This is a genomic window from Aliarcobacter skirrowii CCUG 10374, from assembly GCF_003544835.1.
Classification (GTDB): domain Bacteria; phylum Campylobacterota; class Campylobacteria; order Campylobacterales; family Arcobacteraceae; genus Aliarcobacter; species Aliarcobacter skirrowii.
Genome location: NZ_CP032099.1, coordinates 576,716 through 691,408, shown reverse-complemented (window position 1 = coordinate 691,408; position 114,693 = coordinate 576,716). Strand labels below are relative to the sequence as shown.

Sequence of the window (114,693 nt, the reverse complement as noted above, 5' to 3'; positions counted from 1 at the left end):
ATGAAAATATATTGCGTTTTTATATTGTACAAAATTCAAAGCTACGACATAAGGTTTTCCCTCACTTATAAGACTTAAAGTTCCATATTCACAAGCTTGTAGTATTTCATCTATACTATTTTTATCATTTATATTAAATTCATCTCTTCTCATTTTTTACCTTATTTTTTATGATAGTTTATAAGAACTTCTTCAAATCTTTTAAAACCTTCTTTTATCTCTTTTTTTGAAATAACTATTGGTGGTAAAAATCTGATGATATTTTTTCCTGATTTTAAAACTAAAACACCATTTTTAAGTGCAAAATTTACTATATTACTTAAATCATTTTCATTTTTTAAAACAAGACCTTGCATAAATCCCCAACCATTTTTTTGCAAAAATATATCTGGATATTTATCTGTAAAATATTGTAAACAACTATTAAAATATTTTATATTTTCACCAAGTTTTCCACTATTTGAATATTTCTCTAAAATCTTTAGAACAGCCTTACAAACTGTTGTTGAAAGATGATTTCCACCAAAAGTTGAACCATGATCACCAAAAGTAAAAATATCTTTTAAGCTCGTCATCATAACACCTATTGGAATACCACTTGCCAAACCTTTTGCTAAAGTTACAATATCAGGTTTTATTCCAAAATATTGAGAAATCAGAAAATTCCCACTTCTATAAACTCCTGTTTGAACTTCATCTATTATCAAAAGTAACTTCTTCTCTTTTAAAATTTTTTCAAGTCTTTGCACTTGAAAAATATCTTGTATAAAAATACCACCCTCACCTTGAATCAACTCTAACATAACACCAACTGTTGTATCATCAATCATATTAATAGCTTCATTTATATCATTTGCATAAACAAATCCATCAGGATATGGAGCAAAATATTTATGTTTATCTTCTTGTGCTGTTGCTTTTAAAGTTGCTATTGTTCTTCCATGAAAAGAGTTTTTAATAGTAATAATCTTATATTTAGGTGTTTTAAATTTCACATTTCCATATTTTCTAGCAAGTTTTATAGCAGTTTCATTTGCTTCTGCTCCACTATTACAAAAAAAACATTGCATATCATAAGTACTTAATTCTACTATTTTTTTAGCACACTCTTCTTGCGGTTTTATTCGATATATATTTGAACTGTGTAAAATTTTTTTTGCTTGTTTTTCTATTGTTTTTACTACTTTCTTATTTGCATAACCTAAACTATTTACTCCAACTCCTGAAGCAAAATCTATATAATCTTTTTTATTTTCATCAAATAATAGAGATTTTTTACCTTTTATAAATGCAATATCTAATCGATTATATAAAGGTAATATATATTTATTCATAATTTTCCTTTTTTATGTATGATAAAAGCTAAATTGATTATCTTCATCTCCTAGCTCATATCTTTTTGTTAAAGAGTTTTTAAATTGATGCCCCAAATCTTTACAAGCCAGTGCTTCTTTTGTGAGATTTATATCAATTTTTGGCTCAACAATAATTTGATTTAATTTTTCAATAGTTAAGTTAGGGTTTGTCCTTTGCTCTAAAACAACATCATCATTTTGTGAAATTTGTCCCTCTTTTAAAACTTTTGCGTAAAATCCAGTCAAACCTGTTTCAAAAATAAATTTCGTCATATTGTCTTTTAAACTATTTGCACTAAGTTTCCAACAAGGTTGCCTTGGTTGTGTTATTTGTACTTTTGCTTGACCAATTTTTAAGATATCTCCAACACAAATATCTTTTTCACAAATCTTATCAAGTATTAAGTTTTCTCCAAAAAATGCCATATTTGTCATATCAAAACTATTATCAAAATAAGAGTTTATTTTTTCATAAGTTATACTTGAAAATAAAAATAAAGCTTTATTAACTCCACCATGATGGACTAAATCTGCTTGAAAATCATCAGCAAATCCAGTTTTTGTTAAATAAGCTTTTGAAACTGGATATTTTTTGATACCTGAAATCAACTCTTGCCTCTTTTGATTTTCAAGTTTTGTTACAGTTACATTTCCAACTTTTACATATAATACATTTGATATTTTTTTAAACATTTAAAACCCTTGAATTATTTGGTAAAAAGTATAGAAAAATATAGTTCTAATTACAATCCAATAATTGCTAAGTTAAATCAAAAAATAAAATACAAGCTCTTTTAGCTATACTTCCTAAATTTTTTAGAAAGAAAAAGAAAACAAATATATGAACTTTATATCAAAAGATGCTCCACTAGAAGTTAGCTTAACAAAAATGAAAAAAATCATAGATGATTTTGGATACAAAATCAAACTATCAAAAGAGAAAAATCCTGTAAAAAATAGCTTTTCAATAAATTTAAGTTTTGAAGGTGCTAATAATTTTATTTTTTCAAATGGTAAAGGAAGCCTTTTAAACTCTTGTTTAGCAAGTGCTTATGGAGAGTTTATAGAAAGACTTCAAACAAATCTATATTTTAATGATTTCTATTTAGAAGATAGAAAATTCTTTTTAGATCAAAAAGAGTTTAATAAAAATGAAGATTTTTTAGATGATGAGATTAAAAAATATTACACTATGGAAGGGCTTGAAGAAGATGATTTTTTGGATTTCAACTCAAACAATTTTGATAAAATTGTATCTCTTCCATTTATAAATCAAACAACACAAAAAAAAGTATATTTTCCTACAAGTATATTATCAAATCTATATGCAAGTAATGGTTTATCTACAGGAAACACACAAAATGAGGCAAAAGTTCAAGCTCTTTGTGAGATTTTTGAAAGATATGTAAAATTAAAAGTTATAGCTGAAGGATTAGCTCTTCCAGAGTTTCCAAAAGAGCTTATAAAAACTTTTACTAAAATTAGTCAAGATATAGAATCTTTAGAAAAGCATGGATTTATTTTAAAAGTTTATGATGCATCTTTAAATGGAAAATATCCAGTTACAGCAATTGCATTTATAAATCCAAAAAACAATACACTTTTTTTATCTTTTGGAAGCCATAGCATTTTAGAAGTTTCAATAGAAAGAACACTTACAGAGCTTTTACAAGGAAGAGATATAGATGAACTTGATAGTTTTGAAAAACCAAGTTTTGATTTAGAAGATATATCTTCAAACTCAAATTTGGAGTCTCACTTTGTTGATTCAAATGCAAAAGTAGCTATTCAATTTTTAAATAAAAATAAATCATTTAATTATACACCTTGGAAATTTGAAGAAAAAGATAGTTCTAAACAATTTGAGCTATTAAAAAATATTTTAGATAAAGAGAATAAAACTATATATTTAAGAGAGTATGACTACTTGGGGTTTTATTCATGTCAAATGATAGTTCCAAATTTTTCAGAGATTTATCCACTTGAAGACCTCATCTATAACAACAAAAATCAAGGAAAACTAATAAGAGATTTTATTTTAAATAAAGAGAGTTACGATTTAGATGAGCTTCTTGATGAATTAAGTGGCTTTGATGATTCTGTAAATATGGGAGCTTTTATTGGAGTTATTTTTAAAGAGGATTTCTCTTTAGGTGAATTCAAAGCTGATATTTTAATAAAACAAAAAGAGTATGAAGAGGCTATTTTTTATTTAGAACAATCAAACAAAGATTTTAACTACACACTTGCACAAGTTTTAAGAGTTTATCAAGAGAATCAAAACTTTGATGATTTTAAAGATGCATTTGTTGATATATTTACAAAAGATAGTATTAAAAAATCTTTAAATATTATAGATGGTAAAGAGTCACTGATTAGTTTAGAGTTTGCCGATGCTTATAAAAACATCTTAAAACTCTTTGATTCAAAAATTAATAGAAGATAAATTTACTCTAAAGAAGAGTACATCTGCTCTTCGCTTAGAGTTTTAACTCCAAGCTCAATTGCCTTATCATACTTACTTCCAGCATCGTCACCAAAAATTACAAAATCTGTCTTTTTTGATACACTAGAACTTACCTTTGCTCCAAGATTTTCTAAAAAGTTTTTTATCTCATCTCTACTTTTACTCATAGTTCCAGTAACAACAACAGTTTTGTTTTTGAAGATATTTTCTCTTGCTTCCTCTTTTATTGTTACTTTTGGATTTAATATATCAAATAACTTTAAAACAAAATCACGATTTACTCTAAAAAACTCTAAAAATGAGTTTGCCATTTGCTCCCCTATTCCATCAATAGAGATTAAATCATCATAAGTAACATCAACTAAAGCTAAACCAAATTTAGAGCAAATTGCTTTTGATGCAACCTCTCCAATATGCTCAATTCCCAAAGCTGTAAGTACTCTATATAGCTCACTATTTTTTGAGTTCTCTATTGCATTTAGAAGATTGTTTATTTTTTTCTCTTTGAACCCTTCAAGATTTTGTAAATCCTCATATCTCAAAGAGTATAAATCTAAAATATCATATATCTTTTTCTCATTTACTAAAAGTTCAACTATTTTTTCACCCAAACCATCAATATTTAAGCAATTTTTACTTGCAAAATAGATTATTGAGTTTACAACTCTTGATGGACAATCCAGATTTTGACACTTAATCATAATATCTTCTATTAAAAGTTCACTTTTACAATCTGGACACTCTTTTGGTTTTAAAATATCTATTTGAGTTCCATCTCTTCTATCTTTTAAAACCTTTGTAATTTTTGGTATTACATCTCCACTTCTAATAATTATTATCTCATCATTTATTTTTAAATCAAGTCTTTGTATCTCATCAAAGTTATGCAGTGTTGCTCTTTCAACCACTGCACCTTCAATCTCAACTGGATTTACAATAGCAACTGGAGTTACAACACCAGTTCTTCCAACTTGTAATATAATATCTTTTAATTTTGTAGTTTTCTCTATTGCTGGAAACTTATATGCACACGACCATCTTGGAAATTTTTGTGTATAGCCCAAACTATTTTGAGTATCTATGTTATTTATTTTTATAACCATACCATCAAGAAGCATAGAAAAACTATCTCTTTTTTCTATCATATTTTTATATATCTCTTCTATTTCAACTGCATCTTTACAAATAGTTTGCATAGGTGCTTCATCAAATCCCAAAGAGAATATATAGTCCATCAAATCACTTATTTTTGAAAAGTTTAAAGAGTTTTGCCCTACTCCCCAAGGAGTAAAATATAGTTTTCTCTTTGCAGTTATACTAGAATCAAGCTGTCTTAAACTTCCAGCAGCTGCATTTCTTGGATTTGCAAATGGGGCTTCACTGTTTTTTAATCTCTCTTCATTTATTTTTAAAAAATCATCTTTTTTTATTACAACTTCACCTCTAATCTCTATTAGAGATTTCTCTTCTATTTTTAGTGGAATTGAATGAATTGTTAAAACATTATGAGTTACATCTTCACCAACGCTTCCATCTCCTCTTGTAATTGCTTGTTTTAAAACACCATCTTCATATATTAAATTTAAACTAGCTCCATCAAACTTTGGCTGAATAAAAAACTCCAACTCATCACCAGCTTTTGAAGCTCTTTTTATCCAATCTTTAAGCTCTTTTGTATCAAAAATATCCTCTTGACTCCACATACGACTAAGATGAGTAGCTTTTGAAAAACTATCTAATATATACCCACCAACTCTTTTATTTGGTGAATTTGGATTACTTAAAAGTGGATTATTTTGTTCAAAATCCAAACACTCTCTTGCAAGTAAATCATACTCTTCATCGCTAGCAAGTGGTTCATCAAAAACATAATAAGCTTTTGCCCAAGTTATTAATTTCTCTATTTTTTTATCATACTCTTCTTTTGTCATATTCTAAACTCATTCTTTAATTTTTGAGTAGTATTGTATCATTTTTTAATATAGGAAGCTCTAAATTAAATATTTTCTAATACTTAGATTATTTTATTATGTTATATTAATCTTCTATTAATTTATTCAAGGAGAGAGTTATGCAAGGATTTAATTTTACTATTGCAAAAAAGATGATTTTATTTGCAATTGTAATTTTTGTTACTATATTTATTACAGGATTATTTAAATTTAATAATCTAATAGATGCAGAAAAAAGTTTTGATACTTTTAAAGATAAAGCGATTGCTGCTAAGTTTTATGTTTTGGAAGTAGAAAAAGAGCTTAATTTTGTTGCTAGAAATACAAGAGATATTATGCTAGGAAATGCATATGAGAGAAATATCAAAAATCTTGAAAATAGTAAAGCAAAAATTATTGATTTGTTTGAAAAAATAGTAAATATCACAGAGACAAAAGAGGAAAAAGAGAAAGTTTTACTTGTAAAACAAACTGTTATTGATTTTGTTGAAGATGGTTATCAAAAAATGAAATCTATGGAAAATATTGAAAGAACTCCTGAAGTTAGAGCAAATATGTATATCGCATATAGAAAAGATGCAACACCTTTGGCAAATAAAAGTAGAGAAAACTTTTCCAAACTTATAAAAGAGATAGAAGATGATTACAATCTTCAAACTCAACTCTATCATACTCAAATGAATGATTTGAAAAATATAATAATTATTGAATCTTTACTTATTATTACAATAGTTATTTTATCTTTAATGCTTCTATCAAGAGATATTTTACTATCTTTAAATAGATTTAAATCTGGTCTTATCTCATTTTTTGATTTTTTAAATAAAAATAGTTCAAAAATAGAGTATATAGATATAAAAAATAGTGATGAGTTTGGATTAATGGCTAAACTTATAAATTCAAATATAGAAAAAATCGAAAATTCAACTTTAGAAGATAAGAAACTTTTAGATGATGTGTTCAATGTAGTAAATAGAGTAAAACAAGGATACTATAGCCAGTTAATAAAAGAGAACTCAACAAATGATACTTTATCTACATTAAAAAATAGTATAAATGATATGATAAGTGCTACAAAACAGAACTTTATTAGTGTAAATAATATTTTAGAAGAGTATGTAAAATATAACTATACAAAAGAGTTAAAACTAGACAATATTGAAAAAGGTGGAGCTTTTGAAACTTTAATAAAAAACATAAATGAACTAAGAAATGCAATCAATGATATGCTTATAAAAGATAAAGAGAATGGAATTACTCTTGATAACTCTTCTAGCGAGTTATTAAAAAATGTTGATAAACTAAATCAAAGTTCAAATGAAGCAGCTGCATCTTTAGAAGAGACAGCAGCAGCTCTTGAAGAGGTAACTTCAAGTATTTCAAACTCAAATAATAAAATAGCTCAGATGTCACAAATAGCTTCAAATGTTACAAATTCAGCATCTCTTGGTGAAAAGCTTGCAAATCAAACAACAACTGCAATGGATGAGATAAATACACAAGTAAATTTAGTAAATGAAGCTATTGGGGTTATAGATAATATTGCATTTCAAACAAATATTCTTTCATTAAATGCTGCTGTTGAAGCAGCAACTGCTGGAGAGGCTGGAAAAGGTTTTGCAGTTGTAGCTCAAGAGGTGCGAAATCTAGCAACTAGAAGTGCAGAAGCTGCAAAAGAGATAAAAGAGATAGTAGAAAGAGCAACTGTAAAAGCAAATGAAGGTAAAAGTATTGCTACAAATATGATTGAAGGGTATAAAGGATTAAATGAGTCTATAAATCAGACAACTTCTTTAATTCAAGATATAGCAAGTTCATCAAAAGAGCAACAAAATGCAGTTATTCAAATAAATGATGCAATAAGTTTGCTTGATAAAAAGACTCAAGAGAATGCTCAAATTGCTGGAGACACTAATAGTATTGCAGAAAAAGCATCTTTAATGGCAAAGAAAATATTAGAAAATGTTAATGAAAAAGAGTTTTTAGAAAAAAATGTTTCAGAAGAGTCTAAAAAGAGTTCTAGTAAAGAAGATGATGAGATAAATGAGGAGATTGATAAAAATAAACTAGAAAATTAATTTTATTAATTTATCTTTTTATTATCTTTTGCTAAGATAATTGACTAAAATTTTGAAGGAATAATATGTTGGAAAAAAAGGGAACTATCCTTTCAGTTAGAGAAGATTTAAAAGTTTTTGATTGCACTATTAGAGATGGTGGACTTGTAAATAATTTTTACTTTAGTGATGAATTTGTAAAAGCTCACTATGAGATGTGTGTAAAAGCTGGTGTTGATTATATGGAGATTGGTAAAAATGTATCTCCAACTTTAATGAGTGAAAAAGAGTATGGAGCTTGGAATTTCTGTAAAGAAGAAGATATTAGAAGAGTTGTTGGGGAGAACAAAACGAATCTAAAAATTGCTGTAATGAGTGATATTGGAAGAAGTTTAAAAGAAGAGCTTAGACCAAAAAATGAGAGTGTTGTTGATATGATTAGAATTGCAACATATATTCACCAAATTCCAGCAGCAATTGAATTAATAGAAGATGCTCACGCAAAAGGATATGAAACAACTGTAAATATTATGGCTATTTCAAAAGTATCAGAAAAAGAGCTAGACGAAGTTTTAGAAGCTTTAAGTAAAACAAATGTTGATGTAATTTATATAGCTGATAGTTTTGGATCATTTTATCCAGAACAAATAAGAGATTTAACAGAAAAATATCTAAGTTTTGCAGAAAAATCAGGTAAAAAAGTTGGAATTCATGCACATAACAATCTTCAGCTTGCATATGCAAATACTTTAGAAGCTATGATTTATGGAGCAAGTTTTCTTGATGTTACAGTTTCAGGTCTAGGACGTGGTGCTGGAAACTGTCCACTTGAACTTCTATTAGGATTTTTGAAAAATCCAAAATATAAACAGATGCCTGTTTTAGAGTTTATTGAAAACTATATAGTTGATTTAGAGAAAAAACTTGACTGGGGATATAGTATTCCTTATATGATAACTGGTCAGCTAAATGAACACCCAAGAGCAGCTATGAAAGCTAGAGATGAAGGCGATACAAAATATAGAGAGTTTTTCAAAAATATATCTTTTATGGAGTAATTTACTCCATAAATAGAGTTTAAATTTTAACTACTCTTGTAGATATTGGTGAGCCATATATGAACTTCTTGCGTATGGACTTGCTTTTACAAACTCAAATCCCAAATCATAGGCTAGTTGTTCATATCGTTTAAACTGTTCAGGTTTAACATACTCTATAACTTTTTCAAAATCTCCACTAGGTGCTAAATATTGACCAATACTTAAAAACTTACAACCAACACTCAACAAATCTTTAAATACAGCAATCATCTCATCTTCTGTTTCACCAAGTCCAACCATTAAAGCACTTTTTGTTTTAATTTTATCTCCACCAAGCTCTTTTAACTTTCTTAAAACCTCTAAACTTCTCTCATAAGTTCCATTTCTTCTAATTCTATAAAGGCTAGGAACAGTTTCTACATTGTGTCCAATAATTGTAGCTCCTGAATCTATTACTCTTTTTAAGCTCTCTTCATTTGCTTTAAAATCAGGAATTAAAATCTCAACTTTTGTTTGAGGAGATTTTTCTAAAATATCTTTAGTTACTCTATAAAATTGCTCTGCTCCACCATCAGCTAAATCATCTCTTGCTGGACTTGTAATAACTACAAATTTAAGTCCTAGTCTTAATACTGAAGTTGTAACTTTTTGAATTTCGCTTAGATCAACACCATGAGGTTTTCCAGTTGTTACATTACAATATGTACATCTTCTTGTACAAATATTTCCCAAAATTAAAAATGTAGCATTTTTATTTGCAAAACATTCACTAATATTTGGACATTTTGCCTCTTGACAAATTGTATGAAGTCCACCTACATCTTTAAGTAAATTCTCCATCTCAATTTGTGCATGAGGAGTTAGTTTTTTTCTTAACCACTCAGGTTTTTTAAAATTTGCTCTCTCTTTAAAATCTATTTGTTGTGTCATTTTTAATTATCCTTATTTAAACTATCTAAAATTTCTAACTCTTCTTTATTTAACTTATCTTCAAAAAACTCTACATTAAATGTAGTTTTAAATGCTTTTATTAATCTATCTTTTGCCTCTTCAAAACTCAAACTTATACCAAAATCCTCTAATGAATTCCCAAAAAGCTCATCTTTTTGTTTTGTATAAAGAGGAATAGAACCGTGCTGAAGTATGCAGTTTTTAGCTCTTTTTTGAGCATTTCCACCAATTTTTCTATTGTTTATTATAATATCATAAGCTTCAAATCCAACTTGACAAAAAGGACTTTTACTTAAAACTATATCTTTATTATCTTTTGCAAAATCTGCTTTTAAACCCAAATCTTCATAAAACTTTAATAAAAATTGACATATTAAGAAGTATGTCTCTTTTACATCTTTATTCTCTATCATATTTGGATTTACTAATATTGTATATGAAATATCATGACCATGAAATAAAACTCCACCACCTGTTAATCTTTTAGAAATATTATTTTTGTAGCTATTTTGTAACTTTTCGTAATCATCTAATTTTTGTCCAGCTCCTAAAGTAACACAATCTTCCCAAGTATAGAGCCTTAATACTGGTATTGAATCATTTTTAAATGATTTAAATAGTGCTTTATCAATATTTGAATTGCTGTTTGAATTAAGATTTTGTGTTATAATCAATCTAAATTTGTTGTTAAATTTCATTCGTTTTTATCCTAAATAAATATGATATAAGTGAATTATAATTTAATTTATATTAAAATTCAAAATTAATTTAAAAAATTAAGATAACTTTTATAAAAGGGGTTTCATGCCAAAGTTAAATTTAGAAGATATTAATCCATTAGAGACACAAGAATGGATGGAGGCTTTAGAGGCAATAATAGAAGAAGAAGGAGTTGAGAGAGCTCATTTTTTACTTGAGAAGTTAATTGATAAATCAAGAAGAAGTGGTGCGCATCTTCCATATAGTGCTACAACTGCGTATATAAATACTATTGGTACAGATGAAGAGCCAAAAATGCCAGCAGATATGGATATTGAGAGAAAAATAAGATCTATTATTAGATGGAATGCTCAAATTATGGTTCAAAGAGCTTCTAAAAAAGGTTTAGAACTTGGTGGTCACATTGCATCATTTCAATCTTCTGCAACTATTTATGATGTTGCTTTTAATCACTTTTTTAAAGCACCAAATGATAAAGATGGTGGAGATTTAATATTTTTCCAAGGTCACATAAGTCCTGGTATTTATGCTAGAAGTTTTGTTGAAGGAAGAATTAGTGAAGAGCAAATGGATAACTTTAGACAAGAGGCTTTTGCTGATGGATTATCATCTTATCCACACCCAAAATTAATGCCTTCTTATTGGCAATTTCCAACAGTTTCTATGGGACTTGGACCTTTACAAGCTATTTATCAAGCAAGATTTTTAAAATATCTTACAAATAGAGGAATAAAAGATTGTAGTGGACAAAAAGTTTACTGCTTTTTAGGTGATGGGGAAACTGATGAGCCTGAATCATTGGGAGCTATTGGACTTGCTGGAAGAGAAGGATTAGATAATTTAATATTTGTAATTAACTGTAACTTACAAAGACTAGATGGTCCAGTTAGAGGAAATGGAAAAATCATTCAAGAACTTGAAGGACAATTTAGAGGTGCTGGATGGGAAGTTCTTAAAGTTATTTGGGGAGGATTATGGGACTCTTTATTAGAAAAAGATAAATCTGGAAAGCTTCTTGAACTAATGGAAAAAACAGTTGATGGAGAGTATCAAAACTTTAAACAAAAAGGTGGAGCATACACAAGAGAAAACTTCTTTAACAAATATCCAGAGACTGCAAAATTAGTTGAAAATATGAGTGATTATGATATTTGGAAACTAAATCGTGGTGGACATGACCCTGTAAAAGTTTATGCAGCATTTAAAAGAGCAACTGAAACTGTTGGAAGACCAACTGTAATTTTAGCAAAAACTGTAAAAGGTTATGGAATGGGAGCTGCTGCTGAGGGTATGAATATTGCTCACCAAGTTAAAAAAGTAGATACTGCGAACTTAATTCAATTTAGAGATAGATTTAATTTACCTCTTACAGATGAGCAAGTTGAATCATTTTCATACTACAGACCTGAACCTGATTCTGCTGAGTTTAAATATTTACAAGAAAGAAGAGCTGCTCTTGGTGGATATGTTCCTCAAAGAAGAGAGAAATTCTCAAATAAACTTGAACTTCCAGCTCTAAATGCATTTGATGCAATGCTTGAAGGTACTGCAGATAGAGAAATATCTACAACAATGGCATTTGTAAGAGTTTTAAATGTTTTATTAAAAGATAAAAATATTGGAAAAAATATTGTTCCAATAGTTCCAGATGAAGCTAGAACTTTTGGAATGGAAGGTATGTTTAGACAAGTTGGGATTTACTCAAGTGTTGGTCAAAAATATATTCCACAAGATAAAGATCAAGTTGCATTTTACAAAGAGGATATTAAAGGTCAAGTTCTACAAGAGGGGATTAATGAACTTGGAGCTATGAGTTCATGGATAGCAGCTGCAACATCATATTCAGTTAATGATTGTCCAATGATTCCATTTTATATCTTCTACTCAATGTTTGGATTTCAGCGAACTGGAGATTTATGTTACGCTGCTGGAGATCAAAAAGCAAGAGGATTCTTAGTTGGAGGAACAAGTGGAAGAACTACACTAAATGGAGAGGGACTACAACACGAAGATGGACACTCTCATATTTTAGCAAATACTGTTCCAAATTGTATAACTTATGATCCAACTTATGCGTATGAAGTTGCTGTTATTGTTCATAATGGAATGCAAAGAATGTATGGAGAGAAACAAGAGGATGTCTTCTACTATATAACAACTTTAAATGAAAACTATACACAACCTGCAATGCCAAAAGGTGTTGAAGAGGGAATTATAAAAGGAATTTATAAAGTTAAAACTTTTGAAGCTAAAAATAACTATAAAGTTAAACTTTTAGGTTCTGGTTCAATATTCCAAGAGGTTCTAAAAGCAGCAGAAATTTTAGAAAAAGAGTATGGAATTTCAAGTGAACTATTCTCTGTAACTTCTTACAACGAATTAGCAAGAGAAGCACAAGATGTTGAGAGAGAAAATCTTTTAAATATTGAAAAAGAGCCAAAATCATCTTATGCAAACACTGTTTTAGGTGATGATGAGGATAATATTATTATCTCTGCAACAGATTATGTAAAAACTTATTCAGAGCAAATAGCTCCTTTTGTAAAAGGAAGCTTTAAAGCTCTAGGAACAGATGGATTTGGTAGAAGTGATAGTAGAGCAAATTTAAGAAAATTCTTTGAAGTTGATACTAATTTTATTGTTTATACAACACTTGCACAACTTGCAAGAAATGGAAAAATTGATAAAAAAGTTGCTCTTGAAGCTAAAAACAGATATGAGATTGATGCAAATAAAATCAATCCACTAAAAGCTTAAGGAGTAAAAAATGGCAAAAATTTATGATATTTTTATTCCTGATTTAGGTGCTGATAAAGATGTTGATTTAATTGATATCATGGTTAAAGTTGGAGATAAAGTTGAAGTTGAAGATGGACTTATAACTTTAGAGACAGAAAAAGCTTCTATGGATGTACCTACAACTCATGCTGGAATTATCAAAGAGATTTTAGTAAAAGTTGGAGATAAAGCTAATAGTGGAGATTTAATTGCTAGAGTTGAAGCTTTAGAAGAGAACTCTAATGAAGAAGTTAAATCTGAAGCAAATATTTCTAAAAAAGAGGAGATTAAAGAGGAAGTTGTAACTCAAACTCCAACACAATTTGTAAAAGAGCAATCTATTCAATCTGTTGTTGAAGAGGTTAGAGTTCCTGATTTAGGTGCTGATAAAGATGTTGATTTAATTGATATCATGGTAAAAGTTGGAGATATAGTTGAAGCTGATCATGGTTTAATAACACTTGAAACAGAAAAAGCTTCTATGGATGTTCCAGCACCATTTGGTGGTGAGATTATTGAACTATTTGTTGAAGTTGGACAAAAAATAAATAGTGGTGATTTAATCGCAAAAATAATAAAAACTGTTGTTGTAGAAAACAAAGTTCCAACTCCAGCATTTCAAGCACCAACTACTCCTACAAAAATAGAAAAAGTTACACCTACTACTCCAACGCTGCAAGAAGTAGCTGCAAGAAGTGCAGATATTGAAGAAGAGAGTAAAGTATTATCTAAAAAAGCTACAAAGGTATATGCAAGTCCAAGTGTTAGAAAAATTGCAAGAGAGTTTGGAGTTGATTTAGGTTTTGTAAAAGGGAGTGCTGCAAAAGGAAGAATTGTAGTTGAAGATATTAAAGCTTATGTAAAAGAGCAATTAAATAAACCAGCAAGTACAACAGGTGTTGGATTTGGATTTAACCTTCCTGAATCAAAAGAGATTGATTTTTCACAATTTGGAAAAGTACAAAGAGTTGAGCTTAGTCGTGTTCAAAAAGTATCAGGTCCATTTTTACACAAAAACTATCTTTCAGCTCCTCATGTTACACAATTTGATGAAGCTGATATTACAGAACTTGAAGAGTTTAGAAAAGAGCAAAATGAGAAAGCAAAAGATTTCAAACTTTCACCTCTTGTATTTATAATAAAAGCAGTTGAAAAAGCTCTAAAACTTCATCCAAAATTTAACTCAAGCTTAAGTAGTGATGGACAAGAGCTAATTATGAAAGAGTATTATAATATTGGAGTTGCTGTTGATACACCAAATGGACTTTTAGTTCCTGTTATTAAAGATGTAGATAAAAAAGGTTTCAAAGAGATTGCAATTGAGTTAGCACAACTATCTCAAAAAGCAAGAGAAGGAAAACTAACTTCAAATGATATGAGTGGTGGATGCTTTACAATTTCAAGTCTTGGTGGAATTGGTGGAACATACTTTACACCAATTATCAACTCTCCAGAAGTTGCAATTTTAGGTGTATCAAAATCTTCTATAAAACCAATTTTTAATGGTAAAAAATTTAAACCTAGACTTATGCTTCCATTAAGTCTATCTTATGATCATAAAGTAATAGATGGTGCTGATGGTGCTAGATTTACAACAACTTTAAGTCAAATCCTAAGTGATTTAAGACTTTTAAGTCTATAAGGAGCTAAAATGACTGAAGTTAAAACTCAAGTTTTAGTAATAGGAGCAGGACCTGGTGGTTATTCTGCTGCTTTTAGATGTGCGGATTTAGGATTTGAAACAACTATAGTTGAGAGATACTCAACTTTAGGTGGAGTTTGTTTAAATGTAGGTTGTATTCCTTCTAAAGCTTTACTTCATGTTGCAAAGGTTATTGAAGAGGCAAAACATATAAAAAATGCTGGAATATTTTATGAAGAGCCAAAAATTGATATAAAAAAAGTTGCAGAGTATAAAAGTGGTGTTGTAAAAAAACTAACTGGTGGTTTAGATGCAATGGCTAAAATGAGAAAAGTAAACCATATTCAAGGTTATGCAACATTTTTAGATGAACATAGTGTTGAAGTTGCTCTTACAAACAGTGATGAAAAAACAAAAGTAAGTTTTGATTACTGTATTATTGCAGCTGGAAGTCAAAGCTCTAAAATGTCATTTATTCCTCATGAAGACCCTAGAATTTGGGATTCAACAGATGCTTTAGAGGTAAAAGAAGTACCTAAAAAACTTCTAATTCTTGGTGGTGGAATTATCGGTCTTGAGATGGGTACAGTTTATTCAACTTTGGGAAGTCAAGTTGATGTTGCAATTCGAGGAGAGCAACTTATGACTGGAACTGATGCTGATTTAATAAAACTTTATACAAAAGCAAACAAAGATAGATTTAATATCATGAGTAAAACTCAAACTCAAAGTATTATTCCAAAACAAGATGGAATTTATGTAGAGTTTAAAGGTGAAAATGCACCTAAAGAGGGTATTTTATATGATGCAGTTTTAGTTGCTCTTGGAAGAAGTGCAAATGGAAATAAACTTGGTCTTGAAAATACTTCTATAGAGGTAAATGAGCAAGGATTAATCAAAGTTGATAGTCAACTGCGAACAAAAGTGCCACATATATTTGCTATTGGAGATATTATAGGTCAACCTATGCTTGCACACAAAGCTGTACATGAAGGGCATGTAGCTGCTGAAGTTATTGCTGGTCATAAAGTATATTTTGAACCAAAACAGATACCTTCTATTGCTTATACTTTCCCAGAAATTGCATGGGCTGGTATGACTGAAATTGAGGCTAAAAAAGCTGGTATTAACTATGAAGTTAGCTCATTTCCTTGGAGTGCAAGTGGAAGAGCACTAGCAAGTGATGTTTCAAATACTGGGCTTACAAAACTAATTTTTAATAAAGATACAAACCAGCTTATTGGTGGAGCGATTGTTGGAGAGAATGCTGGAGAGCTTTTGGGTGAAATCTCTCTTGCTCTTGAGATGGATTGTGACGCAGAGGATATTGCACTTACAATTCATGCTCACCCAACACTACATGAATCTATTGGTATGGTTGCTGAGATTTATGAAGGAACTATCACAGATTTACCAAACGCAAAAGCTATAAAGAGAAAATAATTTCTCTTTATGGTTTAGTTTTATAATATTTTAAACTTATTAATTTTTTAAATAATCCCTTTTAACTTTAAAATCTCCAAAGTCATAGCTTTTCTTTTTGGCAAATCAGATTTTGATTTTGTATCAATATTCATAGCAAAAAACCAAACATCATCTTTGGTCTGTACATAACCAATATACCAACCATATTCACCTTGCCAACCAGTTTTAGCTCTTAATATGTAGCTTTCATTCTTATCTTCTATCATAATATTTTTTATAAAATCTATATCATTTTGATTAAAAGATAACTCATTTAAATGTAATTTTTTTAAAAATTTAATTTGCCCAAAAGTAGTTATTTTTAAAGTACCATCAAGCCAAAAAATAGAGTTGTTTTTTATATTTTTATCTCCATAATCCATTTTTTTCAAATACTCTTTATATCTTTTAGTATCTATATTTGAAGCAAATTTTTCATAAACCCAAAGACACGAGTTTCTAAAAGCAGATTTTATAGTTTGATTTTTATTACAAGATTTATATTTTGTAACTTTTTTATTCCAAATAATTTTTGAATCTTTTTTTACAATACCTTCATTTAAAGCTATCAAACTATGTGGTATTTTAAAAGTTGAAGCTGAAGAAAAGAGTTCACTAGCTCTTTTATCATTATAGATATTTATCTTTTTTTTATTTAAAGATTCTATTACAATAGTTCCTTCAACTTTATATTTTTTGAAAACCTCTTCAACTTCCTTATCCCAAGCAAATAGATTTATAGAAAGTAGTATTAGAAAAAATATTTTAAATTTAAACTTCACATTTCACCTTTATTTTTTAATCTCTTTTAAAATTCTCATAGAGTTAAATATAGCTATTAAAGCTACTCCAACATCTGCAAAAATTGCTTCTTGCATTCCTATAACTGCCCCTGCTCCTAAAAATAAAAAGCCAATTTTTACAGCCATTATGAAAATGATATTTTGATATACAATAACTTTTGTTTTTTTAGCTATTTTTATTGCATCGCTTATTGAATTTAAATTATCATTTAAAACTATAACATCAGCAGATTTTATAGCCAAATCACTTCCAATCCCACCCATAGCAAAACCAATATCAGCATTTGCTAAAGTTGGTGCATCGTTTATTCCATCTCCTACAAATGCAGTTGTTTGGTTTGTATCTTTTTTTATATTTTCATAAATTTTTAGTTTATCTTGTGGTAGTAGCTCATATCTTACCTCATCAATTCCTATATTTTTTGCAACTTCTAAGGCTTGCTCTTTTTTATCTCCTGTTAGCATATAAGTTTTTAATATATTTAGTTTTTTTAACTCTTTTAAAAACTCTTTTGCTTCACTTTTTATAACATCACTTACAACAATATATCCAACAAATTTTGAGTTTATTGATACATAAACAATATTTAAACTCTCATTTAGATTTTGTGAAATTTTTATATCAAATTTTTCAAGAAGTTTTCTGTTTCCTACTAAAATCTCTTTTTCATTTACAATAGCTTTTATACCCAAACCACTAAACTCTTCGCTAAAACTAAGCTCTTTTAGGTTTAACTCCTCTTTGCACTCTTTTACAACTGCTTTTGCTATTGGATGAGTTGAAAAGCTCTCAACTGTCGCAACAACTCTTAGAAGCTCATCTTTACTCATATCAAAAGCTTCTACTTTTGTAACTTCAAAAACCCCTTTTGTCAAAGTTCCCGTTTTATCAAAAACAAAATTTTTGATTTCAGTTAGTTTTTCTATATAGTTTGCACCCTTTACTAGTACACCTTTTTTTGAAACAGCTCCAATAGCACTAAAATATGATAGAGGAACAGATATAACCAAAGCACAAGGACAAGAGATTACTAAAAATACCAAGGCTCTCTCAATCCAATCAGAATATAAAGCATCTTGTATAAAAAGTGGTGGTAAAAATGCTAAAAAAAGAGCCAAAACAACAACTATTGGAGTATAAACAGAAGCAAATTTTGTAATAAATTTTTCAGCATTTGCTTTTTTTAAACTTGCATTTTCAATTAGCTCAATTACCTTTGCGATTGTTGAGTCTTTGTAAAGTGATTTTACTTTTAGATAAACAGCATTTGAAACATTTATATATCCACTTAAAACCTCTTCATTTTGTTTTAAAGTTTTTGGTTTAAACTCACCCGTTATTGCACTTGTATCAAAAGAGCAAGAGTTTTCAAGCAAAATAGCATCAACTGGAACTTTTTCTCCAACTTTTACTAAAATAACATCATCTAGCTTTAACTCTTGAGGAGTTTTTTGAACTATAGTTTCACCCTCTTTTACAAATGCAAATTCTGGTTTTATATCTATAAGTGCATTTATACTATCTCTTGAATTATTTACAGCAACTCTTTGAAACATCTCACCAACTTGATAAAAAACCATAACAGCAATAGCTTCAATAAAATCCAAAAGAGCAATTGCTCCAATTGTTGCAATTGACATTAAAAAATACTCATCAAAAACTTTTCCAACAATAATATTTTTAAATGCCTTATATAAAACATCCCAAGCAACAATTATATATGCTATTAAAAAAACTGTTATTTGGATTTGTCTATTTTCTATATAGTTATATGAGATATAAGTTAAAAAGAGTGATAAAAAAGTAATAAACAAAAGCTTTTTGTCTAAATTTTGCCAAAATCTTTTTTGATTTTTACTCTCTTCTTTTACAATGATTACCTCTTTTTCTATCTTTTGAATCTCTTTTTCTATTAAATCACTTAAATCTTTGTCTATATTTTGCTCAAATGTTAAAGTTGAAGTAGAGAAATTAAGCCTTACATTTGATAACTCTGGCATATTATTTAAAGTTTTCTCTATTTTCAATGCACAGTTTGCGCAATCAAGATTTTGTAGTTTTAGTTTTTTCATCTATAAATTCTTTCTATTTTTACTATATTTTTAAAAAAAAAGTATATCTATATGGCTATGAATTGAATATTAATTTTGTTAAAAGAGCAAGATATTTTGCAATATCTTGCTTAAAATTTGAGTCTATTTACTTTTTAAACTAGAGCTTACTCTTCTACTTCTACCAAAAGTTCTTTTTGAACTAGAAGTTTTATCTTCTGTTTTAGAAGCTCTACTTTGTGTTGCTCTATTTGCACCACTTTTTGCTCTATTTCTACCATTTGAAATAGGTTCTGCTTTTATATTTGGATTTACTTTAAATCCTTCTATTGCTATTTTATTTATCTTTTGTTTAATTAATTTCTCAATTGCTAACAAATAATCATGCTCATCAATACAAACTAAAGATATAGCATCTCCACTATTTCCAGCCCTTCCTGTTCTTCCAATTCTATGAACATAATCTTCAGGAACATTTGGTAACTCAAAATTTATTACATGAGGAAGTTGGTCTATATCAATTCCCCTTGCAGCAATATCAGTTGCAACTAAAACTCTTACAGTTCCAGCTTTAAAATCATCCAAAGCTTTTGTTCTTGCACCTTGAGATTTATTTCCATGAATTGCGGCTGAAGTTATTTTATCTTTTATTAAAGCTTCACTTAGTTTATTTGCACCATGTTTTGTTCTTGTAAAAACTAAAACTTGTTTCCAGCTATTTTTATTTAAAAGATGAATTAAAAGCTCTTTTTTTCTCTCTTTATCAACATGATGAACAGTTTGTTCAACTTTGTGTGAAGTGCTGTTTGCTTTTGAAACCTCTATTAAAACAGGAGTTTTTAGCAAACTATCTGCTAATTTTTTAATCTCTGGTGAAAAAGTAGCTGAAAAAAGTAGATTTTGTCTATGTTTTGGCAAAATTGATAATATCTTTTTAATATCATGAATAAACCCCATATCAAGCATTCTATCAGCTTCATCTAAAACCAAAAACTCTACTTTTGATAAATCTAAACAGTCTTGAAAAACCAAATCAAGTAATCTTCCAGGAGTTGCTGTTACAATATCAACACCCATTTTTAAGATTGCTTTTTGAGGATTTATTCCAACTCCTCCAAAAATAACAGCTGATTTAAATGGAAGATATTTTCCATAAACTTCAACACTTTGAGCTACTTGTGTTGCTAACTCTCTTGTTGGAGTTAAAATAAGTGCTTTTACAGAACTTTTTCTATCTTTTGAATAGTTTTTATTTAATAATTCCAAAAGTGGAAGTGTAAAACCAGCTGTTTTTCCAGTTCCTGTTTGAGCAGCTGCTAAAACATCTTTTTTTGACAATATAACTGGAATAGCCTTTGCTTGAATAGGAGTTGCTATTGTATAGCCCTCTTCTTCTACTGCACGAAGAATTTGTGGACATAATCCTAAATTTAAAAATGACATAATTACCTTTGTTTTATGAACCTACAAAAGTGATTAGCTTAAGTTACGATCTAGGTTGAATAATTTGAATTTAAATGAGTTGTAGAAAATCTACATAAACGAAGTCAGGCATAGACCGAAGTATGCCGAAATTGTGAGATTATATCACAATTTCTTCAATAAATCATCAATTTTTTTATTTGACTCAATAATATTTTCTAATTTTATATTTTTATTTAAAACTTCACCATAAGTTGTATCTACAATCTCTTTTAAACTTATTGGTTTTGCTAATTGATTTGCAAAAAGAAGCAGATTTACTCCACTATTAATAGCTAGTGTTAAAGTCTGTTTTAAATCATAATGTTTACTAATAGCACTCATTTGTAAATCATCAGTTATTAAAACCCCTTGATAATTTAGCTTATCTCTTAAAAGTTTTGTGTTTATATTATGTGAAAGTGTTGCTGGATAGTTTTTATCTAAATTTTCATTATAAACATGAGCTGTCATTATTAAATCAACCTTGTTGTTTTCTATAAAATATTTATAAGGTTCTAGCTCAACTTCACTCCAAGTATTTGATATATCAACAAATCCTAAATGCGAATCAGCCAAAGATGAACCATGCCCTGGAAAATGTTTTAAAGTTGCAAGAACACCCTCTTTTTTTAACTCATCAACAAAAATAGATGCATATTTTGTAACTTCATTTGCATCTTTTGAGTAACTTCTTCCAAGTTTATATATAACACTATTGTTTTTATTTATAGCCAAATCAACAACAGGCGCAAAGTTTAAATTAATACCAACATCACTTAAACCTTTTGCCATAGCTTTATAACTATCTTTTGCGAAACTTTCACCTTTTTTTGAAATTTCACTTGCATTTAAAGTTTCAATAAATCCAATATCAGCTTTTAATCTTTGAACTCTTCCACCCTCTTGATCAATTGAGATAAGTAATTTTCTATCACTAATTTTTTGCAAAGTCTGATTTAAAACTCTTAACTGCTCTAAATTTTCTATATTTTTTGCTTTTGTCTTATCGTTTGGATCTTTATCAAACAATATAACTCCACCCAAACCAAACTCTACATCTTTATAAATTTGACTATTTTTAGTTATTTTTGTATCTGTAAATCCAAGAATAACCATTTTTGCAATCATCTGTTTTATTTGCATTTCACTATATTTATCTTGTGCAAAACTTGAAATTACAAGTGCTAAAACCAATAATATTTTTTTCATAAAATCTCCTACTTAACCCAGTTTTTATAGTTTGTAAACGATGGAAACTGCCTTTTAAAATCATCAATTTCAAAAGAGTAACTATAGTTTTCCATATACTCTTGCAAAGTATCATAAGCTTTTTTTAGCTCCATAAACTTCTCATTGCTTCCACCCTCAACATCTGGATGATATTTTTTTGAAAGCTTTAAATATCTTTTTTTTATATCTTTTTTACTCATTGTTGAGATTATTCCAAATATCTCAACTGCTTTTATAAAATCTTCATAACTCATAAAAATCCTTTAAAAGTCTATATTGTACACAAATATTATGATTAATCTACTTATTGTATAATGTCAAAATTTTTTAAAAAAGGTAATATTTTATATGAATTTTTTAGCAACACTAATTAAATATGCAATAATTTTTGGGATTTTATATCTTATTTTCACAAATTTTGGAGTATTTTTAGCAGTTATTGGTGGAATTGTTCTATCTTTTGTTTTAATCATCTATTTTTTAAAAAGAGAGCTTAGAAAAAGAGCACAGCAATTTGAGTTTAAATTTGAGAGTTTTACAAATAAAGATTATGAAAATTTTGACTTTAGAAACTTTAAAAACTTCAACAATCAAAATTTTCAAGGAAACTTTTATACTCAAAGTTCAAAATTACAAGAGGCAAAAGAGTTTTTTGGTTTTTCATCTACTCCTTCTAAAGAGGATATAAAAAAAAGATACAAAGAGTTAGCAAAAATTTATCACCCTGATTTAAATGGGCAAGATGATGAGAAGATGAAAAAGTTAAATGAGTATAGAGATATTTTAATGCAAAACTATGGGAACTAAGGATTAATATGGTAGATATGACAAAAGTGGCAAATATAATTTTATATATGTTACATAAGCAAGTAAAAGGTTTAAACAACAAAAAAGTAGAGTTGATGCTATTTTTTATGGAAAAAAATCATCTTGATTTTTTTAATCAAAAAATTGTAAATGAAGAGTTTATAAAAGATAAAAGGGGTGTTAAAGCAAAAAATCTTAGTGAGATTTTTGAGTTAATTATAGATGAAGTTGATCTTGATGAAGATGATGAAAGAGTCTATTTTATTCAAGAACTTTTAGATTTTTTAGAGATTGATATTGTTGAAAAAAATGGTTACAAAGAGCTTAACTTCTCAAAATTTGAAGAGGATTTCAGTGAAGAGTTATTTTCAAAAGATGAGTTTAAAACTATTCATAAAGTTGTAAGCTTATATAAAGATACAACTGTAAGAAATCTTGCAAATGAATCTTTTTCTATTGATAAAGTAAGAAGTGTGGAACTTGGAGATTTAATTTTATGATAGAAAACATTGATATTTTGGCAATACTATTTTTTTCTCTTTTTTTAATATCTCTTATATTTTTATTTACTCTAAAATCAAAAATATCTCAAAAAGATATAGAACTTGCAAAACTGAGCCAAAACCTTGAGTTTTTATCAAAAAAAGTTGATGATTTTTTAAAAAATGAGCAAGAGTTATTAAAAAATATTGCAAATTTAGAAGAGCAAAATATTAAGCTTAAAATTGAAAACTCATCTTTAAATGCAAATATAGATTTTCAAAAAGAGAATAATCAAAAATTAAAAGATGATTTAGAAGAGCAAGGCAAAAAATTAGAGCTTAAACTAAATGAGATTATGCAAAATAATTTGGATAATAAGCTAAAAAAATTTGATGAAACTTCACTAAAAGGTCTTGATAATATTTTAAAACCATTTAAAGAGAATATTGACTCTTTTCAAAAAAGAGTTGAAGAGTCTCAAGAAAATAGTACAAAGAAATTTGCCGAGCTATCAAAAGAGATTGAGATGCTTACAAAAGCTGGACTTAATATTTCTCAAGAGGCAGAAAACTTAACAAAAGCATTAAAGGGTAAAAAACAGACTCAAGGAAGCTGGGGTGAGATGATTTTAGAGAGTGTTTTAGAGTATTCAGGACTTTTAAAAAATATTCACTATTTTACTCAACAAAGTTATAAAGATGAGCATGGTGATACAAAAAGACCTGATGTTATTATAAAACTTCCACAAAATAGATCTATGATAATTGACTCAAAAGTTTCATTAAATGATTATGAAGAGTATATAAGAGCACAAAGTGATGAGCAAAGAGCAATTAGCTTAAATAATATTGTAAGCTCTTTTAAAAACCATATAGATAATCTTGATTCAAAAGATTATGCACACTACAAAATTGGAACGCTTCAATATGTATTTATGTTTGTACCAATAGAAGGTGCATTTTCACTTGCTGTTCAAAAAGATCCAACTTTGTATGAATATGCTTTAAAAAAACATATAGCAATAGTAAATCCATCTACTTTAACAGTATCTTTACGAACTATATATTTATATTGGCAAAGCGAACAATCTTCAACTTTGGCTAGTAAACTATTTGATGAGGCTGGAAAGTTATATGATAAAATGGTTAATTATACAGATAGCTTCAACAAAATAGGAAACCAAATAAAAGCTTTAAATAATAGTTACGAAACTGCTTCAAAACAGTTAAGTGAAGGTAGTGGTAATATTTTAACTAGAGTTGAAAACTTAAAAAAACTTGGTGCAAAAACTACAAAAACTTTAAAAGATTCAAAAATAGAGTTTGAGGATTTTGATGAAAATAGGATTGAAGTTTTGATGCTTGAAGAGTAAATGTAATAGATTTCTCTATTACATTTAAAAATTATACATGATAGTTTGGTGCTTCATTTGTAATTGTTACATCATGAACATGAGACTCTTTTAATCCAGCACTTGTAATCTCTACAAATTCGGCTGTTTGTTGGAAAATAGATATATCTTTTGAACCTAAATATCCCATTGAACTTCTAAGTCCACCAACCATTTGGTGAATAATATCAGCAATACTTCCTCTATATGCAACTTTTCCTTCAATTCCTTCAGGCACAAGTTTATCAGCAGCAGTTCCCTCTTGGAAATATCTATCTGTACTTCCTTTTGTCATAGCTCCTATGCTTCCCATACCTCTATAAGATTTAAACTTTCTTCCTTGGTATAAAATAACTTCACCTGGACACTCATCAGTTCCAGCTAAAGCACTTCCCATCATAACACAACTAGCACCTACTGCTAAAGCTTTTGCAACATCTCCTGAATATCTAATTCCACCATCTGCAATAATTGGAGTTCCTGATTTTTTAGCTTCAATTGCACACTCATCAATAGCACTCATTTGAGGAACACCAACTCCTGCAACAATTCTAGTTGTACAAATACTTCCAGGTCCAATTCCAACTTTAACACCATCAGCACCAGCTGCAATTAAATCTCTTGTAGCTTCAGCTGTTGCTACATTTCCAGCAATTAACTCAACATCAAGTTCTGCTTTAATAGCTTTAACTGTATCTAAAATACCTTTTGAGTGACCGTGTGCTGAGTCTAAAACTAAAACATCAACTCCAACAGCAACTAAAGCTCTAGCACGATCAAGTTGATTAACACCAATAGCAGCACCAACTCTAAGTCTTCCAAACTCATCTTTACAAGCATTTGGATACTCAATTTTTTTATTAATATCTTTAATTGTAATAAGACCAATTAATTTATTATCTTTATTTACAATTGGAAGTTTCTCTATTTTATTTTGATGCATAACTTCAGCAGCTTGCTCAAGTGTTGTTCCTTCTACTGCTGTAACTAATGGCATTTTTGTCATTTTTTCATAAACTTTAAATCTATAATCTTTTGTAAATCTCATATCTCTGTTTGTTAAAATTCCAACTAAAATACCATTATCATCAACAACAGGAACTCCAGAGATTTTATAGTTTGCCATAATATCTTCAGCATCTTGCAGAGTTTGCTCTGGTTTTATTGTGATTGGATCAATTATCATTCCTGATTCTGATTTTTTAACCTTTTGACACTGTAAAACTTGTGACTCAATATCCATATTTTTATGAATAATTCCAATTCCACCAAGTCTTGCCATTGCAATAGCTGCTTGATACTCTGTAACTGTATCCATAGCTGCACTTACAAATGGAATATTCAACTCTATATTTCTTGTAAGTTTAGTTTTGATACAAACCTCTTTTGGTAATACTTCAGATTTAGCAGGTACTAACAACACATCTTCAAACGTTAAAGCTCTTTTTCTTATTTTCATCTTTAAATCCTATTCAATTATTTTTTAAAATTTACAGCTTTTTCCATAGATAAAGCACCATCAAACAAAGTTTGTTCTTGAAAACTATTTGCAATTAGTTGAAGTCCAATTGGTAAATTTTCACTATCTTTTCCTACAGGTAAACTAATAGCTGGAAGTCCTGCTAAATTCACACTAATAGTATATAAATCTGCTAAATACATATCTAAAGCTCTTTTATATGAACCAAATTTTGGAGCAGTTGTTGGAGCAACTGGACTTAATATTAAATCAGCACTTGCAAAAATATTATCAAACTCTTTTTTAATAACACTTCTAACTTTTTGTGCTTTTGTATAATATGCATCATAATATCCAGAGCTTAAAACAAAAGATCCAACCATAACTCTTTTTTTAACCTCATATCCAAAACCTTCAGTTTTTGTATTAACATACATATCTTTTAAGCTTGAACTATTTGCTCTAAATCCATATCTAACACCATCAAATCTTGCTAGGTTTGCACTAGCTTCTGCAGCAGAGATAATATAGTAAGTTGAAATTATTTTATCTGAGTCAAGCATATTTGTATGAACTATTTTATGACCTTGCTCTTCTAAAAGTTTTACAGTTTTATTAAATGCTTCTTTAATCTCACTACTAGCACTTTCAATATAGTTATCAATAACAGCAATTGTAAATTTTTTGTTTGAATTTAAATTTGGAGTAATTTTTTCATATTCAATATTCGCACTCGTAGAGTCTTTTTCATCATATCCAGCTATTGCATCATATAATATTGCAGCATCTTCAACATTTTGAGTGATAACTCCACATTGATCAAGCGAAGATGAGTATGCAGCTATTCCATATCTACTTACTCTTCCATAAGTTGGTTTCATTCCAACAACACCACAATAAGCAGCTGGTTGTCTAATACTTCCACCTGTATCAGTTCCAAGTGCTGCAATAGCACTTCCATCAGCAACAGCAGCAGCACTTCCTCCACTACTTCCACCTGGAATTCTACTATTATCTATTGGATTTAATGTTTTACCATGACAAGAAGATTCAGTTGAACTTCCCATAGCAAACTCATCCATATTTGTTAAACCAAATGGACTAAATCCTGCTTTTTCTAAATTTTCTATTACTGTTGCATTAAAAGGAGCTATATAATTTTTTAAAATTTTGCTAGAACAAGTTAATTCCCAATTTTTAACATTTATATTATTTTTAATTGCAATTGGAACTCCACAACCACTCTCGTTTAGTTCAATATTCTCTAATTGCTCAATATAAGCACCAATTTTGCTATTTTTTATCTTATGTTTTAAATCATCTTTAAGTTTTTTAATCTCTTCACTATTTAAACTTAGTGCTTCTTTTAGAGTCATATATCAATTCTCCTAATATTTGTAGGTTCTTTTATAAAAGGCTGATTATATCAAAAAAAAGTTTAAAAAAAGTGTAGGTAGGTTTTGTAGTAATTTTTGAGAAATAAAAAGAGAAAAATCTCTTTTTATTTAAAATTTAGATGAAAGAGATAAATGCCATTGGTGTAGCATCACCTTTTCTAATTCTTGTTTTAACAATAGATGTATATCCACCGTTTCTTCCCTCATATTTAGGAGCTATCTCATTAATTAATTTCTTAGTAGCTTCTTTGCTTTGTAATGCAGCAAATACAGTTCTATGTGTATTTAAATCAGCATTTCTTGCAGTTGTTACTAATTTCTCAATATATCTTTTTAGCTCTTTTGCTTTTGGAACAGTTGTTTCGATTTTTTCTCTCTCAATAATAGCAATTGCTAAATTTTTTAGCAATGCTTTTCTATGAGCAGAAGTTCTATTTAACTTTCTATATCCGTGCTTATGTCTCATATTAAACCTTTATTATGCTTTTAATTGCTCTAATTTTCTTCTTAAAGAAGAAGCAATATTTTCTGGAAGTGTATTTTCAACTGGATAACCTAAAGATTCAAGCTTCATAGCTATCTCTTCATAAGATTTTGTTCCAAGATTTTTTATACTTTTTACTTCCACTTCACTCATAAGAACTAACTCACCTAAGTATTTAATTCCTGATCTATCAAGAGAGTTAAAACTTCTTGCACTTAAATTTAAGTCTTCAATTTTAACTACTAAATCTTTAATTTCTGAGCTATCTTCAGATGTTTCAGCAATAGAAACTTCAGATAAATCAAAAACTTTATTAAATACTGACATTTGTGAGTACATAACGCTAACTGCTTCTTTAAATGCATTTACAGGACTAATTTGTCCATTTGTAATTACATTAAATACTGCTTTTTCAAAGTTAGGATTATCTTCAACTAACATTTTTTCAATATTATAAACTACTTTTTTTACTGGTGTAAAAAATGCATCAATTGGTATAAAATCTGGTCCAACGATATCTCTGATATCTTCAGATGGCATATATCCAATACCTTTTTGAATAATAACTGTAAAGTTTAAGTTACAATCACTATTTATAGTCGCTAAATGCTCGTTGTTTGATACTACATCAATTTCAGAATTGATTAAATCTTCACCTTTAATATCTCTTGGTCCACTAAAAGAGTATTCAACAGTTACTTGATCTTTATCGCTATTTATCTTAAATCTAATGTTTTTTAAATTTATAACAAACATAGCAACATCTTCAAGCATTCCTCTTAATGAGTCAAACTCATGAGTAACACCCTCAATTTTAACAGCAATTGGTGCATAACCAACAGATGAACTTAAAAGTAATCTTCTTAACGGATGAGCTAAAGTAATAGCAAATCCATCTTCAAATGGATATGCTGTTATCTTTGCTTCATTTGCACTAATAGCCTCAATCTCAACTTCAGTTGGTAAAAACGGAGTTTCTGCAAACTTTTTCATTGGCTACCTTTTTATTTTTTATTTAGAATATAACTCTACTATTAATCTCTCTTCAACAGGAATAACTACTTCTTCTCTCTCAGGTATTCTTGTGAAAATTCCAAAAACTTTATCTTTATCTACATTTACCCAATCAACCATTCCTGTTTGATTTGTAAGCTCGATAGCTCTTTGTACTTGTGGATTATTTTTAGTTTTCTCTTTAATCTCAATTTTTTGTCCAGGTTTTACTAAATATGATGGAATATCAACTTTTTTACCATCAACTAAAACATGTCCATGAGTTGTAATTTGTCTAGCAAATGCTCTAGTTGTAGCAAATCCCATTCTATAAACAACATTATCTAATCTTTGTTCAATTAGAGTAATTAAAATTGTTCCTGTATTTCCTTCTCTTCTAACTGCTTCTTTGAAGTAGTTGCTGAATTGTTTTTCAGAAATACCATAAATAAATTTAACTTTTTGTTTTTCTCTTAATTGTAATCCATACTCAGAAATTTTAGATCTTCTTTGTCCATGTTGTCCTGGAGCAAATGGTCTTTTTTCTAAAGCACTTTTACCTGAAAGTCTTCTCTCACCTTTAAGTCCAAGATCCGCTTCAAGTCTTCTTTCGATTTTTTCTACTGGTCCTCTATATCTTGCCATTATTTACTCCTTACACTCTTCTTCTTTTAGGAGGTCTACAACCATTGTGTGGTAATGGTGTAACATCTTTAAACCAAACAACTTTGATTCCATTCATTGAACCAACTGATTTAACAGCTGTATCTCTTCCTGAACCAGGTCCTTGAATTTTTATTCCTACATTTTTAATTCCATGTTCCATAGCTTTTGTTAAAGCATCCTCAACTGCAGCCTGAGCAGCAAATGGAGTTGATTTTTTAGAACCTTTAAACCCTAGATTTCCAGCACTTGACCATGCAATAGCGTTTCCAGCTTTGTCTGTAACTGTAACCATAGTGTTGTTAAAACTTGCAGCAATATGTATGATACCGTCAGCAATATTTTTTCTTACAACTTTTTTTCTAGTAACTTTTCTTTTTGCCATCATCTATCCTTATTTACTTGCCGCACTAATAGTTTTCTTTTTACCTTTTCTTGTTCTAGCATTAGTTTTAGTCTTTTGCCCTCTACAAGGTAAACCTTTTCTATGTCTTAATCCTCTGTATGAACCTAAATCCATTAAAGCTTTAATATCCATTGCAACTTTTTTTCTTAAATCCCCTTCTACCATGTAGTTTTCTTGGATCTCTTTTCTAATTAAAGCTGCTTCATCTTCTGTTAATTCATGAGCTCTTTTATTGTAGTCAATTCCAGTTGCATCTAAAATTAATCTTGAATTATGTAATCCAATTCCAAAGATGTATGTTAAAGCATACTCCATTCTTTTTTTGTTTGGTAAATCAACACCCGCGATTCTTGCCATGTGTCTTATCCTTGTCTTTGTTTATGTTTTTTGTTTTCGCAGATTACTCTTACGATACCATCTCTTTTGATAACTTTACATTTATCACACATTTTTTTTACTGAAGCTCTTACTTTCATAAGTCTTATCCTTCTTTAATTTGTGTTTTCTATTTTTCCAACAGGAGTGCTGCTAAAAGAAGCATCTCCAACTCTCTATAAAACAGCTATGTTTTAACAAATTTTATAAAAACTTCTTTTATGGTTGAAAAAACGAAATTGCATTTTATTTAAATCTTACTTAAAATTTGTTGAATATGATATACTTCGCTTCAATTATATAAAAAGGTTAATAATGGAAATTTTTAAAAATAGTCTAATTAATATTCAAATAGAAAAAAGCGAAATACCTTGGCTTAAAATATTTACAAATGATAATATAAAAGAGTTTTCACAATGTAGTATTGAAACAAAACAGGAGATTTGGAAATACTTAGATATTATTGAAAAAGCTATGATAAATTATTACAAACCTGATAAGATAAATATAGCCTCATTTGGAAACTATGTTCCGCATGTTCACTTTCATATCATGGCACGATTTAAAGATGATAGCTTTTTCCCCGAGCCTATGTGGGGAGTTAAACAAAGAGAGGCAAAACTACTTCTCCCCTCTTTTGAGAACTTTATAGATGAGCTAAAAAAGAGTTTTTAGCCATCTTGATTAATTTTTTCTATTAACTCTTTTAAAACTTGTTCAGACTCTTCAACTGGTATTTGACAAGCACCAGCATTTGCGTGTCCACCACCACCATATTTAAGCATTAGCTCACCTATATTTGTTTTTGAAGTTCTATTTGTGATAGATTTTCCTGTACTATAAACTAATTTTGATCTATCTTTTGCATAGAATGAGTGAATTGATATATTTTGTTCAGGAAATAGTGTATATATCATAAATCTATTTCCTGGATATATAATCTCTTCATCTTTTAAGTGAATAACAACTAAATTGCCATGTACAGTTGAACATCTTTTTAACTGCTCTTTAAACTGCTCTTCATATTTAAAGTATATATCAACTCTCTCTTTTACATCAGGTAACTCTAATATTTGGTCAATATTGTGTCTTGAACAGTAATCAATTAAATCCATCATTAACTGATAGTTTGAAATTCTAAAGTTTCTAAATCTTCCAAGTCCAGTTCTTGAATCCATTAAAAAGCTTAATAGTGTCCAAGCTCTTGGTCTTACAATATCTTCATACATAAAATCAGCACTATCAGCTTTATTTGCACCCATCATCATTCCTGTAAAATATCCAGGGAAAACATTATCTCCATCATAATAGTCATAAACAACTTGTGCAGCACTTGGTGCATCTGGATCTATTATATGGTTAGCTCTTTTTTCATTTCTTAAAGTTTCAGAGTAGTGGTGATCAAAAGCTAAATGTACTCCTTCAACATATGGTAGGTTTGTAGTAATATCTCTATTTGTAATTTTTATTAAACCATCTTGCATATCTTTTGGATGAACAAATGTAATCTCATCTATAATATCAAGATATTTTAAAAGTGTTCCACAAACAAGACCATCCATATCACTTCGTGTTACAAGTCTATACTTTTTTTCACTCATTAATAACCTTTATTTATTGATATACTCAACTATTTTATTACCCATAGCAACACAATTTAAAACCTCTTTTGCATCAAAAGAGGCTAAATCTTTTGTTCTATATCCATCTTTTAAAGCATCTTTAATTGCTTTTTCTATCATATCACTAGCTTTTTGCTCATTTAATGTATATTTTAACATCATAGCAGCACTTAATATTGTAGCTATTGGATTTGCAATTCCAAGACCTGCAATATCTGGAGCTGATCCATGAATTGGTTCATAAATAGCTGTTTTATCTCCAGTTGAAGCTGATGGTAAAAGTCCAATAGAACCAACTACCATAGAAGCTGTATCGCTTAAGATATCTCCAAAAATATTTCCAGTAACAATAACATCAAACTGTTTTGGATTTCGTACTAACTGCATTGCTGCATTATCAACATACATATGAGTTAATTCAACCTCTGGATACTCTTTACTTAATTCATTCATAGTATCTCTCCAAAGTTGAGAAACCTCTAAAACATTTGCTTTATCAACAGAACAAACTCTCTTATCTCTTTTCATCGCAAGTTCAAAAGCAGTTTTTCCAATTCTAATTATCTCTGGTTTTGTATATACCATTGTATTAAATGCTTTAAAACCATCATTAGCTCTTGGTTTTCCAAAATAGATACCACCAATAAGCTCTCGTACTACCATAATGTCACAACCTTTTATAACATCTGCTTTTAGTGTAGAAGCGTTTACAAGCTCATCATAAACAATAGCTGGTCTTAAATTTGCATAAACACCCATTTTTTCTCTAAAGTTTAAAAGTCCAGTTTCTGGTCTTAGCTCTCTTGGTAAAGTATCCCATTTCTCTCCACCAATTGCACCAAACAAACATGCATCAGAGTTTAATACACCTTGAACTGTCTCTTCTGGAAGAGGAACACCTGTTGTATCAATTGCAATTCCACCCATTAAATACTCTTTATATGAAAGTGTAAAATCACATTTTTTTGCAACAGCATTTAAAACTTTTATAGCCTCATCAACTATTTCAGGACCTATTCCATCACCTTTTATTATTGAAATATTGTAATTTTTCATTATTTAGCCTTCATTTCATCTATTGCATAATTAATTAATCCACCACTTGCAATTAACTCTTGCATAAATGGAGGGATTGGTATAAATTTATAAGTTTTTTTAGTTGTATTATTTGTAATCTCTCCATTATCTAAATCAATACTAATCTCTTCACCCTCTTTTATCTCTAAAGATTCTGGAAGTTCAAATATTGGTAATCCCATATTAAAAGCATTTCTATAAAAAATTCTAGCAAAAGAAGGAGCTACAACAGCAGCTACACCAGCTGCTTTTAGAGCAATTGGTGCATGCTCTCTACTTGAACCACAGCCAAAATTTTCACCAGCAACTATAATATCACCTTTTTTTAGTTTCTTTGGAAAATCAGGATCTGCATCCTCCATAACATATTTTGCTAAATGCTCAGGATCTGAACTATTTAAATATCGTGCTGCAATAATAACATCTGTATCAATGTTTGCACCAAAATTCCATACTTTACCTGTGATTTTACTCATTATTTATCCTTAAATATTAAACACTAATTTTAGTTAAACGGTTATTTTATCTAAGAAAATAAAAATATCTGTTTAAATAAAACCCTATTTAACCAAAAGCTCAAAAAGTTTGGGTATAATACAAATTCTATTTAAAAAGAAGGATTTCCCAAAAAATGAGCGTAAAAGACATAAACAAAGCTATTGAGCAGTTAATTAAAGAGTATAAAGACTCTACATTAACTTATGAAAAGTTAATAAAAATCTTTCCTAAAACACCAAATGCAGCCACAATTAAAAAAATTCTGGCACTACTTCAACTATATAATGTAAAAGTTTTAAGTTCTCAAGAACAAGCAAAACTTTTAAATGATGAAGAGGCAAAAAAAAGAAGAGAGCAAAGAGAAAAACTAATCGAAGCAGAAGATGATGAGTTTGACTTATTAAAAAACAAAGATTTACTTGAGTGGTCAAGATCAGATTCACCTGTAAGAATGTACTTGCGAGAGATGGGACAAATTCCACTTTTAACAAAAGATGAAGAGGTTGAAATATCTAAAAAAATTGAGATGGGAGAGGATATTATCCTTGATGCTATTTGTTATGTTCCATACTTAATAGATTTTATTTTAGAGTACAAAGAGCCTTTAGTAAATAGAGAGAGAAAAGTAAAAGAGCTATTTAAAAACTTCGACGATGATAATGAAGAAGAGGAAGAAGAGATTGAAGAGATCGAGGATGAAGAGTTTGAAGATGAAGAGTTTGAAGATGATGAAAAGAGACTCTCAGGTGCAAAACAGAAAAAACTTGATAAAAGAGCTCAAACAATTATAGAGGCTTTTAAAAATCTTGAAAAACAGAAAAAAGAGTGGTTGAAATTTCAAGCAAAAGAGACAGCAAAATCTGATGATGAAGTTGATATGATGACTTTTAATCTAAATGTTGCATTTAGAAAAAAATTGCTAAAAGAGGCTTTGCTTGATTTAGGACCAACTTCAAAATTAATTACTGAAATAGTAAAAGCTATGGAGACAACTCTAAAAAGTGAAGATGGTTTTGAAAATGAGTTAAAAAGATTGGAGTATAAACTTCCACTATTTAACGAAAATTTACAAAAAAATCACCAAAAGATTCTAGAAAATATTGTAAATTTATCAAAAGCACAAATAACTGCAATGGTTCCTGAAGCTACTATGGTTTCTACTTATATGGAGATTAAAAAACTTTTCCAAACAGTTGAAGCTAGTAAAGATGGATTTGATTTATCTCCTGAAGAGTTAAAAGCAGTTTTAGAGCAGATAAAAAGAGGTAAACAAATAACAGATACTTCAAAAGATAGAATGGCAAAATCCAATTTAAGACTTGTTGTTTCAATTGCAAAAAGATATACAAATAGAGGTTTGGCTTTCTTGGATTTAATTCAAGAAGGAAATATTGGTCTTATGAAAGCTGTTGATAAGTTTGAGTATAAAAAAGGTTATAAATTCTCTACTTATGCAACATGGTGGATTAGACAAGCAATCTCTAGAGCAATTGCAGATCAAGCAAGAACTATTAGAATTCCTATTCATATGATTGAAACTATAAATAGAATTAATAAAATTATAAGAAAAGCTATTCAAGAAAATGGTAAAGAGCCAGATGTTGAAGAGATTGCAAAAGAGGTTGGATTACCTGTTGATAAAGTAAAACAGGTAATTAAAATTACAAAAGAGCCAGTTTCACTTGAAGCTCCTATTGGAAGTGATGATGATGGTAAATTTGGAGATTTTGTGCCAGATGAAAAAGCTCCAACTCCAATTGATAATATCATGAAAGAGGATTTACAAGGGCAAATTGATCAAATACTTGGTCAATTAAACGAAAGAGAACAGGCAGTTATTAGAATGAGATTTGGTTTAATGGATGATGCTAGTGATAGAACTCTTGAAGAGATTGGAAAAGAGTTAAATGTAACTAGAGAGAGAGTTAGACAAATTGAATCAAGTGCTATTAAAAAACTAAAACACCCAAAAGTTGGTAAAAATCTTAAAAATTATGTAGAGAGTTAATCTCTACATAATTTTATCTACAAAAACAATTCAAAAATTGGTGAATTGCATTTACCATGCGAAACACAACTAATAGTACAAAAAGCTCCCTTCTATCCTTTTCTTTTTGAAATTCTATAATTAACTTTATTAAATGAATATGAAATCGATTTAACTGTAATTTTTCATTTCTCCCTTATTAAAGGCTCTATTGCTTTTATTATATCATCAGCAACTTTTGCTTTAATATAATTTTCTAGCCAACTTTCTACCCAATCAGGAACATTTTTTGAGCCATTCCAATTAGTTACACTTGTATAATTCATTTTAACTAAAATAGAAAACTCTTTTTTTGTTAAATTGGCTTTTTTTAATAATTGTTCAAATATATCTACTTCCAAATATTTATCCTTTGTATTGAATTTTATGAATTATAACATAAACAACTTAAAAATGTATTATATGTATATATTATAAATATATAATGTGTATTTGGTTTGACAATTATATAATATTATGATACAATAAACATTATTTTACAAAAAGGAAATATTATGCAAGGAATCATTAAAAGCTACTCTCAATCAAGTAAAGAAGGCAAAATTTTAGCAGATAGTGGAACTACTTATTATTTTAATGATACTTGCTTATTAAATAAGAATGAAGTTAATTTAATAAAAGAAAACACTACCGTATCTTTTGAATTAGAAAATATTAGCAATAATTATAGTCAGGTTAAAAATATTCAATTTAAACAAAGTAAGCAAACTGGAAATGTTAAATTCTACAATAAAGACAAGGGATATGGTTTTATTTTTACAAATGAACATACGAAAGATATATATTTCTTTATAAGTGACTGGAAAGACTCTAGTATGCCTTATAATCAGAATGTAGAATTTGATATATATGTTAATAAAAATGAACAAGTGAGTGCTAAAAATATTACAGTAATTAACAATTCAAATAGAAAAAAAGATAATTATCATAAAGATAATAGAATTGAGTGTATTTGTGGCAAATTTATTGTTCCAAGAATTATTGTATTAAATGGTGCACCTTCTCACTCTATTTGCCCTTTTTGTTGAAGCATAGTAAAAGAGTTTAGAAGTAGTGGTTGTTTCATTGCAACAGCAATTTATAACAACAATTATGAACACCCAAAAGTTAAAATATTAAGAGAGTTTAGAGATAAACACTTATTAACTAACAAAATAGGTACTAGCTTTGTTAAATATTATTATAGATATTCGCCAAGAGTAGCAGAGTATTTAAAAATGAGTCCAAAAATATCTTACCCTATAAAAAAGATACTTGATGTGATAGTGTATTTATTAAAATGATTAAATCTATATTAAGAAGAAAATAAGAAATTATCTATCTTCCTATATAGTATTGTAAACCATTTGGATCATTTGCTATATCATTACTAAACCATTCCTCAAAATCTTCTTCTTTTGTAGTATTTTTCTTCATTAAATTATTCCAATACTCTAAATCATCTTCTTTTTTTTGTATAATTTCTTTTTTTAGTTCTAAATTGCTTATTTGAAAATAATTTGAGCCAATTTCGTTTAAGTCAAATTGTACTTCAACACCTTCTTTTATAACTGATACATCTGTATCTTTTGTTAAATATTTTTCATCGAAATAGTGAGATTTTCCATTTTCATCAATTATAAAACCATTTTTATCTTTTTTATTGAAAGCAATAATTTTTCCAAACATTTTATCTCCTATTTTTTATTTATTATATCATAAATAGTGTCTAATATCAAGTAATAACACACTATTTATGTATATGTTTTATTTTTTAGGTATTTCTATTTGATTTTGCTGATTATTGCTTGTTTTTTGAGTTGGTATATCCCAAGCTTTTATCTTTGTAAATAAAACTCCAATTGGAACAATTCCTAATCCTATAATAAACGCCAAAGGAATAAACAAATTATTATTATTTAAAGCAAAAAATCCAAATATTAAAAATACATATCCCAAAACTCTATAAATAGATACAAAACCACCTGCACTAAAAACTGTATTTTTTATACTATTTTGTTTTACTTTTCTCTTCTCTTCTTCAATTATCTCTTTTATTTTATCAGATGTAAGTTCAGATTCAGGAAGCTCTTCATATTCACTATATAAATCATAAGGGTCATCAATCTCATCAATTTTATCTCTATCATCTGCTGAAAATCTATTTGTATCATCAATATTTGATAATCTATTTTTTATATTTTTTCTATAAGACAAAAATGAAGCAATCGTTACAAAAAGTGAAGAGAAAAATGCAACTTGAAGATTTAAAAGCCAAATTGTGTTTTGAAATAAAATTGCATAAACACTTAAACAAAGGTTTAAAAAAATAAAAACCTTTGCAAAGTTTAAGATATTACTATTTATCTTCATCATCAGGTGAGTTGTCACCATGTTTTGCTCTATGAGCATATCTAGGATCGTTTTCCATACCCTCATAAACTTTTTGAGCTCTTTTATACGCTTTGTATATATTTAATCCAGCTGCCGCAACTCCCCAAAAAACTCCAAGCCATAAAGTCCAAGTATAACCTGTAAGATGTTTTAATCCAATACCTATAAGAACTCCAAAAACAATAGCAACAACCATAGATATTCCTAAAGATAGATTATCTAAAGCCTCTATTTTATCTCTATGTTTTGGTTTCTCTTCTATATTATTATCTTTCATAAAACTCCTAATTTATATATGAACAACAGTAATCTGTTATTTTTTTTACTTTTATCTCAAAGCTTGAGTTTGCAACAACATCAAAAGAGCTACCAGATTTATATGTTTTAAAACCATCTTCGCCTTTTAATCTTACCTCAACTTCACCTTCAATAATCTCCATTTTTTCAGCCTCAACTGTTCCAAAAACATACTCTCCAACCATCATAATTCCAAGAGATTTTTTACTTCCATCAACATCTATAAAAGTTCTACTTGTAACATTTCCATCAAAGTAAATATTTGCTTTTTTTATTAACTCTACACCTTTAAAGCTATTTAAATTTTCCATTAAACAAACTCTTTCATGATCTCATCTGCTGCTTGAATGCACAAATCAATCTCTTTATTTGTAATTTTCGTACAAATAAATCCAGCTTCATATTGACTACAAGCAAAATAGAAACCTCTTTTTAACATCTCTTGATGAAATTTTGCAAATCTTTCAAAATTGCAAAGTCCTACCTCTTTGAAATTTGTTGGCTCTTTTTCACAAAAGAAGAATCCAAACATACTCCCTCTTGTATTTACTTGAAGTGGAATACTATATCTATCAGCTACTTTTTTAAATCCATTTACTAATCTTTTTGCTTTTCTCTCTAAATCTTCATAAATTTTTGGATTTGATTTTAATTTTCTAAGACTAGTAAGCCCTGCTGCCATAGCAACTGGATTTCCACTTAAAGTTCCAGCTTGATAAATTTTTCCTTCAGGTGAAAGATGACTCATAATCTCTTTTGATGCTGCAAAAGCACCAACAGGCATACCAGCACCAATAACTTTTCCAAATGTTAAAATATCTGCTTTTACATCTAAAATTCCACTAGCACCTTTTAAAGAAGCTCTAAAACCACTCATAACTTCATCAAAAATTAATAAAGCACCATGCTTATCGCAAAGCTCTCTACAAGTAGCTAAAAACTCATTTGTTGCAGGAACTAATCCCATATTTCCAGCAATTGGTTCAATAATAATACAAGCAATATCACTACTCTCTTCAAAACACTTCTCTAGCTGTTCTATATTGTTATATTCACATAAAAGTGTATGTTTTGTTAAGTCAGCTGGAACTCCTGGACTACTTGGACTTCCAAATGTTGCCATACCTGAACCTGCTTGTACTAGCAAAGAATCAGAGTGCCCATGATAACAACCCTCAAACTTAATAATATCATTCTTATTTGTAACACCTCTTGCTAATCTAATTGCACTCATTGTAGCTTCTGTTCCAGAGCTTACAAATCTCACTTTATCTATATTGTCGTACATATCAACAATCTCTTGAGCTAATTTTGTCTCAAGATTAGTTGGAGCACCAAAGCTTAAACCTAATTTTGCAGTCTTTATTACGACTTTTTCAATATCTTTATCACAATGACCAAATATTAGTGGTCCCCAGCTTTGTACAAAATCTACATATTTATTTCCATCAACATCATATAAATAAGCGCCCTTCCCTTTTTTAATAAATGGAGGTGTTCCACCAACACTTTTAAAAGCACGAACTGGTGAATCAACACCACCTGGGATTACTTGACAAGCTTTTTCATAAGCTTTTATTGATTTCTTAAACATTTTCTATCCTAAATTTGTAGTAAGCAAATATTCTACAATAATTTAAATAAGCAAAAGATAAGCTCATAAACTTAATTAACAAAAAATCTACTATAATTTGCACAATGAAAAAAATATTATTTATTACTCTTGCCATATCTTTTATTGTATCTTTGCTAGTTCATGCACTAATTATTTCTGATATAGGTATAAAAATAAAATCTAAAACTCATGAAAATATTCAAAAACCTCACAATACAAGTGAAGTGAAGTTTGTAAAATTAACTCCAAGTGAGCCTATAGCTTCACAAAAAGAGGCTAAACCTTTAAAAAAAGAGGAACCAAAACCTAAAAAAGAGATAACAAAAGAGAAAGCTGAAACAAAAGAGCTTAAAGAGGCAAAATCTTTTCAAGAAAAAATATTAAAAGAGAGTAGCAAACTTCAAGAGCAAACTTTAGAAAATTTTTTAAGCCAAAAGGACACTATTTATAATAGTGAGGTTTTTAATGAGTTAAAAGAGCTATATGGAAAAGAGTATGATGATTTTACAACTGTTCAAAAAGCCTATTTAGAAAAAAATATAAACAATTTTCAAATTATTACTCAAAGAGTTTTAAATAGACTTGGTTATCCACACGAAGCAGTTAGACTTAAAATTACTGGAATAAATATAGTTGAATTTATTTTTCATCCAAATGGAGATATTAGTGATTTAAGAATAATTCAAAGCTCTGGTTACTCAATTTTGGATAATAGAACTTTAGAGTTAATTCAAATTGCCTATAAAGAGTATCCAAAGCCACAGACTCCAACACTTTTAAGATTTAAGGTATTTTATCGACTATATTAGCTATAAGTTTCTTTCATAACTATAACTATCTAAATATCTGTATGAAACCAAGTTTTGCAAAATTGCTAACATAATTATAAAGTTAGTAAAAGAACTTCCACCATAAGAGAAAAATGGCAGTGGTATTCCAACAACTGGTGCAAAACCAATAACCATTAAAATATTTACACTCATATTAAAAAATATAAGCAAAGCAAGACCCGTTGCAAAAACTTTTGTGACATAATCTTTTTTGAAAGCTATACTTAAATTATATGTCAAAAGATGAACTATTAAAAAAAAGTAAAGAGCTACGACAGTTAGGGCGCCTAAAAATCCAAATCTCTCTACTAAATAAGCAAAAATAAAATCACTTGTTGCAATTGGTAAAAATCTAAGTTGAGTTTGAGTTGCCTCATCACTATCTTTTCCAGTTAATCCTCCTGAACCAATGGCAATAATAGATTGTTGGACATGATAACTTGGTTTTTCAGCCACAATAAAGTCATGAACTCTCTTTTTTTGATAATCTTTTAAACCATAAGTATAAAAGGGTGGAAAAAGAGCTGCTAGGAAAATAAAAATAGTTAGCCAAATTTTCCAATTAACTCCCACAACAAAAAGTATTCCATATCCAACTAAAAGCATAACCAAAGCTGAACCTAAATCAGGTTCAATAGCAATTAAAAAAAATGGTATTAAAATAAATATAGAAAAATAAGAAAAATCTTTTATATTATAACCACCAATTGGAGGAGGTCTATGTTGTATTAGATATCCAAGCATTAATATATATATAGGTTTTATAATCTCAGATGGCTGAATCGTTGAATCTGTAAATGGAATAGCAATCCATCTTTTAGCACCCAATTTTGTAACACCAATAAACTCAACTAAAATTAATAAAATAACTGCAAACCAGTATAAAGTTGGAACCAAAAAGAGTGTTTTTCGTATTGGTAAAATAAAGACTAAAAAGAATATAAACAATGAAACTGTATAATAAAAAAGCTGTTTATTTGCAAGAGCATCATTTGTCTCTTGAATTAAATAATATGATAATAGTATCAATGGTATAACTAATATCATCGAAACAGAGTCAAAGTGAGAAATAGTTCTTTTATCAAATAATCGCATGCGAAAGAGTATCATAAAATGTATAAAAAATTTATTGTAGATAGTGAAGATAGATTAGATAAGTTTTTAAGTAAAAACTTAGAAGATTCAAGAAATCAAATTTTACAGCTTATTAAAAAAAATCTAGTTAAAGTTGATAATAAAACTATAGATAAAAACGCTTACAAATTAAAAGAGAATCAAACTGTAGAAGTAGAGATTCCAAAGCCTGAAGAAATTAAGATAAAAAGCCCTGAGTATCTTTTGGATTTTTTCAAAGATTTTGAGATTAAAATAATATATGAAGATGAGGATATTTTAGTTTTAAATAAACCAGCAAATTTAACTGTTCATGAAGCATCTAGTGTAAAAGAGCCAACTTTAGTTGATTGGTTAAAATTAAAAAATTTCTCACTTTCAACTATTAGTGGAGAGTTAAGACATGGAATTGTTCACAGACTTGATAAAGGAACAAGTGGAATTTTAGTAGTTGCAAAAACAAATGAAGCTCATCAAAATTTAAGTAAAGAGTTTGAAAATAGAAATATTGGAAGATACTATTTAGCAATTATTGACTTAGCACTAAAAGATAATGTTGTTATAAATAGACCAATAGCAAGAAATCCAAACAATAGATTAAAAATGGGAATTGTTGAAAATGGAAAAGATGCAAGAACTGCTTTTTGTAAAATAGAGAGTTCAAATAATCAAAAATATGAACTAATTGCTTGTAAACTTTTTACAGGAAGAACTCATCAAATTAGAGTACATCTAAACTCAATCTCAAGACATATACTAGGAGATACTTTATATGGTTTTAAGAGCGAATTAAGTAAAATCAACAGAATTTTTTTGCATGCATATTATCTAGAGTTTATGCATCCGATAAAAAAAACAAATTTATGCTTTAAAGCAGATATTCCAAAAGATATAGAAAATTTTATAGATATTAACTTTTCCAAGGAGATAATAGATGAAAAAATTAATCCAGCTAAGCTTACTGACTCTTTTAGTTTTGTTTCTTAGTTCATGCGCAAATACCTTTCAAAATTTTGGTAATTCAAAAGTTGAAATTGATGAGAGTTTTGAAACTGTTGATTATGATTCAATAATAACTATTTCAGATATGACATCAATTGGTTTTGAGTGGAAAAGAGTTGATGATGAGAGAGTTGTTGGTTACAACTTTTATAGAGCAAATGCTGATAAAAATGAGACTAAATTAAAACTAATTTATTCAAGTAAAAATAGGTTTGAGACTCACTATGTAGATAAAAACCTTGAACCAAATACAAAATATCTTTATCAAATTTCTGTAAAATTGAAAGATAACAAAGAGTCAAAAACAACTAAAGCATATTTAGCTCAAACTCTTCCAAGACTTGAAGGTGTTCAAATGGGACAAGCTATTTCAAATCTTCCAAGAAAAGTAAAAGTTGTTTGGCAACCACATCCTGACAAAAGAGTTGGATACTACATTGTTGAGAGATTTGACTCTAAATCTAAAAAATGGAGTTCTGTAAGTGGTAAAATAAACAATAGACTATCAGCTGAGTTTATTGATATGAACCTACTTGATAATACAATTTATAAATATAGAATAAAAGCATATACATTTGAAAATATAGAGTCAAATCCAAGTTTAATTTTAGAGGCAAATACAAAACCTCTTCCTTTGCCTCCTTCAAATTTAAAAGCTTCTACTGATATTCCAAAAAAGATATATTTAATTTGGGAAGCTAGTTCAACTTTAGATGTAGTATCTTATGATATTTATAGAAGTAGTAGTGAGAAATATGGCTTTAGCAAAATTGCAACTGTTGATTCTAAAACTTTAGATTATACAGATGAGCTAAAAGGTGATAATGAAAAATATTTTTATAAAGTTGTAAGTGTTGATAAAGATAAATTAGAAAGCACTCAAGATATAACTGCTATTTTAGGTTCAACTTTAATAAGCCCTGCAAAACCAATATTAACTTTGGCTCAAATTCAAGATAAAAAAGCTATTTTGAATTGGAAAGAAGGTGATAGTAGAGCTGTTGCATATAATATTATCAAAAAAACAAAAAAAGGTTTTTTACAAACTGATACACTAATTATAAAAGGTGTAAAAGATTTAAGATATGAAGATTTTGATGTTGTAGCTGGTTTAGAGTATCAATATAGTGTTCAAGCTATAGATGAGTTTGGTTTAGTTTCAGAAGCTAGTAATGAAACTAAAGTAATACTTCCAACAGCGGAATAAAGAGTATAATGCCACATATTGTTTTTAAATCTAACCCAATAGTAAAGACTCCATTTAAATCAAATAATATGGAGTTTTTATTTGTTGCTCAAAGTTTTAGTAAAGAGAGCGACAGAAAAACTGAGTATAAAGTTGCTGTAAAATATCAAAATAGAGATTTTATGCTAGCTATTAAAGAGAAAGATGATAATTTTTTAATTAAATCAGATAAAACAACAAGAATATCTCCTGTTGCTATAATAAAAGATGCTATAAACTCTTATGCAAAAGAGAATGGAACTGATATATTATTTACAAATACATCAAATTTAAAAGAGAAAAAAGAGATTCCTCATAAATATTTAAAAGATATTGAGTATTTTGTAGATGATTTTAAAACAGATAAAAAGATTCAAATAGAGATTGGTTTTGGAAGTGGAAGACACCTTTTATATCAAGCAAAAAATAATCCCAATGTTCAGTTTATTGGTCTTGAAATTCACTATCCATCAATTGAGCAGTTATTAAAACAGTTAGAGCTTCAAAATATTACAAATGTTTTAGTTGTAAATTATGATGCAAGACTTTTTATGGAGTTTATAGAGTCAAACCAAGTTGAGAAAATTTTTGTACACTTTCCTGTTCCTTGGGATAAAAAACCACATAGAAGAATTTTTTCAAAAGAGTTTGTAAATGAGGCTTTAAGAGTCTTAAAAATAGATGGAACACTTGAACTTAGAACTGATAGCAGAAACTATTTTGATTTTTGTGTAGATTTACTTACAAATTTAAATCAAGCTTCAATTTTAATTGATGTAAACAAAGAGTTAAAAGTTGTTAGTAAATATGAAGATAGATGGAGAAGACAAGGTAAAAACATCTATGATGTAGTTTTAGTTTCAAAATCAGAAGATAAAAAAAGAGATTTAAATTTTGATTTCTCTTTTGATTTTGATTTAGATTTAAATAGATTTTTTGAACAAAGTTCTCTAAAAGCTTTGATTATGGGCAACTATTTTGTACATATTGAAGAGCTTTATAAAATTTTAGATAAAGAAAACTCTGGATTAATAAAAGTTACTATGGGTAATTTTGACCGCCCAATTACAAAGTATATTTTGGTTTTAAATGGAAAAGTATCTTACTATCAAGGTGAACCTCTTCCAACAAGCTCAAATATAATTTCACATAAAAAGTTAAAAGAAGTTTTACAAAAATGATTCAAGCTAGAAATTTATATCTTACTTATGATAATAATAAGTATATTATAAAACAGGGAAATTTTTCTATTAAAGAGGGAGAGTTTGTATTTATTGGTGGAAACTCTGGAAGTGGAAAATCAACTTTGCTAAAATCATTTTATGGAGAGCTACCAATAAGACATGGTGAGTTAAATATTGCAAAACAGAGTGTTGTTGGGATAAAAGGAAATAAATTAAGAGTTTTAAGAAAAGATATTGGAATTATTTTTCAAGATTATAAACTTATAAATGAGTTTACTATTGAAGAAAATATTATGGTTCCTCTTAGAGTAAATAACTATGTTGAAGAGACTTCAAGAAAACAAGCTGATGATTTGTTAAGACATGTAAAACTATTTCATAAAAAAGGTTATTACCCAAATCAATTAAGTGGTGGAGAGCAACAAAGAATAGCTGTTGCAAGAGCTTTAGCACATAATCCTAAAATTATAATTGCAGATGAACCAACTGGAAATTTAGATGATAGTTCGGCTGATGTTGTTTGGAATTTGTTAAAAAGTGCAAATGAGAGACTTGGTATTACAATTGTAGTTGTAACACATAGAGTTCCTAGGCATTTAGGAATAAAATTTAGACAACTTTCAATTGTTGAAGGGGTTATTTGTGAGGTCTCTTAACTCAATTTTTGGATTTTTCATACCTCTTTTATCTATGCTTATTGCATTTTGTATATTTTTACTAATTGATAATATTGTAAACAACTACAAAAGTAAAATATCAAAGGATTATTCAATCATAGTAGTTTCAAAAAAATCTTTACAAAAAGAGGATTTAGGAAATCTTGCTGGAATAAATGTAAGTGAGTTAAAACTAATCTCAAATGAAAAAATTATAGAAAATATAAAGTCAAATCTATCTTCAAGTTCTATTACACTTTTAAGAACTAAACTTCCATATTTTTATCAACTATATTTAGAGGATTTTCCAACAAGCACTGAACTTGAAAAGATAAGAAAAACTTTACAAAGTAAAGAGAGCATAAAAACTGTAGAAGTTTTTTATAAAAATCATAGTCAAGTATATATTTTATTGCTTATTTTAAATACTATCTCTTTTACTCTATTTGTAATTATTACAATTTTTGCAGTTATTATTTTAGCAAAACAGATAAAACTATGGTTTCATGAACATAGAGTTAAAATATCTATTTTAAGACTACATGGAGCATCAATTATTTATAGTGCTTCAAGTGTTATAAAGTATGCTTTTTTTAGTTCATTTTTAGCTTTTATAGTTTCTTCAATATTTTTAATCTATGTTTCAAATAATATAGAGTCAATTTTTCCATTTGAGTTGCAAGATATTGTAAATATTCAAATTCATCTTGAGGAGGAGATTTTAAAAATATTTGCTCTTGCTTTTGTAATATCTTTATTCACAATCTTTGGAACACTATTTAAATATAAGATTGACAATGATTAAAAATATTTTTCTTATTTTTGCTATTTTTTTATCAAATTTAGAAGCAAATATTGATCAAAAAATTGAACAAAATGAAAAGGTTTTATCTCAAGCTCAACAAAAACGAAAAGATGCAAATGATAAAACAAAAGAGATTGCAAAAAGTATTGAAGAACAAAATAGAAATATTTTAAATTTAGAAAAAAACATAGAGAGTATTAATCTAGATATCTTAAAACATCAAAATTTGCTTGAAAGTTCTGAAAAAAAACTAAATCAACTTCAAAGTGATACAAAAAATTTAATTATTGAAAAAAGAAAGAGTGAAGAGGAGATTGTAGATATTATAATTGAAGAGTTTTCAGTATCAATGGCTATAAAACTAGCTTCAAAAGAGTCAATTGAAGAGTTAATTGATAGTGAAGTTTTTTCACTTCTATCTGAACACTCAAAAGATAGAATAAATCAAATTAATCAAAATTATAATCAACTATCTAAAAATACAAAAGAGAATGAAGAGGCTATTATAAAACTTAGTAGCTATATAAATGCAAGAGAGAAGAAAAAAGAGGAGTTTTTAGAGTTAAAAAAGAGCCATACAAAATCTTTAGCAAATTTAGAAAAAGAGCATAAACTTTATCAAGCTGAGTTAAAAAAAGTTATATCACAACAAGAGAGCCTTAACTCAATATTAGCAGATTTAAAAATTTTAAAACAAGAGGAGATAAAAAGAAAAGAGGAGGCACAAAAAGCTGAACAATTAGCAAAAACAGAGAATCAAAGAAATCAAGAGTTTGCAAAAAGTTTGGACTTGGATGTTAGAAAAATAGGCTCATCTACAAATGGTGTTAAAATTGTAAAATATAAAGGGGCTAAAACCATAGCACCATTAAAATCTTTTAGTATTGAAAAACCTTTTGGAACATATTATGACCCTGTTTATAAAATAAAACTATTTAATGAATCTATTGTTTTAAACTCTAAAGAGAAAAATGCAAAAGTTGTCTCTGTTTTAAATGGAAAAGTTGTTTTTGCAAAAAAAAATGCTGGAATGCTTGATAATGTTGTAATTGTTCAACACTCAAATGGACTTCATACTGTATATTCTCATTTGGATGATATAGCTCCTAATATTGTTGTTGGTAAGTGGATACAAAAAGGTAGTGTTGTTGGAAGAGTTAGTAGTAATCTTACCTTTCAAGTTACAAAAGATAGTGCTTATATAGACCCAAAAGAGCTATTTAAAAGTTAGGATATTATGTCAATAAATAGTTTAGATAACCCAATTTTTTTAATAATTTTTATCTATATTTTAGTATTTATATCTGTTATAGCATCATCTTTTTTTATTACTATTCCTTTTGCTGGAATTATTTCAATAGCATTTTATAGAACTTTAAAACAAAAGCACTACTACTCTTTTTCTTTTGTGGTATTTGCTCTTCTTTTAATTGAGTTAAATATGGGATTAAAGCCTTTTTCACTATCACTAATTGCATATTTTATATATTTGTTTGTAATTCCAAAATATGAGCAAGAAAAAGCAAATAACTATATTTATATTATGTTTTTTTACCTTGGAATGCTAATTGTTTTTACAATTTTTTATGATATTTCAATATATATTTTTTTCGTGCTTCTTTTTGCACTAATTCTTGACATTATACTATTTGGAATATTTTTATGAAAATTAGGCTAAATATTGTATTTATTATTATCACAACACTTTCATTAATGATTCTAGCTAGAGTATATTTTTTATCTATTAAGTCAAATACTTATTATGAAGAGTTATCAAAAAACAACTATATTAAAAAGAGTTATCAATTACCAGTTCGTGGAATTATTGAAGATAGAAACAATACTTTAATAGCTCTAAATCTAATAGGATTTTCAATAAATATAAAACCTCATATGAGTGCTAATAGATACAAAGCTGAACTTGATGAAACATTAGAAAATATTATAAAACATCTACCAAACTACAACAAAGAAGAGCTTTATAAAACATACATAAGAAACGACTCACCATATAATCATGATTTCATAAAAATTATAGATTTTGTTGATTATGATGATATGTTGGCAAAATTTACATATCTTGAGAGTAATCAAAATATTAAAGTTGAACTCTCTTCAAAAAGACACTACCCTTTTAATGAATTAGCCACACATATTATTGGATATGTTGGAAAAGCTACAAAAGAAGAAGCACAAGATAATGAAGTAGCAAGACTTGGAACAATGATTGGTAAAAGTGGAATTGAAAAATATTATAATGAAAAACTTCAAGGTCAAATTGGATACAAAGAGGTTAAAGTAAATGCCTATAACAAAGAGCTTGAAATTATATCTCAAAGAGATCCATCTATAGATAATAATGTTCAATTAACAATTGATATTGAACTTCAAAAATTTCTACAAAAAGAGTTTGAAGGTAAAAGTGGTGCTGTTGTAATTATGAATTCAGAAAATGGAGAGATTTTAGCAGCTTCATCTTTTCCTGAATATAACAGCAACATCTTTGTAAAAGGTATATCTCAAGCAGAGTGGGATGTTTTAAGAAATGACTTTAATCACCCTTTTACAAATAAGATTACAAATGGTCTTTATCCACCTGGTTCTGTAATTAAAATGGGTGTTGCTTTATCATTTTTAGAGCATGGAATTCCTGAAAATTACAGTGTAAATTGTACAGGAAGCTTAGAGATTGGAAATAGAAATTTTAGATGTTGGAAACTAACAGGTCATGGAAATGTTGATTTTAAAGACTCTATTATTCAAAGTTGTGATGATTTTTACTACAAAGGAAGTCTAAAAATTGGAATTGACAAAATTTCTGAAACTTTAGATAAATTTGGATTTGGTCAAAAAACAGGAATTGATTTGGATAATGAATTTATTGGAATAAATCCAAATAAAGAGTGGAAAGCTAGAAGGTTTAATGAACCTTGGTACATTGGAGAGACTGTAATTACATCTATTGGTCAAGGAAATATGCTTACAACTCCACTTCAAATTGCAAGATTTACAGCATACTTTGCAAATGGTAAACTTCCAAAACCACATCTTACAAAAGATGCTTATGAAGAGCCAAAAGAGCTTGATTTTAAAAAAGAGCACTTAAATTTAATGAGAGAGTCTATGTTTGATGTTGTACACTCACCAAAAGGAACAGCCAATAGACATATATCTTCAAAAGTTAAAATAGCTGCAAAAACAGGAACTGCTCAAGTTTATACTATTCCTCAAGATGAAAAAGTAAGAATGAAAGAGAGTGAACTTGAATATTATCAAAGATCTCATGCATGGGTTACAGCATTTGGTCCATATAAAAATCCTAAATATGTTGTTACAATTATAGTTGAGCACGGAGAGAGTGGTGGTAGAGCAACTGGTGGGATTTTAAGTAATATTTACAATAAGCTTTATGATTTAGGTTACATAACTGAACTTGAGTAGTTTTAATTTAAACTTAGATACAATCATAACTATTTTATTTATTAGGAATTTTTATTGAGACTTTTTTTAGGAGTACTTTTTTTAACTACTTTTAGCTTCGCTGCTGATCCTGTTCCTATGATAAATCTATCTGTTGCAGCTCTTGAAGAGCCAGTACAATTTGTAAAAACAATAAATATAGCTATTATTTTAGCTCTTTTAGTTCTTGCTCCTACTTTGCTATTAATGGTAACTTCATTTACAAGAATTGTAATTGTTTTATCACTTTTAAGACAAGCTATGGGACTTCAACAAACACCTCCCACACAAATTGTAATATCTTTAGCTCTTATTATGACAATATTTATAATGGAACCTTATGGGAAAAAAGCTTGGGATGAGAGTATTGTTCCATATATGGATGAAAAAATATCTTATCAAGAAGCTTTTGAAAAAGGTGTAGCCCCTTTTAAAGATTTTATGATAAAAAACACAAGAGAATCAGATTTAGCTCTATTTTACAGAATAAAAAAAGAGCCAAATCCAAAAAATATCGATGATGTTCCATTAACACTATTAATGCCAGCATTTATAGTAAGTGAGCTTAGAACAGCTTTTGAAATAGGATTTCTTATCTTTTTACCGTTTTTAATTATTGATATAATAGTAGCTTCTATTTTAATGAGTTTAGGTATGATGATGTTACCTCCTGTAATGATATCTTTGCCTATAAAAATTATATTCTTTATTGTTGTTGATGGGTGGCCACTAATTATTGGTAACCTAGCACAATCCTTTAAATAACTATTTAAGGTTTTATATTTATGAAAAAAATTTTATATTTTGCTATTGGCTTTTTAAGCCTAATCTCCTTTTCACACTATTTTTACTACTCTCCAAATAAAACTGAAATATATAACAATATATATTTAGAAAAAAGTATTCAAATGCGAAAATTTTTTACAGATGAGATAAAAAAGAAACAAGACAACACTTTGAACATGGCATTTATCTTAAGTCAAGATGAAAAATTAATACAAGCTTTAAAAACAAAAGATAGAAGTTTATTAAATTATGAAAAAACTCTAAATTTTTTACACGAAAATAGTGATTATGAAAATCTTTGGTTGCATATTGTTGATAAAAATGGAAGAAGTTTTTATAGATCTTGGAAAGAGATGTCAGGAGATGACTTATCAACTGTTCGAACTGATTTAAATGAGCTTTTAAAAAATCCAAAACCAACTACAAATATAAGTTCTGGTCTATTTGATTTAACTTTAAAAGCTATAAATCCAGTTTATGATACAAATGGAGAAGTTTTAGGTTTTGTAGAGTTTATATCTAAATTTAACTCAATATCAAGAAACTTGAATTTTGAAAATGTAGAACCTATTTTTATATTAAGTAGAGAAAAGAGTAGAAAAATAATCGAACCTTTTAGCAACACTTTTATAGGTGATAATTATGTTGTAAATATTGATGCAAATAAATCACTTTTAAAATTAGTTGAAAAAAGAGGTGTTGATAGTTTTTTAAATATTGAAAACTATTTATTAATAGATAAATATATCCTTACAAATATAGAGATAAAAGATACAAATGGTCAAGATATGGGACTATTTTTACTCTTTTTTAAGAAAAAGAATTTGGATTATTCACCACTAATAAACTTTAAAAATCAATATTTATCAATTGTTATAATTTTTTCTGCTTTATATCTTATAGGATTTTTATATCTTCTAAAAACTATGTATGCAAAAGAGCTTGATAATGATGTAAAAATCAAAACAAAAATGATTCAAGAACAACAAAACAGACTTGAAAAACTACTTGATATTTATGATAAAAATGTAATCTTCTCAAGAACTGATTTAAAAGGAATAATCACTCATGCAAGTAGTGCTTTTTGTAAAATTAGTGGATATACAAAAGAGGAACTTTTGGGGCAACCACACAGTATTGTTAGACATCCAGATATGTCAAAATCTACATTTAAAAAGATTTGGGATAGTTTAAAAGCTGAAAAAAAGATAACTATTGAGATAAAAAACTTAAGAAAAGATGGCTCATATTATTGGGTTATTGCTGATTTGGAGCCTGAATATGATGATTTAGGAAATCATATAGGATATTTTGCTGTTAGAGAAGATATTACAGCAAATAAAGAGATAGAGGAGCTTCAAAAAGAGATTATTTTTACTATGGGATCTATTGCTGAGTTTAGATCTCAAGAGACAGGTGAACATATTAAAAGAGTTGCAAAATATTCAAAAGTTTTAGCAACTGCTTATGGTCTTTGTGAAGATGAAGTTGATATGCTAGAACTTGCAAGTCCTATGCATGATATTGGTAAAATTGCAATTCCTGATGCTATTTTAAATAAACCAGCAAAACTAACTAATGAAGAGTTTGAGATTATTAAAACTCATGCACAAAAAGGTTATGATATGCTACATATTTCAAATAGACCTCTATTTAAAGTAGCTTCACAAATTGCTTTAACTCATCACGAAAAGTATGATGGAACGGGATATCCAAATAGTTTAAAAGGTGAAGATATACCAATATTTGGTCGAATAACAGCTTTAGCAGATGTATTTGATGCTATAGGAAGTGATAGATGCTACAAAAAAGCTTGGGAGATGGAAAAGGTTTTAGAGTTTATTAAAGAGCAAAGAGGAAAACACTTTGACCCTAAACTTGTAGATATATTCTTTGAAAATTTAGATGATATACTTAAAATAAAAGAGGAGTATTCAGATATTTAATAAAAATATCTTATAAGTAAATGAATGTTTATTTATAATTATAAATTTAAATTATAATTCTTTTGAAAAAAATAGAATTTTCTGTTATAATTTCCACTTTAATTTTAAGGAATTTTTATGAAGAAAATTTTATTTTTGATAAGCTTCTTTTCAACTCTATTTTCTCAAACAATATCTTTTGATGAACTTTTAACTCAAACTTTAGAAAATAGTAAAGATCTACAAAAACAAAAAATTGATATTGATATTGCAAAAACAAATAGTGATTATTTAACTGGAGTTCAAACAGGTAAGCTATATCTATCAAGTGAAGTTAGCAGAACAAATCACTCTGGATATGTTTTTAACTCAAAACTATCTAGTAGAGAAGCAACATTTAGAGATTTTGGATTTGCTCAAAATACTGGAGATATGGATATAGCCCCAAAAGATTTAAACTATCCTGATGATAGAACAAATATAAATAACAAAATAGTATATGATATTCCTTTATTTATGGGGTTTTCTATTCAAAATTACAAAGATATTGCTAAACTTCAAGAAAAAGCAAATGAGATTTTATATAATCTTAATGAAAAAAATCTTGAGCTTGAAGTTTTAAAAGCCTACAATAGCTCTGTTTTGGCAAAAGATTTTGTAAAAACTTTACAAAAAGCAAAACAGAGTGTTGAGTTTATTGCCAATGGTGCAGTTAAGTTTCATGAAAACGGACTTGTTACAAAACTAGATGTAAATGAGGCAAAACTATACTTACTAAATATTGAATCACAACTTCTACAAGCACAAAACAATTTTAATTTATCAATTGCATATCTTAAGTTTTTAAGCTCAAATGAGAAGATAAAAGATGTAGAAGATTTAAAAAGCTTAGAGTTTACTCTAAACGAATTTGAAAAACTATATGAGATTGCTTTATTAAATAGAGATGAAAAAGCTTTGCAAAATATAGAAATTGAGGCAAATAGTAAAAATATAAAAGCAAAACAAGGCTCATACTATCCAACTATTTTTTCAAGATTAGAGTATGGATACAATGATAACAACTTTACAGCTTCAAGTGACAAAGATTACTATATGGCATTTTTAGGAGTAAATCTTACACTATTTGATCAAACTAGAAGTAGCCAATTAGAAAAGAGTAAATTAGAGCTTCTAAAAGCAAAATTAGATATGCAAAAGCTTGATGATGGTATCAAACTAGAGCTTCAAGAGGCGATTTTAAATCTTAATTCAAAGCAAAAAACAGTTGAAACAAATAGTAAAAGTTTAGAGTTAGCTCAAGAGGTTTTAGAACAAGCAAAACTTCAATACAAAAATAGACTTATCTCAATGACTACACTTCTAGCTCAAGAGACAAATTTTAGAAAAACTCAAACTTTGCTTTTAAATGCTAGATATGAAACATCTTTAGCAAAAGCCAAATTAAAACAGGTTTTAGGACTTAACTTAACAAAGGATACAAAATGAGATTTCTGTTTTTAATACTTCTATCTTTAACTCAACTACTATCTTCTTATTTAGAGCTTGATGGAGTTGTTGAGTCGCAAAATGAGAAGATTATTTCAAGTAGAGTAATGGGAAATATCACAAAAGTTTATGTAAATGAGGGTGATATTGTAAAAAAAGCTCAGCTTTTATATGAGATTGACTCAACAGATATTAAATATAATGAACAAATAGTTAAAAATCAGGTAAAAAATCTTGAATTAAATCTAAAAAGATATAAAGAGCTATTAGATCAAGATTTAATATCTAAATTTGATTATGAACAGTTGGAGTTAAATTTAATAACTGCTAAAGCAAAATTAGATGAGTTAAATGCAAACTATAACTACCTAAAAATAAGAGCTTTAAATGACTCTTTAGTTATAAAAAAATCTATCAAAGAGGGAGAAATGGCAATTCCTGGAATGCCTCATATGGTTTTGACAGATTTAAACTCTTTAATTATAAAAACAAATATATCTGAATCGAATTTAAAAAATATAAGTTTAAATCAAAAGTTAGATATACAGATTCCTTCACAAAACTTCTTTTCACAAGGAGAAGTTATTGCAATATTTCCAAACTATCAAAATAGTTCTCACTCATTTGTAGTAAAAATTGCTTTTGATAAAAAAGATTACAATATCTATCCAGCTATGTATGCAAAAGTAAAAATATATTTGGATAATCAAAATGAGTAGAGATTTAAATATTGCAGGTAAGATTGCACAAACATTTATAAATCATCCATTAACAGCAATTTTGGGTATTTTTATTTTAATCTTAGGCTACTTTTCACTTTTACTTATGCCAAAAGAGGAGAATCCTCAAATTAAAGTTAGTGGTGGAGTTGTAATTGTAGCTTTACCAGATGCAAAAGCTAGTGAGATTCAAAAAGTAATTATTGAACCTTTAGAAAAAAAAATAAAAGAGATAAAAGGGGTTGAGCATATCTACTCTTATGCAAAAGATAGTGTTGGAATTGTTCAAGTTCAATTTTTTATTGGAGAAGATAAAGAGTTCTCAAATCTAAAACTTTATGATCAAGTTATGAGAAATATGGATTTAATGCCAAAAAATGCTCTACAACCAATAATTAAAACAATGGATATTGATACAGGTATTCCAATAGCAACAATCGCATTCTACTCTTCAAAAAAAGATGGAAAAGATATTTTAACCAAAGAGCAACTTTTTAATGAAGTAAGTCGTATATCAAAAGATATAAACAAGATAGAAGATGTTGCTATGGTTGATTTAAAAGGTGAAAAAAGAGAGCAATTTAATATTCAAGTTGATATTAACAAATTAAGCTCTTATAACATAGCACTTGCAAATGTTATGAAAAGTATTGAAGCTTTAAACTACAACACACCAAATATAGCTACAAATACAGATGATGGCAAACTTGTTGTAATGAGTATTGATCAAGCTATAAAAAGCGTAAAAGATTTGGAAAATCTAATCATTTCATACAATTATCAAACTCCAATTTATCTAAGAGATATTGCAAAAATAGAGAAATCTTATGAGATACAAAATAAAAAAGATGCCTATATTTATCTAAAAAATGAGAGTGGAAATATAGAAGAATATCCACAAATTACACTTATGGCATCAAAATTAAAAGGTGCAAATAGTGTTGTTATAAATGAGAAGATATTTGAGTATATGAGTAGTATAAAAGAGTCACTTTTAGAAAAAAATATCAAATACACAATCACAAGAGATGATGGATATACTGCTAATAATGCTGTAAATGCTTTGATTAAAGATCTTTTTATCTCAATTGTAATTATATTTATTTTACTTATTTTTACACTTGGATTTAAAGAGGCTTTAATAGTATCTTTAACAGTTCCTATGATTCTATCTTTAACTCTGTTTATAGGTTTTTTACTGGGTGAAACTGTAAATAGAATAACTCTTTTTGCTCTAATTGTATCTCTTGGAATGTTGGTTGATGCTGCTATTATTGTAATTGAAAATATTCATAGACACAAAATTCAAAATCCAAATGATGATATTGAAAAAATTGCAATAGAGGCAACAAATGAGATAGGAAATCCAACAAATATTGCAACTATTGCTATTATTTTAGTATTTATTCCAATGTTTTTTGTTGGTGGAATGATGGGAGAGTTTATGCACCCTCTTCCTGTATTTGTACCTATTTCTTTGGCAGTTTCACTATTTGTTGCTTATGCGTTTACGCCATATTTAGTAAAAAAAGTTTTAAAGGCTAAAAAATGAGATTAGAGCATATTATTTTAGATATTTTAAACAATAAAAAAAAGAGTATGTTTGTATTACTTTTTACTTTAATACTTTTTATAGCTTCAGTTTTAACATTTCCAACAAAAATTGTAAAAGCAAAAATGCTTCCTGATAAGGACTCAGATAGTTTCTCTGTATATTTAGATTTAAAAGATGGTTCAAGTTTAAAACAGACTAAGTCTATGGTTGATTGCATTGCATACACTTTACAAAAAAATGATAATGTCTTAAATGTTTCAGCATTTTTATCACAAGGTCAACCAATAGATTTTGCAGGTCTTGTAAAACTAAGCTCTTTAAAAGATAAAGAGAGTCAAGCTGAACTTATGGTAAATATTAAAAGATTTAAAGATAGAAATATTACAAGTTACAACCTTGTTAATATTTTAAGAGATGAAGTTTTAAACTCTTGCTCTAAAGATGATGCAATAATAAAATTTATTCAACTTCCAGCTGGTCCTCCTGTTCTTGCATCTTTGGTTGCTGAAATTTATGGAGGAGATAGTTTTAATAATCAAAGAGATTTTGCCCTAAAAGTTGCAAAAATTTTTAAAAATCAAGATACTTTAGTGGATATTGATGTTTTAGCAAATCGTGATTTTAAAACTTACTCTTTGAAGATTAATAACAACAAAGCTTTGATGAGTCAAGTTGATTTACAACATCTAAAAGCAACTTTATATCTAGCTTTTGAAGGAATGCAAGTTGGTGTTATAAATGATAGAAACAAAGAGAGTCAAATTCCAATATTTTTAAGATTATCGAATAGTAAAAATATAACAAATCACTCAAAAGATGCCCTAAACTCAAAACTTAGTGCATTAAAAATTATGAATAGTCGTGGCGAAATGATAAGTATTTCTGAACTTGTAACTATAAAAGAGAGTTTAAAAGAGCCAGAAATTACATCAAAAAATCTAAATATTTTAATAAATGTAATAGCCGAAACTTCAAATGATAGTCAAATATATCCACTTTTAAAATCAAGAGAACAGATGATTGAAGAGTTTAGTAAAAATTATGATGTAATAAAAACAAATATGCTAAATCTTGCATTTATTGATAAAAAAACTAATGAGAGATTTGATTTGGTTTTTGATGGAGAGCTAAAAGTTACAATTGATACTTTTATTGATTTGGGAACTGCTTTTATTATTGCACTTGTTTTAATTTTCCTTTTAATGGTTGTTTATTATAAAAACTTTGTACTAAGTGCTGCAATAGTTCTATCTAGTTTTATCTCTATTATTGGTGTGATTTTTGCTCATATTATTATGGATATTTTTACAAAAGATATTTTTTATTTAACAGCAACTAGCCTTATTGGATTTATTGCTTTAATTGGAATAAACTCAAGAAACTCAACACTTATTATAGATTTTGCAAAACAGCTTGTTTTAGAAAACCATTTAGAAGTAAACGAAGCAATAGCAAAAGCAGCAGCCACAAGATCAAAACCTATTATTTTAACTGTTTTAGTTCTTGTTTTTGCTAGTAGTTTAATTGCAAATGATGCTGTATTTGGTGGACTTGGAGTTGCACTTATTGGTGGAACTTTAATCTCTTATGTAGTATCTATGTTTTTTGTTCCAATAGTTATAAAAAATAGTCTAAAAAGAATAACTCAAGATAGCATCTAAAGGCTCTAAAAAGAGTTTTTAGCTACTATTTCAAAATGAATTTAGAAGAGAAATTAAAGCAACTCCCAAATGAAGCTGGAGTTTATCAATATTTTGATAATCAAGGGCATCTATTATATATAGGAAAAGCAAAAAGCTTAAAAAATAGAGTAAAAAGCTACTTTAAATTTAGCCCTACTTTGCAAGCTTCAAGCGATTTAAGTCCACGAATTTATAAGATGATTAGTGAAACATCCTCTTTAGAGTGGATTGTTGTACCAAATGAGCACGATGCTTTAATTTTAGAAAACTCCTTAATAAAACAGCTAAAACCAAAATACAATGTACTTTTAAGAGATGATAAAACATATCCATATATTTTTGTAAATTTAAATGAGGATTTTCCACGACTTGAGATAACAAGAAAAATAGAAAAAGGTAAAAATATAAAATATTTTGGTCCATATTCAAGTGGTGCAAAAGATATGCTTGATAGTATCTATGAGATAGTTCCACTGGTGCAAAAAAAATCTTGTGTAAAGGGTAAAAAAGCTTGTCTATTTTTTCAAATAGGTAAATGTTTAGCTCCATGTGAAGATAAAATCTCTAAAGAGGATTATAAAAAGATTTTAGATGAGGCTTTAAGTTATATCTACAATAAATCAAAAATCTTGACAAAACTAAAAGAGAAAATGCTTTTTTATTCACAAAACTTTAGATTTGAAGAGGCACTTGTATTAAGAGATAGAATAAAAACTATTGAAAAATCGCAAATTAAAACAGGAATTGATTTAACATCAAATGATGATTTGGATATTTTTGCAATAAAATCTAGCAACAAAAAAGCTGTAATTGTAAGAATGTTTATAAGAGATGGAAAATTAGCATCTTCAAACTATGATTTTATGAAATCAAATGATGATGTTGAGTTTGATATACAAGAGGCTTATAAAAGAGCTATTATAAACTACTACTCAAATGATTTGCCAATAATTCCAAAAGAGATACTTGTAGCAAATGAGATTGAAGAGCTTGACTCTATAGAGGATTTTTTATATCAAAAATTTAGTAAAAAGATAAAAATAGTAAATCCAAAAATAGATAAAAAAGCTACTATTGTAAAAATTGCTTTAAATAACTGTGATGAGCTTTTAAGATTGGAGAGTATTAAACAGCAAAACTCTATTTATAGTGAAATAAAAGAGCTATTCTCTTTAAAAAATAGTCCAAACATAATAGAGAGTTTTGATAACTCTCATTTAATGGGACAAGCAAGAGTTGGAGCTATGGTTGTTTGGAATAGCCAAATAGAGAGTTTTGATAAAAAATCATATAGACACTACAATCTTGAATCACTTGATGAATACTCACAAATGAGAGAACTTCTTCTTAGAAGAGTTGAGAGTTTTGATAAAAACTCTCCTCCTGATTTATGGCTTATTGATGGTGGTTCAACTTTGCTAAATTTAGCTTTTGAGATAGTTTCTTCTATTGGGGTAAATTTAGATATTATTGCCATTTCAAAACAAAAAGTAGATGCAAAAGCTTATAGAGCAAAGGGAAATGCAAAAGATATACTACACTTTATTCAAAATAAAGAGATAAAAAGTATAAATCTTCTTCCAAGTGATAAAAGATTGCAATTTGTTCAAAGATTAAGAGATGAAGCTCATAGATTTGCTATTAGTTTTCATAAAAAACAGAAAAGAAAAGAGGACAAAGATATCTCTTTTCTTCAAATAAAGGGTATTGGTGAAGCAAAAATCAAAAAACTACTTCTTTATTTTGGAGAGTTTGAAAAGATAAAAAATGCAACATTTGATGAGTTAAAAACTGTTTTAAATCAAAGTGATGCACAAAATATAGTTGATTATTTTAAAAAGGATAAAAGTGGCGAAGATATTAATAAACAAGGATAATCTTTTTTACAATCTTGAAGTTATTAGTAAAAAAGCAACAAACAAAGATAAAGTTGCTGTTGTTTTAAAAGATAATGCATATGGTCATGGATTAGTTGAGATTGCAAAACTATCAAGTGAGTTTGGAATAAAAAAAGCTGTAGTTCAAACAATAGAAGATGCAATAAAAATAGAACAATTTTTCTCCTATATTTTAGTGCTTGCAGATAGCACTTTTCACAACTATTCACATACTTTTCACATAGCAATAAATAGCCTTGAAGATATAGCAAAAGTACCGCAAAATGCAAATGTTCATTTAAAAATCGATACAGGAATGCATAGAAATGGTGTAAGCATAGATGAGATAGAAGTGGCTTTTTTAGGGCTTTTGAAACAAAAAGCGACTATTACAGGGGTTTTTACACACCACAGAGATGCTGATACTTTAAGCACAGATTTTTTTTGGCAAAATTCAAATTTTTCTAAAGCAAAATCTAAGGTAAAAGAGGTATGTGAAAAACTTTTTTTACCAATCCCATCTTTTCACTCTTGCAATTCAAATGCACTTTTTAGAGTGAATAATTTTGACTCTTTGGGTGATGATTTTGCTAGAGTTGGAATTGCTACTTATGGATATTTTGATTGTGATGAAGTTTTTGATTTTGCTAAATTAAAACCTGTAATGAGTCTTTGGGCATCAAAAATGGCAACTAGAACTTTAAAAAAAGATCAAAGCCTTGGTTATGGTGGAACATTCCGTGCCAGTGAAGATATGGTTGTTTCTACTTATGATATTGGATATGGAGATGGTTTTTTAAGATTAAATGAAAATCACAGCTACACAACTCCAAAAGGCTATCAAGTTTTAGGTCGTGTTTCTATGGATAATTTAACAATAAATAGTGATGATGAAGAGGTTTGTCTTTTTGAAGATGTTACAAATTTAGCAAAAATTCACAACACAATAACTTATGAAATAACTTGTAGCTTAAAAGAGAGTATAAAAAGAGAGATTATTTAGAGTTTCATTAAGATTAAATTAAATTCTGCCTATAATTACGGTCAAAAAACTTTAACCAAAATAAGCGGAGAGATTAAAATGAATTTTATAAAAAATTCAGTTATTGCAAAAGTAGTATCTGTATCAATAATATCAATATCTATTTCAATGGCTATATTAACTTTTTTAGTTGTTAATAATAGTTTTGAGATGATGAAAACAAATACTGAAAAAACTGTTCAAAAAGAGTTGTCTTTATTAATAGAAAATATAAATACCTTCAATAAAGTTGCAAAAAGTGGTGCAAATCTATCTGGTGACATATTTTTAAGTATGTTAAATGATATTAAAATAGATAATTCAAAAAACATAGAGATTGAAAATTTAAAAACTCCTGCTTTATATATAAATGGAGATTTAGTAAATTTAAATTTTGATTTGGTTGATAAATTTACACAAATTACTAATGGCTCTGTTGCTACAATATTTGTTAGAAAAGATAATGATTTTATTAGAGTATCTACTAGCTTAAAAAAAGAGAATGGAAATAGAGCTATTGGAACTAAACTAGATAGCAATCATCCTGGATATAAAAGTGTTTTAGAGGGAAAATCTTATTTAGGAAAAGCCTTGTTATTTGGCAAAGAGTATATGACTAAATATATTCCTATAATAGAAGATAATGAAGTTATTGCAATAGCTTTTATAGGTTCTGATATTAGCTCTGATTTAAATGATTTAATGCAAACTATTAAAAATAGAGTTATAGGAGAAAGTGGTTACTACTACATTTTAAACTCAAATATAAATGATAAAAAATATGGAGAGTTTATCTCTCATCCAACATTAAGCAAAAAATCTGGTTTAGATATTTCAGATAAAAATGGAGTTTATATTGTAAAAGAGATTTTAAATAAGAAAAATGGCAATCTTACATATATTTGGAATGATGAAGAGAAATTTACAGTATTTGAAAACTTTGATGAATGGAATTGGCTTTTAGTTGGTGGAGTTAATTCAAATGAAATTTTTAAAGATGCAAATAAACTGATGTATTTAATCATCACACTATCTATTATAACTTTAGTTGTAATATCTATCTCTATTTTTATAACTTTAACAATATCTTTAAAATCTCTTAAAAGAATCAAAGATGGGTTATTGTCATTTTTTAGATATTTAAATAAAGAGAGTAATAGTATTGAAAAAATTGCTATTGATTCAGAAGATGAGTTTGGGATTATGGCTAAACAGATTAATGAAAATATTGAGAAAGCAAAAAAAGCAACAGATGAGGATAGAAAATTAATCGATGAAACAGTTGCTGTTTTATCAGAGTTTGAACATGGAGATTTATGTCAAAGAATTAATATTGAAGTTTCAAATCCTGCATTAATGGAATTGAAAAATGTATTAAACAGAATGGCAAATAATCTTGAATCAAATATTGAAAATGTATTAAATGTATTAGAGCAATACTCTAACTATAACTATCTAAATAAAATATCAACAAAAAATTTAAAAGAACATCTTTTAAAACTTGCAAATGGCGTGAATACTTTGGGTGATTCAATTACTCAAATGTTAATTGAAAACAAATCAATTGGATTAAAACTTGATGAGAGTTCAAATATATTACTTAAAAATGTAGATAAATTAAATATAAGTTCAAATGAAGCAGCCGCATCTCTTGAACAAACATCAGCATCTTTAGAACAAATTACATCAAATATTAGAAGCAATTCACAAAATGTATCAAAAATGACTCAACTATCACAAAAACTTCTTAACTCTTCTATTGAGGGTGAGAAACTTGCAAACCAAACAACTGCTTCTATGGAAGATATTAGTAGTCAAGTTTCTGAGATAAATGAAGCAATAAGTGTGATTGATAATATCGCATTTCAAACAAATATTTTAAGCCTAAACGCAGCTGTTGAAGCAGCAACAGCTGGTGAAGCTGGAAAAGGATTTGCAGTTGTTGCTGGTGAGGTTAGAAACTTAGCAAACAGAAGTGCAGAAGCTGCAAAAGAGATAAAAAATATTGTTGAAAATGCAACATTAAAGGCAAATCAAGGTAAAGAGATTGCAAACTCTATGATTGAAGGGTATAAAGAGTTAAATGAAAATATAAAAAACTCTTCAAAACTTATTTATGATATTGAAAACTCTTCAAAAGAGCAACTTTTGGGTATTGAACAGATTAATGATGCTGTAAATAGTTTGGATGAACAGACTCAACAAAATGCACAAATAGCATCTTTAACTCATGATGTTGCAGTTGAAACTGATGAGATTGCAAAAATGGTAGTAAAAAAAACAGATGAAAAAAAATTTGTAGGAAAAGATAGTATAGATTTTAAAAAGTTATTATAATTTTGAATGAATTTTAAATTCATTCAAAATATTTTTTATAGCATATTGTTTAAAATTTGCTCTAAATCCATTCATCTCGCTTCCAGTTGCAGCAAGAGTAATTATGTCAAAACAGGTAGAGCCTTTTTTATTTGCTCTTTATCTACTAACTTAACAAAACCCTATATAAATCATAATCTTGTATAATAAAAGCTATTTTGAATAATTTTTTAAAGGCAATAGATGAAATACAATTTTGATAAAGTGATAAATAGAAAAAATACAGACTGCTATAAATGGGATACTACAAAAGATGGAGTGATTCCTATGTGGGTTGCTGATATGGATTTTGAAGTTGCAAAGCCTATTGTGGATTCTATTATAAAAAGAGCAAAGCATCCAGTTTTTGGCTATACAATGGTTCCAAATGAGTATTTTGAAGCTGAGATTAGTTGGTGGAGAAAAAGATTTAACTATGAGATAAAAAAAGAGCATATTATTCCAACAGCTGGTGTAATTCCATCTTTAAGTGCAATAATTCAAACTTTTTGTCAAAAAGATGACAAAATCTTAATTCAATCGCCTGTTTATCACTACTTTAATATAGTTATACAAAACAATTATTGTAAAGTTATAACAAATAATTTGATATATAAAGATGAAAAATATGAGATAGATTTTGTTGATTTTGAAGAGAAACTAAAAAATGATAGACCAAAACTATTTATATTATCAAATCCTCATAATCCTGTTGGGAAGGTTTTTTCAAAAGATGAGTTGCAAAAAATTGGAGAGTTGTGTTTAAAATATGATGTTTTGGTAATAAGTGATGAGATTCATAGGGATTTGGTCTTCAAAGATTATATCTTCACACCTTTTGCATCTATAAATAAAGAGTTTGAACAAAACTCTATTACTTGCACAAGTGCTAGTAAGACATTTAATATTGCTTCTTTAAAAGCCTCAAATATAGTTGTGGCAAATAAAAAACTAAGAACAATTTTGGATAAAACTCTAAGCAAAAATGAGATGAAAGGAGTTAATGTTTTTGGGATTTACTCTTTGATTAGTGCTTATGAAGAGTGTGAAGATTGGCTTTTTGAACTACTTATTTATCTTGAAAAAAATAAAAACTTTTTGGAAGATTTTATAACAAAAAATATCCCAAACCTAAAAGTAGTGAAAGCCGAAGCTACATATCTACTATGGATTGATATAAGCTCTCTTGGCTTAAACTCAAAAGAGTTTACAAAAAAACTAGAAGAGCTAGGAAATGTAAGAGTAATCTCAGGAGTAACTTTTGGAGAAAATGGTGATAATTTTATAAGAGTAAATATAGCAACACCTCTTGAGATTTTAAAAGAGGCTTTAGAGGGTATAAAAAAAGCTGTTGAAAATTTATAATATTTTTTTATTTATTTGCAACTAAATTATGGTATCATTTTGCTATGAGTAAAAAAGATAAGCTTTTATTAAAATTTTTAGAAAATCCACCAAAAAAAGATTTAACTTTTAAAGAGTTAAATACATTATTGATATCTTTAGGGTTTATAAAAATTGAAGGTGCTGGTTCTGCTGTTAAATTTTACAATAAAGATAAAGATTTATTAATAAATCTACATAAACCGCATCCAAGTGATATTTTAAAAGTTTATCTTATAAAACAGATACAAAACAAACTTAAGGAGTTTTTATAATGGCAAATATTATTGAGTATAATGGTTATATAGGAACAATTGAGTATTCACAAGAAGATAAATGTTTTTTTGGAAAAATAGATATGATAAATGATTTAGTAACATTTGAAGCACAAAATGCAACTGAATTGGAAGAAAATTTTAAAAATGCAGTTGATGAATATATATTGACTTGTAAAGAGCTAAATAGAGAACCACAAAAAGCATTTAAAGGTGTTTTTAATGTACGAACAGGAAGTGAACTTCACAAACTTGCAGTTTTAAATGCTACAAAAATAGGTGTTTCTCTAAATACCTATATTAAGAATTTGATAGAAAAAGATAGTAAATTGTCTTTAAATTAGGGCATAGGCCATCTTCTCTTTTTGGCTATTTGCTCTATTAAAAATCAGTTCAGCTGCTGTTTGTCCATGAATAGCAAAATGAAGTTTATTTTGTACTTTTGCAAAAAAGTTTTTAGTTGTTTCATCATCTTTATTATAATCAACACTTGTAGAGTAAATATCTGTTAGTTTTTGATAAAACACTCTTTCACTAACTCTTATCTCTCTTATCTCTTCAAGTAATCTATCAAAATAGTTTTGACCTAAAAATGAGCCATTTTCTAGTCTTTTTTTATCAAGAACAAATCCTTTTATAGCAAACTCTTTTAATACACTTGTAGCCCACTGTCTAAACTGTGTAGTTTTTTTTGAATTTACTCTATATCCAACAGAAATTATTGCATCTAAGTTATAATATTTTGTATTGTAAGTTTTACCATCATTTGCAGTATGTCGGAATTCCCGACATACTGATTTTTCATCTAATTCTTCACTTTCAAATATATTTTTTAAATGTTCTGTAATAGTTGTTCTACCTTTATCAAAAAGCTGTGCTATCATATTTTGAGTAAGCCAAACCGTTTCATCAAATACTTTTACCTCAATACTATCTTCTTTATTTTGTGAAGTAAAAATTAAAAATTCAGCTGTACTATTTCGTATTTGTTTATCCATTTATATCTTCCAAAACATACTCTTTTTTATTTTCAAGGCAAAAATCCAAAAAGAGTTTAAAAGCAAAATTTACCTCATCTTGATTATATCCAGCAACAGATATTACAACTCTTCTTTCTTCACCAATAATCTTTGGCAAAGATGAAAACTCAAGGTGTGTTGGGATTTTTTTCATAACTTCAATTAAGTCATTTTCACTACTTACAATTGTCACTGTTTTTCTATATTTTTTGATATTTGATTTTGTATAGTGTCTATCCAAAGCCTCCAAAACCATACTTTGACTCATAGATGGAAATCCTGGTGTGAAAAAGAATCTATCTTCTAAATAAAATCCAGCTACATCATTTACAACATTTTTTAGAAGTTTTGCATTTATTGGAAGATACGCCATATTTACTCTGTGAGGATAGGCTTCATCTTTAAATCTATTTTCGATTCTCTTCTTTGCCTCTTCGTGAAACTCCATTTGTGAGTTCGTAAAAGCATCTGCAGCTATTTGTCTTGTAAAATCATCTGGAGTTGCTCCAATTCCACCAAAACAAAACATCACACTATTCTCATCAGATTTTATAAGATTAAATATTTTTAGCATCAGCTCTTTATCATCTTCAATCACAAAAGATGCTTTATGTTCCCAACCACGCTTTAAAAGCTCCTGATTTAAAAATGCAAAATGAGCATCTTTTCTTCTGCCATTTAAAAGTTCAGTTCCAATAATTACGCTATAAAAATTTACTCTCTTTTTCACTATTTAAAATCTTTTTTAAATTATTTTTGACAAAATGAAACTATCCATCTCATCTACAATCTCTTCTATAGTTCGCTCACCATCTATTTTTTTCAAAATATTTTTTGATTCATAAAAATCTTGAATAGCTTTTAAAGGCTCTATATATACACTCATTCTGTTGTTAAATACTTCAACCTTATCATCATCTCCCCTATTTCTTCCAAGCACTCTATCTTTTGCAACTTCTTCGCTTACAACTACCTCTATACAAGAAACTAGCTCTAACTCTTTCTCATTTTTCAAATACTCATCCAAAGCACTCATCTGCTCTAAACTTCTAGGATATCCATCTATTATTATTGTAGGTGTTGGAGCATTTTTTATAGCATTTATTATAGTTTGTATAGCTATTTTAATTGGTACTATATTTCCAGCATTTACATATTTTGCTATCTCTTTTCCTATTTCGCTATTTTTTGCCATCTCAGCTCTTAGCATATCGCCTGTACTATAGTGAGTTATATTTTCATGTTTTTTTGCTATAAGTTCGGCATCTGTTGTTTTTCCACTTCCAGGTGCTCCAATAATTAAAAATAGTTTTTTCATTCATTTCCTTTTATTTTTAAAGCAATTATTGTATCAAAAATCGATTAAATTCCTAATCTACTATCTATAACTTATCTACTATTAAATCCTTTTTTACTACAATAAGCGAAAAAATTTTAAGGATAAAATATGAATTTAATGCTATTTGGAGCACCAGGAGCTGGAAAAGGAACTCAAGCTAAATTTCTAATTGAGAAGTACAATATCCCACAAATCTCAACAGGAGATATCTTAAGAGCAGCAATTGCAGACAAAACAGATATGGGAATGGAAGCTAAAAAATTTATGGATGCTGGGCAATTAGTTCCAGATTCTACTATTATTGGAATTATCAAAGATAGACTAGCTGTTGCTGATTGTAAAAATGGATTTATTCTTGATGGTTTTCCAAGAACTTTGGCTCAAGCTGAGGCTTTAAGTGAACTTATGGAAAATATGAAAATTAAACTTGATAAAGTTATCTCTTTAAATGTTCCTGATAGCTTAATTGTAGGAAGAATTACAGGAAGAAGAGTTTGTTCTGGTTGTGGAGCATCTTTCCATGTTGAGTTTAATCCTTCAAAAAAAGATGGTGTTTGTGACTATTGTGGTGGAGAATTAACTATTAGAAAAGATGATAATGCAGAGACTGTAAAAAGCAGACTTGAAGCATACCACTCTCAAACGGCACCACTAATTGATTTTTATAAAAAAATGGGTCTGTTTATGGAACTTGATGGTACAAAAGATGTATCAGAAGTTACAAAAGATATGATAAACGCTTTAGCTTAAATATTTTAAAGTAACCATTTTTGGTTGCTTTATATTAAATTTTCAACCTTGCATCCCTAAATTATTGCTTTTTTTATTTTTAGCAAACTCTTTTTTTGCAACTACTATCTCTTTTTGTCTCTCTTTTCTTAATGTATCTTTTTCAACAAATATCTTCTTTTTTGTAAAAGGGTCCAACTCTGTATAGTACATAACAGCTGAATAAGTTCCAGGTGTTGGAGTAAAAACTTGTGCTTGTTCTGGATTAATCTTTAATTCATGAGTTGTAAACTGTTTAAGCTCATGCATATGGCTCTCTTTGCACCCTGGATGAGCAGCTATTAGATAATATGTTAAAAACTGTTTTTTACCACTTGTTTTATTTAAATCATCAAACATCTTTTTAAACTCAATAAGTGATTGTTTACCAGGTTTTCCCATATGATGAAGCACTTCATCACTTGTATGCTCAGGTGCAATTTTCATTTGACCTGATATATGATGGTCAATTATCTCTTTTAAATACTCTTTTCCATGATTTTTATCAGCAGCTATAAAATCGTATCTAATTCCTGAAGCTATAAATGCTTTTTTAACCTTTGGAATAGCTCTTATATCTTTTAGAAGTTTGATGTTTCTGCTATGATCTACTTTCATTGTACGACAGAGTCTATGAGCATCTACACATCTTTTATTATCTATACAAGTTCCAAGATTCATCTTCTTTTTGCACTCATAACCATACATATTGGCTGTTGGTCCTCCAACATCAGAGATTATTCCTTTAAAATCTTTAAGTGTTGTAAAATGTTTTGCTTCACTTAAAATATTTTGTTCACTTCTTGTTCTTATGGTTCTTCCTTGATGAGCTGCAATCGCACAATAGTTACACTCTCCCCAACATCCATGATGAGTCATAATTGAGAATTTTATAGTTTCCAATGCCTTTACTTTTCCATCTTTTGCATGATATGGATGCAAATCTCTTTGATATGGATAAGAGGCTATTTTATTCATCTCATTTTCTTCTAAATACCTACTTGGTGGATTTTGTATTAGAAATCTGCCATCTACTTCTTGGCAAAGACCTTTTGAATACATTGGGTCGTTGTTATCATAAAAAGCTCTAAATAGATCAATATATTTCTCTTTATTCTCTAAACACTCTTTGTGCGAAGGAATTTGTAAATACTCTTTTACAGGCTCTTTTGAGATATAACAAAGTCCTGCAATAGTTCTTACATCTTTACCCTCTTTTAAATAAAGTCCTAAATCTATTATTGCTTGTTCACCCATTCCATAAATCATATAATCAGCCTTAGAATCAAATAAAATTGGTTTTCTAAGAGTGTTTGACCAATAATCATAGTGAGTAAGTCGTCTTAAACTAGCTTCTATTCCACCTAAAACAATAGGAACTGTATTTTTAAAATATCTTCTTATTAAATTTGTATAAACTAAAGTAGCCCTATCTGGTCGTTTGTTGTTTTTCCCACCTGGAGTATAGTCATCATCATTTCTAAACTTTTTTGTAGCTGTATAGTTTGAAACCATAGAATCAATACTTCCACCACTAACTCCCCAAAACAGTTTTGGCTCCCCTAGTCGTTTTATATCAACATCACTATTAATATCTGGTTGTCCAATAATTCCAACTTTAAAACCAATATCCTCTAAAATTCTTCCAACAACAGCAATTCCCATAAAAGGAGAATCAATATACGCATCACCTGTTATTAAAACAACATCAAGTTCATCCCACCCTCGCTGTTTCATCTCTTCTTTTGTTGTTGGTAAAAATCTATTTTGTTTATTCATAATTCTTCTTTTATATTTTAAGTTTTAAAGTAGTTTTTAGGAAGATTGTTTTAAGAGATTTATTTTGTATGTAAAAAGCTAAAATTAGCTTTCTACACTTTTTCTCACACGAATATGTAACTCTTTTAATTGAGCTTCATCAACGCTTGATGGAGCTTGAGTTAATAGACATTGAGCTTTTTGAGTTTTAGGGAATGCTATAACATCTCTTATTGAATCAGTTCCAGCAAGTAACATTATCATTCTATCAAGACCTAATGCAAATCCTCCATGGCTTGGTGCTCCATATTGTAAAGCATCAAGCAAGAATCCAAACTTCTCTTTTGCTTCCTCTTGACTAATTCCCATTAGTTCAAATACTTTACTTTGAATCTCTTCTTTGTGAATTCTTATACTTCCACCACCAAGTTCTGTTCCATTTAAAACAATATCATAAGCAATTGATTCAATCTCTTCTAAATCCTCTTTGTTTAAATCTTTTGGCATTGTAAATGGATGGTGAAGTGCTTTTGTTCTTCCATCTTCAACTTCAAACATAGGGAAATCAACAACCCATAAAAACTCATAAGAATCTTTTGGAATAATATTCATCTCATTAGCTAAAAATAATCTAAATCTTCCCATATAATCCCAAACAGTTTTTTTATCTCCTGCTCCAAAGAACACTACATCTCCAACTTCAAGATTTGTAACTTTTACAATCTCTTCTAAATCAGCTTCACTAAAGAATTTTGTAAGTGGACCTTTAAGTCCATCTTCTTTCATTTGGAAATATCCAAGCCCTTTTGCTCCAAATTTTCTTACATAATCTTCAAAACCTTTCATCTGTCTTTTTGAGAAGATATTATCCCCATTTGGACATCTTAATGCTTTAATTCTATTATTCTTTTTATCTTTTGCAATATCTGTAAATATTTCATTTGTTGATTTTTCAAAAATATCAATAACATCAATTAAAGGCATATCAAATCTTAAATCAGGTTTATCACTACCGTAACTCTCCATTGCTTCACTATATTTCATTCTTCTAAAAGATGATGGAATTTTTTTACCACATTTTGTAAATATATCATAGATTAATTTCTCAGCAACAGCTATAACATCCTCTTGAGTACAAAAACTCATCTCAACATCTATTTGAGTAAATTCAGGTTGTCTATCTGCTCTTAAATCTTCATCTCTAAAACATTTTGCAATTTGAAAATATCTATCAAATCCAGCAACCATTAAAAGTTGTTTAAACAACTGTGGAGATTGAGGAAGTGCATAAAACTCACCTGCATGAACTCTTGATGGAACTAAATAATCTCTTGCACCCTCTGGAGTTGATTTTGTTAAAATTGGAGTTTCAACATCTAAAAATCCTAACTCATCAAGTGTATTTCTAGCTTGAATAGTAGCTTTACTTCTTAATTGGAAAATATCAAAGGATTTTTTACTTCTAAGCTCTAAAAATCTATTTCTTAGTTTTATCTCATCATTTACTTTCTCATCATTTATATCAAAAGGCATAGCTTTGCTTCTATTTTCAATAATAAGATTCTCTAAAATAATCTCAATTTTTCCAGTCTCTAAGTTTGGATTTTCTAACCCTTCACCTCTTGCTCTTACAGTTCCAGTTGCAATTAAAACATACTCATCTCTTACAGTTTCAGCAACTGCTAAGGCATCTTTACAATCTTGTGGATCAGCAACAAGTTGAACTAAACCACTTTTATCTCTTAAATCTATAAAAATAATCCCACCGTGGTCTCGTCTGCTATTAACCCATCCAGCTACTGTTACTTTTTCTCCTATTAAATTTTCTCTTACACTACTACAATAATGTGTTCTCAAAATTAATCCTTTTTCCTAAATAATTGGCGATTTTATCTAAAACCTACTTAATTTCTACAAATCCAAAAGCTGTACTAATATACAATTTTGGAATATATATAGCTTGATTATTTTCAACTTTTGTTGAAACAATTTCATTATTACCTTTAAGTAAATAGTTTACTCCAACTAATGTTGAATAATCTACCCACTCATAACTAATATTTCCACCAAAATTTGAAATATTATCTTTTAACTCACTTGAAACTCTATCTATAGAGTTTGCTATTAAAAGTCTCTCTCTATCTTTATCTTGAGTTAGAGTCATTAAAATTGGATCATATAAAACTTGCGTTGCAAATATAATTTTTGGATCTATCTCATTTGCTCTAAGTTGAGAGAGTATTAAAGAGCTCTTTACAATATCCAAGTTTAAAAATATAAAACTATCATTTAATCTATCATCTTTTACAATATTTTTAAAGTTTGTATCTGTTCTTTTTATATCTTTTTGAATAGATGTAGTTATATTTAACTCATCATAACTATGTTTTAATTTATTTCCTAAATAAGTATCTAGATAAAAAAGTACATTATCTGAATCACTATATTGACTTAGCTTTTTCAACTGTTCACTATAAGATATTGCACCAAAAACAGTATTTTCACTTAAAACTAAATTTTCATCACCTAAAACATACTCTTTTTTCTCAATTAAAGGAAAATATATTTTAAAGTTATCAATTTTAATCTCTTTTAAATTATTTACACTCTCAGGTGTAAATAGAGCTACTACATTTTTAATCTCTAAATCTTCTAGCTCATCCATAACTCTTTGCATATTTTCTAAACTCTCATCAAGAGTATCTATAGCTATAAGATTATATTTTTCATCTATAAAATTTAGATATCCCAAAATAGTATTTATAGAGCTCTTAGCATATCTGCCAACTAATTGTGATGGATAGATAAGTGCTACATTTATTTTGTTATTTTTTGGATTAAAGTAATAAGAGCTATCTTTTTTTTCAAAAGGATCAATTATCTCCTCTTGTATTATTGAATCAATTGGTTTAATTATCTCAATATTTGAATCTTTAATCTCTATTGGAGTATCTTCTGTTTTTAAATCTACAACTTGTTTTTGATAACACCCTACAAATAAAAATGCTACAAATAAAATATTAATTAAATACTTCAATTTATCTCCTCATACAATTTTTTAATTTTTAATAAATCTTCAAATGCCTCTTTTTTAAAAGATGGATTCTTTAATAAAAAAGTTGTTGAATAAGTTCCTATGAATAAAGATTTATTAAAATTTAAAATTTCTCCTCTTTTTTGAGAAAAATCTTCACCATCTTTTAATAAATAACTAAAAACTCTCTCTCCAAAAGCAACAATAATTTTTGGTTTTACAATATCTAATTGCCTAAATAAGTAACAACTACAACTATCAAAATTTTCAATAGTAGCTTCACTTCTTCCTCTACATTTTACCAATGTAGTAATATAGACATCCTCTTTTTTTAGTTTTAAAACTTTTTCTATCATATTAAGTAACATATCACCACTAATACCTGAATAAAATGAACCTAGCTCATCTTCACTTTTTGTTGGTTCATCACAAATAAAAACTATTTTACTATTTAAATTTCCATACGAAAAAAGAGGATTTTTTCTACTTTTTGAAAGTTCACATAAATGACAATTCTCAACTCTTGCTTTAAGTTCATTAATATCAGAAGAAAGAGTAGAATCACAAGATGAACTCTTTTGTAAAACTATATCCTGAGCATAATTAAACCCAAAAAGTTTTAAACTGTGTAAATATCTTAAAATTTCTGCTTTTTTTGTTTTTGTCATATGGGATTTTACTAAAAATTTACTTTAGTGTTGATTGAAGTATTAAATGAAGCATTAAAGCTTCATTTAACTATTTTTTTCTATGTACTATTCTGCCTTTATCAAGTGAATAAGGCGTAATTTCTACTGTTACAGTATCATTTGGTAATATTTTTATATAGTGCATTCTCATCTTTCCTGAGATATGACACAAAACTATATGTCCATTATCTAACTGTACTCTAAACATTGCATTTGGTAAAGCCTCTATAACTTTTCCATCAATTACGATTACATCATCTTTTGCCACATTTTTCCTTTAATCTTCTATCTTACTTAAAATAACTGCTCGTCCATCAACAACAGCAACTGTATGCTCATAATGGCTACCTCTTAAACCATCAGCAGATACAACATCCCAACCATTATCTAAAATAACTGGATTTCTATCTTTCTGACAAATCATAGGTTCAATACAAAAAACCATACCATTTTTTATTTTTGGTCCAGATTTTGCATTTCCGTGTTCCAAGTAATTAGGAATTTCAGGATCTTCATGTGGTTTTCTTCCAATTCCGTGTCCACAAAATCGAATCAATGGAACAAATCCTCTAGCAACTATAAAATCTTCTATTGCTTTTGATAGTTCTTTAAATCTCATGCCCTCTTCAATAATTTCAATTGCATAATATAAAGCATCTTTAGCACAAGCAATTAATTTCTCATCTTCTTTTGAAATCTTTCCAATTGGCATAGTAATTGCACTATCACCATACCAACCATCAACTTCTGTTCCAATATCAAGACCTAAAATATCTCCCTCTTTTAAAACAGTATCAGATGGAATTCCATGAATTATAACCTCATTTAATGAAGTACAAACTGCATTTGGAAATCCATAAAGTCCTTTAAAAGCAGCTCTTGCTCCTAGGCTTTTAATTACTTTTTCGCCCATAGCATCAACCTCTTTTAAAGTCATACCTGCTTTTACATTCTCTTCAAGATATTTTAATGTTTTAGCAACTGCTTGATTTGCAATATAAAGTTTTTCAATCTCATTTGGTTTTCTAAGAGCGATAGACATTTTTATAGTCCAACCGCACTTAGAGTTTGATATTTATTTGAGTATTGTTGAGCCTCTATTTTTCTCATAGTATCAATAGCAACCTGAACTACGATTAAAACTGAAACACCACCAAAATAAAATGGTACTCCCATAGCTTTTACAACTAACCAAGGAAGTGTTGAAATTAATCCAAGATAAATAGCTCCCCAAAATGTTAATCTACCAGCTACATCATTTAAATAACCAGCTGTTCCCTCTCCTGGTCTAATTCCAGGAATGAATCCACCTTGTCTTTTTAAATTTTCACTAATATCTTTTGCATTAAATGTAATTGATGCATAAAAGAATGCAAAGAAAACTACAAATAAAAACATAAATAGGTTAAAAGTATAAGAACTAGGATTTAAATAATCAGCAATTGTCACTAAATAAGGATTTTGTGAACCCTGTAATACAGTTGCTGGGAACATTAAAATCGCACTTGCAAAAATTGCTGGAATAACTCCACTTAAATTTACTTTAATTGGAATATAGTTCATTATTCTTTTATTCTGATTTTGCATAACTACTTTTCTTGAGTATGAAACAGGAACTCTTCTCTCTCCTAGTTCAACATAAATAATAGCTCCAACTGTTGCTAAAATTACAAGTAAAATACCAATAACAGTTAAAATACTCATTTGACCGTTGTTTACTAACTCAACTGTTCCACCAATAGCACTTGGAATTGCAGAAACTATACCTGCAAAGATAATCAGTGATATACCATTTCCAATACCTCTTTGAGTTATTTGCTCTCCAATCCACATTAGAAGCATTGTTCCAGTTAACATTGAAATAGCTGAAACTGCTATAAATGTATTCATATCAATAGATATTGCTGTTTGACCGTTTTGACCAGTTAAAGAGTTTAATCCAATTGATACTCCAATTGATTGTATTAAAGTAATAACAATAGTTGTATATCTAATGATTTGCATATATTTTTGCATTCCATCTCGCTCTTTTTTAAGTTTTCCAAGCGATGGAAAAGTTGCTGCTAGAAGCTCCATAATAATAGAAGCTGTAATGTAAGGCATAATTCCTAGTGAAATAATACTCAATCTCTCAACTGCATTACCACTAAACATATTAACTAATCCTAATGCATTATCTGCATTTGAATCAAAGAACTCTTTAACTACATCAATATTAACTCCAGGTACTGGCACGTATGCCAGTAATCTGTAAAGAAAAATAAAGCCTAATGTAATAAGAATCTTATTTACTAGATCTTTACTCATAATTAATTTCCAGTAGTTGTAACGTTTTCGTCTTTTATTTTTGCACTTAAATTTTTAGCTGTTGAACCAATAAGTTTTACTTTTTCAACAGTTCTTGATAATTTATATACACTTTTAATAGTTTCAAGTGTAATCTCTGGTAATTCAGCAACTGCAGTTATTTTATCTACATTTAATGAATAAGGTTTAACTACTCTTGAAGTAAATCCTACTTTTGGAAGTCTTCTTGAAAGTGGTTGTTGACCACCTTCAAAACCTCTTTTTACATTGTAACCAGATCTAGCTTTTTGACCTTTGTTACCTTTACCAGCAGTTTTACCGTTACCGCTTCCTTGTCCTCTACCTTTTCTTTTAGCCGCTTTTGTGCTACCACAAGCAGGTTTTAAATTTTCTAATAACATATTCTTATCCTTTTATTCTTGATAATGCTTCAACAGTAGCTTGTACAAGGTTATTTGGATTATTTGAACCTAAAGATTTTGCAATAATATCTTTTAATCCAGCAAGCTCAAGAACAGGTCTTGCAGCTCCTCCAGCGATTAACCCAGTTCCCTCAGAAGCTGGTCTTAATAATATTTTACTTGCATTATACTTGTGTTCAATATCATGTGCTATTGTAGTTCCTTTAATAGAAACCGTAACTAAGCTTTTAAATGCATCATCTAAAGCTTTTTTAATTGCATCTGGAACCTCTTTTGCTTTTCCTGTTCCAAACCCAACTGTACCGTTTTTATCTCCAACAACAACTAAAGCTGTAAATCTGAATCTTCTTCCACCTTTTACAACTTTTGTTACTCTTCCGATTTTAACGATTGCTTCTTGAAATTCTTCTCTATTTACTGCCATCATTAATCCTTATAATTTAATACCATTTTCTCTTAATGCGTCAGCAAATGCTGCAACAACACCATGATAAAGATACCCGTTTCTATCATAAACAACAGCTTCTATACCAGCTGCTTTTAATTTAGAAGCAAACTCAGCTGCAACTTTAGAAGCATTCTCTTTATTTCCACTTAAACCCATAGCTTGAGAGCTAATTGCTGCTAAAGTTCTACCTTCAACATCATTTATAGCTTGTGCACTAATGTATTTGTTAGATTTAAAAATCGATACTCTTGGTTTATCTGCTGTACCAGAAATAGTAGCTCTAACTCTCTTTTTTCTTTTAATTCTTAAAGCAATTTTTTTTGCTAAATCTTTTTCTCTACTCATAGTTACACCTTACTTCTTAGCCGTTTTTCCAGCTTTTCTGATGATTCTTTCATCAGTATACTTAACACCTTTACCTTTGTATGGTTCTGGTTTTCTAAAGCCTCTAATAATTGCAGCAGCTTGACCAACTTGTTGTTTATCTGCACCTTTAACAGTAATGATATTTTTCTCAACAGAGATATCTAAACCTTTAGCAATTTCAAAATTAATTGGATGAGAATAACCTAAAATTAACTCTAAAACATTACCTTTTACAGCTGCTTTATATCCAACTCCATTGATTTCTAAAGTTTTAGTAAATCCTTCATGAAGACCATTAATTGCATTTGCAGTTAATGCTCTATAAGTTCCCCAGAAAGCTGCTGATTCTTTTGTCTCACCAACTTTTGAAAGAACTACTTGATTATCTTCAATTTTTGCATAAACTCTTCCATGAGTTTCAACTGTTGAAACATTGTTTCCTTTTTTAACACTAATAAGTGTTCCATCTATTGTTACTTCAATTCCAGCAGGAATTGCGATAGGTTTTTTACCAATTCTAGACATTACACCCTCCTACCAAACAGTACAAAGTACTTCACCACCAACATTAGCAGCATATGCTTCATCGTTAGCAATGATACCTTTGTTTGTTGAAAGGATAATAGTACCGTATCCGTTTTTGAAATTTTTAATTTCTGAAGCTGGTTTATAAACTCTTCTTCCTGGTTTTGAAACTCTTACAATTTCGTTAATTGCTGATTTCTCTTTATCATCATATTTTAATTCAACTTGAATTGTCTTTTTATTATTTTGTCCATCAATAACTTTAAAACCAGAAATATACTCTTTTTGTAAAAGTACATTTACTACACCAGCAACTGTGTTAGAGTGTAATAGTGTTGTAACTTCTAATCTTCTCATAGAAGCATTTCTAATTCTAGTTAAAGCATCTGCGATTAAATCATTCATCATAGCTTTTTTCTCCTACCAACTAGCTTTTCTAACACCAGGTAATAAACCTTCGTTAGCCATTTTTCTTAAACAAACTCTACATAGACCAAAATCTTTATAAACTGAGTGAGGTCTTCCACAAACAGAACATCTTGTGTATGCTCTTACAGCAAACTTAGGTGTTCTTTTTTGTTTAGCGATCATAGATTTTTTTGCCATTACGCTCTTCCTTTAGTAAATGGAATTCCAATTAACTCTAATAGTCTATAAGCTTCTGCATCAGAAGTTGCAGTTGTAGCAATAGAGATATTCATTCCATGTGTTTTAATGATGTTATCATAAACTACTTCTGGGAACATCAATTGTTCATCAAGTCCAAAGTTAAAGTTTCCTCTTCCATCAAATCCATTTTTATTTACACCTCTGAAATCTTTTACTCTTGGTAATGCAATATTACAAAGCTTATCTAAGAAGTGATACATATTTTCACCTCTTAATGTTACTTTAACTCCAACAGGCATTCCTTCTCTTACTTTAAATCCAGCAACAGATTTTTTAGCAATAACTTTAACCGCTCTTTGTCCAGCAATTAAAGAGATTGTATCTTGAATATTTTGGATTAATTTAGTATCTTTCATAGCTTCACCAGCACCAACAGAGATAACAACTTTCTCAACTTTAGCTGTTAAAGTTTTGTTTTTAGCAAACTCTGTTTCAAGAACTGGTTTAATCTCAGCTTTATATTTTTCTAATAATCTTGATGCCATATTTTACCCTTCCACTTTTGCCACATTTGAAATATCAATTGGCATCTCTTTATTTATAAATCCACCATCTGGATTTTTCTCTTGGTCTGGTTTAACAGTTTTTTTAGCAACTTTGCAATCTTTAACAATTACTTTGTTCTTTTTTGGTAATACTTGTAAAACTTCTCCAGTTTTACCTTTATCATCACCAGCGATGATTTTAACCATATCACCTTTTTTAATTTTTAATTTAATAGCCATTATAATACCTCCGGTGCAAGTGAAACGATTTTCATAAATCCTGAATATCTAACTTCTCTGGCAACTGGTCCAAAAATTCTTGTTCCAATAGGCTCTCTTTTAGCATCTAAAATAACAGCTGCATTATCATCAAATCTAATTAATGAACCATTCTCTCTTTGTACCTCTTTGTGAGTTCGTACAATTACCGCTTTTACTACTTGACCTTTTTTGATTCTTCCAGTTGGTAGAGCTTTCTTAACAGAAGCTACAATTACATCTCCAACAGTTGCATATCTTCTTTTAGAACCACCTAAAACTTTGATACACATAATCTCTTTAGCACCAGTATTATCAGCTACATTTAATCTTGTAAAACTTTGAATCATTATTTAACTCCTGTAGCAACTATTGTCTTAAGTCTAAAAGATTTAGTTTTTGACAACGGTCTACACTCAACTGCAATAACAGTATCACCTTCATTTAACTCATTTTTTTCATCATGAATTAAATATTTTTTAAATCTTTTAACAGTTTTGTGATATTTTGGGTGTAAAACAGATCTAGTTACTAAAACAGAAGCTGTTTTATCTCCTGATCTTTTTACTACTACACCTTGAATCTCTCTTTTATGTGACATACTAGATCCTTAGTTAGCTTTAACAGCTGTAATAGCAGTCTGAATTCTAGCAATATCTTTTTTTGCTACTCTTAACTCAGATGTATTTGTTAACTGCATAGTTTTTAGCTTAGCTTTTAATTCAAAAAGAAGCACCTTTTTCTCTTTTAATAACGCTTGTAATTCGCTCAAGCTTTTATCTTTAATATCAGTATAGTTCATTTTCGCTATCTCTTGTTACAAATTTAGTTTTAAATGGTAGTTTATGCATAGCTAAAGCTAAAGCTTCTCTTGCTAAATCTTCATCTACTCCAGCCATTTCAAAACATACTCTTCCTGGCTTAATATTCATTACCCATTTATCAACTGAACCTTTACCTTTACCCATTCTTGTTTCTAATGGTTTTGCAGTAAGTGGTTTGTCAGGGAACACCATAATCCATACTTTTGCTTGTCTTTTTACTTTTCTTGTCATTGCAACCCTAGAAGCTTCGATTTGTCTTGAATCTACTCTTCCGTGTTCAACTGCTTTAATTCCAAAATCTCCGTAAGCTAAAGAGTTACCTCTGTGAGCTTCACCTCGATTTCTTCCTTTCATCATTTTTCTAAATTTTGTTCTTTTAGGCATTAACATAATTATTTACCTCTTTTCTTTGCTGGTCTTCTTTTTGGTTTAGACTCAGTTGATTCAGATTTCTCAGCTGGAATTCCTTTTGCAAGAACTTCACCTTTGAATATCCAAACTTTAATACCAATACAACCATAAGCTGTATGAGCTTCAGCAAAACCATAATCAATTCTTGCTCTTAAAGTATGTAATGGAACTCTTCCTTCTAAATACCACTCAGTTCTTGCCATTTCAGCTCCACCAAGTCTTCCAGAAACAGATACTTTAATACCTTTTGCTCCACTTTTTAGTGCATTTTGCATAACTCTTTTCATAGCTCTTCTAAATGCAACCCTTCTTTCTAACTGTTGAGCAACATTTTCAGCTGATAAAAGAGCAGAAATTTGAGGTTTTCTTTCCTCTTTAATATTAACTGCAATCTCTTTACCAACAAGTTTTGATAAAGAATCTTTTAATTTCTCAACATCTGCACCTTTTTTACCAATGATAATTCCAGGTCTTGCAGCAACAACTGTAACTCTTACTTTTTTTGCAGTTCTTTCAATAACTGTTTGAGCAATTCCAGCATAATATAACTCTTTTTTAACAAATTTTCTAATTTTGTCATCTTCTGCTACATTTGCAGGCATTGTTTCAAATTTTGGAAACCATCTTGATTCCCAGTTTCTATTAATTCCTAATCTTAAACCTATTGGATTAACTTTTTGACCCATTACTTGTCTCCTTTTGTAGATGCTGCTACTTCAATCATGATATGTGCTGTTGGTTTATGCTTTGGAGAAGCTGAACCTCTTGCTCTTGGAGTAAATCTTTTAAGAACTGGTCCTTTATCTACTCTAGCACTTGTAATAACTGCATCTACTGGATCTAAACCAGAGTTTGCAACAGCTGAAGCTATAACTTTTTTAATAATTGCAGCTGCTTTGTTTGGTGTAAATTGTAAAGATGCAATAGCATACTCTGCATTCATACCTTGAACTTCTTTTGCAATTAATCTAGCTTTAATAGGAGAAACTCTAATAAATTTTAATATTGCTCTTGCCATTATTATGCCTTTCTTTGAACAGAACCTTTATGGCCCTTGAATGTTCTAGTTGGTGCAAACTCACCTAATTTATATCCAACATGGTTCTCTGTAATATTTACAGGAACAAAGTTTCTACCATTATGTACATTAAATGTTATACCAATCATATCTGGAAGAATTGTTGATCTTCTTGACCATGTTTTAATTGGTTTTTTATCTTTTGAACTATTAGCAGCCACTACTTTTTTCATTAAGTGTGAATCTACAAAAGGTCCTTTTTTTACTGATCTTGCCATCTTAAACCCTTACTTCTTTCTTCTTGAAATGATTAGTTTATCACTAGCTTTTTTCTTTCTAGTTTTATAACCTTTAGTTGGCATACCCCATGGAGTAACAGGGTGTCTTCCAGAGTTAGTTTTACCTTCCCCTCCACCGTGTGGGTGATCAATAGGGTTCATTGCAGATCCTCTTGTTTGAGGTCTAATTCCAAGGTGTCTATTTCTTCCAGCTTTACCAACAACCATATTTATATAATCCTCGTTTCCAACTACACCAATTGTAGCCATACAAACTCCAAGGATTTTTCTCATCTCACCTGATGGTAATCTTAAGATAACATATTTATCTTCTCTTCCCATAATTTGTGCATATCCACCAGCAGATCTAGCAAATTGTGCACCTTTTCCAGGTTTTAACTCAATATTATGAACCATTGTTCCAACAGGAATACTTGCTAATTGCATTGCATTACCTGGTAAAATATCAAGTCCAGAAATAGCAGATTGTACTTTATCTCCAACTTTCATACCTGAAGGTTGAATAATATATCTTTTATCTCCATCAACATAAGAAACTAAGCAGATTCTGCAGTTTCTGTATGGGTCATACTCAACAGTAGCAATTGTACCTTCAATTCCAAATTTATCTCTTTTGAAATCAATAATTCTATAAAGTTTTTTTGCACCTGCTTCTTTGTGTCTTGATGTAATTCTTCCATTATTATTTCTACCAGCATTTGCTTTTACTCTTACAAGTAAAGATTTTACTGTTGGTTTTGAAGTAATATCAGAACTCTCAATAACTGACATAAATCTTCTAGCAGGAGTGATTGGTCTAAATTTTTTAATTGACATTATTTACTCCTTATGCTGATAGGTTCGCAATAGCTGCGCCCTCAGGTAGCGTTACATAGAATTTTTTAAAGTCAACTCTTTTTCCAAGTTTTCCTCTAAATCTTTTAACTTTACCATCTTGTCTTAAAGAGTTAATTTTTGTTGGAGTTACTCCAAAATACTCTTTAAACACCTCTTTTAAACTAGTTTTTGTCATTCTTGGACTTGTTTGAACAACAATAACACCATTTTCTTGAAGCTCAATTGTTTTTTCTGTATATAAAATTGATTTAATATCTGTAATATCTGCCATCTTAAGCCTCTTTTGTTAATGCTTCTAGTACTGATTTTTCAATTAGTACAGAGTGATATACTGCAAGTAAATAAGCATTTACTTCTTGCTTTTCAATCATATAACAGTTTTTAAGATTTCTAAATGCTAAATAAGTTTTCTCATCAATTGAATCAACAACAATTAATGTATCTCTTTTATTTAATTTACTTAAAACTGCAACCGCATCTTTAGTTTTACCTGACTCAAGATTAATTGAATCAACAACAAAAAGTGAACCATTGTTTGCTTGTGCATTTAAAGCATATTTAAGTGCTAAAGCTTTTTGTTTTTTATTTACTTTTTGCTCATAGTTTCTTTTTGTAGGACCAAATATAACACCACCACCAACAAACAGAGGTGATCTTTTAGAACCCCATCTAGCTGCTCCAGAACCTTTTTGAGCTTTAGGTTTTTTACCACCACCGCTTACTTGAGCTCTTGTTTTAGCTGCTGCTGTGTTTGATCTTAAAGCTGATAAATATGATTTAACATATAAATATAAGTTATGTCTATTTATCTCTTCGTAACTAGCTGGTAAAACTACTTCACCACTATTTTCAAATTTTGTATTTAATACTATTGCCTTACTCATTTAGCAACCTTTACTTTACCTAATGTTCCATTTGCACCAGAAACTGAACCTTTTACAACTAAGATTCCAGACTCTTGATCAAATGATAGAACTTCATTTTTTACAGATACATTTGTATTTCCGTATTGTCCTGGCATTTTTTTACCTGGTTGAACTCTTCCTGGGAACTCACAGTTACCAATTGAACCTGTTCTTTTACCCATTCTATGCCCGTGAGCATTTCTTCCACCAGCAAAATTCCATCTTTTAACAACCCCAGTGAATCCTCTACCTTTTGTTCTAAAAGTAGTTTTTACAACTTTAGCTTCACCTAAACCAGAAACATCTAAATCTCCAGCTTCACTGTTTGCTACATTTAGAGTTACAAATCTATTAAACTCTTTTGAAAGTTTATATTTTTTTTGTTGCCCCTCAATAGCTTTGTTAAATTTTTTACCATTGCTATAAGATACTAGTGCTACACCATCAGTAACTTGACATACTTTCGCATCAAGAACTTTTAAAAGTGTAACAGCAGTACTTGGAACAGAAACTGTTCTACTCATACCGATTTTTTGAACTATAAATTCCATCTTGTATTACCCTTTCTTCTTATTCTTGACCCATTGATCTTACTTCAACATCCACTTCAGGAGCTAAATCTAGTTTCATTAAAGAATCAACAGTATCTGCAGTTGCAGAGATAATGTCTATAATTCTTGTGTGAACTCTAATCTCAAATTGCTCTCTTGAGTCTTTGTTTACGTGAGGACCTTTGATAACTGTATATCTTCTGATTTTTGTAGGAAGAGGGATTGGACCTCTTAAATCAGCACCAGTTCTTTTAACAGCTTCAACTATTGAAGCAACACTTCTGTCTAAAACTCTATGATCGTAAGCTTTAAGCTTTAATCTGATTTTTTCCATATATTTTTTTCCTTTAAAGAACTCGTTAGATACCAAAAAATGGTTCTAACCACATTAAGTGGACGCGGATTATAACTTATTTTTGATTAAGAGTCAATACTTATGGGGCTTTTGAAAGAAATTATTGAAATTTACTTCCTTTTAAAAAGGAAGAAAACTCAAGTTTAATAGATATAGTAAGTTAGTTTTAAGCAATATATTGAATAATTTTTATGTATCTTTTACCATTGCTATTTCATTACATATAGGAAATAATTTACATTTTATGCAATCAGCCCAAACTTTTTGTTCAGGAATATCCTCTTTACTTATCTCTTTAAATCCACAACCTAAAAAGAAATCTTTCTCATATGTTAAAGATAAAACCTGTTGTATTCCATAAAATTTAGCCTCTTCAACACACTTTTCTACAAGTTTTTTACCAAGACCAAGACCTCTGAAATCCTTGCTTACTATTAAACTTCTAACTTCTGCCATTCTTGGTGAATGAATGTGAGTTGCTGTAAAACCTGCCATTTTACCATCAACCTCAACTACAATATATGATCTTATAGTAGTTGCCATCTCATCGCTTGAACGAAATAGGATAATTCCCTTTTCAACCTCTTCTTTTACAAGCTCTTGCATTTTTGGTATATCAAGAACCGTTGGTTTATAAAATCTAATTTCCAAACAGATACTCCGTAATTTTATTTTGAAGATCAATTATACCTTTTTTCTTTAAATTAGATAAAAATATTCCATCAGGATTATCTCTTTTTAAAATTCCCAATTCACTACTATTTAACTTATCTATTTTTGTAAAAGCATTTATAATAATTTGATCACCTCTTTTAATACTTTTTAAAAACTCATCAACATTTTTATCAATCTCAAGATTTGGATGCCTTGAATCTATTAAGTGTACAAATATTTGAAGATTTGGTCTTTGTTCTAAATATTCAGTTAAATTTCTATTCCAAGCAGCTTTTAAACTCTTTGCTACTTTTGCATAACCAAAACCTGGCAAATCTACAAATCTAGCATAAACATAAGGTGTCTCTTCACTTATTGTTTTAAATTTAATCTCAAAATAGTTTATAAGTTGAGTCTTACCTGGAGTTGATGATGATTTTGCAAGATTTCTTTGATTTGTAAGTGAGTTTAAAATTGAAGATTTACCTACATTTGATCTTCCTAAAAATGCAACCTCTGCAACTGATGGTGGGGGTGAATCATTTAAGCTTTGTGCTGATTGCAAAAATTTTGCATCTATTAAATTCATACTACTCTTCCTTTTGTTTTTCTTTATTATCAATATTTAGTATAAATCTAACAGGTTTTTTTTCATTACCTTTTACTCTAGCTTCACCATTTAATTGGTTTATATAAATATGATCTCCATATACTTTTCTATCTTCGTTTACTTCATGTAAAAAAGCATTTCCTATAATATTATATTCATCTTTTTTTGGTTCATAAATAATTTTATCGCCACTACCTTTATAAAGCTTTCCATTTGAATATATCTCAAAATCAGCCTTTTTTGTTGCTTCATATTTTGAAACGACTTTTTTATTTGTATCTTTATCAATTTCAAAAAATAGCTCAAGTTTTTGTGCATTTAATCTATCTTCACCCATTTGTATTTTTACATTTATTTCAAAAGTTGCTACATTTCTACTATCTTCTGCCTGAAAATATACTGCATCAATTGTTAGTTTTTCATTTTTTGCTATTAAAGTTGAGATTGCTAAAATTAATATTAAAAAAATTCTCATCTATAAACTCCTAATTTTTTTCAATTATAAATTGTGTTCTTCGTGATTTTATATAGTTTTTATTAATATCAAAATATAAATTTGTTCCACTATAAAAATTTTCATAATAAAGTGCATTAAAAGGAGCTTTATTTCTTGCTATCTTTTTAATATTATCAAAGTATAACTCATCTGTATTAAACTCTATAAAATTATCTCTTTTAAACTTTACACTATTTGCTAAATAATACTTCTCACCTTTTTTCTCTATAAACTCTGCTTTTAAACTATCTTTATAATAATTTTTTTTACTATCTTTATTAAATATCTCAATATTTGCAAAATATATCTCATCTTTATTTTTATATCTAACAGCTTGTGTTGAAATAATCTTTTTACTAACTCCCATCTCATCTAAAGTGTACATTACTGGATTTTCAAAAATAAAAATTGGTCTATTCTCTTTTTCATTACCACTTACAGAACTCTCTATAGGTAAGTAGTAAAATAACAAACTTAAAATTAGTGATATAAAGAAGAAGAGTTTTAAAGCCATAAATTTAAAAACTCCTCTTCAAGATTCTCCTCTTTTAAAATATACTCAATCATCTCTCTTGCTGCTCCACTTCCACCACTTTTTTTGCAAACTACATTTACACTATCTTTTACAAGCTCATGTGCATTTTGTGGGGCAAAAGATAAACCAGCTTTTTTTAACATCTTTAAATCATTTAAATCATCACCAATAGCAGCAACTTGATTGTAGTTTAAATTCTCTTTTTTTAATATCTCATCAAGAACTTCTAATTTATCTTTTACATTTTGGTATAGATACTCTATTTTTAACTCATTTGCTCTATACTCAACAATCTTTGACTCTCGTCCTGTAATAATTGCAGCTTTTTTTCCTAAATGTTTTGTCCAAAAAACTATTGCAAAACCATCATTTACATTAAATGTTTTAAACTCTTCAAGGCTACTTGAATATGTTATATCACCATTTGTTAAAGTTCCATCAACATCAAAAACCAAAAGTTCTATCATAAAACACCTTTTGTGCTAGGAATTCCAAGTTTTTCATTTTTTACTAAAGCTCGTCTTAATGCAACTGCAAAAGATTTAAATGTTGCTTCAATAATATGGTGTTTATTTCTTCCTCTGTCTTGTATTAAATGAAGAGTAATTCCAGCATTTCCACTTAAAGCATGGAAAAACTCCTCTACTAACTCAACATCAAACTCTCCAACTTTTCCACTTATATTTACTTCATAAACCAAAAAAGGTCTATTTGATAAATCCAAAGCACATGTAGTTGCTGCTTCATCCATAACAACTGTTGCATTTCCATATCTCTCAACTGCTTGTATAGGGAAAATTGCTTTTTTCAAAGCTTGTCCTAAGACTATTCCACAATCTTCAACTGTATGGTGAGAATCAATATGTAAATCACCTTTACACTCTAAATTTATATCAATCCCACTATGTTTACTTAAAGCTTCAAGCATATGGTCAAAAAAACCAACACCTGTATTTATAGAAAATTTTCCACAACCATCTAAAGTTAAACTACACTCTATTTGTGTCTCTTTTGTATCTCTTTTTATCTCTACCATTTTATCTCCTTACTCTCTTATAACTGCACTATTTAAGCCATTTTGATTTTTAAAATTTTCTGCTTCAACTCTTGATTTAAAACCTTTTATATAAACTCTATAAATTCCATCGCTCTCTACATAATCTATATTTCTATTTGAAAATCTTTTTTTGTACTCATTTTTTGTAAAAATAGCACCATCTTCTAAACTAAACGCACCAACTTGAAGTGATACTTTACCATTTTGAGCTACTTTATTTACTTTATTATTTGGTTCAACATAATCAACCGCTGGTTTTGAAGGAGGAACATAACCTACACTAAAATCAGGATTTGGAGCATTTGTATCTCCAATTCTTCCATTAAAACCTAAAACTGTAAGTCTAACTTTAGCTGTTCCTTTTTTAACCATATCAATATCATGAGCAGCTTTATTTGATAAATCAATTATTCTATCTTTTACAAAAGGTCCTCTATCATTTATTCTTACTATTGTACTTTTTCCATTTTCTAAATTTTCTACTTTTACAATTGTATTCATAGGAAAAGTTTTATGAGCTGCTGTCATTGCATACATATTATAAATTTCACCATTTGAAGTCTTTTTAGCATGAAAATCGGGTCCATACCAAGATGCAACGCCTGTATGTTTTTCATTCATTCTTGGAACTGCTGGATGATATCTTACGCCCATAACTACATAAGGACGCATTGTTGCTCTTTGTACAGCTTCACTATTATTTATATTTTTTGTAGATGATTTTTTTGTGTAATCACTATTTACACTTCTTACGCTACTACAAGAGCTAAAAAATATTATTATAAATATTGTTAAAATTATTGTTATTTTATATGTTTTAAAAAGATGCAAAATCTCTCCTTTTTTAAAAACGAGAGATTTTATCTAATTTATACTGCTAAACTCTTTAAATAGTTTTTTTGCATTTTTTGTTGTAAGATCTTCTATATAATTTTCATCTAAATTTAAAAGTTCAGCCATCTTTTTTACAATATAAGTAGTATAATATGGCTCATTTCTAACACCTCTATGCGGATGTGGTGTTAAATATGGAGCATCTGTTTCAATTATTAATTTATCTTGTGGAATCAAAGGTAAAATCTCAACTAATTTTTTTGCATTTTTAAAGGTTATCACTCCACCTATTCCAAAATAGAAATTCATATTTGCCAAAGGAAGAAGATGAGCACTTGCATTAAAACAGTGTAAAACACCACCAAGTTCACTTGATGCATATTTTTCCAAAATCAATCTTGAATCATTTGAAGCTTCTCTAATATGAATAATTAAAGGTTTTTGATACTTTTTTGATAACTCTATTTGAGATATAAATACCTCTTTTTGTCTTTTAATATTCTCTTCTTTTTCAAACTCATCATCTGGTAATCTATAATAATCTAAACCACACTCTCCAATAGCAATACATTTTGGATGATTTACATATTTTTCAATAATTTTTTCATCATAACTATCTATATCATAAGGGTGAGTTCCAACAGCAAAAAAGACCTCTTTATATTTTTCACTAAGTTCTATTGCTCTTGGAAGAGTTTCAAAATCAGCACCTGGAATTAAAAAGGCTTTAACACCAGCTTCCAGTGCATTTTTTATAACTCCATCTATATCACTTAAATAAGCTTCGTTGTCAAGATGGCAATGAGTATCTATAATAATTTTCTATCCTTTATTATGATAAGAATCTATCTTGTAATTGAACAATTAAATTGTTTATTTGAGCAATTTCACTTGATCTAATCCAAGCATCTATTCCAAAGTTTTTAAAAGCTTCATAATCCTCATCATCATCTAAAACTGCAATTGATACATACTTTTCATTGCAAACATTATGTTTATTCTCTTCATATTCAAATATTGTTTCAATATCTAAAATAACAATATCAGCTTTATTTGAACTTCCTGAGTGAAAATACTCTACATTAAACTCTGGATTAAATAGTGTCTCATCAACTTGACAAAAAGTAACAATATTCATTAACTCCCCTTTTTTTAAATATTATGTATTCTATTCAAAATATATTTAAACTACAAAATATATCTTGTAGAATCTTCATTTTCAACAATTTTTTCTAATTTTTCCTCTACTAAATTACTATTTACAACAACTTTTGTACCTTTTTTACTATCAGCATCAAAAGATATATCTTCAATAACTTTTTCAATTACTGTGTGAAGTCTTCTAGCACCTATATCTTCAGTTTTTTCATTTGCTAATACACTATATTTAGCAAAAGCTTTAATAGCATCATCACTAAACTCTAACTCAACATCTTCAACAGCCAAAAGTGCCTTATATTGCTTTAAAAGTGAATTTTTTGTATTTGTTAAAATCTTATATAAAGAGTCCTCATCTAAAGATTCTAACTCAACTCTTAGTGGAAATCTTCCTTGAAGTTCAGGTATTAAATCACTTGGTTTTGATACATGGAAAGCCCCAGCAGCAATAAATAAAATATGATCAGTTTTTATTTGACCAAATTTTGTATGAACACTACTTCCTTCAACAATTGGAAGTAAATCTCTTTGAACACCCTCTTTTGATGGATCTTGTCCATTGTTCTTTTTACTACTAGCTATTTTATCTATCTCATCAATAAATATAATTCCACCATTTTCACATCTTTTTAAGGCCTCTATTTTTATAGCTTCACTATCAAGTAGTCCTTCACTAGCAACTCCTCTTAAAAGAATTTTGGCATCTTTTATAGTTACCTCTTTTTTGATTTTCTCTTTATTTAAACTTCCAAGCATTTTATTAAGACTCTCTTGCATAGAGCTCATATCAAAAGGAATATTTGAGTCAAGTATCTCTACATGAGCTTTTTTAGGAAGTTCTATCTCTATTTTTTTATCATCTAACTCACCACTTAAAAGTTTTTTTTCCATTAAATTGTAAGTTTTTATAAATGACTCTTTTGCACTATCGCTTGCTGTTTCAGGAAGAGGAGGAACTAACTTCTCAATTATCTTTTTAGTTACCTCATCATCAATTTTATCTTTTATCTTCTCTTCGTACTCACGAGTTACTAGATTAATTCCTTCATAAACTAAATCTCTAATCATAGACTCAACATCACGACCTACAAATCCAACTTCTGTGTATTTACTAGCTTCAACTTTTACAAAAGGAAGACTCATCATTTTTGCCATTCTTCTAGCAATTTCAGTCTTACCAACTCCTGTACTTCCAATCATAAGAATATTTTTTGGCATAACCTCTTCTTGAAGTTGTGGATCTAGTTTCATTCTTCTATATCTATTTCTTAAAGCTAATGCAATAGTTTTTTTAGCATCTTTTTGCCCAATAATATAATCATCTAAATATTCAACAATCTGCTTTGGTGTCATATCCATAATATATTTAATCCTCTAACTTTAATATTTTTATATTTTGATTTGTATAAATACAAAGCTCTCCTGCAATCATAAGTGACTCTTTTACTAACTCTTCTTCATCAAGTTGTGAATGTTTTGCTAGTGCTCTAGCAGCAGATATTGCAAAATTTCCACCACTTCCTATACTTGCAATCTCTCCATCTTCAGGTTCAACAACATCACCATTTCCACTTAAAATAAATATTTTCTCTTTGTTTAAAACTATCATCATAGCTTCAAGTCTTCGCAAGTATTTATCTTTTCTCCACTCTTTTGAAAATGCAATTACTGATTTTAGTAAATCACCTTTACAAGCCTCTAAATGAGACTCAAACATATCAAAAAGATTAAAAGCATCAGCAGTGCTTCCTGCAAAACCAGCTAGGATTTTTCCTTGATACAAAGTTCTAATCTTTGTAGCATTTCCTTTTAAAACCGTATTTCCAAAGGATACTTGTCCATCTCCACCAATTACTGCTTTATTTTTACCTTTGTAGGCTAAAATCGTTGTTGCGTGAAACATAACTTAACCTGCTATAACATCAATTTTCAGACTTGCATTTATAGAATGCCCTAATTTACAAGATACTTCAAAAATACCTATATGTTTAATTTTATTATCAATTGAGATATTTTTTTTATCAATCATAATTGAGAACTGTTTTTCAAGCTCTTCACTTATCTCTTTATTTGTAATACTTCCAATTAATTGGTCATTTGCACCAACTTTATGTCTAATTGTAAGTTTTGTTGCATTTAATTTTTCAGCCAACTCTTTTGCTTTTGCAATCTCTTCTTGCTCTTTAGCTTCTGCTCTTTTTTGTTCAGCTTTATGTCTTGCAATAACCTCATTAGTTGCTTGAAGTGCTAATCCTTTTCCTATTAAAAAATTTTTACCATATCCATCAGCTACCTCTTTTATCTCACCTGCTTTTCCTAAACTTTTAACATCTTTTATTAATAATACTTTCATTTTATCTATCCTTATAATTTTTAACTCAATATTTTACAATATTTTTTTTAAAGCCCAATAAAGCTATATCTCTTTTTGCAAAGCAATCTCTCTAATATCTCTTTTTTTAACATAGTTATTTAAACCAATATGATTGTTATAACCTAATAATTTTGCTATTTTTCGTACACTTAATCCCATAGCTAAAAGCTCTTCAATTTTATCTCTTTGCTCATCAAATTTTGATTTTTGAATAGTTCCAACAGGTTTTCCAAGAGCTATACCTTCAAGTTTTTTTGCATTTAAAGCCTCTTTTGTTCTAAGACTTTGAAGCTCTTTTTCTAAATTTATAGCAATATTAATAACATTTAAAACCATATTTGCCAAAGGATCTTTATCATCTATAAAATCTAAATTTTGCTCAACTACAATAACTCTTATATTATTTGATAGTAAAAACTTAACTATTTTTAAAATACTACTTATAGTTCTTCCAAAAACATTTAAATTTGCAACAATAAGTGTTGAGTTTTTTTCACAATTTTCAAGAAGTTTAAGAAGATTTCTCTCCTCTTGAGGTCTATTTATAGCTATTTTAATCTCTTTATAAACTTCGATTTTTTTTCTTAAAACATATTCATCAATAGATTTTTTCTGATTTTTTGCATAATTTTCCTCAACTTGACTCTCTCTTATATATGTAAAATATTTTGTCATAATATAATCCTTTTGTTATATGTTTAAACCATTTAAATTTATACAAAATGTTATCTGTTAAATAATTAATTAAAGCTTATACAAAAAATGATTGTAAAATATAATTTAAAGTATATTTTTGGTATTATCAAAGTTTTTATAAATAGATAAATTTTAAGGATTTTTTTGAGATTAACAGTTGCAATAAGTGGGGCTAGTGGTGTAAACTTAGCACTACGATTTATTAACTCTTTACCAAAAGAGATTGAACTTTTTCTTGTATTTTCAAAATCTGCAAAAAAAGCATTTGCTATGGAAAATGGTAAAAAAATTGAAGAGTCGCTTGAAAAAAGAGAAAATATAACTATATTTAAAGATAAAAATATAGGAGCTGCTTTGGCTTCTGGCTCTTTTAAAGTTGATAAAATGATAATTTTACCTTGTAGTTCAAACACTTTGGCAAAGTGTGCTGTTGGAATTTCTGATAGTTTAATTACAAGAGCATTTACAGTTATGTTAAAAGAGAAAAGAGAGATTATAATAGCTCCTAGAGAGTTACCTCTTAACACTATTATGCTAGAAAATATGTTAAAACTCTCAAAACTTGGGGTTACTATAGCACCACCAATTTTGGGATATTATAGTGCTCAACAAAACTTAAATGATATGGAAAATTTTATTATAGGCAAATATATGGATTTATTAAAAATAGATAACAACTTATATAAAAGATGGAAATAGATATGAAAAATCAAAACAGTGAATATAACTATACAGGCTCTTATAAAAAAGCTATTTATAGTGGTACATTTGATCCAATTACAATTGGGCATTTAGATATTATAAAACGAGCTAGTAATATTTTTGAAGAGGTTATTATTAGTGTTGCAAAAAGTGAACTAAAAAAACCTATGTTTAGCCATGAAAAAAGAGTTGAGTTTGTAAAAGCTGTAACCAAAGATATGCCAAATGTAAAAGTTGTTGGGTTTGATACATTGCTTGTAGATTTTGCAAAAGAGATGCAAATAAATACAATTATTAGAGGGCTTAGAGCAGTTAGTGATTTTGAATTTGAGTTACAAATGGGTTATGCAAACTCATCTTTAAACAAAAATTTAGAGACTGTTTATTTAATGCCAACACTAGAACACGCTTTTGTAAGCTCAACAATTGTTAGAGAGATTATAAGATTTAAAGGTAAATTTGAGCACTTAGTTCCAAAAGAGGTTTTAGAATGTATGTAGTTCTTGAGGGTATTGATACAGCTGGTAAATCTACTCAACTTGAAATTTTACAAAATAGATTTAAAGATGCTATTTTTACAAAAGAGCCAGGTGGAACGAAGCTTGGAGCTAAGTTAAGAGAGATAATTTTAAACGGAGAAGCTTCTAGTAAAACTGCTGAGATGTTTTTGTTTTTAGCAGATAGAGCTGAGCATACTAAAAATGTGATTATTCCAAATTTGGATAAAAAAATTATTTCAGATAGATCACTAATATCTGGAATTGCTTATGCTTTAACAAAAGATATGGATGAGTTAATAGAGTTAAATAAAATTGCCACAAAAAATATTTTGCCACAAAAAGCTATTTTGTTAGAGTTAAGTCGTGAAGAGTTAATTTCAAGATTATCAAAAAAAGCAAATGATAGTATTGAACAAAGAGGAGTTGATTATTTGCTTGAAATTCAAGCTAGATTAAAAGAGGTTATTTTGAAACTAAATATTAAACATATTTTTATAGATGCTAGTTTAAATATAGATGAGATTGCAAAAAAAATTGAGGATTTTATAAATGAGTAATACAATTCAAAGTTTAAGAGGAATGAAGGATATCGTAGGAAGTGATAGTGAACTTTTTACATATTTTGTAGAAAATGCCTCAAAAATCGCACAAAAATATGGTTTTTCTTATATAGAGACTCCACTTTTAGAAGAGACAGCACTTTTTAGAAGAAGTGTTGGTGAAAGCAGTGATATTGTAAATAAAGAGATGTATCAATTTATTGACAAAGGGCAAAATGATGTATGTTTAAGACCTGAAGGAACAGCTGGAGTTGTAAGACATTTTGTTGAAAAAAAACTTGATCGTGCTGGTGGAACTTATAAGTGGTACTACTATGGACCAATGTTTAGATATGAAAGACCACAAAAAGGAAGATTAAGAGAGTTTCACCAATTTGGTTGTGAAGTTTTTGGAATATCAAATGTTTATGAAGATGCAAATATTATTATGCTTATTCGTGAAATTCTTGAATATTTTGGTATTGGATTTACTTTAAAACTAAACTCTTTGGGTTGCCTTGAGTGTATGCCACAATATAAAAATAATCTAGTAAATCATCTAAATAGTTTTAAATCTGAGTTGTGTGAAGATTGCAATAGAAGAGTTGATACAAATCCAATTAGAGTATTAGATTGTAAAAACGAAAAGTGTCAAACTCTTTTAAAAGATGCTCCAAAAATAACAAATAGTTTATGTAGCTCTTGTAATAGTGATTTTGAAAAGCTAAAAGAGATTTTGGATTTTAATAAAGTAGATTATGAAATAGATTCAAATTTGGTTCGTGGACTTGATTACTACAACAAAACAGCATTTGAGTTTGTAAGCAATGAGATTGGTGCTCAAAGTGCAATTGCTGGTGGTGGAAGATATGATAGATTGGTTGAGTATCTTGGTGGAAAAAGTACAGCTGGAATTGGTTTTGCAATTGGAATTGAAAGACTTCTTGAACTTGTAAAAGTAAAAGAGCAAAAACAAGACTCTTTGTATATTGGAGTTTTAGATGAAACTTCTTTAAACAAAGCATTTGAAATAGCAATTCAAAAAAGAAAAACAACAAAAACTTATCTTGAATACACACCAAGAGGGTTTGCAAAACACTTTGGTATTGCAGAAAAACTAAATTGCAATATTGTTGCACTTATTGGTGAAAATGAGTTGAACAACAATACAATTTATATAAAAAATATAGAGACAAAAGAAGAAAAAACAGTAAGTATTAGGGAGTTTATAAGTGAAAAATAAATTTGATTATGGAATTGACATTTGGGGAGATGGAAACTTTTTTGTTGAAGATGGAGTTGTAAAAGTAAATTACAAACCCTATCCATCTTTAATATCTATCACAAAAGATATTAGAAAACGAGGCTTTAGAGGACCACTTCTATTGAGATTTCCTCACATTACAAAAAAGCAGATAAAAACACTATTTAATGCTTTTAACTCAAGCATCAAAGAGTATGACTACAAAGGTAGCTTTAATGCAGTTTTTCCTCTAAAAGTGAATCAACTTCCAAACTTTGTTCATCCACTTGTAAGTGCTGGTAAAAAATATGGTTATGGTTTAGAAGCTGGAAGTAAAGCTGAACTTATAATTGCAATGACTTACAACAATATGGGAAGTCCAATTACAGTAAATGGATTTAAAGATAAAGAGATGATTCATTTGTGCTTCATAGCTAAAAGTATGGGGCATGATATAACTGTAATTATTGAAGGTTTAAATGAACTTGAGATGATTTTAGAGGTTTTAGAAGAGAGCAAAATGGAGGCTCCAAATGTTGGTATTAGAGTTAGGCTTCATAGTGGAGGAAGTGGTGTTTGGGCAAAAAGTGGAGGAATTGACTCTAAGTTTGGTCTTACATCAACAGAGATTTTAGAAGCATTTGAGCTATTGCAAGATAATAATCTTGAAGATTTATTAACAATGATTCACTTCCATATAGGTTCAGCTATGAATACAATTAAGCCTTTAAAAAAAGCCTTAAGAGAGTCAGGTCATATTTATGCTGAGCTTAAAAATTTAGGTGCTAAAAACTTATCATCAATTAATATTGGTGGAGGATTAAGTGTAGAATATAGTGCTTATGAGCAATCAAGATTCTACTCTTTAAATGAGTTTGCAAGTGATGTTGTGTTTACTCTAAAAGATATTGCAAAACAAAAAGGTGTTGAAGAGCCAAATATATTTACAGAATCAGGAAGATTTATAAGTGCTGCTTCAACTGTTCTTATAGCTCCTGTTTTAGAGCTGTTTTCAGCTGAATATGAACTTGTTCATCTAAAATTAAAAGAGAAAAATCCACCTTTAATAGAAGAGTTAAATGATCTTTTAAAAGATATGACAAAGAAAAAGGCTTATGAGTTTATGCACGATGCTATGGATCACTTAGAGTCTTTATTAACTCTATTTGATTTAGGATATATTGATTTACAAGATAGATCAAATGCAGAAGTTTTAACTCATCAAATTATTAAAAAAGCAATCTCACTTCTTGAAGTTGATGATTATGAAGAGTTAAGAAAGTTTGATAAAAATATTCAAGAAAAATATCTACTAAACTTCTCACTTTTCCAATCTCTGCCTGATTATTGGGGAATAAATCAAGAGTTTCCTATTATGCCAATAACTCATTTGGATAAAAAACCAAGCAGAAGAGCAAGTTTGTGGGATATTACTTGTGATAGTGATGGAGAGATCCCATTTGATATGCAAAAACCACTATATTTACACGATGTAAATTTAAATAAAGAGGATTATTTTCTAGGATTTTTTAATGTTGGAGCATATCAAGATACTTTGGGAATGAAGCACAACTTATTTGCTCATCCAACTGAGGTTAATGTAGTATTTAAAGATGAAGAGGTTATTTTAGAAAAGATTTTAGAGTCTCAAAAAGTTTTAGATATTTTAGATGATATCGACTATGACACAGAAGAGATTCAAACAATTTTAAGTAGAAGAGTTCCTCTTGAAACTTATGAGATACTAAAAAAATATCTAAATGATAATAGCTATTTAAAAACAATATGGAGTTACTATGACGAATAATAGTTTAGAAAAAGAGTTAACTCTTTGGCAACTAATCAAAGAAGATTTCAGAGTTCCAAAGCTAAACGACCCAGTTCTTGACTCAAATTTTGAACTATTTTTTAACTATCCTGGAGTTTGGGCAATTATAAATTATAGAGTTGCCAATCGACTTTACTATAAAGGTTTTAAAAAACTTGCTCGTTTTATATCTGGATTATCTACTTTTTTAACAAAAACAGATATTCATCCTGCTTGTACAATTGGAAGAAGAGTATTTATAGATCATGCAATTGGAGTTGTAATTGGTGCAACTGCAATAATTGAAGATGATGTTTTAATATATCAAGGTGTAACTTTGGGTGGAGTTAGTCTTAATAAAGGCAAAAGACATCCAACTGTTAAATCAAATGTGGTTATTGGAAGTGGTGCTAAAATTTTAGGAAATATTACAATTGGAGCTAACTCAAAAATTGGAGCTAACTCTGTTGTGGTTGTTGATGTTCCTGATAACTCAACTGCTGTTGGAGTACCAGCAAGAATTATTAAAAAAGATAACAAAAGAGATAAAATGGCTCACAATGAGCTTCCAGATATAAACAAAGAGATGTTTAAGTATCTAATTGAGCGAATTGCAAATCTTGAATGCTCTATAAAAAAAGAGGAGAATTGTACTTTAGAAGAGAAAAATAGAACTTTGGAAAAAGAGTACAACGACTTTATAGAGACTTTAAACTCAAATAAAAAAGATTGAACTTGGAATTTGAACTAATAGCATTTGGATTAATTACAGGTTTTACATCTGGATTTTTTGGAATTGGTGGTGGAAGTATCTTAATACCTATGCTACTTTTAGCAAACTATGGAATGAAAGAGGCTGTTTCAATCTCAATTATGCAGATGGTTTTCTCTTCAATTTATGGCTCTTTTTTAAACTCAAAAAAAATCAAATCTCTTTTTAGAGATGGTTCTATTTTAGGTGTTGGAGCTATTTTTGGAGGAGCTACTAGTGGTTATTTTTTACCAACTGTTCCTGATATTTATCTTCAATATCTGTTTATTTTTGTTCTACTTTATACAATATTTACACTCTTTAAAGCACCCTCTTCTAGCGATATAGATAGATCACAAAAAAGCTTTCTAACTTTGACTTTTATTGGTTATTTTGTTGGAATTTTTGCAATGAGTATTGGAATTGGTGGATCTTTGATTTTACTTCCAATTTTGGTTGGGTTTTTAAAATATGATTTAAAAGTTGCAACATCTTTGGGACTATTTTTTGTAATATTTTCTTCAATTGGTGGATTTATATCTACTTCAATATATGGAAATATGCTTTACTATGAGGGGCTTATTATTGGACTTGGCTCAATTTTGGGTGTATATTTTGGAATAAAAATAAAAGAGAAAACAAAATCAACTTCATATAAAAACTATGTTTTACTTTTAAATCTTTTGGTTTTGGGTGTTACTTTATATAAGACTTTTTTATAAACTTAGGCTTTCTTTTTCCATAAGATTTGTTTTCCCGCATCTAGGGCATGGATTTGCTATATTTGAGTGGCAAGAGTAACAAAACATTGCATTGCAAGTTTCGCATGATAGTTTGCAGTGTTTACATACATAAGTTTTGGCTCTTTTTACTCTTTTTTTATTATCTTTTTTAAATAACCAAGAAAACACAACTACTCCTTTTTTGCTAAAAAGTTATTGTATCTTATATCTTTTAAACAAGCAGTGATTTGAATCAATTGTTATTTATTTAAAAACCTTTTCCCAAACTCTTGTCCTTTTACTTCAATATATTTATAAGTAAAAATAGATATAAAAATTACTATAAAAAGTATGATAATGACAACAGAATTATTTATAAAAATATTTCCGAAATCAATATATCTAACAGTTTCAATCATTGGTGCAAATTTCTTATTTAATATTTTTTCTAAAACCATGGAAACAGAAACTAAACAATATAAAATTGCAGCATGTGTCATATAAATTGAATAAGACAATTTTCCTAATAGTTGAAAAAATGAAGCTTTTAAAATTTTTGATAAAACTCCTTTTTCAAATGCAAAGAAAAATACAATTACCAAAAATATTAAACTTGCATATATTGCTTTGTATTCTTCAACATATGAAATTATGTAGATAACTAAAAATATTAATAAAAACTCTACAACAGAAAATAAGTTTGTATTTATCTTTTCAAATTTTAAATTAATTTTACGATAAATAAGATATGTTAAAGCTCCAGCAAAAAAACATGAAAGTCCACGAATAACTTCACTCATAACTCCAAAACTATTTATAATTATATAAAAAGATATAAATGAAAACAAAAACCAAACAATATATTTTAAATTTGATTTTATAAAAAGTGTAAAGAAAAAGATAATATACATATAATACTCAACACTTAAACTCCAAGCTGGACCATTCCAACTAATTGGAATAGTAAAAGGCAACCACGATTGCAAAAATAATAAATTAGGTAAAACTTCTTTTAAAGAATATGAATTTGAAAATGGTTCATTATTAAAAGAAAAACCATAATTATATGCAATTAATTTACCTAATTCCAATAAAACAAAAATAAAAAACATAAACAAATGTAAAGGATACAGTCTAAAAGTTCTACTTATTATAAATCTTTTAAAAGTTACATCTTTAAAGCCATAAGTATGAGCTAAAACAAAACCACTTAAAACAAAGAAGAATTCAACAAACAGACTACTTCCTCTAAAAAAATTAAGCTCTGTAATCGAGCCAATTATGTGCATATGAAAAATTACAACACAAATTGCTGCAATTCCCCTAAAACTATCAAGAACTAAAAACCTTTGATTCATATTGTTACCTTGTAAAGCATAATATTTTTCTCTTTTTTTAAATTTTAGAGAAGTATTTTATCTTCTTATTTTTAATACTAGTTAAATATTAACTATAAATATACATTTTGTAGTTAATATTTAATCTGTTGAGTAATAAATACATATAAGTTAAGTTTTAATCAAAAAGGTTAAAAAATGACTCAAAGAGATATGGCTGGATATATTGGTGTAACTCCTGTAACTTTAAGAAACTGGCGACGAGAAAAACCAAAACTTTATGAAATAGTTATGAAAGGCTTCGCCTTTGAAGAGGCTGTAAAAAAAGCACAAGAAAATGCAGATGAACTAAAAGCTTTGGAAGAGAAATTTAAAATAAAAAAATAGTTAATCAAAATATAGTAAAATAGCAAAAATTTTGAAAAGTAGATATATGAATAACACAATTTTAAACAGATATGATAAAGATGAAAATGGAAATTTAATAATAAAAATCTATACAACAAAGATAGAGGATTTATATGAAGATTATGATAAAAAATCTACATTTATCAAAAAAGATTTAAAAGAGGATTTAGAGAACTATCTTGAAGAGAGTGTTGCTGAAATTGCTGATAATAGTTTTATTATAAATTTTAATTTTGATGAAAAAAGTGGTGTTGAGACGCAAAATAGATTAAAAGTTAGTATTAAAGAGTATTTTGAATATCTTCAATTTTTGGAAAAAAACAAAATGAGAGATAATCTTAGAAACTCTTTAATATTTATATCACTTGGAGTTGTTTTAATTGCTATTTCATTGATTATTCCAGCTCAAGAGAAGTTTATTTTAAAAATACTTACAGAAGGTGTTACTGTTGGAGCTTGGGTTTGTTTGTGGGAAGCTATGGCTATAATATTAGTAAATTGGTTGCCACTTAAAAAAAGATTGAAAATCCTAAAAAAAATATCAAATGCAAAAATAGTTTGCTCATAAAAAAGGTAAAAAATGAATCAAAAAATAAAAAAATATTTAATAAGTTTTATCAAGTATGCAATCTTTTTTATTGTAGTTATAAATCTTGTAAGTTACTATAAAAGCCTTGATTTAAATAAAAACAGACTTGAAATAAGAAGTTTTGAACTACTAGATGGTACAAATTATGAAATAGAAAAAGATAAACCCCTACTAATTCATTTTTGGGCAACTTGGTGTCCTATTTGTGCACTTGAAGAGCAAAATATTGAAACTATTTCAAAGGATTATCAAGTTATTACAATAGCAACTCAATCTGGAAGCAGTGAAGAGATAAAAGAGTATTTAGAAAAAAACAACTTAAGCTTTAAAGTTGTAAATGATGATTTTGCAACTTTATCAAGAGAATTTAATATAAAAGCATTTCCAACAACTTTTATATATGACAAAAATCAGAATTTAAAATTTAGTGAAGTTGGATATAGTTCTACCTTTGGGCTTAAATTAAGACTTTGGTGGAGCAATTAAAGAGTATTTTGGATAAAATCCCAAATTACAATAATAAAAATTGAGGAAGATATGAAATTTAAAGTATTTGTAGATGGACAACATGGAACAACAGGATTAAAAATCCATGAAATGTTGGTTTTGCGAGATGAGTTAGAGCTTTTAACAATTGATGAAAAAGATAAAAAAAACAAAGAAAAAAGAGCAGAACTTTTAAATAGTGCTGATTTGGTTTTTTTATGCCTTCCTGATGATGCCTCAAAAGAGTCTGTTGGTTTAATAACAAATGAAAATGTAAAAGTAATAGATGCAAGTACAGCACACAGAACAAATCCTTCTTGGGTTTATGGAATACCTGAACTTACAAGCAAACAAAGAGATAAAATCAAAACTTCAAAAAGAGTTTGTGTACCAGGATGCCATGCTAGTGGATTAATTGTTGCTATGAAACCTCTATTTAAAAACAAAATTTTAAGTAAAAATCATAAACTAATTTGCCACTCAATAACTGGTTATAGTGGTGGTGGAACACAGATGATAAATGATTATGAAAATGGTTCTTTTGAAAATATAGGTGCTCAAAGACCTTATGCTTTAGGATTAAATCATAAACATCTTCCAGAGATGAAATATGTCTTAAAAATAAACAAAGCCCCAATTTTTACTCCAAGTGTTGGTAACTTCAAGCAAGGTATGCTTGTAATGTCATATATTGAAAAAAGTAGTATGAAAAAACCTCTAAATAAAGATGAGTTAATCAAAGTTTACAAAAACTACTATGCTGATGAGATTTTTATAAAAGTTATTGAGAACAATGATGAGTATTTAGAAAATGGATTTTTAAATCCAATGAGATGTAACAACACAAATAGTATTGAGATATCTGTTTATGAAAATAAAACTGATTTAGTAGTTATTTCAAGACTTGATAACTTAGGAAAAGGTGCAAGTGGAGCTGCTGTTCAGTGTATGAATATAATGCTTGGACTTGAAGAGAGAAAAGGTTTAGAGATAAAACTCTAAATCTTTTTAAACTAAACTTTTTAAACTCTCTTCTATATTTTTATATTTAAAATTAAATTTCAAATCCAAAACTCTTTTTGGAACTGCACTTTGTCCATCACTTAAAACTTTTGCACCTTCACTAAATATAAGTTTTAAAACAAACTCTGGAATAGGAAAAATTGTTGGTCTTTTTAAAAGTTTTCCTAAAGTTTTTGTAAACTCATAGTTTGTTGTAGGAGTTGGTGCTGTGCAGTTAAACACACCATCAAACTCATTTTCAATAACAAAATTATATATATTTACTAAATCTTCTATATGAATATATGAAAAATACTGTTTTCCACTTCCAATAATTCCACCAAGTCCTAATCTAAAAGGTGTAATCATCTTTTTAAATGCTCCACCATTTTTTCCCAAAACTATTCCAAATCTAAAAATAGCTACTTTTGTAGTACTGTTTTTTGCTTTTTGTGCCTCTTTTTCCCAGTTTTGACATAGAGTTGATAAAAAATCATTTGAAAAAGAGCCATTTTCATCATAAGTTTTTTTGTTGTCATATATTCCAACTGCTGAAGTTGATATAAAAAGTTTTGGTTTATTTGTTACTCTATTTACAGATTCTGTTAATTTTTTTGTAGTTTCAAGTCTGCTTGAAATCAAAAGTTTTTTGTAACTCTCACTCCATCTATTTATAATATTTGCACCACTTAAATTTATAATAATATCGCTAGAACTTATAAGCTCATCTAGCTTTGAAGAGTTGTTTAAAACCTCTCTTTTTATTTGAACAACTTTGTAGTTTTTATTTGAAAAAAACTCAACTAAACTTTGTCCAACAAATCCACTAGCACCAGAAATTGCAATAGTTTTCATATGCTTTCCTTATAATTTTTTATAACTTCATATTTAACAGTAATTTACCATAACTTATGCAATACTTGGAATTAAAAAGTCTGATTTTTTAATAAGTTTTGAACCTTTTTTATTAAATTCATTCTCTATTTTTAATCTATTTTTAGAGATATACTCCAAAACAAGAGGTTCTTGTTTTTGAATAAGATTTAATATAGCAAGTTTTAAAGATGAGTAAAACTCCTCTTCTTTATATATTTTTTCTGCTATTAAATCTATTTGTATCTTATTGTTACTCTCTAAAAAACTACTCTCTAAAAGTTCTAAAACTCTTTTTGCAACTTTATAATTTGTAATATGTCTTAAAAATTTATAAAATTTCATAGATAGATCCAAAAGATAATCTAAATTTCCTATATCTTCAATCTTAGATATTTTTCCATGTTCTAAATACTCAATTAAATCATCATCACTAAAAGCGTACTCTAAAAGTGAAATTATCTTTCTTTTATCATGTTTTTTCCATTTATAGTATGTTGGAGCTGAAAACTGAAAAAGCTTTGTCATAATCATCTCTTTTGTCATATCTTCCCTTTAAAAAATTTTTATCATTATATACTTATATAAATAATGATTTGATAAAGATGGACAAATAACAAAAAAGTTTAACTATTTACCAAACTCATTCCTAAATATGTGTTGTATGCGATATAACAAAGAATTAAAATTATTCCTTCAACTCTATTTATTCTTCCATCTCTTCCTCTAAAGCCATAAGCCATAGCAAAAAGAGCAATTGTTAAAAGAAGCATAATTAGCCAATCTCTTTTTAAAACTTCAAGTGGAATATTATTCATAGGTGCAATTACAACAGCAATTCCAATTACTGCTAAAAGGTTGAACATATTTGATCCAACAACATTTCCAATAGCAATATCATGTTCACCTTTTCGTGCTGCAATTACAGAAGCTGCAAGTTCAGGCAAAGAGGTTCCTAAAGCTACAATAGTTAAACCAATTATTAAATCACTAACCCCAAACTCAACAGCAACTCCAACAGCTCCCCAAACAAGTATTCTTGAACTTACTATTAATAAAATAAGTCCAAAAACAAGCCAAACAATACCAAGTTTTAAACTCATAGAGTGCTCTTTTAACTCTATATCCATCTCACTTTCTAAACTATCGCCTCTACTTTTTAAAGCTGTATAAACAGACCATAAAATTAGTGCAAAAAAAGCTGCTAAAAGTATAACTCCTTCAAAAAGTGTTAAACTATTATCCAAAAGCAAATACCCTGTAAACAATACGATTAGAAGTAAAAGTGGAATCTCTTTTTTAACTATTTTTGAATTAACAATTATTGGAGAGACAATAGCTGTAACTCCTAAAATCAATGCAATATTTACAATATTTGATCCAATAGCATTTCCAAGTGCAAGTGCTGGATTTCCTTCATAAGCAGCTATTGCAGAAACAACCATCTCAGGAGCACTTGTTCCAAATCCAACAATTAAAATACCTATTAATAAACTTGGCATTCCAAGATGCTTTGCTGTTGATGCAGCACCATCTACAAACCTATCTGCACTCCAAACTAAAAGAGCAAATCCTAATACTATTGCTAGTAGATAAAATATCATAAATATATCTTCCTTAATAAATTTTCGGAAGTATACTTTTAATTATTTTAAATCTTGCCAAGAGTTAGCAACACCAACAGATACTTTTAAAGGAACATTTAATACAAAAATACTCTCCATAATATCTTTTATATCTTTGCTTACCTCATCAACATACTCATCTTTAACTTCAAAAATAAGCTCATCGTGTATTTGTAAAAGCATTTTTACATTTGGATTATCTTTATATTTCAGATGAATATTTATCATAGATAGTTTTATTAAATCAGCTGCACTACCTTGAAATAGCGTATTTACAGCCTCTCTTAAATATGCAGCTTTTAACATTGGACTTGCACCTTGAAAATCAAAAAGTCGCTTTCTATTTAGAAGTGTTTTTACATAACCCTTTTCAATAGCCTCATCTTCAATAGATTTAAAATAATCTTTTACACTTTTAAATGCTTCAAAATATGAGTCAATATATGTTTTTGCCTCTTTTGTAGAAATTCCTAAAGTATCTGATAGTTTTTTACTTCCCATTCCATATAAAAGCCCAAAGTTTATAGTTTTTGCAATAGCTCTTTTATCTTTTGCTTCATCTTCACCAAAAATCTTAATAGCAGTTTGTAAGTGAATATCTAAATCTTGTTTAAATGCATTTACAAGTGCTTCATCTTTTGAAAAATGGGCAAGAAGTCTAAGCTCAATTTGTGAATAATCAACTCCAACAAGCTTATAACCCTCTTGTGCTATAAAAGCTCTTCTAATTTGAATATCACTAAAAGTCCCAACTGGAATATTTTGTAAATTTGGATTTTTTGAGCTTAATCTTCCTGTTGTAGTACCTGTATGTAAAAATGAAGAGAAAACTCTATTTTCACTATCTTTTAATCCAAGCTCTAAAAGTGGTTCAATATATGTTGAGTGAAGTTTAAAAGCCTCTCTATATTTTAATAAAAGAGGAACTACTTTATGCTCATTTTTTAAGCTCTCCAAAACAGACTCATCTGTACTATAACCTGTTTTTGTCTTCTTTGAAGATGCAAGTCCCAGTTTTTCAAACAAAATCACACCCAACTGTTTTGGAGAGTTAATATTAAAACTCTCTTCGCAAGCTTCATAAATATTTTGAGTTAATTCATTTAGATAAATTAAACTTCTATCTTTATACTCTTTTAGAAGTTTTACATCTATTTTTATACCTTTTTGCTCCATTGAAGCTAAAACATAAATAAAGTTAAACTCTAGTTCAAAAGCTATACTTAAAAGCTCATCTTCCCCTCTTTGTTTAAAAATCTCAAGCTGTTTGTTAAATAGTTTCAAAGTCATCAAAGCATCTTCAGCTGCATATTGTGTTGCTTTTTCTAACTCAACACTTGAAAAATCTTCACCTTTTTTTACAACTTGAGAAAAAGAAACCATATCTATTTGAAAATATTTTTTTATTTGATAATCTATTCCAACTTTCTCACTTGTATCTAAAAGCCACGATAAAATCATAGTATCTGCATATAGTTTTAAATCCAAATCAAAATTGTTTTTTACAATTTGCCAATCATATTTGAAGTTTTGAAAAACAAGTTTATATCTGTTTAAAATCTCTATTGCTTTTTTAGCAGCATCAATTGAAATTTGATTTCCAACACCTAAGTAGTTATGAGATATTGGTACATAATATGCTTTTTTATCTTCATAACAAAATGAGAATCCAACTATTTTTGCTTTTGCCGTATCAAGATTAGTTGTCTCTGTATCAAATGCAATTATTGCATCTCTTGGAATTTTATTTATTGCTAAAGTTAAATCATTTTCATTATCAAGCAATATATACTCAATTTTCTCATCTTCTACTTTTTTTGGAACTTCTGTTTTATAATTTAAACCATTTTTATTTACTCTTTCAATGATTCTGTGCATATCATAAGACTCTAAATCTGAAGCTATTTTTAAAATTGGATTCTCAAGCGGCAATGAAAACTCATCAATATTTGATATAAAGTGACAATCATCTTTTAAAGTTACAAGTTGTTTTGATAAAAAAGCATTATCTTTTCCTTCAATTAATAGCTCTTTTGTTCTTTTTTTATCAATATTTTCAATATTTTCATAGATATTTTCAAGTGTTCCAAATTGTTCTATCAAAGTTTGTGCTGTTTTTGCACCAACTCCTTTTACTCCTGGAATATTATCAGCTGTATCACCAACTAATGCTTGATAATCTATAAACTGCTTTGGAGTTACTCCATATTTTTCTATACATTTTGCTTCATTAATAATCTGTTTTTTAGTTGGGTCAAACAAATATACACTATTTTCATCATCAATTAGTTGATATAAATCTTTATCATGAGATACAATTCTTACCTCAAAGCCTTTTTCCTTTGCATCTTTTGCAATTGAAGCAACCATATCATCAGCTTCATATCCAGTTCTAATAGCTATTTTAAATCCCATTTTCTCAACCCAAGATATTGCAACTGGAAGTTGAGTTAATAAATCTTCTGGAACATCTGGTCTTTGAGCTTTGTAGTTATCAAATAACTCATTTCTAAAAGTTGTCCCTTTTGCATCAAGAGCAAAAACTATATAATCTGTCTTAAAATCTTTTCCAATTCCAGCAACAAAGTTCATAAAACCTGTTAAAAGTCCAGTTGGGAAACCTCTGTTTGATCGCAAGGGTGGAAGTGCAAAATAACTTCTAAATAAAAATCCGAATGTATCAATTATTGTGATGCTTTTTTTCATAAATCTTCTTTCAATATATGTTTTAAAGATTTTATAATATAATAATCTCTTTTAAATATGGGTTTATATTAAAAGGATAAAAGATGATAATAATTCCAGCAAGGCTAAATTCAAGCCGATTTGCTAATAAAATTTTGGTAGATATTTTAGGTCTTCCAATGGTTATAAGAACTGCAAAACAAGTAAGCTCTTTGGATAAAGTTGTAATTGCAACTGATAGTAGTGAAGTTATGGATTTGGCAAAAGAGCACGGTTTTGATGCTGTTATGACAAGTGTTAATCACAATAGCGGAACAGATAGAATAAATGAGGCTGTAAATAGATTAAACTTAAGTGATGATGAGATTATTGTAAATGTTCAAGCAGATGAGCCTTTTATAGAAGTTGATATTGTAAAAGCTGTAATAAATAGAGTAAAAGAGGTAAAAGATTGTCAAAATACTTTAATAACTTCTTGCTACAAAGAGATAAATAGTGAAAATGCAGATGATCCAAATTTGGTAAAAGTTGTTTTAGATGAATATGAAAATGCAATATACTTTTCAAGAGCAAAAATCCCATATCACAGAGATCATAGCGAAAACTCAACATATTTTGGACACTTAGGAATTTATGGATTTACAAAAAAATCTTTAAATAAGTTTTGTAGTTTAAACTCTTCAAAATTAGAGAATATTGAAAAACTTGAGCAATTAAGAGCAATTGACAATGGGTTTAAAATAGCAATGGTAAAAGTAAATTCAAAATCTTTTGGAATTGATACACAAGAGGATTTAAACAGAGCTTTAAAAGTTTTTAAAGCTTAAATCACGCTAAAGAGTAGTTTTTTTAAACTACCTTTTAAAACTTCTCTCTCTTTTTTACTAAAATCTTTAAATGTATTTTCAAGCCTTTTTAACCTCTGCTCTACACAATTTAATATTATATCTTTACCTTTTGGTGTAAGAACAACTAATATTTTTCTTTTATCCTCTTTTAAAGTTGTTCTAGTTATTAAACCTCTATCTTCAAGTTTTTTTAATATTTTTGTCATTCCACCTGATGAAAATATCATTGTATTATACAACTCAGTTGGTGTTAGAGCATGTTCATTGTTTTCAAAATATAAAGATGCTAAAACGTCAAATTCTGAGTGAAGAAGATCAAAATTTTGTTTATAAAAACTCTCCTCTTCTTGATATAGATGTTTTGCAATCAATATAATAGGAAGAGATAAAGCAAATACATCATATCTATCTTCTTGAACAACTTTTTTATAAAAATCTTCTATATGTCTTTTTTTCATCTTGGAAGTTTAGCTAAATTAAGTTTAAAAATATCTTTCTAGCAAGATACTTTTAAGTCAATTTTTGATAAAATCGTTTTTTATTTTTAAAAGGAGTAATTTTGAAAAAGATATATTTTATTTTTTTATTACCACTTTTTTTACATAGTCAAACTTTAGATGAACTAGTTGATTTATCAATACAAAATCAACTAATTAAAGCTTCACAGCAAAATCTTGAAGCTTTAAAAGAGGATTATAAAAGTATAAAAAGTGGTTATTTACCAAAATTTAATGTTGGTACAACTTATTATATAAATGATAAAGAGTATACAGCACAACAAATTGCAAAAAAAGGTTTAAATGCATATGGAAGTGTAGATTTCATTCTTTATGATGGTGGTAAAAGAGGAGATACTTTTGATATCTATAAATCATCAATTAAAAGTGGCGAAAGCTCTCTTGAAGCACTTAAAAACAATATCTCTTTAACTGTTGTAAATCACTACTATAACTTTTTATCACTAGATGCAAATAAAGATGCTAAGCAAAAAGAGATAGAACAACTTGTTGCTCAAAAAAATAGAATTGAAAGATTTTATGAAGCTGGAACTGCAACAGAGGATGAGTATCAAAAAATAGTTTCAAGACTTGAAGCTTCAAATGTTGAGTTACAAGAGCTTGAACTTGAACTTGTTACAATATTACATAATCTTGAGTATTTAACAGGACAAACAGTTACTATTTCAAGTGGTTCAACTATAAAAGAGATTGAAAATAAAGAAGAGCCTAATGAGAGATTTGATATTCAAGCACTTTTATTTGATACACAAGCAAAGGCTTATGAAACAAAAGCTGCTAAAAGTGACTATCTTCCTACAATCACTTTAAATAATACTTTTAACTACTATGACAAAGATTATGATGATGAAAATATGAGAAATGGAATTTATCATCAAAATGTTGCTAGTGCAAATTTAAACTGGAATATATTCTCTTTTGGAGAGACAAGATTTAAATCTCAATCTAAACAAAAAGAGTATCTAGCTAGTAAATCAAACTATGATTATGAGAAAAATAAAGCTTTAGTTGATTTTAAATTAGCACTAAAAGCTTATAATATAGCAAAAGCAAAAATAAGTTCAAGTGAAGCATCTGTAAAAGCTGCACAAAGTGCTTATGAGGTTATTAAATCAAAATTTGAAAATGGCTTAATTGATAATGTTGCATTTTTACAAAGTTTAACAGAAAAATACAATGCAATAAGTTTACATAAAAAAGCTCTAAATGATTTAGAGATTAAAAAAGCGGCTATAATTTACCACAGTGGTGAGAAAATCAAGGAGTATATAAAATGATAAAAAAATCGATAATATCAATAATTTTAGCAACAGTTAGTTTTTCTACAGTTTTTGCAAATGAAGCCCCTGCACTTCCTGTGCAAGTTTTTAAAGTAGAGAAAAAAGATTTTAAAACTACAAAAAATTATCCTACTATTTTAAAATCAATTGAACAAGTTGATGTTACAGCAAGAGTTGCTGGAATTTTAAAAGAGAAACATTTTAATGAAGGTGATTTTGTAAAAAAAGGATCTTTACTTTATAAAATAGAACCAGATACATATTTAGCAAATTTAAATATGAAAAAAGCAAATTTTACAAAAGCAAAAAAAGATTTTGAAAGAGCAAAATCTTTGATTGAATCAAAAGCGATTAGTCCTCAACAATTTGATGAGTTTACATTTCAATATGAAAGCTCAAAAGCTGCACTTGATGAGGCACAAATTCAATACAACTACACACAAGTAACTAGTCCAATAGATGGAATTGCTGGAATTAAAAGACAAGATATTGGTGATTTAGTTGGAACAAGTGCAACTAACTCTGTTTTAGTAACTGTTACAAATACAAATCCAATTCATGCAGAGTTTTCACTTCCAAGAGCAGATATGAATAACTTTTTAAAGCAGATAAAAGATAACAAAGCAAAAACAACACTTATTTTAAATAGTAAAGAGTATCAAGGAGAGATAGATTTTGTATCTCCAACAATAGATTCAAATACTGACACTTTGCTTTTAAGAGCAAAAATAGATAATAAAAATGGTGATCTTTTAGTTGGAGATTTTGCACAAATCAAAATTAGTAATCTTGATTTAGGTGATGTTTTTGTAGTTCCTGAAAATGCTGTTTTAAAAACATCTCAAGGTTCAATAGTAATGGTTGTAGATGATAACAATATTGTAAACCCAAAACCAGTTGTTGCTGGAGATTTGATTAAAGATGGTGTTATTATAAAAGGTGGTCTAAGTGGTGGTGAAAAAATTGTTATTTCAAATATTGCAAAAGTAAGACCTAACACAAAAGTTCAAATTGTAAATAAAGAGAAATAGTATGATTTCAGCATTTTTTATAAGAAACCCTGTTTTTGCAGGTGTTTTATCTATTATTATATTTCTAGTTGGACTTATTTCTATGTTCAATTTACCAATTGAACAATATCCAAAAGTTCTTCCTCCACAAATTGTTGTAAGTACAAACTATCCAGGAGCTAGTGCAAATACTATTGCAAAAACAGTAGCAGCTCCTCTTGAACAACAGATAAATGGTGCTAAAGATATGATTTATATGAACTCTTTAGCAGATGATAGTGGAAATTTATCAATTAATGTATATTTTGAAGTAGGAACAGATCCTGATAGTGCAAAAATTGATGTAAACAATAGAGTTCAAGCAGCTTTGTCTTCAATGCCTGAGCAAGTTCAAAGAGTTGGAGTTGTTGTAGGAGAAAGAAGTCCTAGTATTTTACAATTTATTATGCTTCAATCTCCAAATAACACTTATGACTCTATATATTTATCAAACTATGCACTACTTAATATGGTTGAAACACTAAAAAGAGTTGAAGGTGTTGGAGATGCTATGATTTTTGGGGCTAAAGATTACTCTATTAGAGTTTGGCTAGACCCTTCAAAACTATCAAAATACTCTCTTGCTACAACTGATGTAATTGCTGTTATAAAAGAGCAAAACAATCAATATGCAGCTGGAAAAATTGCAGCTGAACCAATTGCAAATAAACAGATGTACACATATACAATTCAAACTCCAGAGAGATTTGATGACCCTGTTCAATTTGCTAATATTGTAATTCGTTCAAATCCTGATGGAAGTAGTTTAAAGCTTAAAGATGTTGCTACAATAGAGCTTGGTGCTAGTAATTACAGTATGCAAACAAGATTAAATAATGCACCTTCACTGCCAATTGGAGTATTTTTACAAAGTGAAGCAAATGCTTTAGAATCAGCAGCTGCTATTAAAAAAGCACTTGAAGAGGCTAGTAAAAGTTTCCCTGAAGATATGACTTATACTATTCCTTATGATAGTACAGATTTTATCTCTGCTTCTATAAACGAAGTTGTTAAAACATTTGTTGAAGCACTTATTTTAGTTATATTAATTATATATCTATTTTTACAAAACTGGAGAGCTACAATTATTCCACTAATTGCAGTTCCTGTATCTATTATTGGTGCATTTGCTGGAATGTATGCTTTAGGGTTTAGTATAAATCTTCTTACTCTTTTTGGACTTGTTCTTGCTATTGGTATTGTTGTTGATGATGCTATTATTGTTATTGAGAATATTGAACGACATATGGAGATGGGTAAAACTCCAAAAGAGGCAGCATTTGCAGCTATGAGAGAGGTAACAGGAGCTTTAATTGCTATTATTTTGGTACTTGGAGCTGTGTTTGTACCTGTTGCTTTTATGGGTGGATTAAGTGGAGAGATGTATAGACAATTTGCTATTACCATTGTTGTGTCCGTTGTTATTTCAGGATTTGTTGCACTTACTTTAACACCATCACTATGTGTAAGAATATTAAAAAATAAAAAACATGAACCAAAAGGTTTTTTCAAATGGTTCAATAATATGTTTGATAGAGCGACTGCTGGTTATTCATATTTAGTTAAAAAAACAATTAGATACTCTTTAATATCTATGTTGCTATTTGGTGGGTTAATATTTATATCATACGATATGTTTAAAGATATGAAAACAGGTTTAGTACCTGATGAGGATCAAGGAACAATATTTATATTTGGATTTAATCCTCCAGGTTCATCACTTTCAAGAACAATAGAACTAAGTGAAGAGATTAATGCTATTGTTTCAAAAGACCCAAATGTTAAAAATATTATTACTTTAGCTGGTTATGACTTTACAACATCAGCTCAAAGAACACATACAGTTGCAACAATTATTAAACTAAAAGATTGGGACGAAAGACCAGAATCGAGTCAATCAGCTCAAGCACTTTTAAAGAAATTTAGTGCCCAATTAATGCAAACTAGTGAAGGATTTTCAATAGCTGTTATTCCACCTGCAATTATGGGTATGAGTGTTACTGGTGGATTTGATATGTATGTTCAAGACCGAACTGGTGGAAGTGTTGAAGATTTACAAAAAGTTGTTAATGCTGTAATACAAAAAGCACAAACTAGACCAGAGTTAATGGGTGTTAGAACTTCACTATCTGCAAATATTCCTCAATACAAAATGGATGTAGATATTGAAAAAGCAAAAGCAAAAGGTGTTAGTATAAATGATATTTATAACACAATAAATGCAACTTATGGAAGTTTTTATGTAAATGATTTCTCACTTTATGGACGAACTTATAAAGTAAATATGCAAGCAATTGATACATATAGATCAAATGTTGATGATATGCAGTATATTTATGTTAAATCATCAAATGGAGAACTTCTACCTTTAAGTGCTTTTGTTACTTTGAAAAAAGATGTTGGAGCTGATATTGTTGAAAGATTTAATCTTTTCCAAGCTGCAAAAGTTTCAGGACAACCAGCAGCTGGTTATAGTTCTGGAGATGCACTAAAAGCTATTGAAGAGGTTTCAAAAGAGGTTTTACCTCAAGGATATACAATATCTTGGGTAGGAACTGCTTATCAAGAGAAACAAATAGGTGGAAGTTCTGCTCAAGCATTTATCTTTGGTATTATATTCCTATTCTTAATTTTAGCAGCTCTTTATGAAAAATGGTTGCTTCCAATTGCTGTTGTTTTAGCTGTACCGTTTGCTATTTTTGGAGCTATTTTAGCTACAAATTTAAG

At 28.6% G+C, this 114,693-nt stretch carries 129 protein-coding genes (2 of these 129 only partly in view); 50 read left to right on the top strand and 79 right to left on the bottom strand.

All coding sequences use genetic code 11. The features are described from left to right. The 3 genes in view from ASKIR_RS03685 to ASKIR_RS03675 are tightly spaced (at most 12 nt apart) and all read right to left on the bottom strand, a layout consistent with a single transcriptional unit that may run on beyond the window. Positions 1 to 153 carry the 5' end (the start) of a pyridoxamine 5'-phosphate oxidase family protein gene (locus ASKIR_RS03685; protein WP_066349865.1) on the bottom strand. It extends 450 nt beyond the left edge of the window, so the window shows 153 of its 603 coding nt (coding positions 1-153); it begins with the start codon at positions 151 to 153; its stop codon lies off the left edge, out of view. A gap of 8 nt (positions 154 to 161) precedes the next feature. Beyond that, on the bottom strand, positions 162 to 1,334 hold the full coding sequence (locus tag ASKIR_RS03680) for an acetylornithine transaminase (protein ID WP_115588499.1): 1,173 nt from the start codon (positions 1,332 to 1,334) through the stop codon (positions 162 to 164). Positions 1,335 to 1,346: 12 nt separating this feature from the next. Then, entirely contained in the window at positions 1,347 to 2,048 is a 702-nt protein-coding gene (locus tag ASKIR_RS03675; protein WP_115588498.1) for an MOSC domain-containing protein, read from the bottom strand. A gap of 148 nt (positions 2,049 to 2,196) precedes the next feature. Between ASKIR_RS03675 and ASKIR_RS03670 the strand changes: the two genes are divergently transcribed. Then, positions 2,197 to 3,801, top strand: coding sequence for a YcaO-like family protein (locus ASKIR_RS03670; protein ID WP_115588497.1), 1,605 nt, complete (start codon positions 2,197 to 2,199; stop codon positions 3,799 to 3,801). A 2-nt stretch (positions 3,802 to 3,803) separates the two neighbouring features. On the opposite strand, the gene ligA is transcribed toward ASKIR_RS03670, so the two are convergent. Then, positions 3,804 to 5,753, bottom strand: coding sequence for an NAD-dependent DNA ligase LigA (gene ligA / locus ASKIR_RS03665; protein WP_115588496.1), 1,950 nt, complete (start codon positions 5,751 to 5,753; stop codon positions 3,804 to 3,806). A gap of 140 nt (positions 5,754 to 5,893) precedes the next feature. On the opposite strand from ligA, the gene ASKIR_RS03660 reads away from it, so the two are divergent. Both ASKIR_RS03660 and ASKIR_RS03655 read left to right on the top strand, forming a co-directional pair. Then, positions 5,894 to 7,852, top strand: coding sequence for a methyl-accepting chemotaxis protein (locus ASKIR_RS03660; RefSeq protein WP_115588495.1), 1,959 nt, complete (start codon positions 5,894 to 5,896; stop codon positions 7,850 to 7,852). 65 nt (positions 7,853 to 7,917) lie between these two features. After that, positions 7,918 to 8,889, top strand: coding sequence for an aldolase catalytic domain-containing protein (locus ASKIR_RS03655; protein ID WP_115588494.1), 972 nt, complete (start codon positions 7,918 to 7,920; stop codon positions 8,887 to 8,889). A 30-nt stretch (positions 8,890 to 8,919) separates the two neighbouring features. Here ASKIR_RS03655 and lipA read toward each other — a convergent pair whose 3' ends face one another. After that, on the bottom strand, positions 8,920 to 9,801 hold the full coding sequence (gene lipA / locus ASKIR_RS03650; RefSeq protein ID WP_066161525.1) for a lipoyl synthase: 882 nt from the start codon (positions 9,799 to 9,801) through the stop codon (positions 8,920 to 8,922). Positions 9,802 to 9,803: 2 nt separating this feature from the next. Beyond that, the gene (locus ASKIR_RS03645; protein ID WP_115588493.1) at positions 9,804 to 10,520 is read right to left on the bottom strand and encodes a lipoate--protein ligase family protein; all 717 of its coding nucleotides are present in this window, start codon (positions 10,518 to 10,520) and stop codon (positions 9,804 to 9,806) included. Positions 10,521 to 10,626: 106 nt separating this feature from the next. Here ASKIR_RS03645 and aceE point away from each other — a divergent pair, with 106 nt between their 5' ends. Genes aceE through lpdA form a run of 3 tightly spaced genes read left to right on the top strand, consistent with a single transcriptional unit; the run spans position 10,627 to position 16,405 of the window. Continuing rightward, the gene (gene aceE, locus ASKIR_RS03640; RefSeq protein ID WP_115588492.1) at positions 10,627 to 13,299 is read left to right on the top strand and encodes a pyruvate dehydrogenase (acetyl-transferring), homodimeric type; all 2,673 of its coding nucleotides are present in this window, start codon (positions 10,627 to 10,629) and stop codon (positions 13,297 to 13,299) included. A gap of 10 nt (positions 13,300 to 13,309) precedes the next feature. Beyond that, on the top strand, positions 13,310 to 14,962 hold the full coding sequence (locus ASKIR_RS03635; RefSeq protein ID WP_066350931.1) for a dihydrolipoyllysine-residue acetyltransferase: 1,653 nt from the start codon (positions 13,310 to 13,312) through the stop codon (positions 14,960 to 14,962). A 9-nt stretch (positions 14,963 to 14,971) separates the two neighbouring features. Next, positions 14,972 to 16,405 carry a dihydrolipoyl dehydrogenase gene (gene lpdA, locus ASKIR_RS03630; protein WP_115588491.1) on the top strand — a complete coding sequence of 478 codons (1,434 nt, stop codon included), beginning with the start codon at positions 14,972 to 14,974 and terminating at the stop codon, positions 16,403 to 16,405. A 47-nt stretch (positions 16,406 to 16,452) separates the two neighbouring features. On the opposite strand, the gene ASKIR_RS03625 is transcribed toward lpdA, so the two are convergent. The 5 genes from ASKIR_RS03625 to ASKIR_RS03605 form a co-directional block, all read right to left on the bottom strand. Next, positions 16,453 to 17,208, bottom strand: coding sequence for a penicillin-binding transpeptidase domain-containing protein (locus ASKIR_RS03625; protein ID WP_115588490.1), 756 nt, complete (start codon positions 17,206 to 17,208; stop codon positions 16,453 to 16,455). Between the two features lie 9 nt (positions 17,209 to 17,217). Continuing rightward, positions 17,218 to 19,302: a heavy metal translocating P-type ATPase gene (locus ASKIR_RS03620; protein ID WP_115588489.1), complete on the bottom strand. Its 2,085-nt coding sequence runs from the start codon at positions 19,300 to 19,302 to the stop codon at positions 17,218 to 17,220. A 123-nt stretch (positions 19,303 to 19,425) separates the two neighbouring features. After that, positions 19,426 to 20,724: a DEAD/DEAH box helicase gene (locus ASKIR_RS03615; protein WP_115588488.1), complete on the bottom strand. Its 1,299-nt coding sequence runs from the start codon at positions 20,722 to 20,724 to the stop codon at positions 19,426 to 19,428. Positions 20,725 to 20,868: 144 nt separating this feature from the next. After that, on the bottom strand, positions 20,869 to 21,954 hold the full coding sequence (locus ASKIR_RS03610) for a glycoside hydrolase family 3 N-terminal domain-containing protein (RefSeq protein ID WP_115588487.1): 1,086 nt from the start codon (positions 21,952 to 21,954) through the stop codon (positions 20,869 to 20,871). A gap of 8 nt (positions 21,955 to 21,962) precedes the next feature. Then, the gene (locus tag ASKIR_RS03605; RefSeq protein WP_115588486.1) at positions 21,963 to 22,229 is read right to left on the bottom strand and encodes a DnaJ domain-containing protein; all 267 of its coding nucleotides are present in this window, start codon (positions 22,227 to 22,229) and stop codon (positions 21,963 to 21,965) included. 94 nt (positions 22,230 to 22,323) lie between these two features. Between ASKIR_RS03605 and ASKIR_RS03600 the strand changes: the two genes are divergently transcribed. The 3 genes from ASKIR_RS03600 to ASKIR_RS03590 are packed head-to-tail and all read left to right on the top strand — an operon-like array spanning position 22,324 to position 24,637. Further along, complete coding sequence (locus ASKIR_RS03600; protein ID WP_066161539.1) at positions 22,324 to 22,782, top strand: J domain-containing protein; 459 nt, start codon at positions 22,324 to 22,326, stop codon at positions 22,780 to 22,782. 8 nt (positions 22,783 to 22,790) lie between these two features. Beyond that, entirely contained in the window at positions 22,791 to 23,282 is a 492-nt protein-coding gene (locus ASKIR_RS03595; RefSeq protein WP_115588485.1) for a type II toxin-antitoxin system antitoxin SocA domain-containing protein, read from the top strand. Continuing rightward, the gene (locus ASKIR_RS03590) at positions 23,279 to 24,637 is read left to right on the top strand and encodes a DNA recombination protein RmuC (RefSeq protein ID WP_066161544.1); all 1,359 of its coding nucleotides are present in this window, start codon (positions 23,279 to 23,281) and stop codon (positions 24,635 to 24,637) included. Before ASKIR_RS03595 ends, ASKIR_RS03590 begins: the two co-directional genes overlap by 4 nt. A gap of 31 nt (positions 24,638 to 24,668) precedes the next feature. Here the strand turns inward: ASKIR_RS03590 and guaB are convergent, their stop codons facing one another. The 8 genes from guaB to rpmJ form a co-directional block, all read right to left on the bottom strand. Beyond that, positions 24,669 to 26,114, bottom strand: coding sequence for an IMP dehydrogenase (gene guaB, locus ASKIR_RS03585; protein ID WP_066161546.1), 1,446 nt, complete (start codon positions 26,112 to 26,114; stop codon positions 24,669 to 24,671). Between the two features lie 17 nt (positions 26,115 to 26,131). Next, entirely contained in the window at positions 26,132 to 27,490 is a 1,359-nt protein-coding gene (gene gatA / locus ASKIR_RS03580; RefSeq protein WP_115588484.1) for an Asp-tRNA(Asn)/Glu-tRNA(Gln) amidotransferase subunit GatA, read from the bottom strand. A 136-nt stretch (positions 27,491 to 27,626) separates the two neighbouring features. After that, complete coding sequence (rplQ, locus tag ASKIR_RS03575; RefSeq protein WP_115588483.1) at positions 27,627 to 27,977, bottom strand: 50S ribosomal protein L17; 351 nt, start codon at positions 27,975 to 27,977, stop codon at positions 27,627 to 27,629. Positions 27,978 to 27,989: 12 nt separating this feature from the next. After that, positions 27,990 to 28,988 (bottom strand): DNA-directed RNA polymerase subunit alpha, encoded by a 999-nt coding sequence (locus ASKIR_RS03570; RefSeq protein WP_115588482.1) that lies wholly within the window; start codon positions 28,986 to 28,988, stop codon positions 27,990 to 27,992. A gap of 18 nt (positions 28,989 to 29,006) precedes the next feature. Then, a complete protein-coding gene (gene rpsD, locus ASKIR_RS03565) occupies positions 29,007 to 29,633 on the bottom strand; it encodes a 30S ribosomal protein S4 (RefSeq protein ID WP_066161555.1) in 627 nt (208 codons plus the stop codon). A gap of 10 nt (positions 29,634 to 29,643) precedes the next feature. Further along, positions 29,644 to 30,036, bottom strand: a complete 393-nt coding sequence (gene rpsK, locus ASKIR_RS03560; RefSeq protein WP_066161557.1) for a 30S ribosomal protein S11 — start codon at positions 30,034 to 30,036, stop codon at positions 29,644 to 29,646. Between the two features lie 9 nt (positions 30,037 to 30,045). Beyond that, entirely contained in the window at positions 30,046 to 30,414 is a 369-nt protein-coding gene (gene rpsM / locus ASKIR_RS03555) for a 30S ribosomal protein S13 (protein ID WP_066161559.1), read from the bottom strand. 5 nt (positions 30,415 to 30,419) lie between these two features. Beyond that, positions 30,420 to 30,533, bottom strand: a complete 114-nt coding sequence (gene rpmJ / locus ASKIR_RS03550) for a 50S ribosomal protein L36 (protein WP_066161561.1) — start codon at positions 30,531 to 30,533, stop codon at positions 30,420 to 30,422. A 214-nt stretch (positions 30,534 to 30,747) separates the two neighbouring features. On the opposite strand from rpmJ, the gene ASKIR_RS03545 reads away from it, so the two are divergent. Further along, positions 30,748 to 31,107, top strand: a complete 360-nt coding sequence (locus ASKIR_RS03545) for an HIT family protein (RefSeq protein ID WP_066161564.1) — start codon at positions 30,748 to 30,750, stop codon at positions 31,105 to 31,107. Here ASKIR_RS03545 and ASKIR_RS03540 read toward each other — a convergent pair. From ASKIR_RS03540 to ASKIR_RS03530, 3 genes are read right to left on the bottom strand one after another with little or no spacing between them, the layout of a single operon-like run. Further along, positions 31,104 to 32,033: an exopolyphosphatase gene (locus ASKIR_RS03540; protein WP_066161566.1), complete on the bottom strand. Its 930-nt coding sequence runs from the start codon at positions 32,031 to 32,033 to the stop codon at positions 31,104 to 31,106. The two genes, ASKIR_RS03545 and ASKIR_RS03540, sit on opposite strands and share 4 nt — an antisense overlap. Before the next feature lie 9 nt (positions 32,034 to 32,042). Further along, a complete protein-coding gene (gene leuB, locus ASKIR_RS03535) occupies positions 32,043 to 33,110 on the bottom strand; it encodes a 3-isopropylmalate dehydrogenase (protein WP_066350961.1) in 1,068 nt (355 codons plus the stop codon). Further along, entirely contained in the window at positions 33,110 to 33,607 is a 498-nt protein-coding gene (locus tag ASKIR_RS03530; RefSeq protein WP_066350962.1) for a 3-isopropylmalate dehydratase small subunit, read from the bottom strand. The genes leuB and ASKIR_RS03530 overlap by 1 nt, the downstream gene beginning before the upstream one ends. 155 nt (positions 33,608 to 33,762) lie before the next feature. Here ASKIR_RS03530 and rpoD point away from each other — a divergent pair, with 155 nt between their 5' ends. Beyond that, positions 33,763 to 35,637, top strand: a complete 1,875-nt coding sequence (rpoD, locus tag ASKIR_RS03525) for an RNA polymerase sigma factor RpoD (protein ID WP_066350964.1) — start codon at positions 33,763 to 33,765, stop codon at positions 35,635 to 35,637. A gap of 164 nt (positions 35,638 to 35,801) precedes the next feature. On the opposite strand, the gene ASKIR_RS03520 is transcribed toward rpoD, so the two are convergent. Further along, complete coding sequence (locus ASKIR_RS03520; protein WP_066350967.1) at positions 35,802 to 36,017, bottom strand: hypothetical protein; 216 nt, start codon at positions 36,015 to 36,017, stop codon at positions 35,802 to 35,804. Between the two features lie 153 nt (positions 36,018 to 36,170). On the opposite strand from ASKIR_RS03520, the gene ASKIR_RS03515 reads away from it, so the two are divergent. Together ASKIR_RS03515 and ASKIR_RS10460 are read left to right on the top strand one after the other, a co-directional pair. Continuing rightward, a complete protein-coding gene (locus ASKIR_RS03515) occupies positions 36,171 to 36,704 on the top strand; it encodes a cold-shock protein (protein ID WP_066350969.1) in 534 nt (177 codons plus the stop codon). Positions 36,705 to 36,707: 3 nt separating this feature from the next. Beyond that, the gene (locus tag ASKIR_RS10460) at positions 36,708 to 36,959 is read left to right on the top strand and encodes a CFI-box-CTERM domain-containing protein (RefSeq protein ID WP_369122159.1); all 252 of its coding nucleotides are present in this window, start codon (positions 36,708 to 36,710) and stop codon (positions 36,957 to 36,959) included. 34 nt (positions 36,960 to 36,993) lie between these two features. Here ASKIR_RS10460 and ASKIR_RS03510 read toward each other — a convergent pair whose 3' ends face one another. The 5 genes from ASKIR_RS03510 to hemL form a co-directional block, all read right to left on the bottom strand. Then, entirely contained in the window at positions 36,994 to 37,344 is a 351-nt protein-coding gene (locus tag ASKIR_RS03510) for a hypothetical protein (RefSeq protein WP_066350971.1), read from the bottom strand. A gap of 78 nt (positions 37,345 to 37,422) precedes the next feature. Beyond that, on the bottom strand, positions 37,423 to 38,031 hold the full coding sequence (locus tag ASKIR_RS03505; RefSeq protein WP_228137897.1) for a hypothetical protein: 609 nt from the start codon (positions 38,029 to 38,031) through the stop codon (positions 37,423 to 37,425). Beyond that, complete coding sequence (locus tag ASKIR_RS03500; RefSeq protein WP_066161580.1) at positions 38,015 to 38,326, bottom strand: AtpZ/AtpI family protein; 312 nt, start codon at positions 38,324 to 38,326, stop codon at positions 38,015 to 38,017. The genes ASKIR_RS03505 and ASKIR_RS03500 overlap by 17 nt, the downstream gene beginning before the upstream one ends. A gap of 7 nt (positions 38,327 to 38,333) precedes the next feature. Then, the gene (ppnP, locus tag ASKIR_RS03495; RefSeq protein WP_066161582.1) at positions 38,334 to 38,657 is read right to left on the bottom strand and encodes a pyrimidine/purine nucleoside phosphorylase; all 324 of its coding nucleotides are present in this window, start codon (positions 38,655 to 38,657) and stop codon (positions 38,334 to 38,336) included. Further along, entirely contained in the window at positions 38,657 to 39,940 is a 1,284-nt protein-coding gene (hemL, locus tag ASKIR_RS03490; protein ID WP_066350976.1) for a glutamate-1-semialdehyde 2,1-aminomutase, read from the bottom strand. Before hemL ends, ppnP begins: the two co-directional genes overlap by 1 nt. A gap of 104 nt (positions 39,941 to 40,044) precedes the next feature. Here hemL and ASKIR_RS03485 point away from each other — a divergent pair, with 104 nt between their 5' ends. Then, positions 40,045 to 40,770, top strand: coding sequence for an energy transducer TonB (locus ASKIR_RS03485; RefSeq protein WP_066350982.1), 726 nt, complete (start codon positions 40,045 to 40,047; stop codon positions 40,768 to 40,770). Here the strand turns inward: ASKIR_RS03485 and ASKIR_RS03480 are convergent, their stop codons facing one another. Beyond that, the gene (locus tag ASKIR_RS03480) at positions 40,771 to 41,886 is read right to left on the bottom strand and encodes an FtsW/RodA/SpoVE family cell cycle protein (protein ID WP_066161591.1); all 1,116 of its coding nucleotides are present in this window, start codon (positions 41,884 to 41,886) and stop codon (positions 40,771 to 40,773) included. Between the two features lie 18 nt (positions 41,887 to 41,904). On the opposite strand from ASKIR_RS03480, the gene ASKIR_RS03475 reads away from it, so the two are divergent. The 20 genes from ASKIR_RS03475 to ASKIR_RS03380 all read left to right on the top strand — a co-directional run bounded on the left by ASKIR_RS03475 (position 41,905) and on the right by ASKIR_RS03380 (position 65,645). After that, positions 41,905 to 42,891 (top strand): RluA family pseudouridine synthase, encoded by a 987-nt coding sequence (locus ASKIR_RS03475; RefSeq protein ID WP_066161593.1) that lies wholly within the window; start codon positions 41,905 to 41,907, stop codon positions 42,889 to 42,891. Continuing rightward, positions 42,839 to 44,113: a fibronectin type III domain-containing protein gene (locus ASKIR_RS03470; protein WP_066161595.1), complete on the top strand. Its 1,275-nt coding sequence runs from the start codon at positions 42,839 to 42,841 to the stop codon at positions 44,111 to 44,113. The genes ASKIR_RS03475 and ASKIR_RS03470 overlap by 53 nt, the downstream gene beginning before the upstream one ends. Positions 44,114 to 44,121: 8 nt before the next feature. Then, a complete protein-coding gene (gene trmB, locus ASKIR_RS03465) occupies positions 44,122 to 45,312 on the top strand; it encodes a tRNA (guanosine(46)-N7)-methyltransferase TrmB (RefSeq protein WP_115588481.1) in 1,191 nt (396 codons plus the stop codon). Then, positions 45,309 to 45,971: a cell division ATP-binding protein FtsE gene (locus tag ASKIR_RS03460; RefSeq protein WP_066350988.1), complete on the top strand. Its 663-nt coding sequence runs from the start codon at positions 45,309 to 45,311 to the stop codon at positions 45,969 to 45,971. The genes trmB and ASKIR_RS03460 overlap by 4 nt, the downstream gene beginning before the upstream one ends. Continuing rightward, a complete protein-coding gene (locus tag ASKIR_RS03455) occupies positions 45,958 to 46,776 on the top strand; it encodes an FtsX-like permease family protein (RefSeq protein ID WP_066161603.1) in 819 nt (272 codons plus the stop codon). Before ASKIR_RS03460 ends, ASKIR_RS03455 begins: the two co-directional genes overlap by 14 nt. Continuing rightward, positions 46,769 to 48,007: a murein hydrolase activator EnvC family protein gene (locus tag ASKIR_RS03450; protein ID WP_066350993.1), complete on the top strand. Its 1,239-nt coding sequence runs from the start codon at positions 46,769 to 46,771 to the stop codon at positions 48,005 to 48,007. Before ASKIR_RS03455 ends, ASKIR_RS03450 begins: the two co-directional genes overlap by 8 nt. Positions 48,008 to 48,013: 6 nt before the next feature. After that, positions 48,014 to 48,442, top strand: coding sequence for a hypothetical protein (locus ASKIR_RS03445; protein ID WP_066161608.1), 429 nt, complete (start codon positions 48,014 to 48,016; stop codon positions 48,440 to 48,442). Beyond that, positions 48,439 to 50,217, top strand: coding sequence for a penicillin-binding protein 2 (mrdA, locus tag ASKIR_RS03440; RefSeq protein ID WP_066350996.1), 1,779 nt, complete (start codon positions 48,439 to 48,441; stop codon positions 50,215 to 50,217). Before ASKIR_RS03445 ends, mrdA begins: the two co-directional genes overlap by 4 nt. Before the next feature lie 54 nt (positions 50,218 to 50,271). Continuing rightward, entirely contained in the window at positions 50,272 to 51,000 is a 729-nt protein-coding gene (gene fliP, locus ASKIR_RS03435) for a flagellar type III secretion system pore protein FliP (RefSeq protein WP_066161613.1), read from the top strand. Positions 51,001 to 51,020: 20 nt separating this feature from the next. Then, positions 51,021 to 52,967 carry an HD domain-containing phosphohydrolase gene (locus ASKIR_RS03430; protein ID WP_115588480.1) on the top strand — a complete coding sequence of 649 codons (1,947 nt, stop codon included), beginning with the start codon at positions 51,021 to 51,023 and terminating at the stop codon, positions 52,965 to 52,967. Between the two features lie 117 nt (positions 52,968 to 53,084). Next, positions 53,085 to 54,434 (top strand): TolC family protein, encoded by a 1,350-nt coding sequence (locus ASKIR_RS03425; RefSeq protein ID WP_066408929.1) that lies wholly within the window; start codon positions 53,085 to 53,087, stop codon positions 54,432 to 54,434. Continuing rightward, complete coding sequence (locus tag ASKIR_RS03420) at positions 54,431 to 55,153, top strand: efflux RND transporter periplasmic adaptor subunit (protein WP_115588479.1); 723 nt, start codon at positions 54,431 to 54,433, stop codon at positions 55,151 to 55,153. Before ASKIR_RS03425 ends, ASKIR_RS03420 begins: the two co-directional genes overlap by 4 nt. Next, positions 55,146 to 56,705 (top strand): efflux RND transporter permease subunit, encoded by a 1,560-nt coding sequence (locus tag ASKIR_RS10385; protein ID WP_115588478.1) that lies wholly within the window; start codon positions 55,146 to 55,148, stop codon positions 56,703 to 56,705. Before ASKIR_RS03420 ends, ASKIR_RS10385 begins: the two co-directional genes overlap by 8 nt. Continuing rightward, the gene (locus ASKIR_RS10380; RefSeq protein WP_115588477.1) at positions 56,702 to 58,369 is read left to right on the top strand and encodes an efflux RND transporter permease subunit; all 1,668 of its coding nucleotides are present in this window, start codon (positions 56,702 to 56,704) and stop codon (positions 58,367 to 58,369) included. The genes ASKIR_RS10385 and ASKIR_RS10380 overlap by 4 nt, the downstream gene beginning before the upstream one ends. A 35-nt stretch (positions 58,370 to 58,404) precedes the next feature. Continuing rightward, entirely contained in the window at positions 58,405 to 60,267 is a 1,863-nt protein-coding gene (gene uvrC, locus ASKIR_RS03405; protein ID WP_115588476.1) for an excinuclease ABC subunit UvrC, read from the top strand. Next, positions 60,239 to 61,270: an alanine racemase gene (locus ASKIR_RS03400; RefSeq protein ID WP_115588475.1), complete on the top strand. Its 1,032-nt coding sequence runs from the start codon at positions 60,239 to 60,241 to the stop codon at positions 61,268 to 61,270. The genes uvrC and ASKIR_RS03400 overlap by 29 nt, the downstream gene beginning before the upstream one ends. Positions 61,271 to 61,348: 78 nt before the next feature. Then, a complete protein-coding gene (locus ASKIR_RS03395; protein ID WP_066356385.1) occupies positions 61,349 to 63,625 on the top strand; it encodes a methyl-accepting chemotaxis protein in 2,277 nt (758 codons plus the stop codon). Between the two features lie 222 nt (positions 63,626 to 63,847). Further along, the gene (locus ASKIR_RS03390; protein ID WP_115588474.1) at positions 63,848 to 65,008 is read left to right on the top strand and encodes a MalY/PatB family protein; all 1,161 of its coding nucleotides are present in this window, start codon (positions 63,848 to 63,850) and stop codon (positions 65,006 to 65,008) included. A gap of 44 nt (positions 65,009 to 65,052) precedes the next feature. Beyond that, positions 65,053 to 65,301 carry a type II toxin-antitoxin system HicA family toxin gene (locus tag ASKIR_RS03385; protein WP_115588473.1) on the top strand — a complete coding sequence of 83 codons (249 nt, stop codon included), beginning with the start codon at positions 65,053 to 65,055 and terminating at the stop codon, positions 65,299 to 65,301. Beyond that, positions 65,301 to 65,645 (top strand): type II toxin-antitoxin system HicB family antitoxin, encoded by a 345-nt coding sequence (locus tag ASKIR_RS03380; RefSeq protein ID WP_066351012.1) that lies wholly within the window; start codon positions 65,301 to 65,303, stop codon positions 65,643 to 65,645. The genes ASKIR_RS03385 and ASKIR_RS03380 overlap by 1 nt, the downstream gene beginning before the upstream one ends. Here ASKIR_RS03380 and rhuM read toward each other — a convergent pair. Genes rhuM through ASKIR_RS03365 form a run of 3 tightly spaced genes read right to left on the bottom strand, consistent with a single transcriptional unit; the run spans position 65,637 to position 67,638 of the window. Beyond that, a complete protein-coding gene (gene rhuM / locus ASKIR_RS03375) occupies positions 65,637 to 66,299 on the bottom strand; it encodes a RhuM family protein (protein WP_115588472.1) in 663 nt (220 codons plus the stop codon). The two genes, ASKIR_RS03380 and rhuM, sit on opposite strands and share 9 nt — an antisense overlap. Then, entirely contained in the window at positions 66,292 to 67,050 is a 759-nt protein-coding gene (locus ASKIR_RS03370; RefSeq protein ID WP_228254649.1) for a competence/damage-inducible protein A, read from the bottom strand. The genes rhuM and ASKIR_RS03370 overlap by 8 nt, the downstream gene beginning before the upstream one ends. A gap of 15 nt (positions 67,051 to 67,065) precedes the next feature. After that, positions 67,066 to 67,638, bottom strand: a complete 573-nt coding sequence (locus ASKIR_RS03365; protein WP_115588470.1) for an adenylate kinase — start codon at positions 67,636 to 67,638, stop codon at positions 67,066 to 67,068. A 129-nt stretch (positions 67,639 to 67,767) separates the two neighbouring features. Here ASKIR_RS03365 and ASKIR_RS03360 point away from each other — a divergent pair, with 129 nt between their 5' ends. Next, on the top strand, positions 67,768 to 68,409 hold the full coding sequence (locus ASKIR_RS03360) for an adenylate kinase (protein WP_115588469.1): 642 nt from the start codon (positions 67,768 to 67,770) through the stop codon (positions 68,407 to 68,409). Between the two features lie 42 nt (positions 68,410 to 68,451). Here ASKIR_RS03360 and ASKIR_RS03355 read toward each other — a convergent pair whose 3' ends face one another. The 40 genes from ASKIR_RS03355 to ASKIR_RS03160 form a co-directional block, all read right to left on the bottom strand. Continuing rightward, complete coding sequence (locus tag ASKIR_RS03355) at positions 68,452 to 70,206, bottom strand: YgiQ family radical SAM protein (protein WP_115588468.1); 1,755 nt, start codon at positions 70,204 to 70,206, stop codon at positions 68,452 to 68,454. 84 nt (positions 70,207 to 70,290) lie between these two features. Beyond that, positions 70,291 to 72,042, bottom strand: a complete 1,752-nt coding sequence (aspS, locus tag ASKIR_RS03350) for an aspartate--tRNA ligase (RefSeq protein ID WP_115588467.1) — start codon at positions 72,040 to 72,042, stop codon at positions 70,291 to 70,293. Between the two features lie 43 nt (positions 72,043 to 72,085). Further along, positions 72,086 to 73,222 (bottom strand): hypothetical protein, encoded by a 1,137-nt coding sequence (locus tag ASKIR_RS03345; protein WP_115588466.1) that lies wholly within the window; start codon positions 73,220 to 73,222, stop codon positions 72,086 to 72,088. Beyond that, positions 73,219 to 73,887 (bottom strand): uracil-DNA glycosylase, encoded by a 669-nt coding sequence (locus tag ASKIR_RS03340; RefSeq protein WP_066351021.1) that lies wholly within the window; start codon positions 73,885 to 73,887, stop codon positions 73,219 to 73,221. Before ASKIR_RS03340 ends, ASKIR_RS03345 begins: the two co-directional genes overlap by 4 nt. Positions 73,888 to 73,957: 70 nt before the next feature. After that, positions 73,958 to 74,176, bottom strand: a complete 219-nt coding sequence (infA, locus tag ASKIR_RS03335) for a translation initiation factor IF-1 (RefSeq protein WP_066161653.1) — start codon at positions 74,174 to 74,176, stop codon at positions 73,958 to 73,960. A gap of 9 nt (positions 74,177 to 74,185) precedes the next feature. Then, complete coding sequence (gene map / locus ASKIR_RS03330; RefSeq protein WP_066161655.1) at positions 74,186 to 74,950, bottom strand: type I methionyl aminopeptidase; 765 nt, start codon at positions 74,948 to 74,950, stop codon at positions 74,186 to 74,188. Between the two features lie 2 nt (positions 74,951 to 74,952). After that, positions 74,953 to 76,215: a preprotein translocase subunit SecY gene (gene secY / locus ASKIR_RS03325; RefSeq protein WP_066161657.1), complete on the bottom strand. Its 1,263-nt coding sequence runs from the start codon at positions 76,213 to 76,215 to the stop codon at positions 74,953 to 74,955. Positions 76,216 to 76,217: 2 nt separating this feature from the next. Next, positions 76,218 to 76,616, bottom strand: coding sequence for a 50S ribosomal protein L15 (gene rplO, locus ASKIR_RS03320; protein WP_066161659.1), 399 nt, complete (start codon positions 76,614 to 76,616; stop codon positions 76,218 to 76,220). Between the two features lie 4 nt (positions 76,617 to 76,620). Beyond that, a complete protein-coding gene (rpsE, locus tag ASKIR_RS03315; RefSeq protein ID WP_066161661.1) occupies positions 76,621 to 77,061 on the bottom strand; it encodes a 30S ribosomal protein S5 in 441 nt (146 codons plus the stop codon). A 9-nt stretch (positions 77,062 to 77,070) separates the two neighbouring features. Further along, positions 77,071 to 77,430, bottom strand: coding sequence for a 50S ribosomal protein L18 (rplR, locus tag ASKIR_RS03310; protein WP_066161663.1), 360 nt, complete (start codon positions 77,428 to 77,430; stop codon positions 77,071 to 77,073). A gap of 9 nt (positions 77,431 to 77,439) precedes the next feature. Beyond that, the gene (rplF, locus tag ASKIR_RS03305; RefSeq protein WP_066161665.1) at positions 77,440 to 77,976 is read right to left on the bottom strand and encodes a 50S ribosomal protein L6; all 537 of its coding nucleotides are present in this window, start codon (positions 77,974 to 77,976) and stop codon (positions 77,440 to 77,442) included. Positions 77,977 to 77,985: 9 nt separating this feature from the next. Continuing rightward, positions 77,986 to 78,384 carry a 30S ribosomal protein S8 gene (gene rpsH / locus ASKIR_RS03300; protein ID WP_066161667.1) on the bottom strand — a complete coding sequence of 133 codons (399 nt, stop codon included), beginning with the start codon at positions 78,382 to 78,384 and terminating at the stop codon, positions 77,986 to 77,988. A 12-nt stretch (positions 78,385 to 78,396) separates the two neighbouring features. Then, positions 78,397 to 78,582 (bottom strand): type Z 30S ribosomal protein S14, encoded by a 186-nt coding sequence (locus ASKIR_RS03295; RefSeq protein ID WP_066161669.1) that lies wholly within the window; start codon positions 78,580 to 78,582, stop codon positions 78,397 to 78,399. Continuing rightward, entirely contained in the window at positions 78,582 to 79,130 is a 549-nt protein-coding gene (gene rplE / locus ASKIR_RS03290) for a 50S ribosomal protein L5 (protein ID WP_066161671.1), read from the bottom strand. The genes ASKIR_RS03295 and rplE overlap by 1 nt, the downstream gene beginning before the upstream one ends. Positions 79,131 to 79,133: 3 nt before the next feature. Further along, complete coding sequence (gene rplX / locus ASKIR_RS03285) at positions 79,134 to 79,370, bottom strand: 50S ribosomal protein L24 (RefSeq protein WP_066351024.1); 237 nt, start codon at positions 79,368 to 79,370, stop codon at positions 79,134 to 79,136. Further along, positions 79,370 to 79,738 (bottom strand): 50S ribosomal protein L14, encoded by a 369-nt coding sequence (rplN, locus tag ASKIR_RS03280; RefSeq protein ID WP_066161675.1) that lies wholly within the window; start codon positions 79,736 to 79,738, stop codon positions 79,370 to 79,372. Before rplN ends, rplX begins: the two co-directional genes overlap by 1 nt. Next, on the bottom strand, positions 79,738 to 79,989 hold the full coding sequence (gene rpsQ / locus ASKIR_RS03275) for a 30S ribosomal protein S17 (RefSeq protein ID WP_066161677.1): 252 nt from the start codon (positions 79,987 to 79,989) through the stop codon (positions 79,738 to 79,740). The genes rplN and rpsQ overlap by 1 nt, the downstream gene beginning before the upstream one ends. 9 nt (positions 79,990 to 79,998) lie before the next feature. Continuing rightward, entirely contained in the window at positions 79,999 to 80,190 is a 192-nt protein-coding gene (rpmC, locus tag ASKIR_RS03270; RefSeq protein WP_066161680.1) for a 50S ribosomal protein L29, read from the bottom strand. Next, complete coding sequence (gene rplP, locus ASKIR_RS03265) at positions 80,177 to 80,602, bottom strand: 50S ribosomal protein L16 (RefSeq protein ID WP_066161682.1); 426 nt, start codon at positions 80,600 to 80,602, stop codon at positions 80,177 to 80,179. Before rplP ends, rpmC begins: the two co-directional genes overlap by 14 nt. A 2-nt stretch (positions 80,603 to 80,604) precedes the next feature. Next, positions 80,605 to 81,309: a 30S ribosomal protein S3 gene (gene rpsC / locus ASKIR_RS03260; RefSeq protein ID WP_066161683.1), complete on the bottom strand. Its 705-nt coding sequence runs from the start codon at positions 81,307 to 81,309 to the stop codon at positions 80,605 to 80,607. Continuing rightward, on the bottom strand, positions 81,309 to 81,641 hold the full coding sequence (gene rplV, locus ASKIR_RS03255; RefSeq protein WP_066161686.1) for a 50S ribosomal protein L22: 333 nt from the start codon (positions 81,639 to 81,641) through the stop codon (positions 81,309 to 81,311). Before rplV ends, rpsC begins: the two co-directional genes overlap by 1 nt. A 2-nt stretch (positions 81,642 to 81,643) precedes the next feature. After that, positions 81,644 to 81,919: a 30S ribosomal protein S19 gene (gene rpsS / locus ASKIR_RS03250; RefSeq protein WP_066161688.1), complete on the bottom strand. Its 276-nt coding sequence runs from the start codon at positions 81,917 to 81,919 to the stop codon at positions 81,644 to 81,646. Between the two features lie 9 nt (positions 81,920 to 81,928). Then, entirely contained in the window at positions 81,929 to 82,756 is an 828-nt protein-coding gene (rplB, locus tag ASKIR_RS03245) for a 50S ribosomal protein L2 (protein WP_066161690.1), read from the bottom strand. Positions 82,757 to 82,766: 10 nt separating this feature from the next. Continuing rightward, complete coding sequence (locus ASKIR_RS03240; protein WP_066161694.1) at positions 82,767 to 83,048, bottom strand: 50S ribosomal protein L23; 282 nt, start codon at positions 83,046 to 83,048, stop codon at positions 82,767 to 82,769. A 1-nt stretch (position 83,049) separates the two neighbouring features. Further along, positions 83,050 to 83,661, bottom strand: coding sequence for a 50S ribosomal protein L4 (gene rplD / locus ASKIR_RS03235; RefSeq protein ID WP_066351026.1), 612 nt, complete (start codon positions 83,659 to 83,661; stop codon positions 83,050 to 83,052). Next, positions 83,658 to 84,233 (bottom strand): 50S ribosomal protein L3, encoded by a 576-nt coding sequence (gene rplC, locus ASKIR_RS03230; protein WP_066161698.1) that lies wholly within the window; start codon positions 84,231 to 84,233, stop codon positions 83,658 to 83,660. The genes rplD and rplC overlap by 4 nt, the downstream gene beginning before the upstream one ends. Positions 84,234 to 84,252: 19 nt before the next feature. Then, on the bottom strand, positions 84,253 to 84,567 hold the full coding sequence (gene rpsJ / locus ASKIR_RS03225; RefSeq protein WP_066161700.1) for a 30S ribosomal protein S10: 315 nt from the start codon (positions 84,565 to 84,567) through the stop codon (positions 84,253 to 84,255). Between the two features lie 210 nt (positions 84,568 to 84,777). Next, the gene (locus ASKIR_RS03220; protein WP_066161701.1) at positions 84,778 to 85,239 is read right to left on the bottom strand and encodes an N-acetyltransferase; all 462 of its coding nucleotides are present in this window, start codon (positions 85,237 to 85,239) and stop codon (positions 84,778 to 84,780) included. Continuing rightward, positions 85,229 to 85,831: a ribosome biogenesis GTP-binding protein YihA/YsxC gene (yihA, locus tag ASKIR_RS03215; RefSeq protein ID WP_066351028.1), complete on the bottom strand. Its 603-nt coding sequence runs from the start codon at positions 85,829 to 85,831 to the stop codon at positions 85,229 to 85,231. Before yihA ends, ASKIR_RS03220 begins: the two co-directional genes overlap by 11 nt. Position 85,832: 1 nt before the next feature. Further along, positions 85,833 to 86,327 carry an LptA/OstA family protein gene (locus ASKIR_RS03210; protein WP_066161707.1) on the bottom strand — a complete coding sequence of 165 codons (495 nt, stop codon included), beginning with the start codon at positions 86,325 to 86,327 and terminating at the stop codon, positions 85,833 to 85,835. Positions 86,328 to 86,337: 10 nt separating this feature from the next. Continuing rightward, entirely contained in the window at positions 86,338 to 86,862 is a 525-nt protein-coding gene (gene lptC / locus ASKIR_RS03205; RefSeq protein ID WP_115588465.1) for an LPS export ABC transporter periplasmic protein LptC, read from the bottom strand. Then, positions 86,853 to 87,350, bottom strand: coding sequence for a KdsC family phosphatase (locus ASKIR_RS03200; protein ID WP_066161712.1), 498 nt, complete (start codon positions 87,348 to 87,350; stop codon positions 86,853 to 86,855). The genes lptC and ASKIR_RS03200 overlap by 10 nt, the downstream gene beginning before the upstream one ends. Next, entirely contained in the window at positions 87,347 to 87,919 is a 573-nt protein-coding gene (gene hisB, locus ASKIR_RS03195; protein WP_115588464.1) for an imidazoleglycerol-phosphate dehydratase HisB, read from the bottom strand. The genes ASKIR_RS03200 and hisB overlap by 4 nt, the downstream gene beginning before the upstream one ends. 9 nt (positions 87,920 to 87,928) lie before the next feature. Beyond that, positions 87,929 to 88,771: a septal ring lytic transglycosylase RlpA family protein gene (locus tag ASKIR_RS03190; RefSeq protein WP_115588463.1), complete on the bottom strand. Its 843-nt coding sequence runs from the start codon at positions 88,769 to 88,771 to the stop codon at positions 87,929 to 87,931. Between the two features lie 33 nt (positions 88,772 to 88,804). Beyond that, positions 88,805 to 89,587, bottom strand: coding sequence for a TatD family hydrolase (locus tag ASKIR_RS03185; protein ID WP_336376873.1), 783 nt, complete (start codon positions 89,585 to 89,587; stop codon positions 88,805 to 88,807). 19 nt (positions 89,588 to 89,606) lie between these two features. Beyond that, positions 89,607 to 89,912, bottom strand: a complete 306-nt coding sequence (locus tag ASKIR_RS03180; protein WP_066161725.1) for a hypothetical protein — start codon at positions 89,910 to 89,912, stop codon at positions 89,607 to 89,609. A gap of 50 nt (positions 89,913 to 89,962) precedes the next feature. Continuing rightward, complete coding sequence (hslU, locus tag ASKIR_RS03175) at positions 89,963 to 91,291, bottom strand: HslU--HslV peptidase ATPase subunit (RefSeq protein ID WP_066351035.1); 1,329 nt, start codon at positions 91,289 to 91,291, stop codon at positions 89,963 to 89,965. A gap of 7 nt (positions 91,292 to 91,298) precedes the next feature. Beyond that, positions 91,299 to 91,835, bottom strand: a complete 537-nt coding sequence (gene hslV, locus ASKIR_RS03170; protein ID WP_066161731.1) for an ATP-dependent protease subunit HslV — start codon at positions 91,833 to 91,835, stop codon at positions 91,299 to 91,301. Positions 91,836 to 91,838: 3 nt separating this feature from the next. Further along, positions 91,839 to 92,285 (bottom strand): 50S ribosomal protein L9, encoded by a 447-nt coding sequence (gene rplI / locus ASKIR_RS03165; protein WP_066351037.1) that lies wholly within the window; start codon positions 92,283 to 92,285, stop codon positions 91,839 to 91,841. A 63-nt stretch (positions 92,286 to 92,348) separates the two neighbouring features. Next, positions 92,349 to 92,981: a recombinase family protein gene (locus ASKIR_RS03160; protein ID WP_066161737.1), complete on the bottom strand. Its 633-nt coding sequence runs from the start codon at positions 92,979 to 92,981 to the stop codon at positions 92,349 to 92,351. Between the two features lie 165 nt (positions 92,982 to 93,146). On the opposite strand from ASKIR_RS03160, the gene ASKIR_RS03155 reads away from it, so the two are divergent. From ASKIR_RS03155 to ASKIR_RS03125, 7 genes are read left to right on the top strand one after another with little or no spacing between them, the layout of a single operon-like run. Beyond that, the gene (locus ASKIR_RS03155; RefSeq protein WP_066161740.1) at positions 93,147 to 93,701 is read left to right on the top strand and encodes a UbiX family flavin prenyltransferase; all 555 of its coding nucleotides are present in this window, start codon (positions 93,147 to 93,149) and stop codon (positions 93,699 to 93,701) included. 2 nt (positions 93,702 to 93,703) lie between these two features. Next, positions 93,704 to 94,204, top strand: coding sequence for a pantetheine-phosphate adenylyltransferase (coaD, locus tag ASKIR_RS03150; protein ID WP_066351041.1), 501 nt, complete (start codon positions 93,704 to 93,706; stop codon positions 94,202 to 94,204). Continuing rightward, a complete protein-coding gene (gene tmk / locus ASKIR_RS03145) occupies positions 94,195 to 94,761 on the top strand; it encodes a dTMP kinase (RefSeq protein ID WP_066351042.1) in 567 nt (188 codons plus the stop codon). The genes coaD and tmk overlap by 10 nt, the downstream gene beginning before the upstream one ends. Continuing rightward, the gene (gene hisS / locus ASKIR_RS03140; protein ID WP_115588461.1) at positions 94,754 to 95,986 is read left to right on the top strand and encodes a histidine--tRNA ligase; all 1,233 of its coding nucleotides are present in this window, start codon (positions 94,754 to 94,756) and stop codon (positions 95,984 to 95,986) included. Before tmk ends, hisS begins: the two co-directional genes overlap by 8 nt. After that, on the top strand, positions 95,976 to 97,793 hold the full coding sequence (gene speA / locus ASKIR_RS03135) for a biosynthetic arginine decarboxylase (RefSeq protein ID WP_066161751.1): 1,818 nt from the start codon (positions 95,976 to 95,978) through the stop codon (positions 97,791 to 97,793). Before hisS ends, speA begins: the two co-directional genes overlap by 11 nt. Then, the gene (cysE, locus tag ASKIR_RS03130; protein WP_066351049.1) at positions 97,783 to 98,526 is read left to right on the top strand and encodes a serine O-acetyltransferase; all 744 of its coding nucleotides are present in this window, start codon (positions 97,783 to 97,785) and stop codon (positions 98,524 to 98,526) included. Before speA ends, cysE begins: the two co-directional genes overlap by 11 nt. A 2-nt stretch (positions 98,527 to 98,528) precedes the next feature. Next, positions 98,529 to 99,266, top strand: a complete 738-nt coding sequence (locus ASKIR_RS03125) for a sulfite exporter TauE/SafE family protein (RefSeq protein WP_066351052.1) — start codon at positions 98,529 to 98,531, stop codon at positions 99,264 to 99,266. Here the strand turns inward: ASKIR_RS03125 and ASKIR_RS03120 are convergent. Both ASKIR_RS03120 and ASKIR_RS03115 read right to left on the bottom strand, forming a co-directional pair. Beyond that, positions 99,261 to 99,455, bottom strand: coding sequence for a hypothetical protein (locus ASKIR_RS03120; RefSeq protein ID WP_066161760.1), 195 nt, complete (start codon positions 99,453 to 99,455; stop codon positions 99,261 to 99,263). The two genes, ASKIR_RS03125 and ASKIR_RS03120, sit on opposite strands and share 6 nt — an antisense overlap. Positions 99,456 to 99,526: 71 nt before the next feature. Next, positions 99,527 to 100,624: an acyltransferase family protein gene (locus ASKIR_RS03115; RefSeq protein WP_115588460.1), complete on the bottom strand. Its 1,098-nt coding sequence runs from the start codon at positions 100,622 to 100,624 to the stop codon at positions 99,527 to 99,529. 177 nt (positions 100,625 to 100,801) lie between these two features. Here ASKIR_RS03115 and ASKIR_RS03110 point away from each other — a divergent pair, with 177 nt between their 5' ends. From ASKIR_RS03110 to argC, 4 genes are read left to right on the top strand one after another with little or no spacing between them, the layout of a single operon-like run. After that, positions 100,802 to 100,990, top strand: coding sequence for a helix-turn-helix domain-containing protein (locus ASKIR_RS03110; RefSeq protein ID WP_066161770.1), 189 nt, complete (start codon positions 100,802 to 100,804; stop codon positions 100,988 to 100,990). Between the two features lie 46 nt (positions 100,991 to 101,036). Continuing rightward, a complete protein-coding gene (locus tag ASKIR_RS03105) occupies positions 101,037 to 101,579 on the top strand; it encodes a hypothetical protein (RefSeq protein WP_066356416.1) in 543 nt (180 codons plus the stop codon). A gap of 12 nt (positions 101,580 to 101,591) precedes the next feature. Then, the gene (locus tag ASKIR_RS03100; protein WP_066161776.1) at positions 101,592 to 102,086 is read left to right on the top strand and encodes a protein disulfide oxidoreductase; all 495 of its coding nucleotides are present in this window, start codon (positions 101,592 to 101,594) and stop codon (positions 102,084 to 102,086) included. A gap of 51 nt (positions 102,087 to 102,137) precedes the next feature. Further along, on the top strand, positions 102,138 to 103,088 hold the full coding sequence (gene argC / locus ASKIR_RS03095; RefSeq protein ID WP_115588459.1) for an N-acetyl-gamma-glutamyl-phosphate reductase: 951 nt from the start codon (positions 102,138 to 102,140) through the stop codon (positions 103,086 to 103,088). 6 nt (positions 103,089 to 103,094) lie between these two features. Here argC and ASKIR_RS03090 read toward each other — a convergent pair whose 3' ends face one another. From ASKIR_RS03090 to polA, 4 genes are all read right to left on the bottom strand, one after another. Beyond that, entirely contained in the window at positions 103,095 to 103,943 is an 849-nt protein-coding gene (locus tag ASKIR_RS03090; protein ID WP_115588458.1) for a TIGR01777 family oxidoreductase, read from the bottom strand. A gap of 54 nt (positions 103,944 to 103,997) precedes the next feature. Further along, positions 103,998 to 104,507, bottom strand: coding sequence for a hypothetical protein (locus ASKIR_RS03085; protein WP_066351074.1), 510 nt, complete (start codon positions 104,505 to 104,507; stop codon positions 103,998 to 104,000). 80 nt (positions 104,508 to 104,587) lie between these two features. Next, positions 104,588 to 105,565, bottom strand: coding sequence for a calcium/sodium antiporter (locus ASKIR_RS03080; RefSeq protein ID WP_115588457.1), 978 nt, complete (start codon positions 105,563 to 105,565; stop codon positions 104,588 to 104,590). Positions 105,566 to 105,607: 42 nt separating this feature from the next. Beyond that, positions 105,608 to 108,292 (bottom strand): DNA polymerase I, encoded by a 2,685-nt coding sequence (gene polA / locus ASKIR_RS03075; protein WP_115588456.1) that lies wholly within the window; start codon positions 108,290 to 108,292, stop codon positions 105,608 to 105,610. 83 nt (positions 108,293 to 108,375) lie between these two features. Between polA and kdsB the strand changes: the two genes are divergently transcribed. Beyond that, positions 108,376 to 109,098, top strand: coding sequence for a 3-deoxy-manno-octulosonate cytidylyltransferase (gene kdsB, locus ASKIR_RS03070; protein WP_115588455.1), 723 nt, complete (start codon positions 108,376 to 108,378; stop codon positions 109,096 to 109,098). On the opposite strand, the gene ASKIR_RS03065 is transcribed toward kdsB, so the two are convergent. After that, positions 109,095 to 109,577: a MarR family winged helix-turn-helix transcriptional regulator gene (locus tag ASKIR_RS03065; protein ID WP_066161798.1), complete on the bottom strand. Its 483-nt coding sequence runs from the start codon at positions 109,575 to 109,577 to the stop codon at positions 109,095 to 109,097. The two genes, kdsB and ASKIR_RS03065, sit on opposite strands and share 4 nt — an antisense overlap. A 101-nt stretch (positions 109,578 to 109,678) precedes the next feature. On the opposite strand from ASKIR_RS03065, the gene ASKIR_RS03060 reads away from it, so the two are divergent. The 3 genes in view from ASKIR_RS03060 to ASKIR_RS03050 are tightly spaced (at most 1 nt apart) and all read left to right on the top strand, a layout consistent with a single transcriptional unit that may run on beyond the window. Next, a complete protein-coding gene (locus tag ASKIR_RS03060; protein ID WP_115588454.1) occupies positions 109,679 to 110,914 on the top strand; it encodes a TolC family protein in 1,236 nt (411 codons plus the stop codon). Then, complete coding sequence (locus ASKIR_RS03055; protein WP_115588453.1) at positions 110,911 to 111,948, top strand: efflux RND transporter periplasmic adaptor subunit; 1,038 nt, start codon at positions 110,911 to 110,913, stop codon at positions 111,946 to 111,948. The genes ASKIR_RS03060 and ASKIR_RS03055 overlap by 4 nt, the downstream gene beginning before the upstream one ends. A gap of 1 nt (position 111,949) precedes the next feature. Continuing rightward, positions 111,950 to 114,693: the 5' portion of an efflux RND transporter permease subunit gene (locus ASKIR_RS03050; protein WP_115588452.1), read on the top strand. It continues 409 nt past the right edge of the window; only the first 2,744 of its 3,153 coding nucleotides appear in the window; the start codon lies at positions 111,950 to 111,952; the stop codon falls past the right edge of the window.

Excerpts from the sequence above, each read along its gene's own strand:
- ASKIR_RS03680 (WP_115588499.1), bottom strand. The coding sequence starts at position 1,334 with ATGAATAAATATATATTACCTTTATATAATCGATTAGATATTGCATTT.
- ASKIR_RS03675 (WP_115588498.1), bottom strand. The coding sequence starts at position 2,048 with ATGTTTAAAAAAATATCAAATGTATTATATGTAAAAGTTGGAAATGTA.
- ASKIR_RS03670 (WP_115588497.1), top strand. The coding sequence starts at position 2,197 with ATGAACTTTATATCAAAAGATGCTCCACTAGAAGTTAGCTTAACAAAA.
- ligA (WP_115588496.1), bottom strand. The coding sequence starts at position 5,753 with ATGACAAAAGAAGAGTATGATAAAAAAATAGAGAAATTAATAACTTGG.
- ASKIR_RS03660 (WP_115588495.1), top strand. The coding sequence starts at position 5,894 with ATGCAAGGATTTAATTTTACTATTGCAAAAAAGATGATTTTATTTGCA.
- ASKIR_RS03655 (WP_115588494.1), top strand. The coding sequence starts at position 7,918 with ATGTTGGAAAAAAAGGGAACTATCCTTTCAGTTAGAGAAGATTTAAAA.
- lipA (WP_066161525.1), bottom strand. The coding sequence starts at position 9,801 with ATGACACAACAAATAGATTTTAAAGAGAGAGCAAATTTTAAAAAACCT.
- ASKIR_RS03645 (WP_115588493.1), bottom strand. The coding sequence starts at position 10,520 with ATGAAATTTAACAACAAATTTAGATTGATTATAACACAAAATCTTAAT.
- aceE (WP_115588492.1), top strand. The coding sequence starts at position 10,627 with ATGCCAAAGTTAAATTTAGAAGATATTAATCCATTAGAGACACAAGAA.
- ASKIR_RS03635 (WP_066350931.1), top strand. The coding sequence starts at position 13,310 with ATGGCAAAAATTTATGATATTTTTATTCCTGATTTAGGTGCTGATAAA.
- lpdA (WP_115588491.1), top strand. The coding sequence starts at position 14,972 with ATGACTGAAGTTAAAACTCAAGTTTTAGTAATAGGAGCAGGACCTGGT.
- ASKIR_RS03620 (WP_115588489.1), bottom strand. The coding sequence starts at position 19,302 with ATGAAAAAACTAAAACTACAAAATCTTGATTGCGCAAACTGTGCATTG.
- ASKIR_RS03615 (WP_115588488.1), bottom strand. The coding sequence starts at position 20,724 with ATGTCATTTTTAAATTTAGGATTATGTCCACAAATTCTTCGTGCAGTA.
- ASKIR_RS03610 (WP_115588487.1), bottom strand. The coding sequence starts at position 21,954 with ATGAAAAAAATATTATTGGTTTTAGCACTTGTAATTTCAAGTTTTGCA.
- ASKIR_RS03605 (WP_115588486.1), bottom strand. The coding sequence starts at position 22,229 with ATGAGTTATGAAGATTTTATAAAAGCAGTTGAGATATTTGGAATAATC.
- ASKIR_RS03600 (WP_066161539.1), top strand. The coding sequence starts at position 22,324 with ATGAATTTTTTAGCAACACTAATTAAATATGCAATAATTTTTGGGATT.
- ASKIR_RS03595 (WP_115588485.1), top strand. The coding sequence starts at position 22,791 with ATGGTAGATATGACAAAAGTGGCAAATATAATTTTATATATGTTACAT.
- ASKIR_RS03590 (WP_066161544.1), top strand. The coding sequence starts at position 23,279 with ATGATAGAAAACATTGATATTTTGGCAATACTATTTTTTTCTCTTTTT.
- guaB (WP_066161546.1), bottom strand. The coding sequence starts at position 26,114 with ATGAAAATAAGAAAAAGAGCTTTAACGTTTGAAGATGTGTTGTTAGTA.
- gatA (WP_115588484.1), bottom strand. The coding sequence starts at position 27,490 with ATGACTCTAAAAGAAGCACTAAGTTTAAATAGTGAAGAGATTAAAAAA.
- rplQ (WP_115588483.1), bottom strand. The coding sequence starts at position 27,977 with ATGAGACATAAGCACGGATATAGAAAGTTAAATAGAACTTCTGCTCAT.
- ASKIR_RS03570 (WP_115588482.1), bottom strand. The coding sequence starts at position 28,988 with ATGAAAAAGTTTGCAGAAACTCCGTTTTTACCAACTGAAGTTGAGATT.
- rpsD (WP_066161555.1), bottom strand. The coding sequence starts at position 29,633 with ATGGCAAGATATAGAGGACCAGTAGAAAAAATCGAAAGAAGACTTGAA.
- rpsK (WP_066161557.1), bottom strand. The coding sequence starts at position 30,036 with ATGGCAAAAAGAAAAGTTACTAGAAAAAAAGTTGTAAGAAAAAATATT.
- rpsM (WP_066161559.1), bottom strand. The coding sequence starts at position 30,414 with ATGGCAAGAATCGCGGGTGTTGATTTACCAAACAAAAAAAGAATGGAG.
- rpmJ (WP_066161561.1), bottom strand. The coding sequence starts at position 30,533 with ATGAAAGTAAGAGCTTCAGTAAAAAAAATGTGTGATAAATGTAAAGTT.
- ASKIR_RS03545 (WP_066161564.1), top strand. The coding sequence starts at position 30,748 with ATGGAAATTTTTAAAAATAGTCTAATTAATATTCAAATAGAAAAAAGC.
- ASKIR_RS03540 (WP_066161566.1), bottom strand. The coding sequence starts at position 32,033 with ATGAGTGAAAAAAAGTATAGACTTGTAACACGAAGTGATATGGATGGT.
- leuB (WP_066350961.1), bottom strand. The coding sequence starts at position 33,110 with ATGAAAAATTACAATATTTCAATAATAAAAGGTGATGGAATAGGTCCT.
- ASKIR_RS03530 (WP_066350962.1), bottom strand. The coding sequence starts at position 33,607 with ATGAGTAAAATCACAGGTAAAGTATGGAATTTTGGTGCAAACATTGAT.
- rpoD (WP_066350964.1), top strand. The coding sequence starts at position 33,763 with ATGAGCGTAAAAGACATAAACAAAGCTATTGAGCAGTTAATTAAAGAG.
- ASKIR_RS03515 (WP_066350969.1), top strand. The coding sequence starts at position 36,171 with ATGCAAGGAATCATTAAAAGCTACTCTCAATCAAGTAAAGAAGGCAAA.
- ASKIR_RS03510 (WP_066350971.1), bottom strand. The coding sequence starts at position 37,344 with ATGTTTGGAAAAATTATTGCTTTCAATAAAAAAGATAAAAATGGTTTT.
- ASKIR_RS03505 (WP_228137897.1), bottom strand. The coding sequence starts at position 38,031 with ATGATGAAGATAAATAGTAATATCTTAAACTTTGCAAAGGTTTTTATT.
- ASKIR_RS03500 (WP_066161580.1), bottom strand. The coding sequence starts at position 38,326 with ATGAAAGATAATAATATAGAAGAGAAACCAAAACATAGAGATAAAATA.
- ppnP (WP_066161582.1), bottom strand. The coding sequence starts at position 38,657 with ATGGAAAATTTAAATAGCTTTAAAGGTGTAGAGTTAATAAAAAAAGCA.
- hemL (WP_066350976.1), bottom strand. The coding sequence starts at position 39,940 with ATGTTTAAGAAATCAATAAAAGCTTATGAAAAAGCTTGTCAAGTAATC.
- ASKIR_RS03485 (WP_066350982.1), top strand. The coding sequence starts at position 40,045 with ATGAAAAAAATATTATTTATTACTCTTGCCATATCTTTTATTGTATCT.
- ASKIR_RS03480 (WP_066161591.1), bottom strand. The coding sequence starts at position 41,886 with ATGCGATTATTTGATAAAAGAACTATTTCTCACTTTGACTCTGTTTCG.
- ASKIR_RS03475 (WP_066161593.1), top strand. The coding sequence starts at position 41,905 with ATGTATAAAAAATTTATTGTAGATAGTGAAGATAGATTAGATAAGTTT.
- ASKIR_RS03470 (WP_066161595.1), top strand. The coding sequence starts at position 42,839 with ATGAAAAAATTAATCCAGCTAAGCTTACTGACTCTTTTAGTTTTGTTT.
- trmB (WP_115588481.1), top strand. The coding sequence starts at position 44,122 with ATGCCACATATTGTTTTTAAATCTAACCCAATAGTAAAGACTCCATTT.
- ASKIR_RS03460 (WP_066350988.1), top strand. The coding sequence starts at position 45,309 with ATGATTCAAGCTAGAAATTTATATCTTACTTATGATAATAATAAGTAT.
- ASKIR_RS03450 (WP_066350993.1), top strand. The coding sequence starts at position 46,769 with ATGATTAAAAATATTTTTCTTATTTTTGCTATTTTTTTATCAAATTTA.
- ASKIR_RS03445 (WP_066161608.1), top strand. The coding sequence starts at position 48,014 with ATGTCAATAAATAGTTTAGATAACCCAATTTTTTTAATAATTTTTATC.
- mrdA (WP_066350996.1), top strand. The coding sequence starts at position 48,439 with ATGAAAATTAGGCTAAATATTGTATTTATTATTATCACAACACTTTCA.
- ASKIR_RS03430 (WP_115588480.1), top strand. The coding sequence starts at position 51,021 with ATGAAAAAAATTTTATATTTTGCTATTGGCTTTTTAAGCCTAATCTCC.
- ASKIR_RS03425 (WP_066408929.1), top strand. The coding sequence starts at position 53,085 with ATGAAGAAAATTTTATTTTTGATAAGCTTCTTTTCAACTCTATTTTCT.
- ASKIR_RS03420 (WP_115588479.1), top strand. The coding sequence starts at position 54,431 with ATGAGATTTCTGTTTTTAATACTTCTATCTTTAACTCAACTACTATCT.
- ASKIR_RS10385 (WP_115588478.1), top strand. The coding sequence starts at position 55,146 with ATGAGTAGAGATTTAAATATTGCAGGTAAGATTGCACAAACATTTATA.
- ASKIR_RS10380 (WP_115588477.1), top strand. The coding sequence starts at position 56,702 with ATGAGATTAGAGCATATTATTTTAGATATTTTAAACAATAAAAAAAAG.
- uvrC (WP_115588476.1), top strand. The coding sequence starts at position 58,405 with ATGAATTTAGAAGAGAAATTAAAGCAACTCCCAAATGAAGCTGGAGTT.
- ASKIR_RS03395 (WP_066356385.1), top strand. The coding sequence starts at position 61,349 with ATGAATTTTATAAAAAATTCAGTTATTGCAAAAGTAGTATCTGTATCA.
- ASKIR_RS03390 (WP_115588474.1), top strand. The coding sequence starts at position 63,848 with ATGAAATACAATTTTGATAAAGTGATAAATAGAAAAAATACAGACTGC.
- ASKIR_RS03385 (WP_115588473.1), top strand. The coding sequence starts at position 65,053 with ATGAGTAAAAAAGATAAGCTTTTATTAAAATTTTTAGAAAATCCACCA.
- ASKIR_RS03380 (WP_066351012.1), top strand. The coding sequence starts at position 65,301 with ATGGCAAATATTATTGAGTATAATGGTTATATAGGAACAATTGAGTAT.
- rhuM (WP_115588472.1), bottom strand. The coding sequence starts at position 66,299 with ATGGATAAACAAATACGAAATAGTACAGCTGAATTTTTAATTTTTACT.
- ASKIR_RS03365 (WP_115588470.1), bottom strand. The coding sequence starts at position 67,638 with ATGAAAAAACTATTTTTAATTATTGGAGCACCTGGAAGTGGAAAAACA.
- ASKIR_RS03360 (WP_115588469.1), top strand. The coding sequence starts at position 67,768 with ATGAATTTAATGCTATTTGGAGCACCAGGAGCTGGAAAAGGAACTCAA.
- ASKIR_RS03355 (WP_115588468.1), bottom strand. The coding sequence starts at position 70,206 with ATGAATAAACAAAATAGATTTTTACCAACAACAAAAGAAGAGATGAAA.
- ASKIR_RS03340 (WP_066351021.1), bottom strand. The coding sequence starts at position 73,887 with ATGACAAAAACAAAAAAAGCAGAAATTTTAAGATATTTACACAGTTTA.
- map (WP_066161655.1), bottom strand. The coding sequence starts at position 74,950 with ATGTCTATCGCTCTTAGAAAACCAAATGAGATTGAAAAACTTTATATT.
- secY (WP_066161657.1), bottom strand. The coding sequence starts at position 76,215 with ATGAGTAAAGATCTAGTAAATAAGATTCTTATTACATTAGGCTTTATT.
- rplO (WP_066161659.1), bottom strand. The coding sequence starts at position 76,616 with ATGTTATTAGAAAATTTAAAACCTGCTTGTGGTAGCACAAAAGCGGCT.
- rpsE (WP_066161661.1), bottom strand. The coding sequence starts at position 77,061 with ATGGCAGTAAATAGAGAAGAATTTCAAGAAGCAATCGTTAAAATCGGA.
- rplR (WP_066161663.1), bottom strand. The coding sequence starts at position 77,430 with ATGAGTAGAGAAAAAGATTTAGCAAAAAAAATTGCTTTAAGAATTAAA.
- rplF (WP_066161665.1), bottom strand. The coding sequence starts at position 77,976 with ATGTCTAGAATTGGTAAAAAACCTATCGCAATTCCTGCTGGAATTGAA.
- rpsH (WP_066161667.1), bottom strand. The coding sequence starts at position 78,384 with ATGATGAATGATTTAATCGCAGATGCTTTAACTAGAATTAGAAATGCT.
- ASKIR_RS03295 (WP_066161669.1), bottom strand. The coding sequence starts at position 78,582 with ATGGCAAAAAAATCTATGATCGCTAAACAAAAAAGAACACCTAAGTTT.
- rplE (WP_066161671.1), bottom strand. The coding sequence starts at position 79,130 with ATGGCATCAAGATTATTAGAAAAATATAAAGCTGAGATTAAACCAGTT.
- rplX (WP_066351024.1), bottom strand. The coding sequence starts at position 79,370 with ATGGCTATTAAATTAAAAATTAAAAAAGGTGATATGGTTAAAATCATC.
- rplN (WP_066161675.1), bottom strand. The coding sequence starts at position 79,738 with ATGATTCAAAGTTTTACAAGATTAAATGTAGCTGATAATACTGGTGCT.
- rpsQ (WP_066161677.1), bottom strand. The coding sequence starts at position 79,989 with ATGTCACATAAAAGAGAGATTCAAGGTGTAGTAGTAAAAAGATCAGGA.
- rpmC (WP_066161680.1), bottom strand. The coding sequence starts at position 80,190 with ATGAACTATACTGATATTAAAGATAAAAGCTTGAGCGAATTACAAGCG.
- rplP (WP_066161682.1), bottom strand. The coding sequence starts at position 80,602 with ATGTTAATGCCTAAAAGAACAAAATTTAGAAAAATGATGAAAGGAAGA.
- rpsC (WP_066161683.1), bottom strand. The coding sequence starts at position 81,309 with ATGGGTCAAAAAGTTAATCCAATAGGTTTAAGATTAGGAATTAATAGA.
- rplV (WP_066161686.1), bottom strand. The coding sequence starts at position 81,641 with ATGGCAAGAGCAATATTAAAATTTATTAGAGTTTCTCCTATTAAAGCT.
- rpsS (WP_066161688.1), bottom strand. The coding sequence starts at position 81,919 with ATGGCAAGATCAGTAAAAAAAGGACCTTTTGTAGATTCACACTTAATG.
- rplB (WP_066161690.1), bottom strand. The coding sequence starts at position 82,756 with ATGTCAATTAAAAAATTTAGACCAATCACTCCTGCTAGAAGATTTATG.
- ASKIR_RS03240 (WP_066161694.1), bottom strand. The coding sequence starts at position 83,048 with ATGGCAGATATTACAGATATTAAATCAATTTTATATACAGAAAAAACA.
- rplD (WP_066351026.1), bottom strand. The coding sequence starts at position 83,661 with ATGAGTAAGGCAATAGTATTAAATACAAAATTTGAAAATAGTGGTGAA.
- rplC (WP_066161698.1), bottom strand. The coding sequence starts at position 84,233 with ATGGAATTTATAGTTCAAAAAATCGGTATGAGTAGAACAGTTTCTGTT.
- rpsJ (WP_066161700.1), bottom strand. The coding sequence starts at position 84,567 with ATGGAAAAAATCAGATTAAAGCTTAAAGCTTACGATCATAGAGTTTTA.
- yihA (WP_066351028.1), bottom strand. The coding sequence starts at position 85,831 with ATGAATTTAATAGATGCAAAATTTTTGCAATCAGCACAAAGCTTAAAT.
- ASKIR_RS03210 (WP_066161707.1), bottom strand. The coding sequence starts at position 86,327 with ATGAGAATTTTTTTAATATTAATTTTAGCAATCTCAACTTTAATAGCA.
- lptC (WP_115588465.1), bottom strand. The coding sequence starts at position 86,862 with ATGGCTTTAAAACTCTTCTTCTTTATATCACTAATTTTAAGTTTGTTA.
- ASKIR_RS03200 (WP_066161712.1), bottom strand. The coding sequence starts at position 87,350 with ATGATAGAACTTTTGGTTTTTGATGTTGATGGAACTTTAACAAATGGT.
- hisB (WP_115588464.1), bottom strand. The coding sequence starts at position 87,919 with ATGGTAGAGATAAAAAGAGATACAAAAGAGACACAAATAGAGTGTAGT.
- ASKIR_RS03180 (WP_066161725.1), bottom strand. The coding sequence starts at position 89,912 with ATGAATATTGTTACTTTTTGTCAAGTTGATGAGACACTATTTAATCCA.
- hslU (WP_066351035.1), bottom strand. The coding sequence starts at position 91,291 with ATGGATATGACACCAAAGCAGATTGTTGAATATTTAGATGATTATATT.
- hslV (WP_066161731.1), bottom strand. The coding sequence starts at position 91,835 with ATGTTTCACGCAACAACGATTTTAGCCTACAAAGGTAAAAATAAAGCA.
- rplI (WP_066351037.1), bottom strand. The coding sequence starts at position 92,285 with ATGAAAGTATTATTAATAAAAGATGTTAAAAGTTTAGGAAAAGCAGGT.
- ASKIR_RS03160 (WP_066161737.1), bottom strand. The coding sequence starts at position 92,981 with ATGACAAAATATTTTACATATATAAGAGAGAGTCAAGTTGAGGAAAAT.
- coaD (WP_066351041.1), top strand. The coding sequence starts at position 93,704 with ATGAAAAATCAAAACAGTGAATATAACTATACAGGCTCTTATAAAAAA.
- tmk (WP_066351042.1), top strand. The coding sequence starts at position 94,195 with ATGTATGTAGTTCTTGAGGGTATTGATACAGCTGGTAAATCTACTCAA.
- hisS (WP_115588461.1), top strand. The coding sequence starts at position 94,754 with ATGAGTAATACAATTCAAAGTTTAAGAGGAATGAAGGATATCGTAGGA.
- cysE (WP_066351049.1), top strand. The coding sequence starts at position 97,783 with ATGACGAATAATAGTTTAGAAAAAGAGTTAACTCTTTGGCAACTAATC.
- ASKIR_RS03115 (WP_115588460.1), bottom strand. The coding sequence starts at position 100,624 with ATGAATCAAAGGTTTTTAGTTCTTGATAGTTTTAGGGGAATTGCAGCA.
- ASKIR_RS03110 (WP_066161770.1), top strand. The coding sequence starts at position 100,802 with ATGACTCAAAGAGATATGGCTGGATATATTGGTGTAACTCCTGTAACT.
- ASKIR_RS03105 (WP_066356416.1), top strand. The coding sequence starts at position 101,037 with ATGAATAACACAATTTTAAACAGATATGATAAAGATGAAAATGGAAAT.
- ASKIR_RS03100 (WP_066161776.1), top strand. The coding sequence starts at position 101,592 with ATGAATCAAAAAATAAAAAAATATTTAATAAGTTTTATCAAGTATGCA.
- argC (WP_115588459.1), top strand. The coding sequence starts at position 102,138 with ATGAAATTTAAAGTATTTGTAGATGGACAACATGGAACAACAGGATTA.
- ASKIR_RS03090 (WP_115588458.1), bottom strand. The coding sequence starts at position 103,943 with ATGAAAACTATTGCAATTTCTGGTGCTAGTGGATTTGTTGGACAAAGT.
- ASKIR_RS03085 (WP_066351074.1), bottom strand. The coding sequence starts at position 104,507 with ATGACAAAAGAGATGATTATGACAAAGCTTTTTCAGTTTTCAGCTCCA.
- ASKIR_RS03080 (WP_115588457.1), bottom strand. The coding sequence starts at position 105,565 with ATGATATTTTATCTACTAGCAATAGTATTAGGATTTGCTCTTTTAGTT.
- polA (WP_115588456.1), bottom strand. The coding sequence starts at position 108,292 with ATGAAAAAAAGCATCACAATAATTGATACATTCGGATTTTTATTTAGA.
- kdsB (WP_115588455.1), top strand. The coding sequence starts at position 108,376 with ATGATAATAATTCCAGCAAGGCTAAATTCAAGCCGATTTGCTAATAAA.
- ASKIR_RS03065 (WP_066161798.1), bottom strand. The coding sequence starts at position 109,577 with ATGAAAAAAAGACATATAGAAGATTTTTATAAAAAAGTTGTTCAAGAA.
- ASKIR_RS03055 (WP_115588453.1), top strand. The coding sequence starts at position 110,911 with ATGATAAAAAAATCGATAATATCAATAATTTTAGCAACAGTTAGTTTT.